Source organism: Flavobacterium laiguense (assembly GCF_003097655.1).
In the GTDB taxonomy this organism is placed as follows: domain Bacteria; phylum Bacteroidota; class Bacteroidia; order Flavobacteriales; family Flavobacteriaceae; genus Flavobacterium; species Flavobacterium laiguense.
The window spans coordinates 57672-173014 of the sequence record NZ_QCZH01000005.1 but is presented as its reverse complement, the minus strand read 5'-3'; the positions used below and the strand labels follow the sequence as shown (position 1 = coordinate 173014).

115 protein-coding genes and 1 pseudogene (1 of these 116 only partly in view) are annotated in these 115343 nt (G+C 34.4%); 10 read left to right on the top strand and 106 right to left on the bottom strand.

Translation table 11 applies throughout. The features are described 5' to 3' along the window. The 54 genes and pseudogenes from DB891_RS07180 to DB891_RS17970 all read right to left on the bottom strand — a co-directional run. Positions 1–395: the 5' portion of an acylneuraminate cytidylyltransferase family protein gene (locus tag DB891_RS07180; protein ID WP_116762011.1), read on the bottom strand. 289 nt of this gene lie to the left of the window's left edge; 395 of the gene's 684 nt are visible here — the first part of the coding sequence; the start codon lies at positions 393–395; its stop codon lies off the left edge, out of view. Next, entirely contained in the window at positions 388–1128 is a 741-nt protein-coding gene (locus DB891_RS07175) for an FkbM family methyltransferase (protein ID WP_116762009.1), read from the bottom strand. Before DB891_RS07175 ends, DB891_RS07180 begins: the two co-directional genes overlap by 8 nt. A gap of 35 nt (positions 1129–1163) precedes the next feature. Continuing rightward, entirely contained in the window at positions 1164–2273 is a 1110-nt protein-coding gene (locus tag DB891_RS07170; protein ID WP_116762007.1) for a glycosyltransferase family 4 protein, read from the bottom strand. 6 nt (positions 2274–2279) lie between these two features. Further along, positions 2280–3356, bottom strand: a complete 1077-nt coding sequence (locus DB891_RS07165; RefSeq protein ID WP_116762004.1) for a glycosyltransferase family 2 protein — start codon at positions 3354–3356, stop codon at positions 2280–2282. Between the two features lie 39 nt (positions 3357–3395). Then, positions 3396–4346, bottom strand: coding sequence for a glycosyltransferase family 2 protein (locus DB891_RS07160; protein ID WP_116762002.1), 951 nt, complete (start codon positions 4344–4346; stop codon positions 3396–3398). Beyond that, the gene (locus tag DB891_RS07155) at positions 4339–5469 is read right to left on the bottom strand and encodes a glycosyltransferase family 4 protein (RefSeq protein ID WP_116762000.1); all 1131 of its coding nucleotides are present in this window, start codon (positions 5467–5469) and stop codon (positions 4339–4341) included. The genes DB891_RS07160 and DB891_RS07155 overlap by 8 nt, the downstream gene beginning before the upstream one ends. A 17-nt stretch (positions 5470–5486) precedes the next feature. Next, positions 5487–6386 (bottom strand): glycosyltransferase, encoded by a 900-nt coding sequence (locus tag DB891_RS07150; protein WP_116761998.1) that lies wholly within the window; start codon positions 6384–6386, stop codon positions 5487–5489. Between the two features lie 7 nt (positions 6387–6393). Continuing rightward, the gene (locus tag DB891_RS07145) at positions 6394–7158 is read right to left on the bottom strand and encodes a class I SAM-dependent methyltransferase (protein ID WP_116761996.1); all 765 of its coding nucleotides are present in this window, start codon (positions 7156–7158) and stop codon (positions 6394–6396) included. After that, on the bottom strand, positions 7155–7769 hold the full coding sequence (locus DB891_RS07140) for a CatB-related O-acetyltransferase (protein WP_116762110.1): 615 nt from the start codon (positions 7767–7769) through the stop codon (positions 7155–7157). The genes DB891_RS07145 and DB891_RS07140 overlap by 4 nt, the downstream gene beginning before the upstream one ends. Beyond that, positions 7766–8989: an ABC transporter ATP-binding protein gene (locus tag DB891_RS07135; protein WP_116761994.1), complete on the bottom strand. Its 1224-nt coding sequence runs from the start codon at positions 8987–8989 to the stop codon at positions 7766–7768. Before DB891_RS07135 ends, DB891_RS07140 begins: the two co-directional genes overlap by 4 nt. Before the next feature lie 103 nt (positions 8990–9092). Continuing rightward, on the bottom strand, positions 9093–9467 hold the full coding sequence (locus DB891_RS07130; protein WP_116761992.1) for a four helix bundle protein: 375 nt from the start codon (positions 9465–9467) through the stop codon (positions 9093–9095). A gap of 94 nt (positions 9468–9561) precedes the next feature. Further along, positions 9562–10431, bottom strand: coding sequence for an ABC transporter permease (locus DB891_RS07125; RefSeq protein ID WP_116761990.1), 870 nt, complete (start codon positions 10429–10431; stop codon positions 9562–9564). Between the two features lie 637 nt (positions 10432–11068). Continuing rightward, the gene (locus tag DB891_RS07120; protein ID WP_116761988.1) at positions 11069–13018 is read right to left on the bottom strand and encodes a nucleoside-diphosphate sugar epimerase/dehydratase; all 1950 of its coding nucleotides are present in this window, start codon (positions 13016–13018) and stop codon (positions 11069–11071) included. Between the two features lie 521 nt (positions 13019–13539). After that, positions 13540–14127: a sugar transferase gene (locus DB891_RS07115; RefSeq protein WP_116762108.1), complete on the bottom strand. Its 588-nt coding sequence runs from the start codon at positions 14125–14127 to the stop codon at positions 13540–13542. An 83-nt stretch (positions 14128–14210) separates the two neighbouring features. Beyond that, complete coding sequence (gene rfbA / locus DB891_RS07110) at positions 14211–15080, bottom strand: glucose-1-phosphate thymidylyltransferase RfbA (protein WP_116761986.1); 870 nt, start codon at positions 15078–15080, stop codon at positions 14211–14213. A 144-nt stretch (positions 15081–15224) separates the two neighbouring features. Then, entirely contained in the window at positions 15225–15617 is a 393-nt protein-coding gene (locus DB891_RS07105) for an endonuclease domain-containing protein (protein WP_223256067.1), read from the bottom strand. A 102-nt stretch (positions 15618–15719) separates the two neighbouring features. After that, a complete protein-coding gene (gene rfbD / locus DB891_RS07100; RefSeq protein WP_116761984.1) occupies positions 15720–16574 on the bottom strand; it encodes a dTDP-4-dehydrorhamnose reductase in 855 nt (284 codons plus the stop codon). 240 nt (positions 16575–16814) lie between these two features. Further along, positions 16815–18011, bottom strand: a complete 1197-nt coding sequence (locus tag DB891_RS07095) for an ATP-binding protein (RefSeq protein WP_116761983.1) — start codon at positions 18009–18011, stop codon at positions 16815–16817. Between the two features lie 469 nt (positions 18012–18480). Beyond that, positions 18481–19029 (bottom strand): dTDP-4-dehydrorhamnose 3,5-epimerase, encoded by a 549-nt coding sequence (gene rfbC / locus DB891_RS07090; RefSeq protein ID WP_116761981.1) that lies wholly within the window; start codon positions 19027–19029, stop codon positions 18481–18483. Positions 19030–19262: 233 nt separating this feature from the next. Next, a complete protein-coding gene (locus DB891_RS07085) occupies positions 19263–19598 on the bottom strand; it encodes a coiled-coil domain-containing protein (protein ID WP_116761979.1) in 336 nt (111 codons plus the stop codon). Between the two features lie 269 nt (positions 19599–19867). Continuing rightward, positions 19868–20191: a nucleotidyltransferase domain-containing protein gene (locus DB891_RS07080; RefSeq protein WP_116761977.1), complete on the bottom strand. Its 324-nt coding sequence runs from the start codon at positions 20189–20191 to the stop codon at positions 19868–19870. A gap of 1 nt (position 20192) precedes the next feature. Beyond that, the gene (locus DB891_RS07075) at positions 20193–20588 is read right to left on the bottom strand and encodes a nucleotidyltransferase substrate binding protein (RefSeq protein WP_223256066.1); all 396 of its coding nucleotides are present in this window, start codon (positions 20586–20588) and stop codon (positions 20193–20195) included. A 353-nt stretch (positions 20589–20941) separates the two neighbouring features. Next, entirely contained in the window at positions 20942–21268 is a 327-nt protein-coding gene (locus tag DB891_RS07070; RefSeq protein WP_116761973.1) for a helix-turn-helix domain-containing protein, read from the bottom strand. A 4-nt stretch (positions 21269–21272) separates the two neighbouring features. Next, positions 21273–21614, bottom strand: a complete 342-nt coding sequence (locus tag DB891_RS07065; RefSeq protein WP_116761971.1) for a type II toxin-antitoxin system RelE/ParE family toxin — start codon at positions 21612–21614, stop codon at positions 21273–21275. Positions 21615–21763: 149 nt separating this feature from the next. After that, positions 21764–22120, bottom strand: coding sequence for a cupin domain-containing protein (locus DB891_RS07055; RefSeq protein WP_116761967.1), 357 nt, complete (start codon positions 22118–22120; stop codon positions 21764–21766). Between the two features lie 375 nt (positions 22121–22495). Further along, a complete protein-coding gene (locus tag DB891_RS07050; RefSeq protein WP_116761965.1) occupies positions 22496–22984 on the bottom strand; it encodes a cupin domain-containing protein in 489 nt (162 codons plus the stop codon). 279 nt (positions 22985–23263) lie between these two features. Beyond that, positions 23264–23413, bottom strand: coding sequence for a hypothetical protein (locus DB891_RS17585; RefSeq protein ID WP_189337118.1), 150 nt, complete (start codon positions 23411–23413; stop codon positions 23264–23266). Between the two features lie 49 nt (positions 23414–23462). Beyond that, on the bottom strand, positions 23463–24602 hold the full coding sequence (locus tag DB891_RS07045) for a DegT/DnrJ/EryC1/StrS family aminotransferase (protein ID WP_116761963.1): 1140 nt from the start codon (positions 24600–24602) through the stop codon (positions 23463–23465). Between the two features lie 108 nt (positions 24603–24710). Next, positions 24711–25832, bottom strand: coding sequence for an ATP-binding protein (locus tag DB891_RS07040; RefSeq protein ID WP_116761961.1), 1122 nt, complete (start codon positions 25830–25832; stop codon positions 24711–24713). A gap of 179 nt (positions 25833–26011) precedes the next feature. Next, positions 26012–26626 carry an acetyltransferase gene (locus DB891_RS07035; RefSeq protein WP_116761959.1) on the bottom strand — a complete coding sequence of 205 codons (615 nt, stop codon included), beginning with the start codon at positions 26624–26626 and terminating at the stop codon, positions 26012–26014. Position 26627: 1 nt separating this feature from the next. Beyond that, on the bottom strand, positions 26628–27230 hold the full coding sequence (locus tag DB891_RS07030; RefSeq protein WP_116761957.1) for a sugar transferase: 603 nt from the start codon (positions 27228–27230) through the stop codon (positions 26628–26630). Next, a complete protein-coding gene (locus DB891_RS07025) occupies positions 27230–28471 on the bottom strand; it encodes a glycosyltransferase family 4 protein (protein ID WP_116761955.1) in 1242 nt (413 codons plus the stop codon). Before DB891_RS07025 ends, DB891_RS07030 begins: the two co-directional genes overlap by 1 nt. 8 nt (positions 28472–28479) lie before the next feature. Next, the gene (locus DB891_RS07020) at positions 28480–30369 is read right to left on the bottom strand and encodes a heparinase II/III domain-containing protein (RefSeq protein ID WP_223256065.1); all 1890 of its coding nucleotides are present in this window, start codon (positions 30367–30369) and stop codon (positions 28480–28482) included. 43 nt (positions 30370–30412) lie between these two features. Then, a complete protein-coding gene (locus DB891_RS07015; RefSeq protein WP_116761953.1) occupies positions 30413–32527 on the bottom strand; it encodes a bi-domain-containing oxidoreductase in 2115 nt (704 codons plus the stop codon). A gap of 151 nt (positions 32528–32678) precedes the next feature. Then, a complete protein-coding gene (locus DB891_RS07010; RefSeq protein ID WP_116761951.1) occupies positions 32679–33788 on the bottom strand; it encodes an acyltransferase family protein in 1110 nt (369 codons plus the stop codon). Between the two features lie 118 nt (positions 33789–33906). After that, positions 33907–35115 carry a glycosyltransferase family 4 protein gene (locus DB891_RS07005; protein ID WP_116761949.1) on the bottom strand — a complete coding sequence of 403 codons (1209 nt, stop codon included), beginning with the start codon at positions 35113–35115 and terminating at the stop codon, positions 33907–33909. Positions 35116–35117: 2 nt separating this feature from the next. Then, positions 35118–36350, bottom strand: coding sequence for a hypothetical protein (locus DB891_RS07000; RefSeq protein WP_116761947.1), 1233 nt, complete (start codon positions 36348–36350; stop codon positions 35118–35120). Beyond that, the gene (locus tag DB891_RS06995) at positions 36350–37585 is read right to left on the bottom strand and encodes an oligosaccharide flippase family protein (protein WP_116761945.1); all 1236 of its coding nucleotides are present in this window, start codon (positions 37583–37585) and stop codon (positions 36350–36352) included. Before DB891_RS06995 ends, DB891_RS07000 begins: the two co-directional genes overlap by 1 nt. Further along, positions 37582–38709, bottom strand: a complete 1128-nt coding sequence (locus DB891_RS06990) for a DegT/DnrJ/EryC1/StrS family aminotransferase (protein WP_116761943.1) — start codon at positions 38707–38709, stop codon at positions 37582–37584. Before DB891_RS06990 ends, DB891_RS06995 begins: the two co-directional genes overlap by 4 nt. Before the next feature lie 4 nt (positions 38710–38713). Further along, positions 38714–39124, bottom strand: coding sequence for a cupin domain-containing protein (locus DB891_RS06985; protein WP_116761941.1), 411 nt, complete (start codon positions 39122–39124; stop codon positions 38714–38716). Next, the gene (gene gmd / locus DB891_RS06980) at positions 39115–40236 is read right to left on the bottom strand and encodes a GDP-mannose 4,6-dehydratase (protein WP_116761939.1); all 1122 of its coding nucleotides are present in this window, start codon (positions 40234–40236) and stop codon (positions 39115–39117) included. Before gmd ends, DB891_RS06985 begins: the two co-directional genes overlap by 10 nt. 51 nt (positions 40237–40287) lie before the next feature. Next, entirely contained in the window at positions 40288–41508 is a 1221-nt protein-coding gene (gene wecC, locus DB891_RS06975; protein ID WP_189337117.1) for a UDP-N-acetyl-D-mannosamine dehydrogenase, read from the bottom strand. An 11-nt stretch (positions 41509–41519) separates the two neighbouring features. Beyond that, positions 41520–42665, bottom strand: a complete 1146-nt coding sequence (wecB, locus tag DB891_RS06970) for a non-hydrolyzing UDP-N-acetylglucosamine 2-epimerase (RefSeq protein WP_116761937.1) — start codon at positions 42663–42665, stop codon at positions 41520–41522. Between the two features lie 496 nt (positions 42666–43161). Then, positions 43162–44169 carry a mannose-1-phosphate guanylyltransferase gene (locus DB891_RS06960; RefSeq protein WP_116761935.1) on the bottom strand — a complete coding sequence of 336 codons (1008 nt, stop codon included), beginning with the start codon at positions 44167–44169 and terminating at the stop codon, positions 43162–43164. 174 nt (positions 44170–44343) lie between these two features. Continuing rightward, positions 44344–44632, bottom strand: a pseudogene (locus DB891_RS06955) (adenylyltransferase/cytidyltransferase family protein); the annotation flags it as partial. A gap of 126 nt (positions 44633–44758) precedes the next feature. After that, a complete protein-coding gene (locus DB891_RS06950; RefSeq protein ID WP_116761933.1) occupies positions 44759–45826 on the bottom strand; it encodes a Wzz/FepE/Etk N-terminal domain-containing protein in 1068 nt (355 codons plus the stop codon). A 198-nt stretch (positions 45827–46024) separates the two neighbouring features. Next, entirely contained in the window at positions 46025–46876 is an 852-nt protein-coding gene (locus DB891_RS06945; protein ID WP_116761931.1) for a virulence RhuM family protein, read from the bottom strand. Between the two features lie 103 nt (positions 46877–46979). Further along, on the bottom strand, positions 46980–49433 hold the full coding sequence (locus tag DB891_RS06940) for an SLBB domain-containing protein (RefSeq protein WP_116761929.1): 2454 nt from the start codon (positions 49431–49433) through the stop codon (positions 46980–46982). Positions 49434–49944: 511 nt separating this feature from the next. Further along, positions 49945–50415, bottom strand: a complete 471-nt coding sequence (locus tag DB891_RS06935) for a UpxY family transcription antiterminator (protein WP_116761927.1) — start codon at positions 50413–50415, stop codon at positions 49945–49947. 74 nt (positions 50416–50489) lie between these two features. Beyond that, positions 50490–51536, bottom strand: a complete 1047-nt coding sequence (rfbB, locus tag DB891_RS06930; RefSeq protein ID WP_116761926.1) for a dTDP-glucose 4,6-dehydratase — start codon at positions 51534–51536, stop codon at positions 50490–50492. Between the two features lie 100 nt (positions 51537–51636). Next, positions 51637–52962, bottom strand: a complete 1326-nt coding sequence (locus tag DB891_RS06925) for an ATP-binding protein (protein ID WP_223256070.1) — start codon at positions 52960–52962, stop codon at positions 51637–51639. Between the two features lie 190 nt (positions 52963–53152). Then, positions 53153–54436 (bottom strand): nucleotide sugar dehydrogenase, encoded by a 1284-nt coding sequence (locus tag DB891_RS06920; RefSeq protein ID WP_189337116.1) that lies wholly within the window; start codon positions 54434–54436, stop codon positions 53153–53155. 1026 nt (positions 54437–55462) lie between these two features. After that, positions 55463–55975: a hypothetical protein gene (locus tag DB891_RS06915; RefSeq protein ID WP_116761922.1), complete on the bottom strand. Its 513-nt coding sequence runs from the start codon at positions 55973–55975 to the stop codon at positions 55463–55465. A 755-nt stretch (positions 55976–56730) separates the two neighbouring features. Then, positions 56731–56949, bottom strand: coding sequence for a helix-turn-helix domain-containing protein (locus DB891_RS17970; protein ID WP_116761920.1), 219 nt, complete (start codon positions 56947–56949; stop codon positions 56731–56733). Positions 56950–57475: 526 nt separating this feature from the next. On the opposite strand from DB891_RS17970, the gene DB891_RS06905 reads away from it, so the two are divergent. From DB891_RS06905 to DB891_RS06895, 3 genes are read left to right on the top strand one after another with little or no spacing between them, the layout of a single operon-like run. Next, a complete protein-coding gene (locus tag DB891_RS06905; protein ID WP_116761918.1) occupies positions 57476–60496 on the top strand; it encodes a SusC/RagA family TonB-linked outer membrane protein in 3021 nt (1006 codons plus the stop codon). A gap of 9 nt (positions 60497–60505) precedes the next feature. Beyond that, on the top strand, positions 60506–61915 hold the full coding sequence (locus tag DB891_RS06900; RefSeq protein ID WP_223256064.1) for a RagB/SusD family nutrient uptake outer membrane protein: 1410 nt from the start codon (positions 60506–60508) through the stop codon (positions 61913–61915). 11 nt (positions 61916–61926) lie between these two features. Beyond that, entirely contained in the window at positions 61927–64590 is a 2664-nt protein-coding gene (locus DB891_RS06895) for a S9 family peptidase (RefSeq protein WP_116761916.1), read from the top strand. Positions 64591–64670: 80 nt separating this feature from the next. Here DB891_RS06895 and DB891_RS06890 read toward each other — a convergent pair whose 3' ends face one another. The 4 genes from DB891_RS06890 to DB891_RS06875 form a co-directional block, all read right to left on the bottom strand. Next, positions 64671–64928: a DUF6520 family protein gene (locus tag DB891_RS06890; protein WP_116761913.1), complete on the bottom strand. Its 258-nt coding sequence runs from the start codon at positions 64926–64928 to the stop codon at positions 64671–64673. 88 nt (positions 64929–65016) lie between these two features. Then, positions 65017–66549 carry a MauE/DoxX family redox-associated membrane protein gene (locus tag DB891_RS06885; protein ID WP_116761911.1) on the bottom strand — a complete coding sequence of 511 codons (1533 nt, stop codon included), beginning with the start codon at positions 66547–66549 and terminating at the stop codon, positions 65017–65019. A 168-nt stretch (positions 66550–66717) separates the two neighbouring features. Continuing rightward, positions 66718–67599, bottom strand: a complete 882-nt coding sequence (locus DB891_RS06880; RefSeq protein WP_189337115.1) for a helix-turn-helix domain-containing protein — start codon at positions 67597–67599, stop codon at positions 66718–66720. A gap of 87 nt (positions 67600–67686) precedes the next feature. Continuing rightward, positions 67687–68064 (bottom strand): DUF7793 family protein, encoded by a 378-nt coding sequence (locus DB891_RS06875; protein WP_116761907.1) that lies wholly within the window; start codon positions 68062–68064, stop codon positions 67687–67689. Positions 68065–68306: 242 nt separating this feature from the next. On the opposite strand from DB891_RS06875, the gene DB891_RS18005 reads away from it, so the two are divergent. From DB891_RS18005 to DB891_RS17955, 3 genes are all read left to right on the top strand, one after another. Continuing rightward, positions 68307–70739, top strand: coding sequence for an aminotransferase class I/II-fold pyridoxal phosphate-dependent enzyme (locus DB891_RS18005; protein WP_116761905.1), 2433 nt, complete (start codon positions 68307–68309; stop codon positions 70737–70739). Positions 70740–70832: 93 nt separating this feature from the next. Beyond that, the gene (locus DB891_RS06865) at positions 70833–71666 is read left to right on the top strand and encodes an RteC domain-containing protein (RefSeq protein ID WP_116761903.1); all 834 of its coding nucleotides are present in this window, start codon (positions 70833–70835) and stop codon (positions 71664–71666) included. Between the two features lie 542 nt (positions 71667–72208). Then, positions 72209–72412, top strand: a complete 204-nt coding sequence (locus tag DB891_RS17955; protein ID WP_116761901.1) for a hypothetical protein — start codon at positions 72209–72211, stop codon at positions 72410–72412. An 823-nt stretch (positions 72413–73235) separates the two neighbouring features. Here DB891_RS17955 and DB891_RS06850 read toward each other — a convergent pair. From DB891_RS06850 to DB891_RS06800, 10 genes are all read right to left on the bottom strand, one after another. Next, the gene (locus tag DB891_RS06850; protein WP_116761899.1) at positions 73236–73475 is read right to left on the bottom strand and encodes a hypothetical protein; all 240 of its coding nucleotides are present in this window, start codon (positions 73473–73475) and stop codon (positions 73236–73238) included. Positions 73476–73485: 10 nt separating this feature from the next. Next, on the bottom strand, positions 73486–73881 hold the full coding sequence (locus DB891_RS06845) for a DUF5675 family protein (RefSeq protein WP_116761897.1): 396 nt from the start codon (positions 73879–73881) through the stop codon (positions 73486–73488). A 1-nt stretch (position 73882) separates the two neighbouring features. Beyond that, positions 73883–74638, bottom strand: coding sequence for a hypothetical protein (locus DB891_RS06840; protein WP_116761896.1), 756 nt, complete (start codon positions 74636–74638; stop codon positions 73883–73885). 475 nt (positions 74639–75113) lie between these two features. After that, positions 75114–75212, bottom strand: coding sequence for an LCI fold-containing protein (locus DB891_RS17950; RefSeq protein ID WP_189337114.1), 99 nt, complete (start codon positions 75210–75212; stop codon positions 75114–75116). Positions 75213–76165: 953 nt separating this feature from the next. Next, positions 76166–77557: a UDP-glucose 6-dehydrogenase gene (locus DB891_RS06825; protein ID WP_116761892.1), complete on the bottom strand. Its 1392-nt coding sequence runs from the start codon at positions 77555–77557 to the stop codon at positions 76166–76168. A gap of 82 nt (positions 77558–77639) precedes the next feature. Continuing rightward, positions 77640–78626, bottom strand: coding sequence for an SDR family oxidoreductase (locus tag DB891_RS06820; protein ID WP_116761890.1), 987 nt, complete (start codon positions 78624–78626; stop codon positions 77640–77642). Positions 78627–78658: 32 nt separating this feature from the next. Beyond that, entirely contained in the window at positions 78659–81103 is a 2445-nt protein-coding gene (locus DB891_RS06815) for a polysaccharide biosynthesis tyrosine autokinase (protein ID WP_116761888.1), read from the bottom strand. Positions 81104–81117: 14 nt separating this feature from the next. After that, a complete protein-coding gene (locus DB891_RS06810; RefSeq protein WP_116761886.1) occupies positions 81118–81912 on the bottom strand; it encodes a polysaccharide biosynthesis/export family protein in 795 nt (264 codons plus the stop codon). Between the two features lie 69 nt (positions 81913–81981). After that, entirely contained in the window at positions 81982–82602 is a 621-nt protein-coding gene (gene recR, locus DB891_RS06805; RefSeq protein WP_116761885.1) for a recombination mediator RecR, read from the bottom strand. A gap of 179 nt (positions 82603–82781) precedes the next feature. Next, entirely contained in the window at positions 82782–83150 is a 369-nt protein-coding gene (locus DB891_RS06800; RefSeq protein WP_116761883.1) for a CoA-binding protein, read from the bottom strand. Positions 83151–83401: 251 nt separating this feature from the next. On the opposite strand from DB891_RS06800, the gene DB891_RS06795 reads away from it, so the two are divergent. Then, complete coding sequence (locus DB891_RS06795) at positions 83402–84031, top strand: MarC family NAAT transporter (protein WP_116761881.1); 630 nt, start codon at positions 83402–83404, stop codon at positions 84029–84031. Positions 84032–84114: 83 nt separating this feature from the next. Here DB891_RS06795 and ctlX read toward each other — a convergent pair whose 3' ends face one another. The 38 genes from ctlX to rpsL all read right to left on the bottom strand — a co-directional run bounded on the left by ctlX (position 84115) and on the right by rpsL (position 108555). Further along, complete coding sequence (gene ctlX, locus DB891_RS06790) at positions 84115–85050, bottom strand: citrulline utilization hydrolase CtlX (RefSeq protein ID WP_116761879.1); 936 nt, start codon at positions 85048–85050, stop codon at positions 84115–84117. Positions 85051–85120: 70 nt separating this feature from the next. Continuing rightward, entirely contained in the window at positions 85121–86035 is a 915-nt protein-coding gene (locus DB891_RS06785; RefSeq protein ID WP_116761877.1) for a dimethylarginine dimethylaminohydrolase family protein, read from the bottom strand. 72 nt (positions 86036–86107) lie between these two features. After that, a complete protein-coding gene (locus tag DB891_RS06780) occupies positions 86108–87382 on the bottom strand; it encodes a citrate synthase (protein WP_116761875.1) in 1275 nt (424 codons plus the stop codon). A 154-nt stretch (positions 87383–87536) separates the two neighbouring features. Next, the gene (eno, locus tag DB891_RS06775; protein WP_116761874.1) at positions 87537–88829 is read right to left on the bottom strand and encodes a phosphopyruvate hydratase; all 1293 of its coding nucleotides are present in this window, start codon (positions 88827–88829) and stop codon (positions 87537–87539) included. A 389-nt stretch (positions 88830–89218) separates the two neighbouring features. Next, positions 89219–90322: a glutamine-hydrolyzing carbamoyl-phosphate synthase small subunit gene (gene carA / locus DB891_RS06770; protein ID WP_116761872.1), complete on the bottom strand. Its 1104-nt coding sequence runs from the start codon at positions 90320–90322 to the stop codon at positions 89219–89221. A gap of 189 nt (positions 90323–90511) precedes the next feature. Beyond that, entirely contained in the window at positions 90512–91207 is a 696-nt protein-coding gene (locus tag DB891_RS06765) for a hypothetical protein (protein ID WP_116761870.1), read from the bottom strand. A 151-nt stretch (positions 91208–91358) separates the two neighbouring features. Then, on the bottom strand, positions 91359–91847 hold the full coding sequence (rplQ, locus tag DB891_RS06760; RefSeq protein ID WP_116761868.1) for a 50S ribosomal protein L17: 489 nt from the start codon (positions 91845–91847) through the stop codon (positions 91359–91361). A gap of 40 nt (positions 91848–91887) precedes the next feature. Further along, entirely contained in the window at positions 91888–92880 is a 993-nt protein-coding gene (locus tag DB891_RS06755) for a DNA-directed RNA polymerase subunit alpha (RefSeq protein ID WP_116761866.1), read from the bottom strand. Between the two features lie 21 nt (positions 92881–92901). Beyond that, positions 92902–93507, bottom strand: a complete 606-nt coding sequence (rpsD, locus tag DB891_RS06750; protein WP_116761864.1) for a 30S ribosomal protein S4 — start codon at positions 93505–93507, stop codon at positions 92902–92904. Between the two features lie 93 nt (positions 93508–93600). Continuing rightward, complete coding sequence (gene rpsK / locus DB891_RS06745) at positions 93601–93984, bottom strand: 30S ribosomal protein S11 (RefSeq protein WP_024981527.1); 384 nt, start codon at positions 93982–93984, stop codon at positions 93601–93603. An 8-nt stretch (positions 93985–93992) separates the two neighbouring features. Beyond that, positions 93993–94367: a 30S ribosomal protein S13 gene (gene rpsM, locus DB891_RS06740; protein WP_073210387.1), complete on the bottom strand. Its 375-nt coding sequence runs from the start codon at positions 94365–94367 to the stop codon at positions 93993–93995. A gap of 2 nt (positions 94368–94369) precedes the next feature. Further along, entirely contained in the window at positions 94370–94486 is a 117-nt protein-coding gene (gene ykgO / locus DB891_RS06735; RefSeq protein WP_008992256.1) for a type B 50S ribosomal protein L36, read from the bottom strand. A 12-nt stretch (positions 94487–94498) separates the two neighbouring features. Continuing rightward, positions 94499–94714, bottom strand: a complete 216-nt coding sequence (infA, locus tag DB891_RS06730) for a translation initiation factor IF-1 (protein WP_007136545.1) — start codon at positions 94712–94714, stop codon at positions 94499–94501. 3 nt (positions 94715–94717) lie between these two features. Beyond that, positions 94718–96064, bottom strand: a complete 1347-nt coding sequence (gene secY / locus DB891_RS06725) for a preprotein translocase subunit SecY (protein ID WP_116761862.1) — start codon at positions 96062–96064, stop codon at positions 94718–94720. Between the two features lie 13 nt (positions 96065–96077). After that, positions 96078–96530 carry a 50S ribosomal protein L15 gene (gene rplO / locus DB891_RS06720; protein ID WP_116761860.1) on the bottom strand — a complete coding sequence of 151 codons (453 nt, stop codon included), beginning with the start codon at positions 96528–96530 and terminating at the stop codon, positions 96078–96080. Between the two features lie 11 nt (positions 96531–96541). Beyond that, the gene (rpmD, locus tag DB891_RS06715; RefSeq protein WP_027310825.1) at positions 96542–96724 is read right to left on the bottom strand and encodes a 50S ribosomal protein L30; all 183 of its coding nucleotides are present in this window, start codon (positions 96722–96724) and stop codon (positions 96542–96544) included. Between the two features lie 12 nt (positions 96725–96736). Next, positions 96737–97264 carry a 30S ribosomal protein S5 gene (gene rpsE, locus DB891_RS06710; protein WP_035668102.1) on the bottom strand — a complete coding sequence of 176 codons (528 nt, stop codon included), beginning with the start codon at positions 97262–97264 and terminating at the stop codon, positions 96737–96739. A gap of 6 nt (positions 97265–97270) precedes the next feature. Continuing rightward, complete coding sequence (rplR, locus tag DB891_RS06705) at positions 97271–97621, bottom strand: 50S ribosomal protein L18 (RefSeq protein ID WP_116761858.1); 351 nt, start codon at positions 97619–97621, stop codon at positions 97271–97273. Between the two features lie 11 nt (positions 97622–97632). Beyond that, positions 97633–98175 (bottom strand): 50S ribosomal protein L6, encoded by a 543-nt coding sequence (gene rplF / locus DB891_RS06700; RefSeq protein ID WP_116761855.1) that lies wholly within the window; start codon positions 98173–98175, stop codon positions 97633–97635. A gap of 18 nt (positions 98176–98193) precedes the next feature. Continuing rightward, complete coding sequence (gene rpsH / locus DB891_RS06695) at positions 98194–98592, bottom strand: 30S ribosomal protein S8 (protein ID WP_116761853.1); 399 nt, start codon at positions 98590–98592, stop codon at positions 98194–98196. Positions 98593–98695: 103 nt separating this feature from the next. After that, a complete protein-coding gene (gene rpsN / locus DB891_RS06690; protein ID WP_116761851.1) occupies positions 98696–98965 on the bottom strand; it encodes a 30S ribosomal protein S14 in 270 nt (89 codons plus the stop codon). A 3-nt stretch (positions 98966–98968) separates the two neighbouring features. Continuing rightward, the gene (rplE, locus tag DB891_RS06685) at positions 98969–99520 is read right to left on the bottom strand and encodes a 50S ribosomal protein L5 (RefSeq protein ID WP_077377755.1); all 552 of its coding nucleotides are present in this window, start codon (positions 99518–99520) and stop codon (positions 98969–98971) included. A gap of 2 nt (positions 99521–99522) precedes the next feature. Further along, the gene (gene rplX / locus DB891_RS06680) at positions 99523–99837 is read right to left on the bottom strand and encodes a 50S ribosomal protein L24 (RefSeq protein WP_116761849.1); all 315 of its coding nucleotides are present in this window, start codon (positions 99835–99837) and stop codon (positions 99523–99525) included. A gap of 11 nt (positions 99838–99848) precedes the next feature. Beyond that, a complete protein-coding gene (gene rplN, locus DB891_RS06675; protein ID WP_026717863.1) occupies positions 99849–100217 on the bottom strand; it encodes a 50S ribosomal protein L14 in 369 nt (122 codons plus the stop codon). Positions 100218–100219: 2 nt separating this feature from the next. Next, positions 100220–100480 (bottom strand): 30S ribosomal protein S17, encoded by a 261-nt coding sequence (gene rpsQ, locus DB891_RS06670; RefSeq protein WP_026707010.1) that lies wholly within the window; start codon positions 100478–100480, stop codon positions 100220–100222. A gap of 12 nt (positions 100481–100492) precedes the next feature. After that, a complete protein-coding gene (gene rpmC / locus DB891_RS06665) occupies positions 100493–100684 on the bottom strand; it encodes a 50S ribosomal protein L29 (RefSeq protein WP_026707011.1) in 192 nt (63 codons plus the stop codon). A gap of 13 nt (positions 100685–100697) precedes the next feature. Next, the gene (rplP, locus tag DB891_RS06660) at positions 100698–101123 is read right to left on the bottom strand and encodes a 50S ribosomal protein L16 (protein WP_007803637.1); all 426 of its coding nucleotides are present in this window, start codon (positions 101121–101123) and stop codon (positions 100698–100700) included. Between the two features lie 19 nt (positions 101124–101142). Then, positions 101143–101898, bottom strand: a complete 756-nt coding sequence (rpsC, locus tag DB891_RS06655) for a 30S ribosomal protein S3 (RefSeq protein WP_116761847.1) — start codon at positions 101896–101898, stop codon at positions 101143–101145. 5 nt (positions 101899–101903) lie between these two features. Beyond that, positions 101904–102317: a 50S ribosomal protein L22 gene (rplV, locus tag DB891_RS06650; RefSeq protein ID WP_035668120.1), complete on the bottom strand. Its 414-nt coding sequence runs from the start codon at positions 102315–102317 to the stop codon at positions 101904–101906. 6 nt (positions 102318–102323) lie between these two features. After that, positions 102324–102602, bottom strand: a complete 279-nt coding sequence (gene rpsS, locus DB891_RS06645) for a 30S ribosomal protein S19 (RefSeq protein WP_007136562.1) — start codon at positions 102600–102602, stop codon at positions 102324–102326. 6 nt (positions 102603–102608) lie between these two features. Continuing rightward, positions 102609–103433: a 50S ribosomal protein L2 gene (gene rplB, locus DB891_RS06640; protein WP_059114053.1), complete on the bottom strand. Its 825-nt coding sequence runs from the start codon at positions 103431–103433 to the stop codon at positions 102609–102611. A 6-nt stretch (positions 103434–103439) separates the two neighbouring features. Next, complete coding sequence (rplW, locus tag DB891_RS06635) at positions 103440–103730, bottom strand: 50S ribosomal protein L23 (RefSeq protein WP_116761845.1); 291 nt, start codon at positions 103728–103730, stop codon at positions 103440–103442. A 6-nt stretch (positions 103731–103736) separates the two neighbouring features. Further along, complete coding sequence (gene rplD, locus DB891_RS06630) at positions 103737–104366, bottom strand: 50S ribosomal protein L4 (protein WP_116761843.1); 630 nt, start codon at positions 104364–104366, stop codon at positions 103737–103739. After that, positions 104366–104983 (bottom strand): 50S ribosomal protein L3, encoded by a 618-nt coding sequence (gene rplC, locus DB891_RS06625; protein ID WP_066081043.1) that lies wholly within the window; start codon positions 104981–104983, stop codon positions 104366–104368. Before rplC ends, rplD begins: the two co-directional genes overlap by 1 nt. 154 nt (positions 104984–105137) lie before the next feature. Further along, positions 105138–105443, bottom strand: coding sequence for a 30S ribosomal protein S10 (rpsJ, locus tag DB891_RS06620; RefSeq protein ID WP_011963470.1), 306 nt, complete (start codon positions 105441–105443; stop codon positions 105138–105140). Between the two features lie 11 nt (positions 105444–105454). Next, positions 105455–107611 carry an elongation factor G gene (gene fusA / locus DB891_RS06615; protein WP_116761841.1) on the bottom strand — a complete coding sequence of 719 codons (2157 nt, stop codon included), beginning with the start codon at positions 107609–107611 and terminating at the stop codon, positions 105455–105457. A gap of 10 nt (positions 107612–107621) precedes the next feature. Next, on the bottom strand, positions 107622–108098 hold the full coding sequence (gene rpsG, locus DB891_RS06610) for a 30S ribosomal protein S7 (RefSeq protein WP_035668130.1): 477 nt from the start codon (positions 108096–108098) through the stop codon (positions 107622–107624). Positions 108099–108171: 73 nt separating this feature from the next. Beyond that, positions 108172–108555 carry a 30S ribosomal protein S12 gene (gene rpsL, locus DB891_RS06605; protein ID WP_007136570.1) on the bottom strand — a complete coding sequence of 128 codons (384 nt, stop codon included), beginning with the start codon at positions 108553–108555 and terminating at the stop codon, positions 108172–108174. A gap of 268 nt (positions 108556–108823) precedes the next feature. Here rpsL and DB891_RS06600 point away from each other — a divergent pair, with 268 nt between their 5' ends. From DB891_RS06600 to DB891_RS06590, 3 genes are all read left to right on the top strand, one after another. Next, positions 108824–110530 carry a BamA/TamA family outer membrane protein gene (locus DB891_RS06600; protein WP_116761838.1) on the top strand — a complete coding sequence of 569 codons (1707 nt, stop codon included), beginning with the start codon at positions 108824–108826 and terminating at the stop codon, positions 110528–110530. 84 nt (positions 110531–110614) lie between these two features. Beyond that, positions 110615–113716 carry a SusC/RagA family TonB-linked outer membrane protein gene (locus tag DB891_RS06595; RefSeq protein ID WP_116761836.1) on the top strand — a complete coding sequence of 1034 codons (3102 nt, stop codon included), beginning with the start codon at positions 110615–110617 and terminating at the stop codon, positions 113714–113716. A 12-nt stretch (positions 113717–113728) separates the two neighbouring features. Continuing rightward, entirely contained in the window at positions 113729–115291 is a 1563-nt protein-coding gene (locus DB891_RS06590; protein ID WP_116761834.1) for a RagB/SusD family nutrient uptake outer membrane protein, read from the top strand. Positions 115292–115343: the final 52 nt, after the last annotated feature.

Below are 115343 nucleotides of genomic sequence, written 5' to 3'. Positions count from 1 at the left end.
AAACTATCATAATTCTCTTTTTGATACATTTCAAAAGCTTCTTTCAACAAATTTTGAGGACGTAATGGATTCGTGGGTTGCAGTAAAATTACATTTTCCACAACAACTTCAATAGATTCTAAAACGTGTTTTAATGCCGTAATCGTAGGTTCCAAATCTCCCGAAAGAGATGCTGGTCTATCAATTACTTTGGCTCCATAAGCCAATGCCGTTGCTTTGATAGTTGGATCATCTGTAGAAACATAGATGGCATCTATGATTTCACTATTCGCTGCTGCATATTGTATCGAATGTACCAATAAGGGTAATCCTCCAAATAACTGAATGTTTTTCTCTGGGATACGTTTGGATCCACCACGGGCAGGAATTATAGCTATGTTTTTATATTTATTCATAGAACAGTAAAGTTTTTACCGCTGTTACATCTGTTTTGTCAACAAATAATTGATAATCATTATCATGAAACAACTTCTTTAATTCATTAAACTGATTTATACTAATTGTCCCTGACTTTATACCATGCTCAAAATGAATAATTGAAGGTGAGATTACATCAAAGTCAATATTAGTTAAAATGTTATAATCATAACCCTCTGTATCCAAAACTAAAAGACTAACATTCAAAATATTATAACCACTAACTAAACCACTAAGAGACATACACTGCACCTTTTCTTCAAACAAAAATTCTGATGGAATATTTGTCCTCCTATGATGATCTTGATCAAATGAAGCTATTCCCAAAGCAAATTCTGGAACTATTGATTCAAACTCTTTTGCTACTTTATAAATTACAGCTTCAGATAAATTATTATGAATTGCAAAATTTAACGGTTTAATATTGGGATAATCTTTATAGGTATTACATAACTCCATAAAATAATCCCTTACCGGTTCGACAACATATCCTGTAATATTAGCTTTATTATATTTTATGAATTCATGAATCGGATCAAATCGCTTTCCATCATTTGCGCCTATTTGTATAAAATTAATGTTTTTATATTTCAGAACATACTGATAAAGAATGCTCTCTAGATAATTAAAATAAAATACATTATTTATTTTAAATCCTTTCTTAAGCATCTCCCTTTGAATTCTATTCTTTATCTCTTTTTTAAAATTCATATTCTTGACATCAAACTTTTCTGTTGGTTATTAAATCATTGCAAAACTTTAAACTTGGCATTTTCTATTAGGTTATTCATTCCCTTATTCCAACTTTCAGTAGAGTATAAATTTGGTGAAATTGGTTCAAACACTAATGGAGTGTCCAAAAATTCCAAAATAGCCTCTTCCCAAGCTGAAACAAAATGAGGATTTTCAATCAATTTTCCTAATTTCCCATATTGCAACACATCTGGAACGCCTCCTATGGCAGAAGCAATGCAGTAATTACCACAATGTAAAGCCTCTATCAAACTCATACCAAATCCCTCATGGCAAAGAGTGGGAAACAAATAGCAATCGGCAGCTTGAAAATAAGTAGCCAATTCTTTATTGGGAATTCGTCCTAAATACTCGACTCCATCCTGAGGAAATTTAGATTCACAACCAATTACCCACAATACTATATCCTGTCTTGCTTCAAAGACACTTTTCCAGGCATTCAGCAAAAGATGGAGTCCCTTTTTCGGACGATCTTGGGAGCACCATATAAAAACTTTTTTATCCAAAACATTTTTGCTTTGTTTTAGTGTCTCTTTTTCTTTTGGCGAAAGCAAAAAAAATGTCGCAGTGTCAATACCATTATGCAATACCGAAAAACGAGTGGGCAAAACTGTATAATAATTTTTATGTGCCAAATAAGAATCATATGTCAATACAACCATTTCGTCTATGGCTTCAAAAAACCAACGTCCATGGAAATTTTCATAAAAGGGAGGAAATCCATGATAAAAAAACTGTAAATAGCAATTGGAACGCAACCCTTTGGACTCCAAAAAAACTAAAAGCGGGTTTACTATTCCAAAATTATCCACGATTTGAATGATGTATTTTTCATCTGGTTTTAAGATTTTACCCAGAGCTTCCAAATACCCTAAGTACGGATTCTTATTCCACTTTTTTCTAATCTTAGTTGACCAATTACTAGACACTATACTGTAACCAACTCCATTAAACCGCTGATCAGGAATTTCACAAACTATAAAATCTATTTGATGGTCTCCTTGTAAATAGTTTTTATATAACGTAGTCCAACTGCCAATTCCAGAGAAAGGCAATGAAACTTGAGAGAGCAGAATTACTTTGGTTTTAGTATTGATATCCATCGAAAATTATTTTCTTATCATCTTAAAATCTATACTTGAAAAGTCCTCGCTTATTGAATATACATAAGGTAAGTGATGTTGGTAAGCAACAATATGAAGCAACAATTTATCATTAATTTCCTTTATGGAATAAAATTCAGGGACCTTTTTCCCCAGTAATTTTTTAATTTTATACTTTAGTGTCTTTTCAACGGGGTTTTTAATTATTCTTACACTTATTACAGATGTATTTCCATCACTTAAGGCTACGAATAGAAAGTGATTAATGACACTGACTTCGTTTGACATTTCCCTTAAATGCAAATTTAACAACGTTTCATAATCCGTCTTATTCATGATACATCCCCACGCTTTCGAATTTACTTTCGTAATTCCTTTTTCGAAATTGTATTTAATATGCTTATGATTGAGTTCAACAGCTCCTTTTAATTGAAGCTCCTTGTTTAATCGTATTGTTTCTCTCTTTCTGTAATTGGGATGCCATTGATGAAGCAATAATGTATTTTGATCATAAAATTGAACCTTACACCCCAAATTTCTCAAACGATTGTGAATATCTGTATCCTCGGCTCCCCAAAAATGAAAAAACTCATCAAATCCATTAATTAATTTAAGTTTTTCCACTGGAAAAAGAGTCATTCCTGTTGCTTCTTCATTAGTTAGAAAACTTATCTTATATTCCTCAAAGTCAATTAATTTCATGCTCTCTTCTTCTGTTAAAAAACCAACTTTAAAATAGATGACCTTACTGGTGTTCAGGTGTTTTTCTAATATTTCCGTGAATTGTGGATGAAAAATTATATCAACATCTGCTGTAAAACAGTATTCAGAACTAAGATTTTTAATACCATAATTTAATGCCTTACTCTTACTCCAAGGCTGCTGTCTTGTAAAAAGATATTCATAAGAAGCAAAACTATATTGATCTATAAGTTTTTTTATTTCATAAGCTAAATTTTCTTCAGAACCATAATCTACAAATACAACACTAAAATTTTGTTGTTTTTGTTGTGCCAAAGAATCAAGTGAACGCTTTATGCGACTTAATTCTCGATTACGGTATGGATACAGAATAGTTATCATCTATTTCGTCAGTTTTTTTATAGGACTCAGTACCAAATTCTAATTTGACAAATAATTGGGCCTTGAAATAAAATTCTTATTCCTGCTTTCAATTATTCTGCTACAATTTTCAAACACAACTCTGAAGGCTAAAAAATGAAACCTGGCATCTGCTATTTTTAAACGAAAAACAAAAAACAAACAGAGAATAAATTTATTAAATGCAAATTCTACTATTTTTATTTTATTTACATCTGTATTGATATTGGCAAAATTCGTTTTAGTGTCCAACTCAAATTTCCTTAATTGTTCTTCAACGTTTTGTTCTTTATTATTATTTGCATCCAAACAATCATGATAAATTTTAGTAGACGGCACAACACCTATTTTAAAACCATGATATTTAACACGATGACAGTAATTATTATCTTCACCATACTGAAAAAATAAAGGGTCAAAACCACCAACAATTTCAAGTGTTTTTTTAGGAATTAGCCAAGCTGCAGCATTAACAAAATTTAATGGATAAATATCTTTCATCTCTTTCTGATTTTTAGTCACATAATCAGACATAATATCTTTACAAAACCACGGAGATAATTGAACACTAAAATTGTATTCCAAAGATTTCTGATCTGAATAATAATGTAAAGGCGAAAGAATCCCATATTCTTTGTTTGAAATAGAAATGCTTATCAATGTACTTAAAGTATCATTCTCGACCCAAGCATCTTGGTTCAATAAAAAAACATAATCATAGTTGTTTTCCAAGGCGTATCGCATTCCAATATTATTGGCTTGACCAAAACCTAAATTATCTTTATTCTCATGGAGAATAATGTTAGGATAACTTTTTAGAACAAAAACAGTATCATCATTACTTGCGTTATCAATTACAAAAACATCCGTTACTTTATTTGAAGATTGAATAGAATCAATACATTTTCGAATCCATCTACTCCCGTTATAAGTCGCTATGATGGTTAAAATTCTCAAGTTATTCTTATCCATATATAACCTGATCAATTAGATTAAAAATACGTTTTGCCATACCATCTCCTGAATATTCAAGTGACATTTTTTTTATTGCAACTGATTTTTTCTTTAATAACTCAACGTCATTATACAGCTCCAAAATAGCATTACTGGCAGCTTGAATGTCTAAATAAGGAACTACATATCCATTTTCATCATTTATAAATTCATTAGTTCCGTTGCCATCATCAAAACAAACTACGGGATTTCCTAACATCGCATTTTCCATTGCAACCATCGAAAAAGATTCTTCTCTCGAGGATAACAAAAACACATCCGATTCACTAAAATAATGAATAACATTATCCGTATTTGGTATAATCATTACATTACAATCTAATCGCATTTTTATAATGTCGTGAAATAAATGATTCCTTATTTCAGCATCACCATCTCTACCCACCCAAACAAAATAAATAGGCCTATCCAATTTAGCTTGATTGACAACGTTTTTGGCTATTTGCAAAAAAACATCAACTCCTTTCGTATAGTTTATTGAGCCTGAAGAACATACTACAAAAGAATTTTCAGGTATATCCAAAAGAGTAATGTCTGACTTAAAATTCTGCAAATCACGATTTACAGGTGGAATAACTTGTGATTTTTCTATAATGATTTCGTATTTTGAAACAATTGCCTTTTTAACAAAATCGGAAACAAAAATTATTTTTGAAAATTTTTTAATAGTAGAACTTAATAATTTCTCTACATTCAGGTTTTCGATAAGAACTGGTCCTTCATGTATATGCAATAAAGCTTTATTCTTATTTAAAAAATCCAGCGATGGTAATCTAGTTAATGTCGCCAAACTGTTAAGATATACTAAATCAAAAAAACCTTGATTTAATTTTTTCAAAAAATCATGCTTGGGTTTTATAAACTTATTAATCAATTTATCGCAAACAGAATGCTTTATTCTCTTATCATATAATATTGCCAGCTCTGAATTTGCTTTTAAATTATTCTCAATCTTACCTCCATAAATACATAAAACAAAACACTTATATTTTTTTGAATAAGAGCTTTCTAATAAATTATTAATCATAATGGGAGCACCTGTTGCTGATGCTTCATGAATAATAAAAAGTATTTTTTTCATGGTTTATCTTTTTCTAATTAACTCTTTAACAGTTCTATTAATATCCTTTTGTGAAATCTATACAATTCTTTAATATCAAAATTACTCCAATACTTTATATATAAATGAAACCAAGCCTTAAAATTGGCAGTATGACTAAAATAATGATAAAACTCGATTTTTTTTAAGACAAACAATCTGTTAGTCTTTGACAAACAAGACAACTTATTGTCATAAAAAAAATTCAAATACAAATATTCCGCTTGTTTTACAATATCTCTATCCGCAATTCCAGATAGACTAATATCCGAGATTCGTATGGTAACAACAGACTCATTTATAGTATAAATAGGTTTATCTTCAGAAAAGTCAATCCAAGCCATATCATCGCTATAAAAGCCAGAAAAATACTCTTTGAAATGATGTTTCAAGTAGGCCTGTCTTTTAAAAACATATTCAGACAAAGAACTTCTTGTCTCCCATTTCAATTTTCTGATAAAAAAATTTAAGCCCTTTTCTAATCTGGGATGCACATATATGTTTGAAATAGAATGATCTTTCTCATTTAATTCAACAGTTGCGAATCGCACAACATTACTTAGCCCATTGAATTCTCTAAAATGACTATAAAAAGACTCAACCACATTATCATCCAAAACATCATCATCACCCAAAATCATAATCCATTCCTCATTTCCTGAAAGAGCAATACATCGTTCCCATTGCTTTATTAATGAAGTCCTACCTAAATTTTTATCAAATCTGTGGTGTAAAAAATCAAACTTCCCTTTATACTTTTCTAATAAATCGGTTGGATTCTCTGGACTTGCATCATCGCCTATATATACTTTGAATTTTTGATTGGTTTGATTCGCCAACGACTGTAAAGTAGCATCAAAAAAAGTAAGCTTATAATATGGGATTATGATGGCTAGCATTTTAGTTTTAATTTTTGAATGTATTCAATTTTGTCTTAAATTCTTCATACGAAATCAAGTTTAAACTTTCCTTTCTATTTTCATCGAACAAATTATATTCAAAATAAGGATTTTTGACTTGTGAAGGTGTTCCTAAATTTAGTCTTTTTGAAATAATTCCAATCCCCCAATCTGAATCTACACAACAAGAAAACAAACCATTTAACTGTCTAAATTTAAAGAATGCCTTCCAAGTGGTTCCATTCCAGTTACCTCCTGAAGGAGACATCCGATAAAAATAATTTTCACTGGCATGAAAAGCTGTTGGTGGATTACAATCATGAAGCACTATAAAACCGTCCTCATTTAAAAACTCTAATGAATTAATTACATCCCTTTCGACTTGATCTGCTAAGTGCAATCCATCTATAAAAATGACATCAAATTTAATTCCTTCTTTCAATATAATTCCCGTTCTTAATTGGTTAAAAAAATCATCACTTGTGACTTTAAAATCTACAGGATTCAGAACATTTTCACTCCCTGGATCAACACTATATTTATTTTCAGAAATAATCTTATCAAAATTTGCCTCAGGATAACGAACTCCTATTTCTAAATAGTTTGTTTCTTTATCAAGAAATTTTAAAATATAATTAATAACCTCAAATCTTAATGGAAACTTATTAATTTCTAAAAAACTTTTTTGAACTCCATCTTTATAAAAAGGATCATTCAACAAGCTGTTTCCCAAATCATATCTGAATTTAATTTTTTCATACAGACTTCTCATATTTCAAATGACTTAAGATTATCAATATTATTTGAACATAAATGTTCAACATTTTCAATTATTTCTTTAATTTCCCAATCCCACCATTTTAACTTTTGAAGCTTTGAAATTGTTTCTTCATCAAATCTTTTTTTAAGTAGTTTTGCAGGATTCCCTCCCCAAATTTCATAATCACCAATATCATTTGTCACTAATGCATAAGCTGCTACTACAGCACCATTACCAATTTTCACCCCGGACATGATTACCGCTCCTCTTCCTATCCAAACATCGTTACCTATAACTACATCACCTTTAGTTGCGGGATGTCCTTTTATACTAGAAGCGTCTGGAAAATAATCATTTAGAACATTAAATGGGTATGTACTAACCCAATCTGTTCGATGATTTCCTCCCAAAAAAATAGTGACATGTTCCGCTATTGAGCAAAACTTCCCAATACATAAATTAGCATCATTATTTTCAAAAATCACATTCGGACAACCGTAAGTAAAATCTCCTATTAAATATTTTTTACCCAAAAAAAAATCTTTTGTAAAAAAATAGGTTATAATCTTTTGTGGTTTTGAAAAAAATTTCACTTTTAACTTTTTAACTATTTTTTTAATCATATCCATTTTGTTTGACTATATACCTTCCCAATATCAAATGTCTCTAGATGAGAAAAATCAGGTCTATTATTAATTATAGAAAAATTACAACATGAATCAATGACATCATACTGTGTTATTGCTGGATGATAAACTATACAATTCAATTTATAAAACCCCTTTACTAAAGTAAATTTAGGTATTACCAAATTATACAGACTTTTGTCTCTTTTCAATTCAATTTCCGAACTAAATAATGCCTGATCTAAATCATCAAAAATTCTCACCATCAAAAATTTATTTTTTTCAAATTCCACATTATATCTCAAAACAAAATTAACCTGAATATCCTCTTCTGAGTAGAATGCTGAAATTCCTCTTTCAAACTCTACCTTTTCAATATAAATATCTTTTTGTACGAATTCAGTTTTATAAAAATTTATGCTAGAATTCATATTTTGATAAAAACTTATTACTTCACTTATATCAGAATTCAATGCCACCTTCCCATTCTCCAAAACAATCCCCCTAGTACATAAACTCTTCACCGCCGCCATATTATGACTCACAAACAACACCGTCCGCCCTTCACCTTTAGAAATATCCTGCATTTTGCCAATGGCTTTTTTCTGAAACTCGGCATCGCCCACGGCCAGCACCTCATCAATAACCAATATCTCTGGCTCAAGAAAGGCTGCAACAGCAAAGGCCAAACGCACCGTCATACCGCTACTGTATCGTTTTACGGGTGTGTCTATATAACGTTCACATCCTGAGAAATCTATAATCTCGTCGAGCTTGGCAGTAATTTCTTTTTTGGTCATTCCTAGAATCGCCCCATTCAAGAAAATATTTTCTTTACCGGTCAGCTCTGGGTTGAATCCGGTTCCCACTTCAAGCAGGGAAGCAATTCGTCCCCGTGATTTTATGCTTCCGGTAGTGGGGGCCGTAACCTTGGACAATATTTTCAACAAAGTCGATTTTCCTGCTCCGTTCTTACCAATAATTCCCAAAACCTCACCACGTTCCACTTCAAAATTTATGTCTTGTAACGCCCACACATAATCACTTGTCCCTTTGGTACTGCGATCATTTGTTTCGCCTATTCTCAAATACGGATCTTCCTTCCCCCAAATTTGATGCCACCAGCGGTTCAAGTCATGACTCAATGTCCCGGTACCTACTTGACCTAAGCGGTATTGTTTCGAGATGTTTTCGACTTTTAATATAATGTCTTTCATTTTTTATTGTGAGTTGTGGGGTTTGGGTTCTGAGGTGTGTGAGTTACGGTTTAACACCTATCATTCAAACCCATAACCCATAACCCAAATCTCAAAACTATATCTATTTCCAATTCTTTTCTACATAACTCATAAAATTAAAAATCTTACCTCCTAAATTCTCATGAGCCTGAATAAAAGGCTCAAAATCGGCTTTAAAATCTGGGTATAATACGGTTAATTTATAAATATGGCTAATGGTTTCTAAACAACTAGAATGAGAAAAAACCAAAAACCGAATAAAATCTGCTTTATATTTTCTTCGTCCATATCCTTCTACAATATTAGAAACAACACTATCCGAAGAACGCCTAAGCTGACTTCCCAACTCATACAATTCATATTTAGGGAGTTTTAAAGTTTTTGGATGCAATGCTAAAAACAAATCCATACTTATTGTGTAAATATCTAAATCTTTATAACTTTTAAAATCACTCATAACAATTTCAACTTTTATTATTTTATAACTAAAACTCAAAACCTATAACTCACATCACAAATCCCATAACCCATAACCCATAACTCATAACTGACTAAACCGTATCAATAAAACTCTTCTCCGTCTTATTAAAAATTAAGAGCCCCACAAAAAAAACTAGTACCGTTACCAAAAAAGTGTATCCAAGTCCCAAAAGAGATATTTGCCCAACACTAAGCAACATATATCGGGTGGTTTCTATAACATACGCCAGCGGGTTGTATTGCACCAACCAACCATAAGACGGGAGTTTTTCTTTAAGCAAAGCCATCGGATACATCACCGCCGAGAGATACATCAGCAACTGCACACCAAAGCCTATCAAATGATTAAAATCCCTATATTTTGTAACCAATGAGGAGATCAGCATTCCAAATCCTAACCCTAAGATACCCATAAATAAGATAAGTAAAGGAAAAAATACTATCGAAGGATTCAAACCAATTGCCGCCCCCTGAAAATAATAAAAAAGATAAAAAACGATAAATATGCCACATTGAATTCCAAACTTCAATAAATTGGAGATCACTATCGAAATGGGCACTATGACTCTGGGAAAATAGACCTTCCCGAAAATACTCGCATTGTTCCTAAACGTATCCGAGGTTCCATTGAGACAGGCCGTAAAATAATTCCAAACGGTAATTCCTGCCAGATTGAATAAAAACGGAGGTACCGTCCCTGTAGCTATTCCTGCCAGATTATTAAAAATGATGGTAAAAGTAACAGCCGTAAACAACGGCTGAATCAGATACCACAATGGCCCCAGTACCGTTTGTTTATAAACCGTAACAATGTCTCTTTTTACAAAAAGAAAGAGTAAATCACGATATTGCCATACTTCTTTTAGATGAAGTGACAAAAATTTATTTTTCGGTGTTATCTCAAACAACCAAGGAGTATTTGAAGTATTCGTTGTATTCATAATTTTAGTCTAAAGGCTGAAATTAAGATAGTAAAGGAAACTTTTAATTCCTTAAATATACAACATATTTATTTTATGACTTTAAAATAATTAAAAAGATTGCTCGTCAGTTCGGGGAGTTTAATAAAATAACGGTGGGCTACCCTCAACTGTTTGGATGCCGATAAATTATACGAAAAAAGTTGGCCACTACTTGGGCGACAGCGATCTGGAGAAGCAATTGCACTTATTCTTTAAAATTCAAATAAATTAATCGAGTTATTTACTTAAAAAACAACTAAAGTTAAATGCTGGCAGGATCGAATTCCCCTCTTGAGAGGGGGCGGGGGGTGTGTTTTTTTGTTCTAAACGCAAATATTTCATTTTAATCTAGATTCCCGCAATAGCCCACCGATTTTACCGATCAAACGGATCTACACGGATTTTTTATAGCCGATTTAAATGTGCTTATAAAAAATGAAGATCTGTGAGAATCAGCAGAATCCGTGACTTCTGTGGGCAATTTATAGATTCCAAAGCAAAGCGCTATTATTCTAATGCGGATTCTGGGTTTAACAATTTCAAAAAAAAGTCTTGAACAAAAAAAAAGGTTTACAAAAAAAATTGTAAACCTTTTAATAAATTATTTCGATTATTGTTATTTATCCAAAACTTCAAAAGTAGAATTCATACTTATAAACTCCGGAACAATTGTTTTCATTTTTGCGACTATATCATCATTGCTAAAGAAATTGGCAATTCCTATCAATTCATTTATTTCGCTATGTAATTTTTCATATTCATCTTGAATTTCTTCTGCAATCATTATTTTTTCATGATGCGTTGGAATCGTTTTTGAAGTATCATTCAGTAACTCTTCATACAACTTTTCTCCAGGACGCAAACCAACAATTTCAATCTTAATATCTTTATCCGGAATAAAGCCAGCCAATTTAATCATCTTTTTGGCCAAATCAATAATCTTAACCGGTTTACCCATATCAAAAATATAAATCTCTCCTCCATTCCCCATAGCACCAGCTTCTAGAACCAACTGACAGGCTTCTGGAATGGTCATGAAATAGCGAATAATATCAGGATGGGTAATGGTAACAGGCCCACCTGCGGCAATTTGCTTGGTAAACAAAGGCACCACCGATCCATTAGATCCTAAAACATTTCCAAAACGGGTAGTGATAAATTTTGTGGCATTTGCTTTGTCCTCCTTTGAGTTTTTAATTTGCAAAGACTGCACATATTTCTCGGCTATTCTTTTGCTGGCTCCCATTACATTGCTCGGATTTACCGCTTTGTCTGTAGAGACCATCACAAATTTCTTCACATTGTATTCACAGGCTAAATCGGCTAGATTTTTTGTTCCTTCAATATTGGTCAAAATGGCCTGCGATGGATTTTCCTCCATCAAGGGGACATGTTTATAAGCCGCTGCATGAAAAACAACCTGAGGTTTGTACAATTTAAACACTTTAGACATGGCCTCAAAATTCCTAACATCGGCAATGACATTGTGAATTTTGGCAGTATAGTTGTTTTTTTCCAGTTCAAGGCTCAAATGATGCAAAGGCGTTTCGGCTTGATCCAGAATGATCACTTTTTTTGGATTAAAACTCAATACCTGCCTCACAATCTCGCTTCCTATAGACCCTGCTGCACCCGATATTAGAACCGTTCTATCCTTTAATTGTTTAGAAATCGATTTGTTGTCTAAAACAATCGGTTTCCTTTCCAGTAAATCTTCAATTTGAATGTTCTTTACCTTTTGGGAAATCTCCTTCTGGTTTTCCCAGTCGGTAATCAAAGGAACCGTATAGACTCTGTAGTTAAACTCCAAACATTGATCCACAATGATCAATTGTTCTTCTTTTCCTAAACTCTTATCCGCTATAATGACGGCCTCGGCACCTACAGTACGCATTAGGGAAGGCAATTTTTTCTTTTGAACCAGTATGGGTAAATCCAACATCCTTTTGGACGCATTTTGATTGTTCCTGTCAACAAATCCAACAATTTTAAACCGACTGGGTGTCTCAAATTTTAAGGCATTGGCTACCGATATCGCATTGGCATCCGTCCCGTAAATTATGGCTCGTATCAATTTAGTGGAGCTCTTTTCAGAGAAATAAAGCTCGAATGTTTGCTTCACTACTACGCGATACAAAAACAATCCACAGAAAGAAAGCACAACATTTATAAAAAGGGCTGTGGTCAAAAAAGCTCTTTCATCATACAATAGCTCGTACGCAAAATTAAAAAAGAGAAATACAATCAAAACCGACATTTGGGAAAACAAAAGTTTGACTGCATCGATATAAGAAGAATGCCTTATAATTCCCGAATACGTTCTAAACAACCAAAAAAAGAAAATATTTACACTAAAAAAAGAAAATACGAATAACACATCGTGAGGGGTAATGATGTATTTTAAACCTGTTCCCCTAAAGATAAGAAGCGTAAAAAAAAAGGAGACTATCAAGACCGAAAAATCAATCATAACAATAATCCATCTCGGAAGATAGCTTAAATTATGAATGCTTAATTTCAAATTGGCTCTTGAAAAAAATCCAGAAATAAAGGAGTCGTTATCCATGTTTTATAAGGTTTACTTTTTCAATAAAATTAAGTCGAAACGGCAAAAATACAAATTAAAATCTATGTAGAATTCAATTAACAAAGTAGAATTAAAATTTACAGGCAAATTATTTTAATAAAAAGTAGTGAAAAACGGTTTTAAAATAAATTCCCATTTTATAATGCAACAAACCATCCTTTTTCTTTCAAAGTTATTATACTAATTGTTCTATCAGGAATTGTATGGGCTTTATTTTTATCGCCAAGAATTATCCTTTTGAATTAAAAATAATTTGCATAATTCTGTCTAACTCATTTCAAAATCCGTTTTTTTCTGCGTCTTGGCTTTAGCCAATCCGTATCATCCGCGTTCCATTGAGAAGGATTGTCCCAGTTAGCAATTCTTTACTTCATCCGTTCGTTTCACTCGGGTGTCAAAGTCCAAACCACTTTCTTTAAATTTGTGGCTAAATTTTTTCTCCCGCTTTAAGACTACAGTTGATGTCGGATTACCTAATTTTAAACAAAAAAAATTACTCATCAAACAGGTCTTTTAAAAAATAGAAAACCAATAGTTTTAAAAATAATCTTTAAATCTCCGCAGAAACTTTGATGGTAATAATACTCTAAATTCAGTTGCACCTTATCCGGGAAAATCACACGATCATTGTATACTAAAGGCGAGTCTTGCCTTTTTAACAATTTGTCTTCATTATAATATTTTAAAGACGCCAAACTGGTTATCCCAGGTTTTAACTCCAGAACTTTTCGATTCTCTCCCTCCAACAAATCATAATATCCTGCAATATCAGGTCTTGCCCCTACAATGCTCATCTCTCCTTTCAAAACATTAAACAACTGAGGCAACTCGTCTAATTTAAGGTTCCGAAGGGTTCGCCCTATTCTTGATATTTCGAATTCACCTGAGTCATGAATCCTTTGAATGGTCCGTAATTTATAAATCCTGAATCGTTTCTCATATTGTCCAATGCGTTCCTGGGTAAAAATCCCATTGGTACGGGTGTCAATAACAGCCATAAACCAAACGATGAGTATGATCCAGAAGAACAAAACTAGCATTAGTAGAGAAAATACAACATCAAAAAATCTTTTTAGAGTTGGCTTCAAATTTCTGTCGTCTTTTTTTTGTTTTCTGTTGTCGGTTGTCTGTTTCCTGTTATTGACTGACTTATAACTCACAACCAAAAAAACTACAGTTTGTGTTTCAAAAGCCCCAAAAGATATTCTCCATACCCTGATTTTTTCAAAGGTTCTGCCAAATCCCTTAATTGTTGTTCGGTTATAAAACCTTGTCTCCACGCAATTTCTTCAATACAACCTACTTTTAATCCTTGACGTTCTTCCAAAACCTGAACAAATTGTCCCGCTTGCATCAAACTGTTAAAAGTACCCGTATCCAACCATGCCGTACCTCGGCTCAAAATCCCAACTTTAAGAGCACCTTTTTCTAGGTACACTTTATTCACATCGGTAATTTCATATTCACCTCTGGCACTTGGTTTGATATTCTTGGCAATCTCTACCACCGAATTGTCATAAAAATACAATCCTGGAACCGCATAATTTGATTTAGGTTCTACTGGTTTCTCCTCGATAGAAAGCGCCTTTAGGTTTTTATCAAACTCTACCACTCCATAGCGTTCCGGATCCGAAACGTGATAAGCAAATACGACGCCACCTTCCGGTTTCGTATTCGATTGTAAGAGTTCATGCATATTGGCTCCAAAGAAAATATTATCCCCTAAAACCAGAGCTACACTATCTGACCCTATAAACTCTTCCCCTATAACAAAAGCTTGCGCCAAACCATTTGGAATCGCCTGCTCGGCATAACTGAATTGACAACCTATAGCTGATCCATCTCCCAATAATTTCTTGAAATTAGGCAAATCATGCGGAGTCGAAATAATTAATATCTCATTGATCCCTGCCATCATCAAAGTCGATAACGGATAATAAATCATCGGTTTGTCATAAACCGGCATCATTTGCTTACTCATCGCAAGCGTTAACGGATGTAATCGAGTACCGGATCCTCCAGCTAGTATTATTCCTTTCATTATACTTTCGTGTTATTTATAATTATCGTTAAATTCATTTTTCATTCCCCTACCCTAAAGGGTGGAAAAATGAATCAGAACATTTATTATTTAAACTCATCTGTCTATTTTCGACTCCCTTTAGGGGCGGGGCAAAACGGAAATCTACGAATTTAATTTTGCAAACTCTTTGATCTTGTCTAAGACCTCTGGCAATTTCAGCAATACTTCCTCATTTGTAAATCGAATCACTTTTAAACCTTGAAATTCAATAGTAGTTGTTCGTTCTTCGTCCAAAAGCATCTGCTCTTTGGTTTGATGATAACCTCCATCAATCTCTATAACCAATTTGAGTTTATGACAATAAAAATCGGCTATGTAAACACTTAATGGGTGTTGTCTTCTAAATTTAAGACCATCCAATTGATTTTCTCTCAACGCTAACCAAAGAAACTCTTCCGCCTCAGTTGCATTCATCCTTAATTTTTGTGCATTCGAAAAGATTCTTGCTGAAGCCCCTTTCCACATATCATCAGTACTGAATGGATTTTTTTTCATTTTTTAGTACAAAAATAAGATTTTCGTATAAATTCACTCGTCTATTTTCGGCTCCCTTTAGGGCTGGAGCAAAACGAAAATCCCACAACTCATAACCGATAACTACCCCAACAACCCCATACACTTCACCAAACTCTCTTTATATTTCGGAACAACAACCCCAAAAGTAGCTGCAATTTTGGTTTTATCCAATAAAGAATATTGAGGACGTTGAGCAGGTGTCGGATAAGCCGAAGATGGAATTCCACTAATAGAACAATCAAAACCACCAATTTTTTGGATAGCCAAAGCAAATTCGTACCAACTAATTTCTCCTTCGTTAGAAAAATTATAAATTCCAGCTTGCCACTTAGGATGATTGATAATCGTCATTATGGCTTGAGCCAAATCGGCGGCATAGGTTGGACTCCCTATTTGATCATTGACAACATTCAAGCTGTCTCTTTCCTGCATCAATCTGGACATGGTTTTTACAAAATTAGCCCCAAAGCTAGAATACACCCATGAAGTCCTGATGATAATAGCTGATGGATTTGCTTCCATACAAGATTTTTCGCCAGCCAATTTAGTTACCCCATATACATTAATCGGATTCGTTGGTGCCCATTCATCGAGTCCCGTAGCTGCAGTACCGTCAAACACATAATCTGTAGAAATATGTATCAATTTACAGTCATTCGCCTCGCTCCATTTCGCCATTACGGCAACAGCTTGATGATTCAAAACATCGGCTAATTCAGGCTCAGATTCTGCTCGATCCACGGCAGTATGCGCCGCACAATTGACAATAAATTGCGGATGGATACTCGATAATTTAGCATCTAAACTATCTAAATCGCACAAATCCAACACGGTTCTGTCGGTAAAAACCCATTCGAACTGGCTATAGTTTTTCGACAAAACGTTCAATTCCGAACCCAATTGCCCTTTGGCACCTGTTACTAGTATTTTATTCATTCTATTTTAATTAGTGATTTTCGAGTTACTTACTTAAATACTGAGACTAATAAACTCATGCTTTACAGTTGTTTTTAATTACTGCAAATATTTTAGAGTAGCATTACAAAACGGAATATTTGCATTTCAAAAAAAAACACACCCCTAACCCCTCTCAAGAGGGGAATTCGCAACTGCTAACATTTAAGCTTTAGTTGTTTTTAAGTAAATAAGTCGAAATGATTTGTGGCAGTTATACCGTTAATACAAAAAGCCAAACAACCATAATGGTATTTTATTCTGAAAACCATATTCGATATCGTCTGAGGCTATAAAAGAATTTTCAACACCTTCAATTTGTTTTTTGCTTTTATCCTTTCCTCCAATTTCAAAAACATACTTCTCATCCACAAAAAAATCACCCCTGTCGGAATACATAATTTTATGGGTATAACCGAGTTGATTTGCGAAAAAAGTTTCTCTTATATTTCCAGTATTAGCAGCACTCGATGTTAAAGCATACATCAAATTTGAATTTTCTAAATATACTTTAAGCGGTTTCTGCAATTTACTAATACCACCCGACTCTTTAAACAAATTGACAGTAAGGCCAATTTCAGCCAAATAATGAAAATACAAAAGCAAAGTACTCCTAGCGATACCAATTTTGTCACTCAATTTACTAACATTGGGCACAAAAGGAACTGATTCCGAAATAATAAGCAACAATTGCTTTATTTTATGAACATAAGCCAAATCCAACCCTCGCAACAAAGGCAACTCAATTTCAAGCATCATATTAATAACCTCTTCCAAACGAGGTATGTACAAATCTAATTCTTCTTTATAAAAAGGGTAGTATCCCTGCCTGAGATACCTATCGAAATATTGCAATGGCTTTACCTTGGCAGTAATCAAAGCTGATTCTGTTGAGTGATTACTCAAAATAGACTCTAAAGTCAATTTATCAAAATGTTGTCCAGTTTCAATACTAAGATACTCCCGAAAGGAAAGCCCTTGCATGGTATACGTAATAGCCCTGCGACTCAAATCAGCTCTAGCGTTCAATATTTGCAACAATGAAGACCCTGTAAACACGACTTTTAGCATCGGGTAATCATCATAGATATTTTTCAACTCCTGTGACCAGTTGTCATATCTATGTACCTCATCTAAGAAAAGATACTCACCCCCTTTTTTTACAAAATCATCCGCTAAATCGACCAGTGTGTTATTGCTAAACCATATTGAATCCAAAGACACATACAATGTCTTATCTAACACTTCCGTCAGATTCATTTTAATATGCTGCAAGAGCATTGTTGTTTTCCCAACACCTCTTGCCCCTTTAACCCCTATTAATCTTGCGTTCCAATTAATATCATTTCCCAAACTCCTAACAAAATCCGTTGAAGTATGACTTAATTTAAAACGAAATTTCTCAACTAACTCTTCCATATTGTTGTATTTACAATACAAAAATACTTATTTTTGTTCGGCAGACAATACAAAATAATAAATTATTGTTCGTTAGATCTAACAAAATAGTGTTTTTAAATACTGTAATAAACAAAAAACAACAAAAACTGTATATTCGGCTATACAAAATAGAGCTCATTTTGTACCGTCTAGTATACAAATTCGGCTATATTCTAAAACAAACAGTATCAAGTTTGAACCATATAAGAGTCATATAAGTACATGTAAGCTAGAATAAAACAGCATAGGCTTATATGCTCTTATATTACTTATATGGTTAGCCTTTTCTTGGTAGTTGTTTTCTAATTAATTACTTGAAAAGTAATATAAGTCTAAAATGCTGTAATTTGTAGAACTAACTTGAAACTTTAAACTTGAAACTTTAAACTTGAAACTTTTAAACAATCTTAAACCCCACAACTCAAAACCCAAAACTCACAACTCTTCCTTAAAACTCACTATTACAATTCCCGAAATCAGGTAAAACCAAATCCTTTTCAGACACAATAGCATCCTTCAAATCCATTCCCCAATCGATATTCAAAGTTTCATCATCATAGCGAATTCCACCTTCACTGGCTTTGTTATAAAACTGATCGCATTTGTATAGCACCACAGCCGTTTCACTCAATACGGAGAAACCATGGGCAAAACCTTGTGGCACCAACAATTGTTTTTTGTTTTCAGCAGTTAATCTAATTCCAAAATGTTTTCCATAAGTAGGCGAGTCTTTTCTTAAATCGACTGCCACATCCATAATTTCCCCTTGCAGCACCCGAACCAGTTTCGTTTGTGCAAAAGGTGGATTTTGGTAATGCAAACCCCTCAAAGTTCCTTTTTGTGAAAAAGACTGGTTGTCCTGCACAAAATCAATATTGATTCCCAGCGCACTGAATTTGTTTTTATTATAGGCTTCAAAAAAATAACCCCTTTCGTCTTCAAAAACATCTGGAGTCAGTATAACTAAATCTTTAATAAAAGTTTGTTCTATGTTCATATTGTAATTTTATATTTTTAAAAAGAAGTATTGAGAAGAAAGATTTTAGAAAATAGAGTATAGAATACAGAAAGATAGTCAATACTAAAATTGAAAAAAAATCAAACTTTGTCTTTAGTTTTTTTTTCAATTTTAAATCTTTAAACAACCGTAAACTCTCAAGTTTGAAAATGAATCACAAAAATAAAACCGTACCAATCGGAACGGTTTTCTATATAAAAACAGCTTAGAATTTATTTTTTTAGAAAAAAATTAGCTAACAACATTAAAATAATTGTCACCCAAAAGGCAAACATCCATTTTATCATATCGGCTTTACTGTCTTTTATTTCTCCTCTAACCCCTTCTATTTTCGTATTCATTTGTTCGAACTTTGCATTCATTTGTTCGATTTTTATATCGACCTTGTAAAAATCTTCTTTGAGAACACTTTTAAACTCGGTTTGTTCATGCTTTACCTCGTTTTGTATCGTTTCCTGCACTACCTCAGCAAATAGTTTTGCCTTTTCATCCGACAATTTCAAATCGTTTCTAAAGATGTCATAAAGCTTTATTTCGGTAGTACTCATAGTAATTTCATTTTTAATGTTACCTAATTTATTACAAAGTTAAAATTATTTTATATATGCTGAGTTAAAACTGTTAAAATACATCATAATAGATTTCAGAATACAGGACACAGAATTTAGAGAACAGAACAGAGAACCAAACTTGAACTGTTTCTTTAGTTCGTTTCCCTTGAGTTTAAACCCTTAAACCCTCCATGAACTTGGTACTTTCTTTGCGTCATTCGTGTTTAAACTTATAAACAATCTTAAACCCTATAACCGAAATCCGATCACCCCTCTTGACTATTTTCTCTTTCGTAAAACAATTTTCCAACTCGGTCAATATGCGAAAGCAAATCAATATTTGTTATTTTTCGTTTTTGGGATAAATCTATTTTATAAGGCAATAGTAAATCATCTAATTTGTTCTCTATCTCCAAAAACATTGGAAAAGTTAATAAATTCTCAATAATAGTTAAATCAATATCAGAACCCACTTTAAAATTTCCTTTAGCTCTAGAGCCATAAATAAACACGCTCTCAATGCCTTCATACATAGCAAAGACATTATTTATCCTGTCTATATCTTCTTTCTTTAAACCAAATAGTATCATTCTAAAATTCTTTCATTTTCTCTTTAAAAGAAACAAACAAATCGAAATAATAATTTAATATTCTATCTCTAATATCGTTTGCTGTACTTTCATTATAAGTATGAGTGGATTGGTTTCTGCTTTTTATCATTTCCATCCATTGTGCTCCGTCTTGAATCAATCCCTTTTGAAAAGCTTCTCTTGTAGCATCTCTGGACCCTGTTATTGAAGAATCCCCCTGATATTCAAAATAATCCTTCATTACATTCCAAGCCAACTCGTGTGTGAATTCAAAAACTTGTATAAGTCCCTGCTCTTCTAGCTCGTTCAAATTACCTTTCGTTATAAATTTTTGCAACTGTCCCAGTGCTTTAAGATAATTTTCAAAACGTTGTTTCCATCGAATATCTTCCTCCATAATTCAATTAAATTTAACTGTTTTTTTGATACTTAATACTAATCAAAAATACTCTTTTTAAAAACTTGAAACCTTAAACTTATAAACAATCTTAAACCCCATAACTCATAACCCATAACTCACAACAGAAAACTCACAACAGAAAACTGATAACCGAAAACTGATAACCGCTAACTGCCAACCGACCACATCTCACTATCAAACCGCACATCATCTTCTGAAGTCCGGTCTAGTGGTAAAGTCGAAAAAGAAATCAATTTAGATTCTTCTTCCAACGACTCAATCGCATTGGCATAACCTTCCGGCTTATGAAGAATGTTGCTTTCTGTTGCAGTGAGCACCACGCTTTTTACTTATGATAATTTCAAAATTTGGTTTTCTAAAGTTACATTGAAATTTATTTCGGCTTTCAATGCTTTGAAAACTTTAATAATGGTATCGATAGTGGCGCTATTTGTACTGCTTTCAAGTTTAGAAATTTGTGATTTTTTTACGCCAACAAGTTCGCCTAATTGCTCTTGAGTTAAATTACGTTCTTGCCTTGCCGTTTTTATCATTCTTCCCAAGACATCCATACGAAGTTCGTATTCGTAGTTTTCTCTCTTTTCAGTTCCTTTTTCTCCGATAAATTTATCTTTCATTTCTGAAAGTGAATATGATTTCATTTCTGAGGTTGCCATACTATTATTTTTTAGTTTTACTTTCAAAATATTTAGCTCTTATATTACTTGCTCTTTCAATTTCTTTTACTGGAACTTTATCCACTTTTTTCACAAATCCGTGAGTAGCGAAAACCAAAGTTTCCGTTTTGTCCGTTTTATCCCAAAAAGCTAACAATCTAATTTGAAGCCCACTAAATTTCGTTCGAAATTCCCAAATATCATTCTGTAATTTTTTAAATAATTTTGGGTCGTTAGTTTGTTCAGCAACATCAATATTATATAAAATCTTTGTAATGGTTTTTTCATCAAAGTTTGATATAAAATCATCTGCTTCTTCCAGAAATCTTGTTTCAAAATATTTCAATTCTTCCTTTTTTTTATAAAATTACAAAATGTTTCTATATTTAGAAACTTTCTCGTATTTTATTTTTTATTTTCCAAGCTTAACTGACAACTCACAACCCGTAACCGAAAACTCACAACCGAAAACTGATAACAGAAAACTGATAACCGCTAACTGCCAACTGACCACATCCCACTCTCAAACCGAACATCATCTTCCGAAGTTCGATCGAGCGGCAAAGTCGAAAAGGATATCAATTTAGATCCTATTTCCAACGATTCAATTGCATTGGCATAGCCTTCAGGAATGTGGAGAATGTTACTTTCTGTAGCAGTAAGCACCACTCTTTCTACTTTTAGGTCTTTCGAAGGCGATTCCCAATTGTCAATTTTTACATAATGCACTTTTATAGTACCTTGTATGCAATAAAAATATTTGTTGTCTATTTTGTGTCCCTGCCTAGCCCTCAAAGGATTTTCGGCTGAATTGCTAATGATATAAAATCGTTCAATGGCATTAAATTTCATGTCATTTACAAAGGAAATCTGTCCCCCCCTCTGATTGGTATGGATTCATTCCTTGATTAATTGGGGATATTTATTTTCTTTTGATATGTTTTTTCATTTAATAAAACGCAGCTATCCCACAAACTTGTCCTACTGACGAAGAAAGCATCTTCATAAGGAACTCCACTCCAATATTAACATTCAGCAATTCAACATTTTAATAAAAATAAACCCCAATATCACGTTAATCCAATCACATACCTGAGCTTAAACATCTTTAAACAGAGAACTAAAAACCGACAACTATCTCCTAAACGACTCAAGCGTCCTCAAAAATCCCTCTCTTGCAGAAACAAAGCTCATCTCATTTCCGACAAATCCGACTCCTACAATTCTTTACCTCCCAAAATCATCCTGAACACGGACGATATCATCTTCATCAGAGGGATTATTTACATCCGTATGCTGCCATATTTCGGCAATAACAGCCCAATCCTCCAACCCAATCAAACGGTGACGTTCGCCTTGTTGCAAAGTAATCAAATCCCCTTTACCTAACACTTCCAGTTTTCCTTCCGTATCATCTGAGCTGCGAACTACTCCAGCTTCTCCTTCAATTACTTTCCAGATCTCTGCTCTTCGGTGGTGGTATTGCCAAGATAGTCTTTGGTGAGGAGCTACCACTAATATTTTAGGGCTTAACTTACCCGAGATTTTTAATTGCGAAACATCCAATCCATCAAAATAGGTGTCTGCAAATTCTTGTGCCTGACTTTCGTCTAACACAAAAAAACCACCCCAAGGGCGGTTAGCATCATAACTATCAATTCTAAATTGGCTTGCAACCAATTTTTGTTTTATATTCTCAAAAAATACGTCTTTCATTGTTTTATTTTTTATAACCCATCAGTTCGAGTAGATTTAAAATGCGATAGCTTTTCAAATCTACTTGAGAACCGTTACTCGCTTAAAGATACTCCTCTCCATAAATCACCGCCATTTTAGCCCTCTCCAATATTTACATCTTATTACTTAAAGTTAGTTTTGTCACATAATTAAGTAACCTTTACATTGCTGACAAAAAAACAACTTACCCCATAATGTCTTGACAATGACCACAAGTAGCTATTTAACAGAAGAAATTTTGTGGAACTAAAATAAAAATTAAAAATGATATTCTAAAGTAACCTGAAATTGCATATTCAATTTATTATTATCAAGTTGCCACTGATAATTGCGCATCCAAGCGGTATTCAACTTAGCTTGAACCCCTACATTACCAAAACGACGATACGCATATGCAATCAAATTCATATCAATCCATTTGTGATTATAGTCAGTATAAACATCATAACAACAGAAACTACCCTAAAACCCTTCTCACCACTTTCGCAATTCGTTCTCTTTCTTCATCAGTAAGATTAGACCCCGAAGGCAAACACAATCCATTTTCAAATAAAGTTTCGCTAACCTTGTTTCCATAATAAGGATATTGCTCAAATATCGGTTGCAAGTGCATTGGTTTCCACAAAGGACGACACTCTATATTTTCGGCTTCAAATGCGAGTCGTAACGATTCACGATTGATGCCTTTTGATAATTCAGGATTAACGACAATGGCACTCAACCAATAATTCGCAAAATAGTCTTCGTTGGGAACAGTAAAAACGGTAACTCCATTTATATCTTTGAATAAATCAACATAAAAAGCATTCATTTTTCTACGCAAGTCCACATGATCGTCTAACACTTCCATTTGCCCGCGACCAATGCCCGCACAAATATTACTCATTCTATAATTATACCCAATTGCACTGTGCTGATAATGTGGTGCATCATCTCTGGATTGAGTAGCGAAAAAAACAGCTTTGTCTTTCAAAGCTTTGGTAGGAGTAACAATGGCGCCTCCACCCGAAGTGGTAATAATTTTATTTCCGTTGAACGACAATACACCAATATCACCAAAAGTACCACACTTTTGTCCTTTGTAACTGCTACCTAATGCCTCCGCGCTGTCTTCCAAAATTGGGATGCCATATTTATCGGCTACAGCTCTAATTGCTTCAATTTGATAGGGTACACCGTATAAATGAACCGCTATGATAGCTTTTGGTTTTTTTCCATTGGCTATTCGGTCGATAATGGCTTCTTCCAATGCCACTGGGCAAAGATTCCAGGTTTCAGTTTCACTATCAATGAATACAGGAATCGCTCCAAGGTACAAAATAGGATTGGCCGATGCCGAAAAAGTCATGGACTGACAAAGCACCTCATCTCCCGCTTGAACCCCTAACAAAATCAAACCCAGATGAATTGCGGCGGTTCCAGAACTTAAAGCACCAACATGGGATTGATTGCCCAAATACTTCTCTAAATCTTGCTCTAAACCATTTACATTGGGGCCTAACGGAGCTACCCAATTGGCATCAAAAGCCTCTTGAACAAATTGTTGTTCACTTCCTCCCATATGTGGAGAAGAAAGCCATATTTTTTGATTTTCCATTCTGAATATTATATTTTACACCTCCCCTTCTTAAGTCTAAAGATTGGCTATTTATTTTTTTTTTAAAATCTAAGCTGCTTTTAAAACAAAACGTCTAGATTATTTCGCTTATAGCAAAAAAAACTCAAAATTATCTCTATGAATAATATCAAAATTAGACTCTGGATAATTCGCTATAAACTGTTTAGGAAACTTAACCTTTGCCTCAGGATTCCATTTGAATTCAAAAGCTGTGATTTGACCATCTGAATCCTCTATATAATCTAATTCTTTTTGTTCTTTTGTTCTCCAAAACCAATAATTAGCCCACTTGCCGCTGTAATTCAAATGTTTCATTCTTTCAGAAATCAAGAAATTCTCCCACAATGCGCCTATATCCGTTCTGTTTTCAATCTGATTAAAATTTGAAATCAGTGCATTACGAATACCATTGTCATAAAAGTAGATTTTTTTACTATTTTTCAACTCATTCCGAATGTTTCTACTGAATGAACTTAATTTAAAAACAACAAAAGTCTGCTCTAATAAAGTTATATATTTCTCTACCGTTTTCGAATCTAACCCACACAGAGTACCGATTTCGTTATAAGAAACTTGAGAACCAACTTGTAAAGCTAGAGCCTGCAAAAGCTTAATTAACTTTTCAGGTTTTTTTATTTGTTCCAGCATCAAGACATCCTTATACAAATAACTATCCGAAAGTTGTCTCAAAATATCTTTTTCATTTCCTTGATTATTTACCACATCAGGATAATAACCATATAACAAGCGATGGGGCAACATTCGCTTTTCTTCAAGTAAACCATGATGGCTAACCATTTCTGAGAAAGAGAGAGGGTACATCTTGTACTCCCATTTTCTACCCGTTAGGGGTTCATTAACTTTATTTGCTAAATCAAATGATGAACTACCGGTAGCAATCAATTGCACCTCTGGCATAGAGTCAATAATCAATTTCAATCTCAGTCCAATTTCTTCAATACGCTGAGCTTCGTCAATAACAATTACTTTTTTATCACCTATAATAGCTTTAAATCTATCGGCCGATATGTTCAAAAAAAGTTTTTGAACATCTAATTCGTCCCCATTTAACCAAAGGACATTGTGGTTGTCTTGAAAAATTTTTTTCAACAGTGTAGTTTTCCCCACCTGCCTAGGCCCCATTATAAGTATTGCTTTTTTCTGAAAAAGCCTCGACAAAATACTCTCTTCTAAACTACGGATTACCATAAACGTCTATTTTACGGTACAAAATTAAACTTTTTTGGATTTGATTCCGAAAAAAACACAACTTTTTTGGATTACAATCCGATAAAGCTGTATTTCATTTTGCGGTATGCGATAAATTCTCTTTTACAAATTGTTGCTCGTTTCCTCCAATATGTGGTGAAGAAAGCCATATTTTTGAGTTATTCATTTTCTATTGAATTATATTTTATTATTTTTCCCGGATTCCCCACTATAACTGCAAAATCAGGAACATCATCTATGATAACAGTTCCTGCTCCTACTGTAACCCATTTCCCTATTTTAATTCCTTGAATGACAGAAGCTCCTATTCCTATTTGAGTCCCTTCCCCGACAACTACATTCCCAGCTAGAGATGCATTGGGAGAAATATGAACAAAATCATTTATACTACAATCATGATCAATTACAGCACCCGTATTTACAATACAGTGTTTTCCTATATATACTGAAGCATTTAGAATTGCTCCAGCCATTATTACAGTACCTTCATTAATTTTCACATCATAAGAGACTATTGCATTAGGATGTATTGCTTTTACATATAGTGCAGGAATTTTTTTAGAAATTTTCTTTCTTATCTCATTATTCCCAATTGATATAATTAATTGCTTGTCTATAAAGAAGTCTAAAGTTTTAGTTTTAAAAACCGGTATATCAAAAATTGCATTAAATTTAGGATTATCATCAAATATCCCTTCAATTGGATACTCATTTGATTTTTTAATAATATCAACAACGACTTTACAATGACCATTTCCTCCAAATAAATACATACTAATTCCCTTTAAAAACTTCTGTTGTCACTGAACCATTTGCATTTATACCCTCCGACTTAAATACTTTTTTTACAGTCAAAAATAATATCTTAATATCTAAAAAAAAGTTTAAGTTTTCTACATACCAAACATCATACTCAAACTTTTTTTGCCAAGAAATGGCATTCCTCCCATTTACTTGTGCCCAACCCGTTATACCGGGCTTTACATCATGACGCCTTTTTTGCATGTCATCATACAACGGCAAATATTCCGGTAATAAAGGACGTGGTCCTATTAAACTCATATCGCCTTTTACTACATTTAGCAACTGTGGAATTTCATCCAAAGAGGTTTTTCGTACGAATTTCCCAATTTTTGTCAAACGTTGATCGTCAGAAAGTAAATTCCCAACTATATCCTTTTTGTCGTTCATAGTTTTGAACTTAACAATTTTGAAAATTTTCCCGTTTTTACCTGGACGTAATTGAAAGAAAAAAGGTTTGCCTTGATTAGCAAAATACAAACCGATAATTACAATAACGAATAAAGGACTTAGTAGTATTAATCCTACTACTGCGCAACTAAAGTCTATTATTCTTTTTAAGAAAATTTTATACATTATCTAATACTCATAAGTTTTCTCATAGATTCTATATATTTTTTGGCTAAAATAGTTCTATCAAAATTGGCTTTTGCAAATTTATATCCATTTTCACCTTGTACTATAACTTGTTTAGGATCATTTAAATACATTCTAATTTTCTTAGCAAAATCTTCCGGATTTTCTGGCTCAACAAACACCCCAGCCTTAGCATCTTCAACCAATTCTTTTGAGACCCCATCAATAGCCATCAAAATAGGGCGTTTACAAGACATATAGTCAAACGTTTTATTAGAATAAACAGTTTTGAAAGTATCTACATTTTTAAGTACTGAAGCTCCCATGTCAGATGCTAAAATATATTTAAAAACTTCTGCTTTGGGAACAGGATCCAAGAAACGAACATTGACAGCTTTCTTTTCTGTTGCCAATGCAATGAGTCTTTTCTTTTCCATACCATCACCTATTAGAAGAAACAACACATTTGTATCAGACAATAATAAACCTGTTTCAATGATTTGCTCTAAATGATTCGCAACACCATGTGCTCCAACATATGTAATTACAAACTTTCCTTCAAGATCATGTTCTTTTCTAAAAATAGCAGTATCAAAATTTTCAACGATTTTATCTGACAAAGTAAAATCGGCGGCATTGGGTATGAAAATAATTTTATCCGGATTTACTTTTTTCTTTTCAATTAAAGTTTGTCTAAAAGCTGGTGTTAACACATTAATAAGTGTTGCTTTTTTGTAGATGAAAGCCTCCAATACATAGGCTAGCTTTATAATTAGACCATTAGTCACCACCCCTGTATCTATAGCGGATTCCGGCCATAAATCTCGAATTTCAAAAACAAAAGGAGTTCTTTTAAACAGCGAAATCAAATACCCGCTTATCCCTACAAATAAAGGTGGTGATGTTACAATAATAACATCGTACTTTCCTTTTGTGATAAATAAACCCGCCCATAAACTAGAAAAAACAAAAGAAAAATAAGCCCATAACCTACCTACAAAACTAGAATTATAACTCTCTGAAACATGACAACGAATAATATTTACAGCACCTTGTTGTTTTTTCTTAAACCATTTTCCTTTATATTCTGGCCTTTTACAACTTGAGCTATAATGCATCATTCCTGCAATAACAGTAATATCATTCCCTTCCTCTGTCCATTGTTTGGTGATTTCATTCCAACGGGAACCACCGTGATCATTGTCTTCTAAAAAATATTGATGTAGCAGTAAAATTTTCATTCCTAATATTATTTATATTTTAAAGTAGTACTTATTTTGTTATCAAATGAAAATGCTAAAGCTTTTCCATTTACTTTTTGTCCGTAAAAGGAAGAGTTGAAAGAAGTAATTATTTCCCCTTCAACTGCAATATTCTGATCTGCTAGGCTCTTGAATTCCCATTCAAAGTCATCGAAATGCCAAATTTGTTTTTTCAGCAATCCATTCGCATGTTCCACTATATCATCAATAACCCATTCTTTTTGAATTTTGCTTACAGTGACTTTTCTTGAATGAGCTATCTTTGGATTAATAAAACGAAAAGCACTAATTTTCCCCGTAAAAACAAAGCTGTTCTCTGTTTCTTCCCATTTCCCAAAAAGTGCTTGAGACCAATAAAACCATATAAAACGACTCCCTTTTAACATCTGTGAATGGTCCTCTACGGTAACAGTATTATGTCCGGTAGATCCTGTAAAATAGTCTAAATATTTTTTATCAGTGTTGTATTTATAAGTCCCTGAATCACGCAACACATTTTCTCCTTTAATCCATATATCCAAATGAAGATTATCAGCATGAGAAGGGCGGTCTTTGTATTTCCCACAACGAATGAAACTAAATGAATCTTTGACTCTCAAAATGAAATACCCTCCAATATTGTAACTAGTGGCACCGTATTTTTTTGTCAAAACAGCTCTGTTCACCTTATTGCTTATTTTGTCTTCAGAAAATAACCATAAAGCATCTTCTACTAAATCGGCAGTTTCATACAGCTTTTTTTTGGTCAATATGAAATGTAAGGTGTTTAATTGCGGTCTATAATCCCGATAAAGGGTTTCGGACAAAGGAAAAAACAATGCTCCATCATTTGCTCCATAATTGGGCAAAAAACCATTTTCTTCCTGCAAGCATTGGTAAAGGAAATCTAAACTTTTATAAGCACGGTCATACACCGTATTTGAAAATGGCACATGATGTTTTTCAGTCAATGAAATTCCTAATGATAATAACTGAATGACCACCCTATGATAGTTCATACTAAACTGCAAAAAAGTACCGTCTTCATATATCTGGTAGGCAATTTCTTTTTCAAACCAAGCTCTTCCTTTATTAGCCCATTTTTTTGTCTCAGGTATAAAAGGAAATAACAGTTCACTTAGTGTCAAAACTAAAGTCTCTGTTATTGCATGGTTGTTTCTAACAGCAATTCTTGAAAAATTGATATGATGGTACACATGATGCAACGACCAATAAATGACATGCTGTATTTTTAACCATCGTTCTTCCGTTAATGCTTCTGAATTTTTATAAAATGTCAAAGCATAGCACCAATTAAAAATACGCAATGAAATTTCCTGACTGCATCGCCAATTTGGTCCTTGATTGATTGGATTGGCAGCTATCCAACTTTCTATTTCTGAGAAAACAAATTCTGCATGGTCTTCCTCAAAATGATAATCGTATCTAATAACTGTTAATAAATAAGAAAAACGAGATTTTTCCCAAACATATTTTATATCTCCATTGGATGGATTTAAATCGCTAATTTCTGACCAATGTTTTGAAACATCATAACGATAACCGCTATCTGGATTTGTAATCCAATCATAATCCAACCCTATATTTTTCCATTCATGACTAAAAAAACAAATTTCGCCATTGGATATTCTTTTGAATTTATCTTTTAAGGGTGTCTTTTTTTCTTTTGGAAAAGTTAATAATTCCCGTTCAGCAATGACAAATGAAGATGTGTTTTTTCTCCAAGCATCCAAGGTGATAAACGATTTTAACGGTGGATTTATAGGGTGCTTTTTTTTAAGGATTCCAAATCGTTTTTCAAATTCATGTTGCACCCGATATGATACATATCGGATGCCCATGTTTTGTAAAAGTTGTAAGGCCAAAGATATTTTCATTATTCTTTTGTTTTCTTTTGCAGTAAATTGGTTTGTACCAATTTTAAATCTTCACCCAGCTTCCTGTTTTTAAACTTTCAATAGCTGCAAATGAGGCTTTGGAAGTGTTTATCAAATCCTCCATTGAAATTAATGGAGCTCCTCCATTTTGAATTCTATTGATTAGGGAATGAAATTGATTTTTATGTCCTTTATCTAAACTTGTTTTTAATTTAGAAAAGCCTTTGAAGCCAAAACCTTCCGTTTTTCTAAAATTATCCATTACCAAAGTTCGTTCTTGCGAATAAACTTCCACACGTTCTTTGGCATACGCTTTAGATCCATTTGAAAAATAATTGATTACTCCAGTAGAACCATTTTCATATTGTAATAATATGGTAGCATTATCGGTGTTTTCTTCAGGATTAATTCCCATGGCGTTCATGCAAACGGCTTTTACTTTACTCCCTGTCAAGAAAGTAATTAAATCAATAAAATGACAAGCCTCACCAACGATACGACCACCACCGACTTTTAAATCGTGTATCCATACATTAGCCGGAATAAAACCCGCGTTCATAGTGGCAATTACATTCATAGGTGCCGAACCAAGTAAACTTTTCATTTTTTCAGCATGAGGTGAAAAACGGCGATTAAACCCTACGGTAATCGTTTTTCCTGAAGCCTGTTGCGCCTCGATAACACATTCAAGTTCATCAGTATTTAGCGCTAATGGTTTCTCTACAAAAACGTGTTTTCCTGCTCGTAATGATTCTACAGACATACTCGCATGTAGATTATGACGGGTAGTTATCAACAACAAGTCGACCTCTTGATCTGCTAAAATTTCTTTGTAATTTGTGGTAGAATGAGAAAAACCATATTTCTGTGCCATGGCTGTACCACTGACACCTCCTTGGCTTGCAATATATTTATAGTGTGCTCCACTTCCTTTTAAGGCAGGCAACATGGTCATTTTAGTAAAATTCCCTGCTCCCACAATACCTATAACACCTTTAGCTTCCTTGAAACTAGCTTCCTTTAATTGAATTGTATTTGAAGGATTTTCTATATGCTGCTCCTTGTAACTCAATATTGATGCTATTGATTTGCTTGAACCAATTTCTCCATAAATTGTTTGATACGATTCTAGCGGAACAATTTCTGTAATCATTTTATTGACCACAAGCTTTTTTGAAGATATAGCTTGTAGTATGGCTTCAAAATTTCGTTTTTCTGTCCAACGCACAAATGCTAAAGGATAGTCATTTCCTCTGTTTTCATAATCTTCGTCGTAGCGACCAGGACCATAAGAGCAGGAAACCTGAAAAGACAATTCTTTTTCATAAAATTCTGCTCTGCTTAGATTCAATCCAATTACACCAACCAATACGATACGTCCTCTCTTACGGGACATCCTTGCGGCTTGTGAAACAATTTCATCTGTTTTGGCCGAAGCTGTAATTAGCACACCATCTGCGCCAATACCTCCGGTAATTCCTTCAACAAACTTAACAACATCTCCAGATTTTGGATTAAAAGGAATAACACCCCATTGTTTTGACAATTCCAACTTACTCTCGTCGATATCTACACCTACTACTCTGCAACCATTGGCAACTAATAACTGAGCCGTTAGCAACCCAATTAATCCTAGACCTACAACGACTATTGTCTCTCCTAAAGTTGGATTTAACAAACGAATACCTTGCAATCCTATAGAACCTATAACGGTAAAAACAGCTTCGTCATCGGATACGCCATCAGGAATGTGTGCCACTAAATTTTTCGGAATACAAACAAATTCAGCATGCTGTCCATTGGACGCCACACGATCACCAACTTTAAATTCACTTACGCCTTCACCTACGGCAATAACACGTCCTACATTACAATATCCCAGAGGAAGTGGCTCTCCTAACTTATTAAAAACAGCTTCGAGAGTTGGTACCAAGCCTTCCGTTTTAATTTTATCTAAAACTTGTTTAACTTTATCAGGCTGTTGGCGGGCTTTAGAGATTAGATTTGATTTTCCAAACTCTACTAACATCCGTTCAGTACCTAAAGACACTAATGAACGTGTGGTTTGTATTAAAACTGCTCCTCTTTTTACTTGTGGTGCAGGGACTTCTTCTAATATTGTGGCTCCTGTTTTAAAGGATTGTATAATTTGTTTCAATTAAATTTATTTTTTTATTATAATTTTGCAAAAAATGTTTTCGTTTTAGTTTATCTAGTATTAGACTCCTTTTAATTTAAGTTGGAGTCCATTTAAAATATTGTATTACGGCTCTTTAGGTTTAATATTATTTACTTCATATTATAGATATTTAAGGGGTAATTGTTTTCACGACTAGTTTTTTTCCCAATTTACAGAAATACACATCAATCTTATTGAAAATAAAATTTGAAAGAATATAACTAGTTAAAAAAATAACTAATAAATTAATTACAAATACTATTAATGGATTTACACCAATTAAATTCCTGTTTAAGAAAAACACACTTACATTCATAATAATTAGATGTAAAAAAAAGATAGCATAAGACTGAGTTCCTATATTAGCAATATACTTATAAATGGAGTATTCTTTAAATCCACTTAAAGTCTCATAAGAACTAATTATAAAAAAAATGATACCTATTGAATAAAAAATATGGTAGTCAATCGGCTTTATACTTCCGTGTAGCATTCCCATAAAAATCGTGGCTGACAATATCAAAAAAGGGAGTTTAACTTTTGTGTCAAAAAAACAATCTTTATAATGAAACAAGACAATTCCTAAAATAAAACATGGAAATTGATTTGTGAAATAATAATAATAAAAAGATCCTATATTAATATCATCCCAAACAAGACCAATTGTCTTGGGAAACAAAGCAAGCAAGCCCAAAGACAACAAAAAGTACAAAATGCTTTTTTTCTTTGTATTCACAAAATTGTATACAAAAAACGGAAATAGTAAATAAAAATATACTTCAATAACAATCGACCATGAGCCGTCAAGCAAAGAGTGAAGTCTATAAGCTGAAAAGCCCTGTAAAAAAAATAAATGAGCAATAAAATTGCTTTTAGTTATGTGCTCTAATTTCAATTTATACATACTATAATTATCAAAATCTTTGTACATGTAATTTAAAAGTAAAAAAACCGCCAAGTTTAGTCCTAGAAATATAAGATATAAAGGAATGATTTTACTCATTCTCTTTATATAAAAATTGCCTACAAATCCTTTTATGTTTCTATTATAATTAAAACTAGAATAAATAAGGTACCCGCTTATTACAAAAAACAACTGCATCGAGACAGAGAATCGAGACATAACAATATGTAAATTGGGAAATTCAATACCAATACCAGGAATAGTCATCCAAGCATGCAGAATTATAACGCCAATAACTGCAAGCCCTCTATAAAAATCAATATTACTATCTCTCATACCTAATATAAAACATTCCTTTTAAGTAATTACACAACCATAAACAAGTTACTTCAAATACAATTTTTAAACCAATACAATTTTATACGTCCCAATATAATATAAAAAAAGCTTAAATCTACGACTCTAATATTTTAGAAAAATAATATTCCCAAGTAAGATTGTCTAATTCTTTGGTATTAGGTTTTACTTTTCCAAAATTTTCTATTGTATCTTTAATTATTTCCTTAACATCAACAACATTAGGGCTTACAGGACGAATAGCTTTATACTTTTTAAAATCATCATCAATTACAAAATCACTACTTACAATAATTTCTAATCCATAGGACATAGCTTCAACAACAGTAATGTCAAAATCTCCCACATCTAGACTCATGAAGACATCAGAATTAACTAAATATTCCTTTAATTTTTCATCACTTATTCTACCTGTCAGATTGATTTTATCTTGTAAATTATTATCAACAATAATTTGATTTAGTGAATCAAATTCTTCTCCTCCTCCAATAATAGTTAATTGATAATCTATATTTAGTTCCTTAAAAGCATTAATAACTAAATCTACCCGCTTCTTTTTAACCAATCTGTTAACCATTAAAAACTTAATCGTTTCATTTGATGTACCATTCAAACCTTCACGGTGATTCCGAGAAGATATTTCTTTACGGCTAAAACCGGCTCTTAATACTTCCGGAGTAATTTTATATATTTTTTCAACTTCCCACTGAACTTGTTTTGACAAAGTAAAAGTTTTAAAAGCTTTTCGAATAAAATAATATCTTAAATAAGCTAGAGTATTATTAATTAATGCGTTAGAAACACTAAGCTTAGGGGAAGTTAGGGGAATTGAATCTTTGTACCCTTGACATGAATTTACAATTTCAGTCAGATGTTTTCTAAACAGAATGGAGTACTTTATATTATCGTATGGAAATTGATATGTTTGCCCGAAGATGAGTACAGTGAATTTTTTATTAAGTATTCTTGCAATAATCCCAACAATAATCGCATCGTATTCACTCTGGCAAAGTAATAAATCAGGATTAAATTTACGCGCTATACTCAACAATTTTATAATACTCTTAAATCTATCAAAACCAAATTTTAATATATTACTCCTTTTAACTTCTTTATTATTTTCGAGGACAACTACATCTTTTAATTGATACCCTTTACCGAATAGTGCTTTTTCATTATAACGCCATGTTACAACTTTTGTTTGTACACCAATAGAATCATAATATTTGACGCCTTCAAGTAAAAGCCTTTCTCCGCCTCCTATTTGCTCTAGAGACCCAACAACCCACAAAATTTTCTTTGACATACCTAACTAATTTTTAATTTTAACCTACTAAACCCTTTAAAAACTGCTTCGTAATAAGCAATAGATAAACTAACACTATACATTAATATACCCTCTGCAGAATTTCCCAGAACGGCTATAAAAAAACAAACACCTATTAATCCTATAATTCTATCTTCTCTATATACTCTGAGTAGATTTTTACCAATATAAAAAACAAGTAAAACTCCAAAAATCACACCAAAACTAGATATAAAAAAGGCTAATAAACCATAATCCATAACGTCTTCATATCTTTGAACAAATATGTAAGATGACCCATTAACTCCATATCCAGAAAACATCAAATTGTCCTTAATGATATCCTCAAGTGTTACCATTAAACCATAAACCCTATCCATATCAAGATTCTTTAAAACTGAAGAATCCATTTCTTTAATTTCACCCAAATTCTTTATTAAATCGGATATTCGGAGAAAAGTACCACTAAATTCAATTGATGAAAAAGATTTAAGACCTATTCCTATACTTATTATCAACAAGCTTAAAATTATAGATATTTTTCTCAAAGAAATTTTAGATGAAAATAAAAAGAGTAAACTGAAGAGAATAGTAATATAAACGATAACTGATTGAGTGTTTATGGCGCAAATAAGAGCCAAAAAGAACCAAACCCGTCTCCTTTCTAAAATACAAATCCCAATAAAAGCTGCCAATGTTCCTGAAAAACCTGATGGTTCAGAGAAGAAGCCTTGAACCCTCGGAAACCCATCAGCAATGTGTATTTGTATATTTGAACCGAATAATAAATGCATTGATAAAAAAAACAAACTAAATACAATGCTAACTGCTGAGAATTTAAAAAAAATATTAATAAAGGTTTTTCTTTCATAAAAATACAAAAAAAAGACCACATTAGTAAATAACACTAAAATAAAACGAAAATAATATAGTAACAACATACCTATATTATTAATATCTGAAAGAAGTAAAATAAAAAGAATTTGAAAAACCTCAATTAAAAGTAACAGCAAAAAAGAATTGAGCAATTTTTTTAGATCATGGACTAATCTAACCCGTAATACATAATGTATAAAAAATAAAATAATTAATAGTTCACATAAATAGCAAATCCAACTTAAATTAAATTGTGTATAAGACTCATAACTACCGCCCAAACCACCTATAAATATCCTGACAAAAAAAAATTGTAAAAAAAATAGCACTGTAGCAATATAATTAATTCTAACTCCCATTAAGTCGATAAATTTACATTATTATTCCTACTTGCAAACACACAAACCAAAACGAGTAAAACAAAGTATGCTGAAAAAGTTGCACTAACAGCTGCCAGAATACCGAATCTTGGTATGAAAATAATATTTAATACTATATTAACCATCATTGCAACCCCATATAATGCTGCCAATAACTTAGTTTTCTTAGCTACAGTTAATACCTCAGAATAAAAACTTGCTATACCTACAAATATACCTGAAAAGGCTATAATAGGTATTATCCAATGTCCTTCTACATACTTTTTATCTAAAAAAACTGCACTTATTGTTCTTGAGAAAATTGCCAACAGGACTACTATTGGCAGGGCAAAAAGTAAAAACTGTGAAACCCCCTTGCGTATTTGTAATAACAGATCAAAATTTTTGGAATTAATATTCTTATAGAGTATCGGTGTAAAAGCAGAAACAAATATTGCTAAAAAAGCAAATACACTTTTTTCCGCAATATTATAATTAGCTGCATATATCCCAACCTCATTATTATAACCATTGTATTTGAGAACAATTTGATCAATGCTTGAGAGCAATTGTGAAAAAGCACCAATTAATACCACAGGCCAACCATATGACATCATTTGAGAAACCAACTTAGTATTCGTTTTTACATACCAAATAGAATGAAACTGATTTATTTTTATAATTACAAAATACAGCAAAACTACAAAATATGAAACTACAAAGGCTAGTATTACTCCGACCCAACCGAAAATTCTTAACAAAGGAATGACTGTACCTATTAAAGTCACGCTTTGAATAAGAAGCAATCTTAAATAAAATTTTAGATCCCGTTTTATCCTAACAATTGGAACGATAAGCAAAAATAGTCCATACAGAATACTTAAGGGAATAATTGCTATAACAATCCAAAAAAAATCATCCGACATGTAAAAATAAGATAACAAACTTGCTAATACACCTATAGAAAGAAATAATAAAAAGGGTTTAAATAGCGTTTTTAGTAATACGTTATAATAAATTAATTTAGAATCTACCTCATGATAAAACCGTAAGGCCGCTGATGATTGCCAACCTGATAAAACGATCGCTATATAAGTTGAAATACTGAATGCAATCGAAAAATTTCCAAAACTTTCCGGATCAAGATAAATCGAAGAAAGTTTAATAATGATGAGCCAATATAAAACGGTAATTCCTTTTATCAGTCCATAATATATAATGTCTCTAGAAATCATACTTTAAAAAGGTCAATCAATACTTTAGAAACTGCTTCAACATCATTTTCGGTAAAGCCAACTCCACTAGGTATATAAAAAGCTCTATTATAAAGTATTTCAGCATTAGGATATTCTTGACCTTCAAACAACTTATCTTCTTGAAATACCGGCTGTAAATGCATTGGATAATAAAATGGTCTTGTAGCTATACCAGCTTCTTGCAACAACAACATGGCTTCTTTTGCGTTATATTTAGAATTTTCATTAAGAAAAATTCCATAAACCCAATAGATGTTTTTGGCATATTCCGTTTCCATCAAAGGAAGATTAAAACCGCTAATATCTTTAAGCAATTCTGAATATTTATTCCCTATTTTTCTTTTTAATACAACATGTTCATCTAGTTTTTCAACTTGTGCCAATCCCAAAGCAGCTTGAATGTTGGTCATTCTATAATTCCATCCCAATTCCTTATGTACAAAACGAGATTCGGTCTGAAAACACAAATTTCTAAAGCTCCTACATTTATTGGCTAAATCATCGTCATTGGTTAAACACATTCCCCCTTCACCAGTGGTTACCTGCTTGTTTGGATAAAAACTTGTGGTACTAATATGTCCGAAACTCCCACATGGTTTACCATTAAAAGTTTGTCCTATCATCTGTGCAGCATCTTCAATGACATACAAATTATGTTTATCGGCAATTTCAATAATTTTATCAATCCTACAAGGAAGCCCATACAAATGAACGGCTAAAATAGCTTTAGTCTTACTTGTGATTTTTGATTCAATTTCATCAACATCCATATTCCACGTCTTCAACTCAGAATCTACCAATATAGGAATGGCACCAATTCTAATAATCTGCAAAATACAGGAAATAATTGTATGTGAAGGTAAAATAACCTCGTCCCCTTTTTTTAAACCAATTGCCGAAAAAGCAATATCTAGAGCTGCGGTTCCGTTAGCTACTGCTATCCCATGTCTCCTATCTGTATATTGTGCAAGTGCTGACTCAAATTTATCTACAAATGGTCCTTCCGAAGAAATCCATCCAGTAGTTATACACTCAGTAACGTATTTCAATTCGTTTCCATCCAATAAAGGCGTGTTAACAGGAATAAAATTATTTTTACTCATTTTATTAGATATTATCAAATTTTACATTGTATTTATCAAAGTCTCTTCCGTAATATGGTCCTTGCTTAATTTCGAAATATTTAGTTTTAGATTTTAATTCAATCCTGTGCCCGCCGATGAATTGCAAAAGCCCCATATTATCGGTTAATACAACTCGCTCTATGAATTTTTCATCCTCACCTAATACATCAACTATCATTTCACCAGATATAACGTACAAAAATTCCGAAGTTGTTTCAATTTCTCTTTTCACTCTTTTATGAATATGTGGAATTAAAACCTTATCATTTTCAATTTCGCCAAATCCAAATTGAAAAGTAGCATCAGAAGGTGTAGGAAATGCAACACCTTCAATCTTATTCATATTATAAACTTGAGCAATAAGCACTCCATCGATTATTAAATCTACACACATACATTATTAAATTTATTCTTTACAATGTTCAAATCATTATCCATCATATCTTTAACGATCGACAACAAATCATGTTTTGGTTCCCATCCTGTAACTTTTTTAATTTTAGATGGATCACCAATCAATAAATCCACTTCAGTAGGTCTAAAATAATAGGGGTCAATAAAAATAATATCTTGCCCTACATTTACTTTAAGCTCGCTTAAACCTGTTTTAAACTTATATTTTTCCGAATCAATTTCTGATATTGTTCCAATCTCATCTACACCTTCTCCTTTAAAAGTAATATAAATCCCCACCTCTTGAAAAGAGAGTGTTAAAAAATCTCTTACTTTAGTTGTTTTCCCAGTTGCAACAACAAAATCTTCAGGTTTGTCTTGTTGTAAAATTAACCACATAGCCTCTATATAATCTTTTGCATGCCCCCAATCTCTTTTTGAATCTAAATTTCCTAAAAACAATTTGGATTCAATTCCAAAAGCTATACTAGCAGCATTCATTGTTATTTTTCTTGTAACAAAAGTTTCACCTCTAGTTGGAGACTCATGATTAAAAAGAATTCCGTTACAAGCAAACATATTATATGCCTCTCTATAATTAACAGTAATCCAATATGCATAAATTTTAGCAGCAGCATAAGGAGATCTTGGATAGAAAGGTGTTGTTTCTTTCTGTGGAGTTTCTTGAACTAAACCATAAAGTTCAGATGTTGAAGCCTGATAAATTTTAGTAGTTTTTACTAGCCCCAATAAACGTACAGCTTCTAATATTCTTAGCGTACCTATACCGTCAGCATTGACTGTATATTCTGGCGTATCAAAACTCACACGAACATGACTCATAGCTGCCAAATTATAAATTTCATCCGGCTTAACTTCTTGAATTATTCGAGTCAAATTCATTGAATCTGTCATATCTCCATAGTGCAAAAAGAAATTCACATTATCTTTGTGTGGATCTTTAAACAAATGCTCAATTCTGTCCGTTTTCATTAAAGAACTTCTTCTTTTTACACCATGCACAATGTAATTTTTATTTAATAAAAATTCTGCCAAATAGGCCCCATCTTGTCCTGTTACACCTGTAATTAATGCTATTTTTTTATTTTCCATATTTATTTTAAATCATTTTAAAAGTTGTAAAATTCTGATAATATAAATTCTTTATTGTTTGTTTAAAAAAACTCCACAAAAATCCAACACCACTTTGTCTTGAGCAATTTCCAAGTTTTTAAACTCCTTGTGTGCTACAAGAAAAACTATAATATCTGCTTTTTCAACAGCTTCTTTATAATTTGAAATTTTAAATACATGATGGTCATTAATATTTGGCTCAACAAAATAATATTCCTCATTAGATGCATCTTGCATTACCTTTTGCGCTATATATTTTGCTGGAGATTCTCTTAAGTCATCAATATTAGGTTTAAATGCCAACCCCATAATAGCTACTCTTGCTTTCCTACCTTCTTTAAGTTGAAATTCTAGCTTAGCTGTTTTTACCTGTTCGGCACACCAAAAAGATTTATAGTTATTGACTTCCCTTGCTTTTCCAATAATTTGAGATTCCATAGGATAATCGGCTACAATAAAATAAGGATCAACAGCTATACAATGCCCACCTACGCCACAACCAGGCTGCAAAATATTTACTCGCGGGTGCTTGTTGGCCAATTCTATCAGTTCCCAAACATTAATATCTGCTTTTGCACAAATCAAAGACAATTCGTTAGCAAAAGCTATTTGCACATCTCTGGAGGAGTTCTCGGTTAATTTACACATTTCTGCGGTTCGAGCATTGGTTTTATGTAATTCTCCTTTTACAAATTGACTGTAAAAAGCAACCGCTTTTAGAGTAGAAGACTCATTTACCCCACCTATTACACGGTCGTTATGTACTAGCTCAAACATTACATTACCAGGCAACACACGCTCTGGGCAATAGGCAATATATAATTTATCTTTCAACTCAGGACGTTCGGTATAGATATATTCTAACATTTTTTCTGTAGTCCCTATAGGAGACGTCGATTCAATAATATATAAATCCCCTTCTTTTAATAAAGGAAGAATGGATTTAGTTGCTGCTTGAACAAAAGAAATGTCTGGTTCATTTTTAGCCTTAAAAGGTGTAGGAACGACAATTAAATAAGTATCAGCCATTACTGGTTTTGTGCCGGCTTTCAAAAAACCTTCCTTAACTGCCTTAGCAACTGCTTCATCCAAAGAAGGTTCTACAATATGGATTTTACCTGCATTGATAATGTCAACCACTTTTTGATTGATATCAACTCCATAAACAGGAATATTATTATTGGCGATTAATGCTGAAGTTGGTAGTCCAATATAACCTAAACCGATAGTTACAACTTTTGGTTGAATCATTATAAATATATTTAATTTAATATTAAATTCTTGTCTTTTGATAATTCTAAAATATGGTTTACGATTCGCTTGCATGCTTTACCATCGCCGTAGGGGTTATGTAATGCACTCATCTGTTCGTAACGCACTTTGTCATTTAATAAACTATTGCATTCTGATACAATTCTATTTTTATCTGTACCAACCAGAATCACCGTTCCCGCTTCAACCGCTTCCGGTCTTTCCGTGGTATCCCTCATTACTAATACTGGTTTACCTAAACTAGGTGCTTCTTCTTGCACTCCACCTGAATCCGTAATGATTAAGTAGGATTGATTCATTAACCAAACAAAAGCAGGATAGGCCAAGGGATTAATTAATTTAATACTGGAGATTTCACCAAGAATTTCATATACAGGCCCTTTCACATTAGGATTTAAATGTACTGGATATACAATCTGCACGTCTGGATTTCCTAAAGCAATTTCTTTTAAAGCAGCGCAAATATTAATAAACCCATCCCCATGGTTTTCTCTACGGTGTCCCGTTACTAAAATAATACGCTTAGTAAAGTCCAATTCTCTTTTCAACAAATCAATTTCATCATTTTGAAGTGAATTTACTCGTTCTGAACTATCTAAAAGAGCATCGATTACTGTATTTCCGGTAATCAATATTGTTTCTTTAGTTACATTTTCTTTTAATAAATTTTCTTTTGAAGTAAGTGTAGGCGCAAAATGTAAATCTGCAATACGTCCCGTTACTTGTCTATTCATTTCTTCGGGAAAAGGAGAAAGTTTATTATGTGTTCTTAAACCCGCCTCTACATGACATACTTTAGCACCTGAATAAAACGCAGCTATACTGGTTGCCATAGTAGTGGTGGTGTCTCCATGAACATACACATAATCCGGTTGAAATTTCTCTAAAACAGATTTCATACCCAAAATAATATCCGAGGTTAAGGAATACAAATTCTGATTGGGTTTCATTAAATCCAAATCAAAATCCGGAGTAATTTGAAAAAAATCCAATACTTGATCTAACATTTCACGATGTTGTGCAGTAACACAAACTCGAGTTTCAAAAAATTCATTATTTCTATTAAACTCTTTTACTAATGGAGCCATTTTTATGGCTTCAGGGCGAGTTCCAAATACAATTAAATTTTTAATCATAATTAATTTATAAAATTATATTATTTTATTTTTTATACTATAAAGTCTAGTATTTCAACTCACAGAAACATGTTAAAAAAGTGTTTTTTTGAATCGTTCCTACCAAATGTTTTATAATCAAATCCTCTCCTGTTCCTACGTTATACAAATAGTCAAACAATTTGCTTTATGAAACAGGAACTACCCAAAGAAATAAATTTTTCAACACTAGATTGCAATATCTATCGAATAGATTATTCAAATTTGCATATTTCCCATAAAAATTGACGCAGATAATTATTCTTGTCCAATTCCCTTCTATTCTTACAGCAGCAATAATATCTACTGGGTTTTCCTTAGCAAAAAAAATATTTTAAATCCCTTGTTGGTTTCCTAGGTCTAAAACTACACTAGAAACATCAATTAAGTTGTTATTTTCTTTAGTTGATAATATTCACCGAATGGTTTATCCATCATACCATTGTGTTCCACAATATAAAATCTTAGTACCTTGTTTTTAATTCAACAAATCCGAGTTTGCTCTCTCCAATTCGTTATATACATTCTTAACATCTTGAGAACTTTCTTTTTGCAGAATTAGATTCGCGGTATCCGTATAAACAAAAATTGTGTTTTTTAGCCCTACAAAAGCAGTATAGTTATTGCTGCCAATTACCATATTGCCATTTTTATCAACTGAATGACCCGTAGAAACAAGAAAATCATAAACCGACTCAAAAGAACCTAAATCAGACCAGATGAATGTTGATGGAACCACCTTAATTTTTTTACTTCTTTCCATAACCGCATAATCAATGCTGATGGAAGGTATATCCAGAGACATCTCTAAATCTAAAATACCATTGGCATTATTGTCCCAAGCCATTTTTGATTTTTCATATACTTCAGGATTAAATGATTTTAATTCTTCCAAAAACACTCCTGCTTTAAAACAAAACATACCACTATTCCACAAAAAATTTCCCTTAGCAATGAAATCTTTAGCGGTAACTTGGTTGGGCTTTTCCCGAAAAGAAAGTACATCATCTCCCTTGCGTTCAATGTAACCGTAACCTGTTTCAGGTTTTGTAGGAACAATTCCAAAAGTAACTATATACCCTTCAAAAGCTTTCTCGACAGCTTCATTAATAGCAGCCTCATAATTTTTCATTTCATCAATGATATGATCTGAAGGTGTTACAACCAAAATATCTTCCGGATGAGAGGCAAAAGCTGCAAAAGCTATTGCAGCGGCAGTGTTTCTTGGAGTTGATTCAATTATATCTATATACGGTATATTCGATTTTTCCATCACTTTCCGACTCAAATGGCAATTGTCAACATTACCTACAACCATTACTTTATCCGCTAAGTTACTATTACGGTTAACCGTCATCTCAAACAAGGACTTACCGTCAAATAAATCAAGATATTGTTTGGGTTGGCTTTTTCGCGATAAAGGCCATAACCTGCTACCCACCCCACCCGTGAGAATCACATGGGTAATTCCCGTTTTTTTATTCATACATCAAAATTATCAACCTTTAAACCACTTCTTTAAAGACACTATTAATACTATACTTTATTCTCCTCTAGTTTCCCTACTACTTTTTTTCGAAAACTACTACTAGAAACGATGATCAAGCATCTTAAATTTCAACTCTACTTAACCGCAACACACCCCTATATCAATGCATTACTCTCTTTTTCTCTCGCCTACAATACGTATATCAATTTTAAAGGAACGCAAAATAGCTATAAAATCTTGTTCTGTATTTAGACCCAATCTCATCACAAACTTGCAACCCTCCAATGAATCTATTACAGTACAACCGTTTGTACAAGTTGATTTTCGTCTGTATGATCGAGCGTTGGATTCGTTTGCAAACCTACATTAAATAATCACAATGCCTTTTGGCCTCTTCAAGCATTTTTACATGCCCTGCGTGGAAAAGATCGAAGGCACTAAAAGTAATTCCTGTTTCCATTTTTCAGCTATCGGTTGTCTACTTTTGGTTATCTGTTGTTTGTTTTCTATTGTGATTTATCTGAATTTTAGTTGTTTTGTTTCAAGTTTCGGCTTTCAGGCTGAATTAATAGATAAACAAAATCATTTACAACTCCAACTGCTTCAACAATCGTCTTACAATCAATCCCATCACCATCAAAAACCCTGCTAAAACACCTCCCATCAGTAACCCTTTGGCTTTACCGAAACGTTCTTTAGGCAAAGGCAAAATAGGTCGATCTATTACTTGTATTAAGGGTGTCTCCTTACGTACTGTAACTTTAGCTAATTCGGATTGTTTAACCAATTCTGTTAATATAGCTGTATTCGCTTGAACATCAACCTGTCTACGAGCCGAAGGGGCACGTCTAACATTCATCGCAGGATTCAACATAAAGGTTGCATCACTGGCCGCAGCCACACCGGTAATCGCCCCGTTGAGTTCCGCACGAATAGAATCGGTTTGCTTTTGTAAAATAGCCATATTCATCCTGGCTTTTTTGCTTTTGGTCTCTACGTAAAATTTCCCTACCTGTCCGGCTAAAGCTTCGCAAAAATACTTCGAAAATAATTCGTTGGTAGAAGAAACGTCCATATTGATAATGGCAACTTTTTTGTCTTTTTGAGCAACAGAAAGTCCTTCTTTTGATAAATTCTTATACATTTCCCCCAGAATACTATCATGCACTCTAGTGAAATATTTTCGTTTAGTATCGGGTAAAAACTGTATGTTTTTGAATTTTGGATTGTCGTTCCATTTGTCTCGCCATTCGTTATTTTGAATGTACATTTCGGCCAAAGAAATTACTTTCCCATTTACGGTAACCGGAGTCATTAACGTTTGTTCTACCATAGAGCGGGACTTAAACAGCTCTGTCAAATTAGAACCGGTAAAGATACTACCACCGCCGCCGCCAAGGTCAATCCCAAAGGAGCTTGCCAAGCCTAAAGCACCTCCTAATCCACCACCCGATTTCTCATCTTCTAAAGCAAAAGACAAAGTCGCGGTGTAAACCGGTTTTTTTATAAAGGAATAGGTCAATCCCAAAGCGGCTCCTACAATTCCTGCCAGCACAATGATTTTCCATTGTGACAGCAAATAGGCATACCATTCCTTGGCTTTTTCCAGTAACTCTTTTAACGATATTTCGTCGTTGGGTATTTGTTCGTTCATATTTCCGTTATCGGTTGTCTGTTATCGGTTTTCTGTTTATTTCGTCACTTCGAGGTGGAATTTTTATTCTAAAAAAAGCAATATGAAATGACGTTTTTCATCAGTTTAAAAAAAACGTCAATGGTAGTGGTTTTATAAAATAGCGACAACTTTTTTTATAAAATTGTATCGAGAAGCTGGTTTTCTATTTAATGCTATCTACAATAAATTACTCAACAAATCGGCAACATTTACATTCAACTTTGAGAAGGCAAACCATTTTTTTCCTAAGTCTTTTAAGGAAGCACCTATGTGATACAACTCCTCATTATCGATGATCAAAAAACGATCATGTGCTTTTTTGAAAACTTGAATGCTTATAGGATTATATTGTTGGTTGTGTTTATCCAAATCCAATTGTAAAGTAGGTTCTATTTTATTGGTATATATCGTGACGTTAACATTCGCTTCCCTTTTCGACAATAGCAACAATACACTTTCGTCGCAATAATTATCTATTAGGATAATCGATTTTTTAGCCGATTTAATAATTCTTGCTACGAGTTCATAAGCATCGAATATTTGTCCATCATAAAAAACACCTTGATTGGGAGGCAAATTGGTTTTTAAGATTAAATCGAATTCGTCATTCTTAATCTCAATCGAGTTTACCTTTTTCTCAAGCAATTCTATTCGGCTATTTATAGCATACCCTTTCAGTAGATACTCTTTTAAAATTTTGTTTGCCCAAATACGAAATTGAGTTCCTCTTTGTGATTTGACTCTATATCCAACCGAAATAATCACGTCGAGATTGTATATTTTAACTTTTCTTTTTATACTTCTGATTCCTTCTTGTTGAACTGTCAAGTATTCCTTGACAGTTGAATATTCGTCAAGTTCTCCTTCTTTTAAAATATTAGTAATATGCAAACTAATATTTTGTTTTGTCGATTGAAACAGATCTACCATCTGCAACTGTGTTAACCACACTGTATCATCTTCTATCCTAACTTCTATATGGTTGGAAAGTGTATCCGATTGGTATAAAATAATTTCGTTGCTATTCATTAAAATGCGGTTGTGAGTTCTATGTTATTCGTTGTCGATTTTGTGTTATCCGCTTTCTGTTATTGACACCTCTTAACAGATAACCCATAACCCACAACCGAAACTAAGGTTTAAGAGCAGTAACCAACAAAACCCCCATACTCACCAACACACTGGCAATACTCACCCATTCTCCAGCACCCATCTTTTTGGTTTCTGGTTTTTCGGGAACTATTATTTGAGAACCTGGCTCCACTGTTGGATTGGATCTGAAAAACAATAAAACAGGGTGCGATACCGCAGCTTGTCCGTTTGGATAAATGATATAGGCTTTCTTTCTCCACCCTTTGGCATCCACTCCCCCAACGGCATCCAGATAATAATTAAAACCTTTACCGCTAACATACGGAATTTCGGATGTCAGCAACACGTTACCAGCCACTTTTACCGTTTCATTAAAAGTCGAAACTTCAATTTCATCCCCCGGCAATAAAGTGACATTGGCATTACTGTTTTGTTTTTTGGATACTTTACTCCAATCTACCGGTATGGTAGCATATTTCAAATCCTCTTTTAATTTCTTTTCTAATTTCTTTTGGATACTGTCTTTTTTACCCAAATTCAGATTTACATTTTCTAAAGCTTCAATTTGTGACGCCTTGATCGGTCTTTTTATTTTCACACCGTTTAAACTAGCCGTAGAAATTAATCCTCCTGCTCGTTTGATGACATCATAAATTTTTTCTTTTTTATTGGCCAAAACATACTTACCAGGATAAGCCACAGCACCGTATATAGTAACCATCTCCGGCTTTTCGACCACCGCCATCCTTCTTATATTGATAACATCAAAAGGCTTTAACTCAAAATTGGTCGCTTGTTCATTAGAATCCGGGGTGATTTCAATGTTAAACAATTCCACTCTATTGGGATTCGCATCATCGATATTTTCGGTTTTAATCATCCTGGCTATTTCAACACGCTTGGAAGCAGAACCGGTTAAACCACCTGCTGCAACGATAATATCATTTAGAGTAAGGTTGTCTTGGTAATCATACACATCCGGTCTTTTGATTTCCCCGTCTATGGTAATTGTATATTCTTCCTTGAAATCCAAAATAGAGTACACCGTTACTACGTCTTCTTTCTTTAGGCCTAGATCCGCATTAAAATCACCGGCCATTACTTTTGACAAATCCACATTTACCATCTCAGTGGTCAAATCCGCTTTTAATCGTACGATTCTCGCTCTTTTCAGATAGGCATCTTCTTTTAAACCTTCGGCTTGTCGAATCAAATCAGAAACACGCATCCCTTGATAAAAAGAATAAGTATCCGGTCTGAATACCGCTCCTTTTATGACAATTCGGTTTTCAAAACGGTTGAGTATTTTAGAAATACGGTACACATCCCCATTCAAAGGAGTGTAACTACCGTATTTAGCTGCTTGTATATCAGCCACTTTGAATTCTTTTCCTGTTTTCTGCAAAACATTTACCGATGCAGTATAGGCAAACTCATTGAATCCTGAAGCAAAATTCAATAAATCAGAAAAATGCTCTCCCTTTTTCATCTCAAAAATTCCGGGACGTTTTACCTCTCCTTCTACCGTTACTCTATTGGTGTACGCCGGAATACGAATAACATCATTATCCTTTAAACCCACATTATCCGATTGATTACCGCTCACCAAAAAACGATAAATATCGATATTTCTATATACTTTATTGTTTCTAATTAACTCTATGTTTCTATAACTACCATTCTTTCCTGGACCTCCACCCAAAAACAAGGCATTGTACACCGTTGCCAAAGAAGAGATAGAATAATTTCCAGGTTGTCTGCTTCCTATAATGGTTACTTTAATCGTTCTAATGCGACTTAAACTAACTCCTACCTGTGATTGTCCGGAACGAACTGTACTATATACTCTAGAAATAGCTCCTTTTATTTTTTGGGTAGCCGCTTCTATCGTCAAACCCGATACCGAAATTTGACCTACATACTGAATAGTTACTTTTCCTTCAACAGATACGGGCACGTTATCGCTAAATTCCTGCACCCCATTGACACTGATTTGTAATTCATCTCCAGGCCCTAAAACATAATTCACTGGGGTTGCCAATTTTAAATTCGGTTCAAAATTCAACGTAGGATTATCAAACAATTCGGAACCAAAAACAAGAGAATTCAAGCTGTCCTTAACTTTCTTATTTACAATTTTTTCTTGCTTTCGCCCTGAATCATCATCACCTTCTTCATTTTCCGAATCGGCATTTTTCTTTTTTGTTGCCGTTTTATCTGCAGTAGCTTTTGATGCGGTAGGCAGAGCCAATCGTTTTTTCAATTTCGCAAATTCCGTGGCGCTCATCCCTTTGGATAACACCATGGACTCGGCTTGATCTATCGTTACATTATTACTTTGCAATTGCGTTTTTATCTTTGCGATATCTCCATCCGATAAATAATCCACTCTTACCGTGCTTAGATCATTACCTTTTAAAATATCTTGAGCCATTAAAGTCGACGTCTGAAAAAGAGCTATAAAAAGGACAATTGCTGTAATTAGTTTTCTCATATTATATTATTTTTTTTGACTATTAAAACATTTTTTACCGCATAGTAATAAAAATCTATGCTTATATCTAGTAAAAAACAATGAAACCCGATGGATTATTATTATCTAATATTGTTTCGAAAGTAGTTTTTTCAAGTAGTTTTTTGAAGTAGCGTAATTTAAACTGAGTCGAGTTGAAATACTGCCGAGTGGCAAAACCCATAACTCATAACCCACAACTCACAACTCACAACTCACCTCTTGAAAGCAATATTCCGTATTTTACATATTTATCTTATAAAAAAGAGCCCCTTTTACACGGCTTCGCCGCAGTGAGTCCCAGATTGGGTCACCGTTTTTGTTAAGAGTTTGCAAAACTACATTAAAAAAAAGGATTTCACCTTCTTTTTACCCCCTGATTTGGCGCTTTTCGAACTAAGTTTTCGTACACCAAACATTAATTCAAAGCACTTAAAGTCAGCAACTTATAAAATAAATAACTATTTTTTTACTTTTATTTAACAAAAAAAAATCAAACCACCTTTTTTTCTACTTTAAGAATACATCCTAACGACTCTAAAACCAATACATAATGATTCTGATTCACCTCTTGCACAATAGCTGATTGCGCTACAAATGGCCCCGATTCTAACACGATTTTATCTCCTTTTTGCCAAGTGTCCACACTGACTTCATAAGTATCCTGCACACACAACCACTCCTGGATCGTTTGAATCTCGGCCTCTTTTACTATGGCAGGTTTCCCTAGCCAAAACAAATACCGAATGGCACCTGTAACTTCAAATATGGCATTGCGCTCCTTTTCATTAACCTGAACAAAAATATAGGAATTAAACAACGGCACCTCAACCGTTTTTTTACGATCAGACCATTGGCTCACTTTCGTTATCAAAGGACAATAGGCTGTAATTCCTATTTCATTCAACCGCTCCGCAACTTTCTTTTCCCACTTGGGTTTGGTGTAAACTACGTACCAGTTCATTGGATTGATGATTTCAGATTTAATATTGTTGATTTCAGATTTTGAAACCTGAAACTTTAAACTTTAAACAAAACTTATGAATACTGTTTCTCATAATACGAAGCATACGCCCCGGAAGTCACATTATTCAGCCAATCTTGATTATTCAAATACCAATCGATGGTTATTTCGAGTCCTTGTTCGAAAGTTACAGATGGCTTCCATCCCAATTGGGTGTTTATTTTGGAAGCATCAATAGCATAACGCAAATCGTGTCCTGGCCTGTCTTTCACGTAAGTGATTAATTGAGCCGACTCTCCTGTTGTTCTACCCAGTTTTTGATCCATGATTTGACACAATACTGTAACCAAATCAATGTTTTTCCATTCATTAAATCCACCAATATTATAGGTTTCATGATTCTTTCCATCATGAAAAACCAAGTCGATAGCCACCGCATGGTCTTTTACAAACAGCCAGTCTCTGGTATAATTTCCATCCCCATAAACCGGCAATGGCTTATTATTGATGATATTATTGATAAACAATGGAATCAATTTCTCCGGAAAATGATAAGGTCCGTAATTATTGGAACAATTGGTAATCACATACGGCAAACCATACGTTTCTCCATAAGCACGAACAAAGTGATCCGAACTCGCTTTGGAGGCCGAATACGGTGAATTAGGATCATAAGCCGTAGTTTCCGTAAACAAGCCTTCGGCGCCCAAAGACCCATAAACCTCATCAGTACTCACGTGATAAAAACGTTTTCCATCAAAATTCCCCAACCATTGTTTTTTGGCCGCATTCAACAAATTCATCGTTCCGATCACATTGGTTTTCACAAAAGCCAAAGGATCTTCAATAGAACGATCAACATGGGATTCGGCAGCCAGATGAATCACTCCGTCAAACTGTTGGTTTTGAAACAAAGTCTCAATAAAACTTTCATCGGTAATATCTCCTTTTACAAAAGTATAATTCGGTTCCTTTTCGATATCCTTGATATTTTCCAAATTCCCCGCATACGTCAAGGCATCCAAATTAAAAATTTGGTACTCCGGATAGTTATTCACAAATCGTCTTACGACATGTGATCCAATAAATCCCGCTCCTCCTGTAATAAGTATCTTTTTCATTTTTTTAGTTTTATGTTGTCTATTTGACTAAATTCTATTTCTCTATTCTATTTTCTATTCCCTTTCAAATTGACATTGAAATTGAAATTGCCATTGCTATTTAAACAATCCAATACCCCCCGGTTTTCGGAGCTCCTTTGAATTCAATTTTATGATTATCCTTCAATTGCTTGACCCAACGCTCTATAGTTCGCTGTGTAACATCGAAATGATCTTTCATTTCTAAAACATTGATTCCAGGATTTTTTTCAATAAGAATAAAAAGTTCATTTACACCGACATTTACACCGACATTTACACCGACACTTACACCGACACTTACACCGCCATCGTTTATATCAGTCCCATTAGTATAAACAGTTACTCGAAAACCATTTTGAAAAGCTTCAAAAGTTGGCGCTGTCAAACCGTAATTCACAAAAGCATTGGTGATTCGCTTGATACCCGAACCGTATTTTTCAATAATTCCCACTTCCCTAAACAGATCCGCTATTTTTCTATTCCTGGCGTATGACGTATAGGTACCGGCACGCAATTCATCAAAAGTAATGCCATTTCCCAATCCACCAGGATTATAAAATTCAATTTTATGATCAAATATTTTAATGATCGAATCTCCTGCGTTTTGATAATCGCGATGCACAATCATGTTTACCACAATTTCACGTAAAGCCTCTAACGGGTATTCCCAACGTTCTTCACGTTTGGGATCTCCTGTTATGATATAATTTTTACTGATGTGTTTCCTAACAAATGCAAGCGTTTCTTCTACCTCAGTAAACAGATCCGTTCGCAATACAACACTATCCTTGATACTCGTCTCTGTAGAAAAACGACCTATTGAAATCGTTGCATCAAAAACTTCATTTTTAGAAAACAACAAATGACACGCATTGGCAATTTGCCCATTTTCTTTCAACATTTCAAACTTTCGAAGTACCGTAAGCGGATCATCTTGAATTTGAGTTTCCCGATTTTCATTAGACGACTCGATGAAACGATTTACTTTATCTAAATCAATAGACCCTAATCCATAATGGGGAGAAGGATAATAATCCCAACTACTATTGAAAGTCTTCAAATGCAAATCTGAAATCTCTTGCAAATTCATTTGATAATTGGCATTTTTGACTCTTTTGTAATAACGTCCTTTAAACGCCACGGGTTTAATGGGGAATTCTTGAATAGCAAAAACCAACACCTGAACACCATTAATTTCCTCCACTGTCACATCTGGTATGATCGCAGGAATTGTTTTATTTTTTATTTCGTTAGTCCATTGCTGAACACTTTCTTTACCTATTTTAAAATTAGAAATCGCAAGACCATTATCATCCACACCCACATAAACGGTTCCTCCTTCTGCATTGGCAAAAGCCACCAAAGTAATAATCACCTCATCATTGAAGCTGGATTTTAATTCGATATGTTGACTTTCTGTTTTCAGTTATTTCTGTTTTTTATTCACTTTATTCTTTTCTCTATTCTATCCTCTTTATCCTATCCTCTTTATCCTATCCTCTTTATCCTATCCTCTTTATTCTATTTTTATTTTTTCTTTTAAGTTGAAATTGCCATTGACATTGATATTGACATTGATATTGACATTCCCATTATCAAAGTTTTCCATCCACTCCATCCACCAAAACCCCTTTCACATCATATAGTACACTACAAGATTTCCTTAGAGAATTAATGTCTAAATCCAAAAATTCGGCATGAGCCACACCTAGAACTACGGCATCAAAAACGACTTCTGGTTTTTGATTTACCGTTGTCAAACCGTACTCATGATGCACCTCGGCAGGATTCGCCCAAGGATCAAAAACAATCACTTGAATTCCATAATCCTCCAAAGCTTTTATCACATCCACGATTTTGGTATTCCGAACATCTGGGCAATTTTCCTTAAAAGTAATACCCAACATCAACAAACGAGCACCATTGATGGTCACTCCCCTTTTGATCATGAGCTTTACTACTTGCGAAGCCACATATTCTCCCATACTGTCATTCAAACGGCGACCCGCCAATATAATTTCGGGATGATAGCCTTTTTCTTGGGCTTTTTGAGCCAAATAATAAGGATCAACCCCTATACAATGTCCGCCTACCAAGCCGGGTTTGAAAGGTAAAAAATTCCATTTGGTTCCTGCTGCTTTAAGCACGGCAGTAGTATCAATATCTAAAAGATTGAAGATTTTTGCCAATTCATTGACAAAAGCAATATTAATATCACGTTGTGAATTTTCGATTACTTTGGCAGCTTCGGCCACTTTTATGGAAGGAGCAAGATGCGTTCCCGCAATAATAACCGATTGGTACAATTCGTTTACTTTTCGGCCAATTTCAGGAGTGGATCCTGACGTTATTTTTAAAATTTTCTCTACGGTATGTTCTTTATCCCCTGGATTAATTCGTTCCGGTGAATAGCCCGCAAAAAAATCAACATTAAATTGCAATCCTGAAATTTTTTCTAAAACGGGTACACATTCCTCTTCGGTAACACCTGGATAAACGGTAGATTCGTAAATAACAATATCTCCTTTTTTCAAAACAGAACCAACGGTTTCACTTGATTTGTATAGTGGAGTTAAATCGGGACGATTGTTCTTATCTACTGGAGTGGGCACCGTAACAATAAAATAATTACAGTCGGCTATATCAGCTATTAGTGAAGTGCAATACAACCCTATTTCATTGCTTGGTTTTTGGAGCAATACTTTTTGCAAAGTCACATCATCAACTTCAAGAGTACTGTCTGTACCTGATTGTAGCGCCTCAACCCTTGCTACATTAATATCAAATCCCACAACCGAAAATTGGGTAGCAAACAATCGCGCCAAAGGCAAACCTACATAACCCAACCCTATAACCGCAATTTTTATGTCTGTATTCAATTTTTTAACTATTGTTGGATTTAAAAGTCTCTATTTATAAAATCAAATTATCAGAATAGCACTCCAATAAATAAAGTCAATTTCCGCTTTGAATTTAGCCGACGAAGGTACAAAAAATAAGAATTCCTTTTATTCAAAAAAAAAACTTCTGCAACGCAAAAAAAAGATTTCTAAAAACCGTAATTGTAAACAACTAACAGTCAATAAAAATCTTCTTCCTGAAATTTACTTTATAAGTAAAAAATCACTGTTTTTAGTGATGCTTAATTAAATGAAAAATAGTTGTTTTACGCTAATTTTTGTTACAATTTAAAAACAATAACAAGTGCACTTCCTCTTCGCATCCTTACTATTTATAAAATTTATATGAAAGCCAAGTTATACCATCTATATTTTCTAAATAGCCCAATAGTATGTGGTATAATGCCGATATAGTATGAAAATAGTCCTCCCGAAGCTTCGGGATTATTGGATTATATTGAATACATAATCGGTATTAGCATGTCCATACCTCTAATACATTCTATTGAATCGTGATAGTATACCATTTTCTAACTATTAAATTTTCCTGTTAAGATTTCAAGAAGTTTAAAATGTAAATAAAGTTTTTCTTCACCTACTATTGTTCCCTTTTTAAAAACCATTCTTTTCAAGTTCTATTAGATAGATTCCGACTGCTTTTAGAGTACCACTTATTTTATTTTCAGCGAAGACCTAACAGGTTTTCAAAACCTGTTAGGTCTAATCAGAAGAATAATACCCTTTTGAATTTGATTTTACTGGAATAAAAACACGTGATTTGTCATTTCGACGAAGGAGAAATCTCATCAGGCACTCACGTTATGTGATTCTTCTTTCCTCAGAATGACAAAAAACCACCCCACTAATTCAATATTCAAACGGTATAACAGTCTTTTATTTCAACCCTTGATTCGCATTAATCACAAAAAGGTATCTTAACTTAAGATGCGATTTACATGTCCACAATTCATCACAAATCCAAAAATTCAGCATCAAATCAGCCACTTACTTTTTCTTATCTTCATCAACAATTAGTTTCAAAGAATTGATATAATCAGTATCAAATTCTATAACTCTTATTTTGTTTTGCTTAAAACTCATTTCACCCTCAAATCTCCCTTCGGTTCCCAAAAAATCTATTACCAATTCTTTCTCATTTAATTCTATAAGTTTACCCAAATAAACAGCTTTATCTGATTTTTTTGTAATCTGAAAAATCTCATATTTATCCGCTAGAAAATTTATAATTGAAGACAAATCCTTAAGCGGAATTATTTCCTCCGCACTTGTTTTCAAACCTTTAAGTTTAATTACTCTCTCTGTGAATTCATGATCCTTATCTTGAATAATTGACTTTACATTTACGTTTTTTAATATCGTATAGCCATCAATTATAAAATCAAAAGGATTATTTTTCAGTAAAATCCAATCTTCTGTCCAATCAATGAGAAAACCGCTAAAGATTTCTTTTTTGTCGTCAAATTCTATTGAAATTAATTGTCGTAAGTATTTTTCCATTATGTTTTTTTTTTAGTTTCGAGAATATTTTACTAAACGTCAGTCAGTCTAAAAAAACTACAGACACCATTTTTAAGATTCATTATTTTGTAAAAATAGATGATTTAAACTACAATAATATTCTTTTTTGGGAAAAGACTTTGGGCTAATAGAACTAAACCACTTATAGACTGAAAGTCCATAGATTTGGTTGGCAGACTGAAAGTCTGTATAAGGCGATTTCATTAATACTATCATTTGATAGTATTAAAAGTAGTTTTTTTTCTCCGGACGTCAAAATAGTATTGCAGTTAACCGCAACCTGTCTAAAAACCTCTAGACATGACTTTTTACGTTTCGTTATTTTGCAAATATAGGCGGTAACTTTTGACCAATAAAAAAGTAGAAAAACAAATGATTTTATATGCAGTAGATTTCTAATGCGAATTCTGGGTTTAATTTATTTTCTATTTCTACTCTTCCAACTGTCATTGTAAAACATATTCTTTTTATGCTTATAAATTTTACCCCGGATGTATGCGCCGACTATTATAGCCACAATCACTATTATTATTTCATACCATCCCATACCTCAAATATAGAACGACTAGAAAGTTACTTTTTTATCACAAAGTCAGTTACTCCCGAATTGACAACTTTTAATCCCGAATGGATAAGTATTCCTAGATTACCATAAATAAAAAAAGATGCCTCAACAGCATCTTTTTTATAGTGGTATTTGATTAAGATCAAACTTTATTTTTGGTCATTCATCTTTATTTATCTATCAACTTAAAAAACTCCGAAAGCTTTATATTTCTAGCCTCGCAAATTTTATGCAGAGTTTTAACGGGAATGTTATAATTCTTTTCTTTTATTTTTCTTACTGTACTTTCATCAATATTATGATCCAAACCAAAAGAGCGTTGCGATTTATGTGGTTTAACCCAATTCGTATAAATGTAATCGCAGATTATGTCGTCTATATCCTCCATTTAAACAAAGTAAAATGATTAGTAAAAAATAAATGCGGCCGAAGAGGCGCGTTACGAAATATTTTATTATATTTGCTTCTGATTACATATATTTGCGTTTCTTCATTTAAAATATTTGAAGCATTCGCTTAGAATCTCGCACTAGAAAACTGGAAATTTTTGCAACGAGAAGATAAGTACGATGCTCACGTCCCATGGCGTGGGCTCACTTATTGTTGCTCGGTATTCCAGTACCTCTAGTGCAATAAGCTGAGTTCTGCGCCATTTTTTTTGTTCAATTTTTAGGCAATACTCAACTTACATTCTTAGCACCGCTTCTTCATTTTTCATAGTCTCGCAATGGTTTAACCCTTTAAAACCCTTCTGCCTATGCAATAAAAAAACGAAATCAAAAAACACCACTTTTTAAACATCTAGCGTTTCGACTTGATGTATAATCAAAAAAGGCCCTCTAACTCCCGTCGACAAACTAGAATAGAGGACCATAGCCAATAAAATTCACATTTCATTTAACTAACCCAATATTATGAAAACTTTTTCATTAAACAAAGGGTTGGGAGCACTTTGGTATCCGCTTATTTTAAGCCTTTACTTTAGCGTTACACCAACCTATTCCAATAACACCTATAGGCACAAGCTGTCCATACAACAACAAATCCAGATAAGCGGTAAAATCACTGACGGTACAACCCCATTATCGGGTGTCAGCATCTCCGTAAAAGGACAGCCAAAAACTGCCTTTTCAGATTTCGACGGCAAATACACCATATCTGCAGCACCAGATGACATTCTTATATTTACTTATTTGGGTTTTAGAACCCTGACCATTCCCGTTGCGGGTCGCTCAGTGATCAATGTCGTGATGCAGGAAAATGCGACCTCCCTGCAGGAAGTCAAGATCAATGCGGGCTATTATTCCGTAAAGAACAGCCACAGTACCGGAAGTATCTCCAAAATCACTTCCAAAAGTATAGAAACCCAACCCGTAACCAATATACTGGCTACTATGCAAGGGCGTATGGCGGGAGTAAGCATCACCCAAACTACGGGTGTTCCAGGCGGTGGCTTTGAGATAAAAATTCGGGGACAGAACAGCATCCGCCCTGATGCCAATGCGCCTTTGTATGTGATTGATGGCGTTCCCTATTCTTCCGACCCCATAGGTTACAATCAAACTTCGACCACTTTTCCAACAGTAACAAGTCCCTTAAACAGTATCAATCCAGCGACTATTGAAAGTATTGAGGTGTTAAAAGATGCCGATGCCACCTCCATTTATGGTTCAAGGGGAGCCAATGGCGTCGTACTCATAACCACTAAAAAAGGAAAAGCGGGTAAAACAGCTGTCAATATAAAAGCCACGACTGGCGTAGGTACTGTCACAAAATTCATGAAACTGATGAATACGGAACAGTATCTTGCCATGCGCCGTCAAGCTTTTATCAATGATGGCATCACTTCCTATCCATCTTATGCCTATGATGTAAACGGTACTTGGGATCAAAACCGATATACAGACTGGCAGGAGGAATTCCTTGGAGGAACGGCACAAATTAATGATTTCCAAGGCACACTTTCGGGAGGTTCGGACAAAACACAGTTTCTGTTAAGCAGCACCTATCATACGGAATCCACTGTTTTCCCCGGAGATTTTATATACAAAAAAGGAGGGGCTCAATTTAACATGAACCACCGCTCAGAAGACAATAAATTCAAATTCAATTTTTCCACAGGATATAATATCCAAGATAATGACCAACCTGCTTTTGATCTAACCCCAAGTGCCCGTTATCTCGCCCCCAATGCCCCTGCGGTATATGATGACGCAGGCAATCTGAATTGGGAAAATGGCACCTGGCAAAATCCTTTACGCTATTTGGCCGCTACATTCCAATCAAAGACCAATGATTTGGCGTCTAGTGCCGTACTGTCCTATGAATTATTCCCAAATGTGGTTTTGAAAAGCAATTTTGGATTTACAGATTTAAGACATACGGAAACTCGCACTGCTCCCTCTACAGTCTATAATCCTGCCTATCATCTCACCAGTGCCTATTCTAGCGTATACGTCAATAATACCGAGCGTCAGTCGTGGATTGTAGAACCACAGATCAATTGGGAAAAAGAATTGGGAAGAGGAAAAATTGGAGCACTTTTTGGTGGCACTTTTCAAAATCAGAACACCACACGGTTGTATCAATTTGCAAACGGTTTTACATCCAACAGTCTTATTTATGATTTAGCCTCTGCCAGTACCGTTCGCGTATTGTATAGCGACAATACATTGTATAAATATCAGGCCTTTTTTGGCAGAATCAATTATAACTGGAATCAAAAATACATTTTGAACCTCACCGGAAGACGGGATGGTTCCAGTCGATTTGGCCCAGACAAGCAGTTTGCCAATTTCGGTGCCATTGGAATGGCTTGGTTGTTTTCCAAAGAAAATTTCCTAAAAGAAAATACCTGGCTTAGTTTTGGAAAACTTCGCGCCAGCTATGGAACCACCGGTAATGATCAGATTGGCGATTATCAATTCTTAAACACTTATGCTTCTTCTGGCGTTCTTTATGACTCCAATGTGGGACTACAGCCTTCCAGACTCTTTAATCCAGACTTTGGATGGGAAGTCAATAAAAAACTGGAAGCGGCTTTAGAAACGGGTTTCCTGCAAGATCGAATATTTCTAACAGCGGCTTGGTACCAGAATCATTCTTCCAATCAACTCGTAGGAGTGCCTTTGTCCGGCACAACAGGGTTTCAAACCTTACAGGCCAACCTCGACGCCACGGTAGAAAATACAGGTTGGGAATTAACTTTGCGTACGGTTAATTTCAGTAGCCAAAATTTTAACTGGACAACCAATCTGAATCTGACTCTTGCCCAAAATAAACTCTTACGTTTTCCTGGTCTGGAAGCTTCATCATACAATCAACAATATCGCATTGGGGAACCCCTAAACATCAAACTGCTGTACCAATATACAGGTATTGATCCTCAAACAGGAGTGTGTCAATTTGCAGATACCAATAACGACGGTACCATTTCCTTTCCGGAAGACAAACAAACCGTTGCTGACCTGAATCCGCAATACTTTGGAGGGTTACAAAATCAACTGACCTACCAGCACTGGAAACTAGACTTTCTTTTCCAATTTGTAAAACAGGAAAATTATAATTATTCCGTAGGAATTCCCGGTCAAATGTCCAATCAACCCATAAGAATGATCGATAGCTGGCAACAGGCAGGGGACAATGCCACACAGCAAATCTATACTACAGGATACAATGACGCAGCGGTTACAGCCAACTACCTATACACCGACAGTACGGGTGGAATCACTGACGCCTCTTTTATTCGTCTTAAAAATATAGCGTTGTCCTACGATGTTCCGCTGAATACCAAAAACGTACGGTGTCAGCTTATTTTACAGAGTCAAAACCTATTGACTTTTAGTAAATACAAAGATGGAGATCCTGAGTTTATAAGCTCCGGATATTTGCCACCACTAAAGATTATCACTGCCGGAATGCAACTCACTTTTTAATTGTACACCATGAAAACTATACACAATACAACTTTTTATATGCATTATTTTTTGCAAATGTTTTTATTTGCATCCACTTTCCTTTGCATGACTTCTTGTGATTCTTTTGTGGAAGTCGATCTTCCAAAATCACAACTGACCAATGTTGCCGTTTTTGACAACTATGCGACTGCAGACGCTGCCTTAACCGATATTTACGCAAAGATCAGGGATCAAGGCCTATTGACAGGTATGACTTCGGGGCTCTCCAACCAATTGGCCAACTATACCGATGAATTGATTTGTTACGGAAGTCCAGGAGATCCTGCCTTACCTTTTTATTTGAATACACTCCTACCCGCCAATACCTCAATTACGGACTATTGGAACATTAGTTACAACCAAATTTATGCTGCCAATGCAGTGATTGAAGGAGTCGAGGAAAGTGATAAATTGACTGTCGAAGAAAAAGACCAACTCAAAGGAGAAGCCCTTTTCATAAGAGCATTAATCCACTTTTATCTCACAAATCTTTATGGAGATTTGCCTTATATAACCGCTACCGATTACCAAAAGAATAATGTGGCAAAGAAAATCACGGTCTCTGAAGTCTATACTAATGTGATTTCCGATTTAGATTCAGCCATAAACTTGCTTGCTCAGGACTATGACAATCCCGAAAGAATCCGTCCAAATCGATTTGTGGCCAAAGCGCTTTTGGCACGGGTTTATCTCTACAATGGAGCTTGGGCTGAGGCATCCAACGCTGCTTCGGCAGTTCTAAATGCTACAGATTTATATGGTCTGGAAGACAACATTGATGGGGTGTTTCTTAAAGATTCGAAAGAAACCATTTGGCAACTACAGCCTGCTACATCAGGTAAAAACACGGATGAAGCCAACTCTTTTATCTTCTTTTCGGGGCCTCCGCCATTGGTGGCACTTACGGATAACCTGATGGACTCTTTTTCTACAGCTGACTTACGCAAGAGTAACTGGACAGCCGCAATCACAGACGGCAGCAGTACATGGTACCATCCCTTTAAATACAAAGAATTTGATTATACCGCTACTTCTGTAGAGTACTCGATAGTCTTTCGTTTAGCGGAGCAGTATCTGATAAGAGCCGAAGCAAGAGCACAACAAGGCGACCTCATCGGAGCCAAGGAAGATCTTAACAAAATAAGGGAACGGGCAGGATTGGATGAAACCACCGCAAGCTCGCAACAAGAAATTATGGAGGCCATACTACAGGAAAGAAGATGGGAATTATTTACGGAATACGGACATCGCTTTTTTGATCTAAAACGCTTTGGACAAATCGATGCTGTTTTATCACTCACAAAAACAGGGTGGAATACAACCGATAGGCTATTTCCGCTACCCCAGAATGAATTAAGCATAAATCCTAACCTGCGTCCACAAAATAGTGGTTACTAAAAACACAGACCATGATACTTCAAAATAATTCTCGAAAGAGAAGCACAAAATGGGAGCTTTCCCATGTGAATCTAAAACTCGTTTTATTTTCATTTTTTATTTTGCCATTAGTAACCTGTTCCCTTTGGGGGCAGGTGGTGCAAAAAAAACAGCTAACGGAATCCGATTATCACCTATGGGGTGAATTACGCCAAGATAAAGTCGCCTCAAATGGGAAATGGACCAGTTATAAGATGGAGTACGAAAAAGGAATAGATACTTTGTTTGTGTGTAATACCACTACCAAAAAAACATATAACTTCCCCTCTGGCAATAACTCACTATTCGCAGGAAAGGAGCATTTTGTTTGTCAGGACAGCAAGGGTTTACACCTTTTAAATCTAGCAACAGGAAAACAGGAATTGTATGCTCCGGTTAGCCAGTGTGATTATTCCCCAGCAACCAACCAACTTCTATTCCTGTCTAAAGCAGAAAAAGTTTTAAAAATCATAAACCTGAAAAACAAAGTCACGGATATCCTTCATGATGTGCAACAATTTGCAATTAGCCCAAGCAATAAGGAAGTCCTTTTTACCACTACGGCCCATCAAAAGCATTCGATAGGCTTGCTACGTCTGGGAAATAAACAATCAATAACTTGGATTATTGAAAATAGCGCTAATCCTTTCACTCATTTTACTTGGCAGGAAATGGGAAAAGCAGTCGCTTTTTATAGTTTCGCCAATTCAGATTCAAAGGACGCTAGGCTTTACTATTATACTTTAGACAACAAGGCCTTATTTGAACTGAATCCCAAAACCCAAAGTGATTTCCCAATAGACAAAGTGTTCGATAAAGAAATGGTTTATCCATTGACTATATCGGCGGATATGCGCTCCGTCTTTTTTGGTCTCAGCCCTGTCTCTATAGAAAACAAAAAAGACCCCGAAGGGGATGTGGAAATCTGGAATGGAAATGCAAAATGGATTTATCCTTTTGAAAAACTAAACAGCATGTACAACGACCGGGTCACTTTAGCCGTTTGGCATCCTATGCTCAAACGCGTTACTTCAATTTCATCTCCAGAGTTACCCAAAGTCATGCTAACCGGCAATCAAGAGTATGCCATTTTATCCAACCCTAAAGAATATGAACCTCAATTTGAGTATGATGGCCCAAGGGATTTTTATATTATGGATGTGAACACGGGAGAAAAAGAAATTTTGCTTCGCAAACAGAGTGCCTTTTTTATCTATTTATTGCCCTCTCCTTCCGGAAAATTCATTGCCTATTTTAGTGATAATAATTGGTATGTTTATGATATTGCACATAAAACACATACGAACGTAACCAAGCAAATAAACGTTCCTTTCTTTGGAAAAGTCTATCTACTTGACGGAGACAGCAGTTATGGAAATGTGGGCTGGAGCAAAAATGACGACGAAATAATTCTTTACGACCAATATGATTTGTGGGCCATAAAAGCCGATGGATCTACTTTTAGAAGGCTTACTCATGGCCGTGAAAAAAAAATCGCATTTAAAATCGCCACACGATCTGATTTCGAACTTTATACAATAAATTTTGATGGGTTTAAAAGTAAGACCATTAATCTGGATGGAGACCTGATTTTACATGGGGAAGGATTCGATGAAAAAACAGGTTATTTCAAATGGAAAAATGATACTGGTGAGTTACCTATTGTCTATGGTGATCGTTACATTGACCAAATGCATTATATCCAAAAGCAACAGTCTTACATCTATCAGGAACAGAAATTTGACCTCTCCCCACGCCTGATGTTTCAAAAAAATTCCACCGCACCAAAACCATTTTTCGAGAGCAATCCGCATCAAGCAAAATACCAGTGGGGAACTGCAAAGCTAATACCCTTTCGTAATTCCAAAGGAAAGGAACTAAAAGCCGCTTTATATTACCCTGCTAATTATGATCCTGCCAAAAAATATCCGATGATTGTACATATTTATGAAAAACAATCTCATAAAGTTCATTGGTATAACAACCCAAGTTCATTTATGCAAGACGGATACAATCCCACCGTTTTTACTGCAAAAGGCTATTTCGTCCTATGTCCTGATATTGTACACGAACAAGGAACCGTAGGAAGCAATACGGTGGATTGTACGGTCTCAGCAACTAACGAAATTGTCTCACGTGGCTTAGTGGATCCCCTAAAAATTGGTTTAATAGGCCATTCCTTTGGAGGATACGAAAGTGCCTTTATGATTACACAAACCAACCTCTTTTCTGCAGCGGTTGCCGGTGCGGCAATAACAGATCTTAACAGTTTTTATTTGACTATTGGATGGGATACAGGAAAGCCAGACATGTACCGCTTTCAAAGTGATCAATGGAAAATAGGAAAAACACCTTTTGAAGATCCTTTACTATACGCAAGCAATTCACCTGTAGCCAACGCAGCCCATATTAAAACTCCGCTGCTTTTATGGGAAGGAAAAGAAGACAGGCATGTGGATTGGCATCAAAGTGTGGAATTATATTTGGCTTTACGCAGGCTTGGAAAAAAGCATGTTATGTTGCTCTATCCCGATGAAAAACATGTCTTGCTGAAGCCAAACAATCAGATAGATCTCGGTCGTAGGGTGCAAGAATGGTTTGACTATTATCTTAAAAAAGAAGCTCCGGCTTTATGGATTAGTGAGGGTGTAAAGTAATTATTTAGGCTGTAAAAGCAAAAAACAATGCAGTTCCGAAATGGAACTGCATTGCCTTTTAATATCGTCAAATAATTACTTTATGGACGAAATAAAACCTCACTACAGTTGTTCGCTTTACCAAAAGCCTGTACCCCGTTTGCTTGGCAAATTTGACCTGACGCGGTATTACAACTTACAGGAACGCTACAGGGGCCTTGCGGACCATCAATATAACCTGTTTTAGGAGCCGCTGCATTAGAAGCACTTTGCATCGAAGTGGTTAAAAAAGCTCCTGAAATTCCCATTATTGCTACAACTGCAAAGGGCATAGTCGATTTTAAAAATGTGGTTTTCATAATAAAAAGTATTAAAATTAAAATTTAAACTTGATCTACTTTTTTCTACAGGTTTTCGATCTTTTTCCTGACACTGGCCGGTATATTTTTATAAATTAGAACTAATCGGCGTTCCATTTATCATTTCTTTTCTTAAGCTTCCTTTCAATTCGTATATCATAAGTTGCGTGCCTATAATAGCGTATAAATGGGTAGTGGTAATAAACATGGATTGCAGCTTAGTATTTTCGATTCCAAAGATTGGAAAACTCAAAACATAAGCGTTCTTTTTTAGATTATAGACATCAATAATAGCCGCATGTTTCCACATGACATCATTCTCATACAATCCGGGTACCTTAGATTGAACAAATAAAAGGTTGTTTTTTGTCGCAGTGACAGCATTGACAATCGATGGTGGGGCAGCCATTTTTCGCTGGGTTCCCGCTTTGAGATAGCCCACTTTAATTTTAGCATGTGATACCGTGTCTATGGTATGTTCCCTACGATCTAAAGTCGCATATTTATCCGCAAGGATAATCTCGTTGCGGTAAAAATAAACATATACTATCTTACCCAATTCACTATTAAAGTGTAGCATACCATCAGTATCAAAAATCCCATCAATTTGTTTTTGCAAAAGTGAAGGTGCATAATGCACTTTAGGAGAGGTTTTCGAGTTAAAAACCCCAAGTACATTCGCTGCATTTTCCCCACTATTATTTCGAAAAACAACGGTAGTACTGTCGATCGGTTCTGCAATTGTAAAATTGGGAATACCTTTTAGTTCTTCAGTTATTTTCCAATCCTGAATCTTTCCCCTAAAGACACAGGGTACACTACCATCAATTAAAAAAAAGTATTTTCCTTTGACCAAAATGGTAACCAAACGAAAAGGAAGATTCTTATTTCTAAAATCAATTTTGGTTACTTTTTGCGACTTAAAAGTGGTATTTATAGAGAGAACATGCAAAGGATCCGTGTAATTACCAAGATAAATACGACCCTCGTTGTATCCCGAAAAATAATAGGAATTAAATTTTAAATCCGTAGAATGGACTAATGCTATCGAACGTCTGATATAACGTCTAATGAAAGGGTTTTGATGCTGCATAATATCCTCAGAGGATAGAAACAAAACGATCACAATGCCTATACTGAACACTATAGAAATAGGAATACTTTTAATAAGAGACAATTTTATATGATATCGGGTATTTTCACTAGTAACTTGATTTTGCAATGCCAAAGCTCCCAAAACTACAAATATGACATTAAAAACGAGATGCGTATTCCAACTCATTTTTTCTAATATGCCACCGCAAGAACAGGGAACAAATGAACTGTAATTCAAAATAATAAAGATGTATGTCGTAAACATAATCATCAAACTAAAAGCCGCAAAAAGACCTGTTATACGCCACTTAGGAAAAATAAGTAATAGAGCAATAACCAACTCCACAATGGGAACTAACCAAGAAACCCAACTGGCAAAAGTGCTTAGCAGAGGAGATTGCCCTAACTGTACTTGGAAGTTCTCAAAATCCAATAGTTTACTGACTGCTGCATAAACAAACAATAGAATATAGAGCTGACAAATACTATTTAGAACAATACGGCTATTTTGGACACTTAATTTCATATCGATAAACTATTAATGTATTACGATATAAAATTCCGAAATATAAAATCATAAGTATTGCCAAATCAGGATCTTAAATTATCTAAAAAGGATTTTTTTATAATAGACCAATCAGTCTCTAACTTCCTCCCCCATCCTAAACTTTTAAACTCTTAAACTTCAAAACCCTTAAACCCTTAAACCCCTCTTTATATCCATCGGTGTATAACCGAACTCTTTTTTAAAATTCTTTGAAAAATTGGGATAGGTTGCAAATGCACTCATAAAAGCAATCGTTTTCAAAGGAATTGTGGTCTGTTGAATCAAAAAATGGGCTTTTTTCAATCGTTCCGAATTGTAAAATTGATAAATGCTTGTTTTAAACAAAAGCTTAAATCCAAATTTTAGTTTATAATCATTAGTCCCAAAAATACGAGCGAGTTCTTGCATCGAAGGCAATGGCGTATCCAAATGATCTAAAATATAATCATACACGTCTTGAATCATTTGTACATCTGAAGAACGACTGAATCCTACACGTTGTGGAATATGTTTCGAAGTTGCCAATACATCTTTTAAGACGTTTTCTTCAACAATGGTTGTCACGGTAGTAATTAAAATTTCAGACCTATGGGAAAGTCCATAGACAGTGCATAAAGCAGGTGTCAATAATTCATTTTCTGTAATATATACAAGCTCAACTGTAGTATGATAATCAGGATCTAGCACTATTTTTTGCTCTATTGTTTTCCATAAGGATAATGATTCCTCCGAAAGCAAACTGCTAAAAGCTTTATCGAGCAAAAAATCAGAAGAGAACCCTAAAACAGCTGAGGAGTCAGCATTGTAACTTTTAATTATAAAATCGGCATCCAATAAAAAAGAGGATTGTACCATGTATTTGTAGTTATAATGAGGATTAACAAACCCCGTATGAAAAACGGATTCCTTCATTTCTTCAGCTGCCATATTCATAAGCACCGCCAATCCCTCCAATTCATCATTTTGCCCACTTCTTGGAACCCGAATTGAAAAATTACCCCTCGCCATTTCAAGTAGCATTTGTGACATATTATGAATACGCCTCTGATTAATTTCTTGATGCATAACAAATTTTAATTAGTGATAGAATGGCAATATAATAGTTCAGGACGGGCCTTAAGTATATGTTTCAAGAAAAGCTAAGGCAGCCAATTCTTCTGTGAAAATTTTTGTTGGAACCCGTGGTTTGTTGATTCCAATATAAAAAGACATAATACTCAATAAGACAGTATCATTTCCTAATAAACTAACGGCTTTGGTTAGCACAGAACCAGATTGGGCCAAATAATCTCTGGCAGCTTTGTCGGAATCCACTATCCCGCGAATATCACATAAGACTGGATAAGCTATTTCATTTTGCACTAGTATTCGATCGGCAACTACAAGTTGTGCAGCTTTCAAATTAATGACCACATTAGGCTTATACTCAAAATAAAGAATATCATTCTGAATCCAGAATTGAGCAAACTCATTCTCATGATAATTAACTATCATTTTTATATAGATTTAAAAATAAAACGTCACAATTTAGCAAAAAAAATATTAAAAATCATACAAAAAAATTGGAAAACAATACAATTAGCCATAAATAGACAAAAAATTATCTAATCGGGATTATAAGTTGTCATATAAGGATTATTGTATAATTAGAATATATCCGTTTTGTTTTTTATTCAGAGTTTTACCTAAAAAAATGCTACTCCTAAAAATTAGTATCAAATCAAATAACCAAACAAATGGCAAAAATCAAACACAACAATTTCATTGATACAGTCGATGAAGTAATTTCAGGAGCAAAAAAAGAAGGAGTACTTCATCTGTATGCTGAAGATCAAATATTGAATGGCCGAACGCTACAAATAAAAGGTAAAAACATGTTCCATTTTGGCACAACAGGATATCTCGGGCTCGAACAAGATGTCAGATTAAAAGAGGCCGCAATAGCTGCCATCCAACATTATGGAACACAATTCCCCCTTTCCAAAACCTATATTTCAAATCCGTTATATAATGAGCTGGAATCAAAAATCGAGACAATGTATGGAATACCTCCCATTATAACAAAAAACAGTACGCTTGGTCATCTGGCAGTAATTCCAACAGTGGTAAGGGATGAAGATGGAGTAATTCTTGACCATCAGGTACATTGGTCTGTTCAAAATGCCTGCCAATTACTCAAAATAAGAGGCATTCCGGTAGAAATGATTCGACACAGCAATTTGAATATGCTGGAGGATAAAATTAAATACCTCTCAACACGATGTAATAAAATATGGTATATGGCAGACGGTGTATATTCAATGTTTGGTGATTATGCACCTATTCAGGATTTGATGGAATTGTGCAAAAAATTTCCGCAGTTACACCTCTATTTTGATGACGTGCACGGAATGAGTTGGAAGGGAAAAAACGGAACGGGATATGTATTACACATTTTAAAAGAACTGCCCGAGAATGTGTTATTATTTGGCACTTTAAGCAAGACATTCGGGGCTAGTGGAGCGACATTACTTTGTACTGATAGCCGACTGCGTGAAAAAATTAAGAACTTTGGTGGACCGCTTACTTTTTCCGCACAACTGGAACCAGCTTCCGTAGCAGCTGCAATCGCTTCAGCTGACATTCATCTTTCTCCCGAAATCACAAGCTTACAATATGATTTGTCCGATAAAATAGAATATTTCAAATCATTATTGGAAAATACCACGCTTCCAATGATAGCCTTAAACAATTCCCCTGTATTTTTCTTGGGTACGGCCATGCCTTTGACCGCTTATAAAATGGCACAACGGCTATTTAACGAAGGTTTTTATGTAAATCCAGCTATTTATCCAGCAGTCCCAATCAAAAACACGGGTATTCGAATCACACTTTCCCGACACAACCAAAAAGAAGAAATAAAAACATTAGTGGAAGCAATGGAATACCATTTTCCAAAAGCCTTGGAAGAATCGGGTAACAATCCAAACAAAGTGAAAGAAGCTTTTGGTATAGTGGAGACGATTCAGCAAATAAAAAATGTAGGGATAAAAACAGGCTTAGTATTACAATACGAAACATCCATAGAAAGAATAAACAAAAAGAACTGGAACGTGCTTTTAGGTAAACAAAGCACATTTGACTGGGAAGGATTATCTTTTTTAGAAAATGCTTTTACAAATCCGAACTATCCTGAAAACAATTGGGACTTTCATTATTATGTAATCAAAGACAAAAACGGAATTCCTGTACTGGCAACTTTTTTCACATACGGACTTTGGAAAGATGATATGTTGGCACCAGAATCGATTTCATTACAACTGGAAGAAAAAAGAAAACAAAATCCATTATACCTAACATCAAAAGTTTTGGGAATGGGTTCCTTATTCACAGAAGGCAATCATTGTTACATCAATAAAGCACATCCATTAGCTGAAGAAGCCATAGTGCTTTTACTAGAACAAGTTGAAACACTTTATCATCAATTAAACGCCAATATGCTTGTGTTAAGAGATTTCGAGGAAGATGAACAATTGAATCGTATTTTTCACAATCAAGGTTTCTTAAAAATAAACATGCCGGAAACCTGCATCATACAAAATACAGGATGGAATAGTGTAGAAGAATTTGCAACCACCCTTTCCCCACGTTCTAGAAAACATTTTATGAAAGAGATACTGCCTTTTGAACAGGCTTTTAATATTGTAATTAAAGGTAAACTGACTACCGTAGAATTAGAGCAGACATATAAACTGTATCAGAATGTAAAAAATAACAATCATGCGATAAATACATTTACCTATCCAATAGATGTTTTTCAAAAAATGGAAGAACATTCCGATTGGGAATTCATACTTCTATATTTAAAAGAAGAAATCTCAAACCCATTGGTTGGAATTATGTTTTGTTATAAAAATACGAATCACACCTATGTTCCATCCCTAATCGGAATGGATTATACTTGGGCAAAAGAATTCCAACTCTACCGTCAACTCCTATTTCAAGCCATCAAACGAGCTAAACAATTAAATCTTACTAAAATTGATTTTGGTTTTTCTGCAACTTTCGAAAAGAAAAAACTGGGTGCTACCATAATTCCAAAAGTAGCCTACATTCAGGCAAGAGATAATTTCTCAATGGAATTAATGGGTACACTTCAAAATGAAGAAAAAACATCCCCGGCCAAGTAAAATTAATCCCAACCAATTTATGAATCAATCCACTCTTAACTCCCCCTCTCCTTTTGGAGAGGGGGTTGGGGGGTGAGGTTAAACCAAAAACCTATGTTCGAAAACACTATTGAAGATTTTAATATTAAAATAAACGCAATCATTAATTCCGAAGAAAACCATCTCAAAAAAGCAACTGATGGTATTAATTTATGCAATAAGACCTTGGCTTCCCTCAAAGAGAAGGTCGAACAAAACGATTTTGAAGCAACACCCGATGAGATTGATTTTTTCAAAAACACCAAAACACTTCCAATGAGTTATCTCATCTATTTTACAGAACTGCATTCTTGTGAATTGCGCAAACCTAAAGCGGGAACATCCTACCAGATAGAGTTTCTGGAGAAGGAAATGCGAAAAATCAATAAATTCTTTTCACGCAATTTAGATTTCGTCAATTATATGGAGCAGGGATACACCTATATTGATCATCAGTTTTTCACAAGAAACCACGGAAATAGTTTTCCTTTCACACCAATGACAGATTATTACCAATACCCTGAGTTCTCCTCCTCACACGATATGCTGTGGGCAAAAATAAAAGCAATGCATCGTTTCATACATTATATCAGAGAAGCAATGCAAAAACTCAATGCTGGAAATACTACACTATTTGAAGAAAAAAAACACAAAGTACTACTCTGGACAGCTCCCAAAACAGCGCTAGCCGAATTAATTTATGCCCTATACTCCAATGGAGCGTTAAACCATGGCGCAGCAGACATAAATACAATAGCTTCCTCATTTGAAGATTTCTTCAACATCAAGATCGACAATATTTACAAAACCTATACCGAAATTAAAGAACGTAAGAGCAGTAAAACAAAATTCTTGGAAGAGCTAATGCTCAATCTACAGCAAAAATCCACAAAGAAGACGAATAACTAGAAATCGGTAGTCAATCGGTACCTACCAAGAATCGTATTACAAAAAACAATATAAAATAACCTTTTTGAGAAGCAGGTCAATAATTCCCCTCCTTTGGAGAGCCTGTCCCGTTCTCAAAACGGGAGGTGCCCGCAGGGCGGGGTGGTTTTTATCGGTATTTTAATAAAACCGTTAATCCTAGAAGCCCATACTGAGCGAAGTCCAAGCACAATCGAAATACTAATCTATATTTTCAATGCCTCTTATCTAGGGGCATTTTTCATTAAATAAAGAATCTCAGGAAATAACAAACTTTAGCAACAACAAAAAATACAAGATAAAAAACACCAATACCTCCAAAACAGGTTTTAAATAATTGTTGAAATGTTAAATTTCTTCGGTACTGTGACGCGCATAGGGAAAGAAAGAAAATAAAAGCAATCAAATTTGTCTCAGTAAAAAAATACAATAGATACAAACTTAAACTACTTTCAAATGGCAGCCAAAATTATCAGTACAGAAGATCTGGTGTTTGCTTCAGATAGTGTATTAAAAACAAGAGTATGATAGCAGGAAACATTAGAGCATGTATTTATCCAAAAGATGTACAACGTATTACTGGTAAAACATACAGACAGGCAAGATTGTATTTAAATAAAATTAAAGACAACTTGAATAAAGAACCACATCAATTAATTTCAATCGAGGAATTTTGTTCATATTCAGGCCTCCAGTTAGAACATGTTTTGCGTTGTATAATCGGATAACCGTCCTCCTCTCACCCTTATAGTTGCCACACCTAAAACCACAATAAGGATTTGCGCGTTGGCCGCAGGGAGTGAACCAATGTCATTAAGTTAAGCTTTTTTATGAGCTTTTTCAGTACTTGGGAGCCTCGAGCGTTCTCGTATTATGTGATTCCTCCTCCGTCGGAATGACAAAACGGAACGAAGTAGGAATGTATTATGCACAAAGTTTGTCATCTCGACGCAGGAGAGAACACACAAGTAACTCGATAATCCAAGTAAAATCAGCAGTTTTTCTTTAACTTAATGACATTGGGAGTGACCCCGGAGTCGAGTGTGAAACACGAGCGGCTGGGGTCGCGATAGGAAAATCTGTCCGATGATTTTTGGTGTAAAAATATTCAGGCTTGATCTTTTGTTTCTTTTGCATCAAGGCAAATCGAAGATTCAGCGAACACCATTATAATAAAAATTACGTGAACTAAAAGAAAAAATCCCCCACAATATTGTCTTCCCGAGGAACGAGGGATCTCCTCAAGTAACTCGACAATCCTTGTCAAAATCAGTAGCAACAATAGAAATTATCTTAATCTAAAATACAATCTCTAAACAAAAAAAGCCCAATCCTTTCGGTTTGGGCTTAATTTAGTTCAACACTGAGTCATTACAACCCAACTAAAACTTCTTCTTGTGCTTCTTGACGATAAATTTGAGTACCATCGATAATACAAAACTGACTAGGGCTCCAATCGCAGCCAAAAAAACAGTTTTTAAAATATCCTCCGAATTCAAATTCGGTAATACACTCAAAAAAGTACCGCCGGCAGTACCAATTAATATTGGGTTACTGCTCGTCATCCTCAACTTTCTGAAGGCTCCCTTCGTTAAGGGTTGTAATCTGACTTACTGCCGATAGTACACCACCAGCCAAAGCCAAATACCCTCCAATGGAGACAACTACTATAGGCAAAGCAACTGGCGCAGCCAAAACAGTTCCGCCAACCGCGGCCAATGTCAATCCAATATTCCGAAGCACTTTGAAAAATTTTGGAGTGGGAGCTTTCGCTCTTTGTATTACATTCATAAATAATATTTTAAGATTGAACAATTAATGAAACCAAATCCTCGCGCTCCAAAGCTTTATAAACTAAACTTTTCAATTTGATAAAAGCTTGTCGCGATTCAAGACCTAAACCAGGTCCGGAGAGTTGCGTCACGGGAGCAATACAGCCATTCAATTCTTTCTTAGCATTATTAGCAGGATGAAACAAAATAAAACTTCTGTTTTCCACATCCACTACCTCAATATGCCATCGAAACTTCTTACTGTATCGCTTCCTCAACAAATACTTCCCCGTAGGAATACAGGAAACTCTTTTCTCATTATCGAACCATGGTAATTCAATGGTACAACAAATCAGTTTGCCCTCACATTCGAGTTTTCCGTTAGTTCCATCAGGAAAATAAGTTCTGGATAATATTAAATCCATCCTACAATCCGCTAACTTGTACCAATGCCAATGGATTGTAAGAACCATTTTTCAAAGGATACATTTTACCATTTACACCTTGATAAAACTCAACGCCCAAAGCCAAAAACAAAGGCTTTGTGCTTCCTGGGCTTACCTTATTCAAATGTTGAATGGCAACAGTCGGTGCGGAATCCCACGGCAGTACGGCGGTTTCAGAACCCGAGAAAACAAAAGTTTCTGCTTCAAAATCAATTTCAGCACCTCCTGAAATAATTTTAAAATGGGTAGTCCCTCCCGGAGCCGCAATCATATTTATGGGTATGAAAGATTCCAAAGCAACTGTGATTTCACCACTAACACGATCAATGCCTCCCACAAATGGAGCAAATAATGTCGTTCCCAATTTTCCGGTAATGTTAAAATCAAAACCCGTAAGCAATTCCGCTTCGCCATCGATTACATTTCGCAATCCACGATCATTGGTCAAATCCGCTTGGATAACTTTAATCATCGACTGGGTAAGTCGACTCACCATTCTATTGTCAGAAGCATTCAATAGTAAACTGCGCAAAGCCAAACGCAACGTTTTACCTGCCTTACCTGCCCTACCAAATTCAGAACCATTCTCACGCGTTCGCTGAAACGCAGGGTCGTTAGCTATTCTGTTGGCATCAATGCCACCTTTCTCACGGGCAATATACCCATCCTTTGATTTATAAAAAGTAATATCTCCGATAGTACCTTTCAATTTAATTATGCCTTTCTGCTTTGCCATAATAATTTAAAATTTAAGTTTAAAAATGATTGATCTACTCTTTCATCCTGAATATTCGTTGCAACTAAATCGGGAATGATCTGAGCAAAGATTTCATCATTTAAATCAAATTTCAAAGGGGCATGGTCAAAAACGGTAGTAAAAAGCCTATAACAACACTTTTTAGTCACTAAAAAACGTCAGTTCGAGTGTTTTTTGTGTAATGAAATGGAACAAAAAATGTATCGAGAACTAGTTTTTTGCACTGAATTTTCTAATTCTCGATACGTCTTTTTTAACCCAGATTGCAATGATAACGACTTTAGGCGGAATTCGTGAAATTTTTCAAGACAACGGAATTCGTGAAAATTCGTGAAATTCGTGTCCAAAACAGATATGAATCTTTTCAAACAGTCGCTTACTTAAGTTAGCAAATCTTTACCTAACGCCTTTCAAAAATCCGTTTTTATCCGCGTTTCGCCTTAGCGAACCCGTTTCATCCGCGTACTATTGACAATGCTTTTCTTGGTAAGCAACTCTTTCTCCAAGTCCCAAATACACTTTCTTGAAATCTGGATTTAAAATACCATAACACACAAAAATTTATAATGAAAAACTAATTACATTTTAGTATTTTTGCTATATATGAGAGAGGTAGTCAAAGCCGTACCCTAAGTATGGATAATGTATTAAAATTAGTAGTGTGATATCAGCAAACATCAGGGTATGTATTTATCCAAAAGATGTACAACGTATTACCGGTAAAACAGACAGGCAAGGTTGTATTTGAATAAAATTAAAGACAACTTGAATAAAGAACCACATCAATTAATTTCCATAGAGGAATTTTGTAGTTATTCAGGCCTTCAGTTAGAACATGTTTTACGTTGTATTATCGGATAGCATAAAGGACAATTAAAAAGTCTCACACACTTTCATAATGTAATAACACTGGTTCAATAAGCAGTTCATACATAAATCGCAACTAATTGATAACCAAAAATCAACAAATATTTTAGATTAAAACTATACTATCCCTATAATAAACCTAACGACTTATTTACTTAAAAAACAACTAAAGCTAAAATGTCAACGAGAGTAAATTCCACTCTTGTAATCAAAGTAAGTACCTGATTTCTAAAACGGATATAGCTGTAATGGACTTCTAATGCGAATCCTACCTAACTCCTTTCAAAATCTGTTTTTATCTGCGTATCGCTTTAGCGAATCCGTTTCATCTGCGTACCATTTTGACAATGCTCTTCTCGGTTAGCAACTCTTTGTTAAAGTCCTCAAATACACTTTCTTGAAATTAGAATTCAACCCAGAATCCGCATTAGACTTCGTAACGAAGCTGAATTATTCAATAAAAGTAAGTGCTTGATTTTGCAGAAGAAGTCAGATGCAGTAGATTTCTAATGCAGATTCTGAGTTTAAATAACAAACTGCATAAAAAAAGGGCTAAAAAATTAGCCCTTTCTCTTTTGAAGATTATAGTCGATTAGTGATGTTTTATTTTAAACGCCTTTTTATTATATTTTTAAACCATCAAGACCCAATAGCTTGGTAAACGAAACCAATTTTTTCGAGCTTTGTTTTATCAAGTATATTTCTCCCATCAAAAACAAAAGCTGGTTTTTGCATGCCATCGTAAATCTTTTGCCAATCATAGTTTACAAATTCATCCCATTCGGTAAGTACTGCAACGGCATGAGCTTTCTCACAAGACAAATAAGGATCGTCAAAAGTAAGTATACTATTGGCATTCTCTTCTGCAGTTCTGGTTTCTAAGTAATCCAAATCGGCAAGGATTTTTTTTCTGGACACTTTAGGGTCATATACTGCAATTTTTGCCTGTTCATTAACCAAATCATTGGCTACATATATCGCAGCCGACTCTCTCGTGTCATTGGTGTCTTTCTTGAAAGCCCAACCCAAAAATGCAATCTTTTTATCGGCAACCGTATTGTAAAGTGTTTGCACTATAGTATTGGAGAAACGTCGCTTTTGGTGGTCGTTCATAATAATGACCTGTTCCCAATAATCGGCTACTTCATTCAACCCGTATGATTTTGCGATATAAACCAAATTCAAAATGTCTTTTTGAAAACAAGAGCCTCCAAATCCTACTGAAGCCTTAAGGAATTTAGACCCAATTCGGCTGTCCATTCCTATGGCTTTGGCCACTTCATTGACATCGGCACCTGTTTTTTCACAAAGCTCAGACATGGCGTTTATAGACGAAATTCTTTGGGCTAAAAATGCATTGGCCGTCAATTTGGACAATTCCGATGACCATACATTGGTGGTGAGTATTTTCTCTGGACTCACCCAATTCGAATACACATCTACCAAGGCTTGAATCGCTTTTTGCCCCTCTACAGAAGGATCTCCCCCTATCAATATTCGATCTGGACTCAATAAATCCTGAACTGCAGTACCTTCGGCCAAAAACTCCGGATTCGACAATATCTGAAATTGAACTCCATTCCCGGTAGTATCAAGAATGCTTTTTATAGCCTCAGCGGTACGCACTGGCAAGGTGGATTTCTCAACAACAATTTTATTCGCTTTGGATACTTTGGCAATTTGCCTGGCACATAATTCAATATACTTCAAATCGGCTGCCATTCCTTTTCCTTTTCCGTAGGTTTTAGTGGGCGTATTTACCGATATAAAAATGATTTGAGCTTCATCTATTGCCTTATCCACTTCGGTGGAAAAAAACAGGTTTCTCCCTCTCGCTTCCGCTACAATAGCATCTAAACCCGGTTCATAAATTGGAATATTATCCGTGTTTTCATCATTCCATGCTAAAATTCTTTCTGCATTCAAATCGACAACCGTAACTTGAATGTGAGGGCATTTTTGTGCAATAACGGCCATCGTTGGCCCTCCAACATATCCTGCTCCAATGCAACAAATTTTTGTAATTTTCATATCGCTATTCTATTTTCTCTTTTCTCTCTATTCTATTCTCTCTATTCTATTCTGAAATCTTTTTTCTAAAATCTAAAATCTACTATCTCCTTAAATTCTCCCAATACCAACCTACCGCTTCTTTCAATCCCTCTTGCAAGGAGTACTTAGGATTGTATCCCAACATCGTTTTGGCTTTATCAATACTGGCCAACGAATGAGGAATATCACCCGCTCTGTTAGGCCCGTATTCAATTGCTACTTCTGCAATCTTTGGATCATATTCCGCTAAAAATGTTTTTAAATAACCGATTAAATCATTTAAGGTATTGCGATCTCCATAAGCAGTATTGTAAACCGTATTTACCGCTTCTGGATTTTCAGTAGTCATCGCCAACTCATTCATCTGAATTACGTTATCGATATACGTAAAATCACGCGAATAATTCCCATCACCATTTATTCTTGGGCTCTCCTGTTGCATCAATTGCATCACAAACTTCGGAATAACTGCCGCATAAGCCCCGTTTGGATCTTGTTTGCGTCCAAATACATTAAAATAACGCAACCCGATAGTCTCTAATCCATAAGTTCTACTGAAAATTTCCGCATACAACTCGTTTACGTATTTTGTAATCGCATAAGGCGAAAGAGGCTTTCCTATAACGTCTTCTACTTTGGGCAATCCCACAGAATCTCCATAAGTTGAAGAACTGGCCGCATACACAAATCGCTTTACATTGGCGTCTCTTGCAGCTACCAACATATTCAAAAAACCAGAAACATTGACATCGTTTGTGGTAACTGGATCGTTAATCGATCTCGGTACAGAACCCAATGCCGCTTGATGCAACACGTAATCTATTCCTTGTACCGCTTGCTTACAAGCTTCTGCGTTTCGTATATCACCTTCAATCAAACTGAAATTTTCATTGTTCATGAAATCCTTCAAATTATGACGATGACCCGTAGCAAAATTATCCAAACAAACTACTTTATAATTTTTGGATAAAAAATACTCACACAGATTAGATCCTATAAATCCTGCACCTCCGGTAATTAATATTGCCTTTTTATTATTTTCTATCATTCCCAATTCATTTAAAACAGCCTATGCAGCTATTATTTTCTAAAGATTTTTTCAATAATACTCTTTTTCTTTTCACCTTCATGGTAACCACTTGAATAATTCCCGCTACCGTAACCATAACCGTAACCATAACCTCCTCCATACTTGGCTTTATTTTCAAAACCATTCAAAATAATACTGGCGTTCTGAAGTTCTCCCCGATCCACTCTATTATTCAACAAAGTTATCATTCCCTTTTTAGTAAAATTTTGTCGCACAATATACAAAGTAACGTCACAATATTGGGCCAATTCCAGAGAATCTGCCACCAAACCTACCGGAGGTGTATCCAAAATAATATAATCGTACTTTTCTTTTAGTTCATCCATTAACTCTTTCATTGTTTCGCCCAAGATCAACTCCGACGGATTAGGCGGTATTGGCCCCGAAAGAATAACATCCAGAAAAGGGACAGCCGTAGGATTAATGATCTCATCTAACCTTTTTTGTTTGATAAGATAATTCACAACTCCTAAATCATTTGACAAGTCAAACTCTTTAAACAATTTAGGTTTTCTTAAGTCCAAACCAACAACAACAGTCTTTTTCTCGCTTAAAGCAAAAACTGTAGCGATATTAATAGAACAAAATGTTTTCCCCTCCCCACTCACAGAAGAGGTTATCATCAATGTTTTTGCTCCAGCTACATTATTTTTTTTATATAAAAATTGAAGCGAAGAACGAATTGATCTAAAGGATTCCGACAATGCCGATTTAGGTTTTTCAAAAACAGCTAAATCATTATGATCCGTATTTATGCCAACAATTCCAATCAAAGGAATACCGCTATGACTATCGATATCCTCTGGATTCTGAATAGAAGTATTGACAAATAAAGTACCGACTATTACAAGCAAAGGAAGAAGCAATCCAAGAAATAAGGCCAATACATAATTCACTCCCGTCTTCGGACCAATAAGTCCTCCCCCGATGTCTTTTGCCGGATCTATAAAATGGATATCCGATAAATTGGCCGCTTTTACAATATCGGCTTCACTTCTTTTTTGAAGAAACGTACTGTAAATATTGTCATTTAGGTCGTATTTTCTTTTGATTTTTATCAATTCCTGTTGATCATCCGGCAGACGCTTAATCTTGCTTTCCGTTTGATTAATTTTACTTTCTACTGTAGCCAAATCATATTGCAAAGCAGCTTTTGCGGTAGTTATATTTTCTAATAAAACATTCTTCACCGCTTCCATTTGATTGTCAAAATCCCTAAATATTTTTTCGCTTTTTACGGCATAAGCCATTTCCGATCTTTGGGTAGAAAGTGCTATTAATTTAGACACATTGACAACAATATTAGGATCCTCAATTCCTGCCACAGATGGCGCAGGTAATTTTGAATAATCTACACTGTTTCTTAAATAGGATTTTAAAGAATTACAATAGTTTATTTTTCTGTTTACAGCATCTTTCTCTATATCAAAATCAAGAATCTTATCCGAAAACTTGGCTCCTCCCCCTTCTTCAACATCATAGATATTTTTGTCTTTTCTAAACGATTTTAGCTCATCACCTGTTTCTTTTAGCTGAAATTCCATTGCCACAAGCGTACTGTCAATAAAATTAATGGTATTCGTGGCAAATTGATTTTTACTGTCTAATTGTCTTTTGATCAACATCTTTACAGTCGAATTAAGATATTCGACCATTCGGGCCTTATTGGTACCTTGCAATCCCAAAGTAATTATAGACCCGCCTTTGTCATCTGATCTAACATTTATATTTCTATAATTGGAAACAGTACCGTCAAAATCATTAAATCGAACAAAGTATTCATTTCCCTTATACAAACCGGGATTGTCTTTAATTTGCAATTTCCAATTCAAAAAAGGCAAAGAAACAAGCTCTCCTACCTTATATTTTTTTACATATTCGCCCTCAACAACGGCAGTATTACTGTAACTATTATCAGAATAATGAATCAATGACGCTGAAGTTCCCTCAAAAGGGATTCGCAATTCGTATATATTTTCACTTATAAATTTAATTCCGATACCGTTTCCGATTACCTGCCCTTGCTTTTTATCAATATCCACATAAAATGGAACGGCTCCGTATGCATCTGTAAGATTGTATTTCCCCTGTACCAAATAATCAATATAAAACTGCAATTTATCAACAACCAACTCATTATGGGAACGAGATTGCAAAGTGGTCGAAATAGTCTGAATTTGATCTGAAGCACCACCCCAATTAAAAACCAAGCTTGTATTTGAAGTAAAAAGCGGATTGGTTTCTTCTTTTACCGAAATTAGGGTTTCAATTCCGTAAATCTTTTCTTTGCGTATATTAACCTGATACGCAATCATTAGTGTTATAAATACGGATCCCAAAAACCATTTCCAATAACTTAATATCTTTATCAAAAACCCCTTAAAATCAAAACTGGAGTTATTTTCAAAAACAGTAAAATCTTTAATATCTAACATCTTTTGAAATTGATTTAATTTTTAAGCAATAAATAAGTAGTTGTAAATAAAGACAATAGTGTAATTAAGGTTGTCAAAGATTGTATTCCGGTACTACCGGTTCCCCATGTTTTTTGTTTGAGCGGTTTTACATATATATAATCGTTGGGCTGCAAAAAGTAATACGGAGAATTCATCACGTTGATATTTGTCAGGTCCAGATCTTTCATCTCGGTTCCATTCGGGGTCTGTCTAATTATGGTTACCGCTTTTCTATCTCCTGTAGTGGTGATATCTCCAGCATTTGCGATAGCTTCCATCACATTTACTTTCTCCTGAAATAATGTTTTGGTACCCGTACTACCCACTTCCCCATTTATGGTATATCGAAATCCAGCTAATTTAACTACCACAAAAATACTGGCATTTTCTTTGAAATAGTCTGCCAATAATTGCTTTTCTATGTTAATCCGTACTTCCTCCAGAGTAAATCCCATTACATTCATCTCACCCAAAACTGGAATTCGAATATTCCCATGATCATCAACCGTAAAACCATCAAAATACAAACTGGACTCCGATTGTTCTGTTGACAGCTCATTAGTGGCACTAGGGTTAAAAATAGCCACTAGTTTGGGATCTAATGCTTTAATGGTAATACTCAAAACATCATGGGTTTGCAAACGATAGGGCTTAGACTCTACTATAGCAATCGTATGTTCACTTAAAGGATCGCCTTTTTTTTGAAGGTACACCAAATCCTTTACCGGAATACAGGAAGTAAACAATACACTGATAAGCAATAATATGTAGATTAAACGCTTGTTCATTTGCAATTATTTAATAACAAATATAAGCTTTCAATTACTATTTAGAAAACATTATACTTAATAAACTGCTTAATTGGATTTTAAAGATTTTTCAAACGGCACTCTTTGCAATATACTTCTGCCTAGAGTTACTTCATCTGCGTATTCTAATTCATCTCCAACTGCTATTCCTCTGGCAATTGTTGAAACAATAATGGATAAATCCGCGATTTGCTTGTAGATATAAAAGTTGGTTGTATCTCCTTCCATTGTTGAGCTTAGCGCAAATATTATTTCACTGACCTGACCCAACTTGACTTTCTCCACCAATGAATTAATAGTAAGCTGGCTAGGCCCAACCCCATCAATAGGTGAAATTTTACCACCCAAAACATGGTAAATCCCTCTAAATTGACCTGTATTTTCGATAGCCATTACATCCCGAATATCTTCGACTACACAAATAATTTGGTGGTTTCTTTTTTCATTGGCACAAATTTCACAAACTTCACTGTCGGATATATTATGGCAACTGTTACAATATTTGATTTCCTCCCGCATCGTTACCAATGCTTGAGCAAGAAAAGCAGCTTGTTCTTTGGGTTGTTTTAAAATATGCAAAACCAATCTCAAAGCGGTTCTTTTACCAATCCCTGGCAATTGAGACATTTCATTAACTGCTTTCTCTATTAATTTTGAAGAAAATTCCAAAGGCTAAAGGATTTAAAATTTTTGATTAACGATTTTTGACCCGAACGAAGTGAACTGGCGAAGCATCTCAAAAGTGGTAAATAAAAAGTAAATTAGCAAAAAACAGGCGATTTTAAATTACGTTCCACTACATCTTAAATCAAAAATCGTTAATCTTAAATCAAAAAACTTTTACTAAATCAATACTTATTCAAAGTCAACAAAGTCACTGTACATGCCTCTTCAACCTTTATATTATTTAATTGCAACAATTGATAAAACTCTGGATTCTCAGTCCCAGGGTTAAAGATCACACGCTTGGGTTTTGCTTCTACAATATAATTATAATAATCCCTTTGACGTGATTGATTTATATATAAGCTTACCGTATCTATGTTTTTTATTGGAATCGCCTTAGTTTTAATTTTTACTCCTGCTACTTCCCCCATATTTTGTCCTAAAGCAAGAACAGAATGTCCTTTATCTACCAACATCTCAATAGCTTTAAAAGCTGCTTTTTCTGGTTTTGTAGTCGCTCCAAGAACTAAGGTTTTTTTATTTTTTGTCATTTTATATCAATATATAATGCAAAAGTAATCAAAAAGGATCAAGCACTTGCTATATATTAGCTGATACCCTGTGTTATTTTGATTTACCTACACCAATATCCTTTTACGACGAATAGGCCTTAGCCAACATCTCTCCCAAACAAAAGGATCTATTTTTGCATTAAATTTATAACAGATAAAACAAAAACCTAACAATAGTTTAAAATCATTAATTCAAAAATGTGTATTTTTACAATAAAAACAAAAACTGCATGGATTTATTTATCTACTTATTTGCCGCATTATTCTCCGTATTAAATCCTATTGGAACAGTCCCGATATTTGTTGGTTTGACACATGGCGACTCTAAACAAGAATGCTCCAGAATCTCTTTATGGACCGCCATAAATGTATTTGCCATTCTAATCATTTCCTTTTTTGCGGGACAATATGTTTTAAGTTTTTTTGGCATTAGTATTGATTCTTTACGAATTGCCGGAGGTTTAATTATTGTAAGCTCAGGATTCTCCTTACTTTCCGGTAAATTCAACAAAAAAAGAGGGATTAATAAAAAGATTGAAACCGATGCCCAAAAAAGAAATGACATTGCGCTAACCCCTCTAGCAATTCCAATGTTGGCTGGTCCCGGTTCTATTTCTTTGCTTATTGCCTTCTATCAAGAACACAATTCCACAAATGAACTCATTATAGCATCGTTGGCCATTTTTGCCATTGCCGCAGTTATCTTTATAATCCTTAGAAGCGCCCATTATCTTGCCAGAATCCTTGGAGCTTCTGGAATAGTAGCCATTTCTAGAATTGTTGGATTTATCGTTATCGCCATAGGAATTCAATACATCATCAGTGCAATTACCAATATAATTAAAGCGAATTTGGCATAAGTCCAGAAATCTTCAATAAAAAAATCCAAATTCCAATTGCTTGTATTAATTGGAATTTGGATTTTTTTATAAAATTAGATTTTTTATTCTCTGGGCAAAAAAATCTCCGCCATCATGCATCGGGCACTTCCGCCACCACAGGCTTCAATCGTATCCAAACTTGAACTTAATATCGTAACATGCTCTTCCAGTTGTGCTATTTGCTTTTTAGTCAAACTTTGATAAGCCGAGTCACTCATTACTAAATACCTTCTATCGTCAGTTCCTTTTAGCTCTAGCATGTTTCCGGCAAAATTATTCACTTGCTCCTCTGTAATCAGAATCACTTGTTTATCATCTCCCTTTAAACTGTCAAGAACCATTTTTCGTTCTTTTTTATCATCAATACAATCGGCACAAATAACGGCAAAAGTCTCTCCCAAGCACATCATTACATTGGTATGATAAATCAACTTTCGTTCTTTATTGACCGTTTGAAAAGCTTCGAAAATTACAGGTGTAAATTCAAAATCCTCGCAAAACTCAATAAACAACTCTTCATCGGCTCTAGGGGAAAGGGCACAATATGCTTTTCCATTTTCTCTGTCTAAAACCAAACTTCCTGTTCCTTCCAAGAAAAAACCATCTTCTTCTGCCGAGGTATAATCCATGATATTATGAATTACAAATCCCTTCTCCTCTAGCGTATCCAAAATATCTTCACGACGTTCCAGACGGCGATTCTCTGCAAACATGGGATATAATGCAACATCCCCATTTCCATGAAAAGAAATCCAATTGTTAGGAAAAATACTGTCTGGCGTATCTGAATTTTCCTTGTCATCGACTATAGTCACATCAACCCCAACCGCACGAAGCTTTTCTACAAAAACATCAAATTCCTGTTGTGCTTTTGCATTTACAGTTGCAGGCAAAAGTCCGTCTAAAACTTTTTGATAATAATTATTGACCGCTGTTTGCTCATTCATTCGAAACGCAACTGGTCGAATCATCAATATGGAGTTTGTTGTTTGTTTCATATTTTTTTTAGTTTAAAGTTTAACGCTTCAGGTTTCAAGTTAGGAAACTTTAAACCTGAAACAAAATTTATTATTCTCTTATTAATGGCAAAGTAGAACAACGTAACAAACCCTCTTGTTTGGCAATCTCCGCATAGGGGATTTCTTCCACAATAAAGCCATTCGTTCTCAACCAGTTGTTTAATCGCGTAAAATTCTTTTCAGAAACCACCACATTCGAATCTATAGAAAACACATTCGAATTCATATTGTACATTTCGTCTCTGGTAATATGAAACAAATTTTCTTTGCCAAATAAATTCACCAGAAACATATAGTCCGCTTCCTCTCTAAATCCGCTCTTGTAAATAATCCCTTTATCATTTCCTACTGGCTGAAAACAACAGTCCAGATGCAAGGCATTGTCACGTGCATCGATTTTTGATTTAACCAAATCAAATTCTTTCACAATTTTATTAGGGAACAGTTCTTTTATAAATTGAACACCTTGCCAATTGGTTCTGGCCGTTATATAATCTTTGTAATCACTTCCCTTATAGGTACCTATAAAAACATAATCATTCCAAAGCATCACATCGCCTCCTTCTATATGCACTTCTTCGGGCGGACGAATTACTTTTAAGGGATCAATCTGATCAATTATATATTGAATAGCATCTAATTCCCGTTCTCTATCCGGCAAAATATTAGATTTAACAAAAACATCATCTATTACAAAACCGATATCTCTTGTGAAAATCTGATTGTAATTTTCTATCATTTGCGGACGCAAAACGGTTACTCCATATTTTTCAAATATCGAATTGAAACCTTCCATTTCGGCAACCATATCAGATTCGATTGGGTAGGTATTGGCTAAAATATGCTCTAATGATTTAGGATCATAGGCTTCTTCTGCTTTTGGTGTTGGCCCGTTGCTAACGGCAGAACCCAACACGACAACTCGCAATCTTGAAGTTTCATTTTTTATATTTAATTCCAGCATTTTTTCAACTTTCGTCAAAGATAAAAAAAAAGCTTCACCAAATAGTGAAGCTTTATTAATCTAAAAAAAGTTTTATGACTTAGGATATTCGCGCAAAGGATGACCTACATATATTTGTCTTGGTCGTCCTATTGGCTCTTTATTCTCTCTCATTTCTTTCCATTGTGCAATCCAACCCGGTAATCTACCTATTGCAAACATAACTGTAAACATATCAGTAGGAATCCCTAATGCTCTGTAAATAATACCCGAATAGAAATCAACATTTGGGTACAACTTTCTAGAAACAAAATATTCATCAACAAGAGCCGCTTCTTCAAGCTTTTTGGCTATAGCCAAAATTGGATCATCAACACCCAATGTATTTAAAACTTCATCTGCTGCTTTTTTAATTATTCTTGCTCTAGGATCAAAATTTTTATACACTCTATGTCCAAAACCCATCAATCTAAAAGGATCGTTTTTGTCTTTAGCTTTGGCCATGTATTTATCAGCATCACCACCACTTTTATGTATTTCCTCAAGCATTTCAAGAACCGCTTGATTAGCACCACCGTGTAATGGCCCCCATAAGGCAGACACTCCAGCCGATATGGAAGCAAAAAGCCCCGCATGCGACGAACCTACCATTCTAACAGTAGATGTAGAGCAGTTTTGCTCATGATCAGCATGAAGAATAAATAATTTATCTAAGGCATCTATAACAATAGGGTTTGCTGCATAAGGACCTGTAGGCAACTTAAACATCAAATTCATAAAGTTCTCTACATAACCAATTGTATTATCGTAATAATTCAAAGGATACCCCATGCTTTTTCTATAGGTCCAAGTTGCAATCACTAAAAATTTACCCATAGTTTTACAAACTGCATCGTACATTTCTCTCTCGTTCTCGGCATTAACCGACTTTGGATTAAACGCAGTCAATGCACTTGTCAAAGCAGACAATACTCCCATTGGATGAGCAGTTTTAGGAAAACCATCAATGATGTTTTTCATCTCCTCATTTACCAATGTGAATTTTCTAATATCATTTTCAAATTGAGTCAATCGTTCAGCAGAAGGTAACTCTCCAAATATTATCAAATAAGATACTTCTAAAAAATGTGATTTATCTGCTAATTCTTCAATTGAATACCCTCTATATCTTAAAATACCTAGTTCACCATCCAAAAAAGTGATTTCACTTTTACAAGCACCAGAATTTTTATAACCTGGATCAAGGGTAATTACTCCTGATACATCTCTTAATTTACTAATATCTATGGCTATTTCGTTTTCACTTCCTTGTATTACAGGGAATTCAAATGTTTTACCGTCAATTTCTAATGTGGCTATTTTTGACATAATATGTTTTGGAATATACTTTTAAATTATAATTTCCAAATCTAAGGAATTCCGTATCAATTTAAAAATTAAAACGGCAATGAATTTGTTAAAAATTCAATAAAAAAGCCATTCACTTGGGATGAATGGCTTCTTAAAATTTATTCGATTCTAATTATTTTATTTTGAAAGCATTTTTACCTGGAAAATAAGCAGAACTTCCCAACTCTTCTTCTATTCTCAACAATTGATTGTATTTTGCCATACGATCTGATCTAGAAGCAGAACCAGTCTTGATTTGACCACAGTTCAAGGCTACTGCTAAGTCTGCAATCGTGTTGTCTTCTGTTTCGCCTGAACGATGAGACATTACCGAAGTATATCCAGCGTTTTTCGCCATGTTTACCGCTGCAATTGTTTCTGTCAAAGTTCCAATTTGGTTTACTTTAATAAGGATTGAATTAGCAATTCCTTTTTGAATACCAGTAGACAAACGCTCTACATTAGTAACGAACAAATCATCTCCAACCAACTGAACTTTATCTCCAATTTTTTCTGTCAATAATTTCCATCCATCCCAGTCATTTTCGTCCATTCCATCTTCGATAGAAATAATTGGATATTTAGCTACTAATTCAGCTAAATAATCAACTTGCTCAGCAGAAGTTCTCACTTTTCCTGTTTCTCCTTCGAATTTAGAATAATCGTATTTTCCGTTTACATAAAATTCTGCCGAAGCACAATCTAAAGCAATCATAATTTCGTCACCAAAAGTATATCCAGCAGTTTCTACCGCTAATTTGATAGTATCTAAAGCATCTTCAGTTCCACCAGCTAAATTAGGCGCAAAACCACCTTCATCACCTACAGCAGTACTTAAACCTCTATCGTGCAATACTTTTTTCAAACTGTGAAAGATCTCAGTTCCCATTTGCATTGAATGAGAAAATGAAGTCGCTTTTACAGGGAAAATCATAAATTCTTGAAAAGCAATCGGAGCATCAGAATGTGACCCGCCATTGATGATATTCATCATAGGAACTGGCAAAGTATTCGCTGAAACACCACCAACATATCTGTACAGAGGAAGACCTAACTCATTTGCAGCTGCTTTTGCAACAGCAAGAGAAACACCAAGAATAGCATTGGCCCCTAAATTTGATTTATTTGGCGTACCATCTAAATCAATCATCATTTGATCGATCAAATTTTGTTCGAAAATTGATGTTCCAATTAATTCTTCAGCAATTTTAAAATTAACATTTTCAACAGCTTTCAAAACTCCTTTTCCTAAAAATGCTTTACCACCATCACGCAATTCAACGGCTTCATGTTCTCCAGTTGAAGCTCCAGACGGAACTGCTGCCCTACCTAAAATTCCATTATCCGTAATTACATCAACCTCAATAGTAGGATTTCCTCTTGAATCAAAAATTTGTCTTGCGTGAATTTTTATAATAATGCTCATTAGTTTAACTTTTATAGTTGTTATTAATTTTGAAATACAAATATATTATATCTAAACAAATGATTTTATAAAATTAAATGAATCTTATTAACGATAACGTTGTAAATTAGATTAGAACCTGTTTTAATCACAACATACATGTAAGTAATAATCCCCAAAAATATTTTTTTGACACGAATTTCACAGATTACCATAAATTTGTTCAATAGAACAATTAAAAAACCAACGATACTATAATTAAATTTATATCATCTACACCAATGTCGTTAAGCAAAAGATTTAAAAATAAACATAAAAGAACCTTAATTTTCAATTATTTGAATTCGGATTTCTGTGTCAAAATCATAAAAAAACCGATTCAACAAAAGATCGAATCGGTTTTCTAAAAGCTATTTATTTTTTATATTCTCAATAAATTGATCAAAAAGATAAGAAGAGTCGTGTGGACCAGGACTCGCTTCTGGATGATACTGTACTGAAAAACAGTTTTTATTCTTCATGCGCATACCTGCTACAGTTCCATCGTTAAGATGAAGATGCGTAATTTCTAGATCTGGATGATTATCTAATTCTTCTTTATTCACAGCAAAACCATGATTTTGAGAAGTAATCTCACCTTTTCCAGTAATTATATTTTTTACAGGATGATTAATTCCTCTATGTCCATTAAACATTTTATAGGTAGAAACTCCATTTGCCAACGCAATTACTTGATGTCCTAAACAGATTCCAAATAAAGGATTATTATTAGCCAGAATATCTTTAGCTACTTGAATGGCACTCTCTAATGGATCTGGATCTCCAGGACCATTTGACAAGAAATAACCATCTGGATTGAAAGCAGCCAAATCTTGATAAGTAGAATCAAAAGGAAAAACTTTTATGTAACAATCTCTTTTGGCAAGATTACGAAGTATATTTTCTTTAATTCCTAAATCTAGAGCAGCTATTTTGTAGGTTGCATTTTCATCTCCATAAAAATACGGCTCGGCAGTAGAAACTTTAGAAGCCAATTCCAATCCTTTCATATCGGGCACTTCAGACAACAACGCTTTCAAATCTTCTACAGATGTATCATCCGTACAAATAACGGCATTCATAGCTCCATTGTCACGAATATAGCTTACCAAAGCACGTGTATCTACATCGGAAATACAAATTAAATTTTGTTTGGTAAAATAATCTTCTAAACTTCCTGATGAATCTTCACGAGAGTAATTAAAACTGAAATTTTTACATACCAGCCCAGCAATTTTAATGCTGTTCGATTCTACTTCTTTGTCATTAACCCCATAATTCCCGATGTGAGCATTTGTCGCAACCATCAATTGACCAAAATAAGAAGGATCAGTAAAAATCTCTTGATACCCTGTCATTCCGGTATTAAAACAAACTTCTCCAAAAGTCTTCCCGCTAATTCCAATAGATTTTCCGTGAAAAATTGTTCCATCACTTAGTAGAAGTATGGCAGCCTTCTTGTTTGAGTATTTCATTTTTATTATTATTGTGTTGTGTTTCGTATTTGGCTACAAATTTAATTTAATTTATAATGCAGAAAAAGTTTAATTTAAACAAAAGCTAAAGGTTTAGTTTGTAAAAAATATCTCCTACCTTACAAACATAGAAGTTATGCATTGTTTTAAACAAATAAATATCGTTTAACTAAATTAGTCTTAAATGAATCATATAGAATCATAATACTTTAAAATTTTACATACATCCTCTTCACTACTAAAGGAAAGTTTATTTACATTAACATATTCCTTTACAGCTTCTTTTTTATCATTTAATTCATGGAGAATGTCATTTTTACTAAGTCTTATTTTAATTTCTTCACCTTTTACTGATAAGTAATAGGTAACATTTTGACCGTATTCAGCTGCAGCTATATTCTCTAGTGTCAACGGATCATGTATTGCTTTTTTTGTAATAATTGAAAAATATTTAAACAATTTAAGTTTTTCAGAATTATACATCTCAAGAGACAAGCCTTTCCATTTACCGTCACTATTAACTCTATATTTGTTATTCTCACTTATTACATATTCAATTTGGTTCAGGTCATATTGAAAAACAGTATCTTTTGAAATAAAAGATTCTAACGTTTGAGTCAACAAATTATAATTCAAGTTAAAGAGTTGCTTTATCTCTCCATTTTTTGTCAAAACGTTATATATACCATTAAAATTCGAAAACAAATAAACATTTCCTTTAGTTGTGCTTTCATTAGGTGGATTATGATAATAAAAACCAGACGTTCTTAAATGCCCATCAATCGCTATATCAAACTTAGGCGATGTATCATTATTAGCAGAATTTTGACTGTTGGCATTCAAAAAAATAAAAAAGCAAAGGGGTAAAAAAAATAGACTTCTCATATTGATGTTGTTTTTTATATTGAACAATAAAAATAAGAAAAATAATCGTTTTTTAAAGTACTACATAAGAAAATATATTATTTACATCAAAAAAAAAGGATAAACTATAAATAGTTTATCCTTTAATATTATTGAATGATTATTTTCATAATTATTCAGCAGCTTCAGTTGTAGTTTCAGCATCAGCAGCTGGAGCTTCAGTAGCTTCATCCGCTTTTTTAGCTTTTCCACCACGACGGCTTTTTGCTTTTTTAACTTCTTTTTTACCTCCGTTGTAAAGTTCATTGAAATCTACCAATTCGATCATTGCCATATCAGCATTATCTCCTAAACGATTTCCAACTTTAATGATACGAGTGTATCCACCTGGACGGTCACCTACTTTAGCAGCTACATCCCTGAACAAGTCAGTTACTGCATATTTGCTACGTAAGTAAGCAAAAACGATACGACGATTGTGAGTTGTATCTTCTTTTGATTTTGTTATAAGCGGCTCAACGAATTGTTTAAGCGCTTTAGCCTTAGCAACAGTAGTGTTAATACGTTTGTGCTCGATAAGAGAACAAGCCATATTAGCTAACATAGATTTTCTATGCGCAGTCTGTCTGCTTAAGTGATTGAATTTTTTTCCGTGTCTCATTGCTATGTAAATTTAACCCCCACTTTTAGTGGGGACTTAATTATTCTTTATCTAGTTTGTATTTTGCCAAATCCATCCCGAAGTTCAAATTCTTAATAGCTACTAGTTCATCTAGTTCTGTTAAAGATTTTTTACCGAAATTACGGAATTTCATTAGGTCATTTTTGTTGAACGATACTAAATCACCAAGTGTATCAACTTCAGCCGCTTTCAAGCAATTTAATGCTCTTACAGATAAATCCATATCAACAAGCTTAGTTTTAAGCAATTGTCTCATATGCAATGACTCTTCGTCATAAGATTCTGTTTGTGCAATTTCGTCAGCCTCTAGTGTAATTCTTTCATCAGAAAACAACATGAAATGGTGAATTAAAACTTTTGCAGCTTCAGTAAGAGCATCTTTAGGATTTATAGAACCATCAGTTTTTATTTCAAAAACCAATTTTTCGTAATCTGTTTTTTGCTCTACACGGAAGTTTTCAATTCCATACTTCACATTTTTTACCGGAGTAAAAATTGAGTCAGTAAAAATAGTTCCTATTGCAGCATTCTGTTTTTTGTTCTCTTCAGCAGGAACATATCCTCTACCTTTTTCGATAGTTAAATCGAAATTCAGTTTGATTTTACTATCTAAATTACAGATAACTAGTTCTGGATTCAAAACTTGAAAACCTGAGATGAATTTTTGAAAATCACCAGCTGTTAATTGATCTTTACCTGAAACAGAAATAGTAACTGATTCATTATCGATATCTTCAATTTGACGTTTGAAACGCACTTGTTTAAGATTAAGGATAATTTCGGTAACGTCCTCAACAACTCCTGAAATAGTAGAAAACTCATGATCTACACCTTCTATACGAACAGATGTAATTGCATAACCTTCTAATGCTGAAAGCAAAACTCTTCTAAGTGCATTACCAACGGTCAATCCGTAACCTGGTTCTAAAGGTCTAAATTCAAATTTACCTTCAAAATCGGTTGAATCGATCATGATAACTTTATCGGGCTTCTGAAAATTAAATATTGCCATAAATTTCGACTAAGTCAATTATTATTTGTTGTACAACTCTACGATTAATTGTTCTTTGATGTTTTCTGGAATTTGAAGTCTAGCAGGAACAGTAACAAAAGTACCTGATTTAGTTTCATTATTCCAAGTAATCCACTCATAAACATGACTTGAATTTGATAAAGAACGTTCGATAGCCTCTAAAGATTTAGATTTTTCACGAACACCTACTACATCACCTGGTTTCAAGTGGTAAGAAGGAATATTTACATTTTCTCCATTTACAGTAATGTGACGGTGAGAAACGATTTGACGAGCACCTCTTCTAGATGGAGCAATACCCATTCTAAAAACAACGTTATCTAATCTTGCTTCACACAATTGTAACAATACTTCACCAGTAACACCTTTAGTAGCTGATGCTTTTTTGAATAAACCTCTGAATTGTTTTTCTAAAATTCCATAAGAATATTTAGCTTTTTGCTTTTCCATTAACTGGACAGCAAATTCAGATTTTTTACCTCTTTTTTTAGCCATCCCGTGTTGACCAGGTGGGTAATTTCTTTTTTCGAAAGCTTTATCGTCTCCGAAAATTGCCTCGCCAAATTTACGAGCGATTCTTGTACTAGGACCAGTATATCTTGCCATTTTAAATTGTTTAAGATTGAGATTATGAATTCAGGTCTTATCCTTCGATAATCTTTTTTCAATCTAGGTTTATACTATAATAATTTTTGAGTATTAAACTCTACGTCTTTTTGGAGGACGACATCCATTGTGAGGCATTGGAGTAACATCGATAATCTCTGTAACTTCAATTCCACCGTTATGCAAAGAACGGATAGCAGACTCACGTCCGTTTCCTGGTCCTTTTACATACACTTTTACTTTTTTAAGTCCAGCCTCAAGAGCTACTTTACTACAATCTTCTGCTGCCATTTGAGCCGCGTATGGAGTGTTCTTTTTAGAACCTCTAAAACCCATTTTACCAGCTGAAGACCAAGAAATAACTTCACCTTTTTTGTTAGTCAAAGAAATGATGATGTTATTGAAGGTAGCAGAAATATGAGCTTCTCCCGTTGATTCAACGATAACTTTACGTTTTTTTGCAGTTGCTTTAGCCATATTACTTATTATTTAGTTGCTTTTTTCTTGTTAGCAACAGTTTTTCTTTTACCTTTTCTTGTTCTAGAGTTGTTTTTAGTTCTTTGTCCTCTTAATGGAAGACCAGTTCTATGACGGATACCTCTATAACAACCAATATCCATTAAACGTTTGATGTTCAAAGAAACCTCAGAACGTAATTCTCCTTCAATTTTGAAAGCTGATACCGCCTCACGAATTGCTCCGATCTCGTCATCATTCCAATCTTGAACTTTTTTATCTTGGCTAACTTGAGCTTTTTCTAAAATCTCAATTGCTCTACTATTTCCTAATCCGAAGATGTAGGTAAGTGCTATAACACCTCTCTTATTTTTCGGGATATCTACCCCTGCTATTCTTGCCATAATTATCCTTGTCTTTGTTTAAATCTAGGATTCTTTTTGTTTATTACGTACAATCTCCCTTTTCTACGCACAATTTTGCACTCGGGACTTCTCTTTTTTACTGATGCTCTAACTTTCATAGTGAATATCCTTTAATATCTATAAGTAATTCTTGCTTTTGACAAGTCATAAGGACTCATTTCTAGTTTCACTTTATCACCAGGTAATAATTTGATGTAATGCATACGCATCTTTCCAGAAATATGAGCAATTACGATATGTCCATTTTCTAACTCTACACGGAACATCGCATTTGATAATGCTTCGATGATAGATCCGTCTTGTTCTATTGCTGATTGTTTTGCCATAAGTTAAGCTACTGCTTTTCTATTTTTACCACTCTTCATCAAACCGTCATAATGTTTGTTTAACAAGTATGAATTAATTTGTTGAATCGTATCTATTGCAACTCCAACCATAATTATCAATGAAGTCCCTCCAAAAAACATAGCCCAAGATTGTTGAACATCCATAAGACTTACAACAATTGCTGGGAACACAGCTATCAAAGCAAGAAATAAAGATCCTGGAAAAGTTATTAAAGACATCACTTTATCAAGATAATCTGAAGTCTCAACACCTGGTCTTACACCTGGTATGAAACCACCACTTCTCTTTAAATCATCAGACATCTTGTTAGTAGGCACTGTAATTGCAGTATAAAAGAAAGTAAATACAACTATCAAAGTTGCAAAAACTAAATTATACCAAAATCCAAACATGTTACTAAAAGCTCCGACAATAGATTGAGATGCATCTGATTTAGACAAACCAGCAACAGCAGCAGGAATAAACATAATTGCTTGTGCAAATATAATTGGCATTACACCAGATGCATTAAGCTTTAATGGAATCCATTGTCTGTTACCACCCATCATATCTTGTTCGAAATCACCAGAAGTAGTACGACGAGCATACTGCACTGGAATTTTTCTAATAGCCATAACTAACAAAACACAAGAAATAATAACAAGCAACCAAATAATGATTTCAATAACCAATAACATTGGTCCACCATTGTTATTAGTAACTCTTGTCGTAAATTCTTGAATGAAAGCTTGTGGCAACCTAGCCAAAATACCAACCATTATCAAAAGGGAAATTCCGTTTCCAATTCCTTTATCAGTAATTTTTTCTCCTAACCACATGGCAAAAATTGTACCAGTAACCAAGATAACCACTGAAGAAAACAAGAATTCGAAAGAGTTAAACCCTAAAATAAAAGCTGAACTAGGTAAAGTTCTGTAAAGATTGTAGATATAAGTTGGTCCTTGTACTAAAGTTATAACGATAGTTAACCAACGGGTAATTTGATTGATTTTTTTTCTACCACTTTCCCCATCACTTTGTAGTTTTTGCAAGTAAGGAATCGCAATTCCCATAAGTTGAACAACAATAGATGCAGAAATATAAGGCATTATTCCTAAAGCAAAAACTGAAGCTTTAGAAAATGCACCTCCGGTAAACATGTCTAGAATAGATCCTAATCCATCTTTGGTTTGTCCCGCTAATCCAGTCAATTGAGTTGCGTCAATTCCAGGAAGCGTAACTTGAGCACCAAAACGATAAACAAGAAGTAGACCTAAAGTAATAAGAATTCTATTTTTTAGTTCTTCTATTTTCCAAACATTACTTATTGATTCAATAAATTTCTTCATCTTAATTGAAAAATTACATGATTACAGCCTCTCCACCAGCAGCTTCAATAGCGGCTTTTGCAGTAGCAGTAAATTTGTGAGCAGTTACTTTTAATTTTGCTGTCAATTCTCCTCTACCTAAAATCTTAACGATTTCATTTTTGGTAGCAAGACGATTAGCTACATAAACTGTCATATCAACAGCATCTGTAATTACTCCATTATCAACTAATAATTGAAGAGTATCAAGATTAACACCTTCGTATTCTTTACGATTGATGTTCGTGAAACCAAACTTAGGCACACGTCTTTGAAGCGGCATTTGCCCACCTTCAAAACCAATCTTTTTAGAATAACCAGAACGAGATTTTGCTCCTTTGTGACCTCTTGCAGAAGTACCACCTTTTCCAGAACCTTCTCCTCTACCTAATCTTTTATTTTGATTGTGTGTAGAACCCTCAGCAGGTTGTAAGTTACTTAAATTCATAACAGTATTTGTTATTTAGCTTCTTCAACAGAAACTAAGTGTTTAACTTTATTTATCATCCCAAGGATTGTAGGATTTGAATCATGCTCTACAACTTGTCCCATTTTACGTAGACCTAAAGCTTCCAAACCTCTTTTTTGTGTAAGAGGACAGTTGATTTTGCTTCTAACTTGTTTTACTAATAATTTAGCCATAATTTCCTTGAATTAACCTTTAAAAACTTTTTCTAAAGAAACGCCTCTTTGTTTTGCAACAGTATAAGCACTTCTCATTTGTAATAAAGCATCAAAAGTTGCTTTTACTACGTTGTGAGGATTTGAAGATCCTTGTGATTTAGATAATACATCATGAATTCCTACTGATTCAAGAACTGAACGAACAGCTCCACCAGCAATAACTCCTGTACCATGAGAGGCAGGAATTAAAAATACACGTGCACCACCAAATTTACCTTTTTGTTCGTGAGGAACAGATTGACCATTCAAAGGAATTTTTACTAGATTTTTCTTTGCATCTTCTACTGCTTTCGCAATTGCTTCAGAAACGTCTTTAGATTTTCCTAATCCGTGTCCAACTACTCCATTCTCATCACCTACAACTACAATAGCAGAAAAACCAAAAGCTCTACCACCCTTTGTAACTTTAGTAACACGATTTACACTTACCAAACGATCTTTTAATTCAAGACCACTTGGTTTTACTAGCTCTACATTCTTGTATTTACTATTAGACATACTATATTAGAATTTAAGTCCAGCCGCTCTCGCGCCTTCTGCTAATGATTTAATACGACCGTGATATAAATAACCTCCTCTATCGAATGTTACAACATCTATACCAGCTTTCAAAGCTTTTTCTGCTACTAGTTTCCCAACTGCAGTTGCCACTTCAATGTTCGTACCTTTTCCTATTTCTTTTTCTCTTGAAGAAGCAGCCAATAAAGTAACTCCATTTACATCATCAATAAGTTGAGCGTAAATTTCTTTATTACTTCTAAAAACAGATAGTCTTGGATTAGTAGCAGTACCACTGATCGTTTTTCTAATTCTGAATCTAATTCTTTGTCTTCTTTCAGGTTTTGTTAATGACATAATGTTATTTTTTAAGCTGATTTACCTGCTTTTCTTCTTAATACTTCACCTACAAATTTAACACCTTTTCCTTTGTACGGCTCAGGCTTACGGAAACCTCTAATTTTTGCCGCTACTTGACCTAAAAGTTGTTTATCTAATGATGTTAATTTCACAATTGGGTTTTTACCTTTTTCAGATATAGTTTCAAGAGTTACCTCAGGAGCTACTTCTAAAACAATATTGTGAGAATAACCAAGTGCTAAATCTAATTTTTGTCCTTGATTTGAAGCTCTATAACCAACTCCTACCAATTCTAAAGATTTTGTAAAACCTTCTGTTACACCGATAATCATGTTATTGATTAAAGATCTGTACAATCCGTGTTTTGCTCTTTGGTCTTTGTGATCAGATGATCTATTCACTTGAACTAGATCTCCTTCAACTGTTACAGTTACGTCCGAAAACTCCTGTGTTAGTTGACCATTTTTTCCTTTTACCGTAATAATACCATCAGCAACCGAAACAGTTACTCCAGCTGGTATTGTTACTGGGCTTTTACCTATTCTTGACATCTTATATAGTCTTTAAAATTAGTATACGTAACAAATTACTTCGCCACCAACATTCAATTGTCTAGCTTTCTTTCCAGTCATTAAACCTTTAGAAGTAGAAACAATAGCAATTCCTAATCCGTTAAGGATTCTAGGAATGTTTGAAGAACCTGAATATTTACGTAAACCTGGTTTACTAATTCTTTGGATATCTTTAATTACTGACTCTTTAGTATCTTTATCATACTTCAAAGCGATTTTGATTGAACCCTGAACAGCGTTGTCTTCAAATTTGTAACTTAAGATATAACCTTGATCAAATAAGATCTTTGTTATTTCTTTTTTTAGATTAGATGCTGGAATTTCGACAACTTTGTGGTTTGCAGCCACAGCGTTTCTAACTCTCGTCAAATAATCTGCAATAGGATCTGTATACATAAGTATTGATTTGCGGTAACGGTTTTCGATTAAACGTAATCGAACCTGAAACCAGTTTATAAATGTGAAAAACAGACGCGATTACTCGCGTCTGAATATTTTTCTACCAAGATGCTTTTTTAACACCTGGTATCAATCCATTGTTAGCCATCTCACGGAATGTTACACGTGAAATACCGAATTGACGCATATACCCTCTTGGTCTACCTGTTAATTTACAACGATTGTGCAAACGAACTGGCGAAGCATTTTTCGGTAATTTTTGCAAACCTACGAAATCTCCAGCTTCTAACAAAGCTTTTCTTTTCTCAGCATACTTTACTACCGTTTTTTCTCTCTTAACCTCACGGGCTTTCATTGATTCTTTAGCCATATCTTAATTCTTTTTAAAAGGTAAACCTAATTCAGCCAACAATGACTTTGCTTCTTTATCTGTTTTAGCAGTAGTAACAAAAGAAATGTCCATTCCAGATATTTTATTTACTTTATCAATATCAATTTCAGGGAAAATGATTTGTTCTAAAACACCAAGATTATAGTTTCCTCTACCGTCAAAACCAGTAGCTTTAATACCACTGAAGTCTCTAACACGTGGTAAAGCTGAAGTAATAAGTCTATCTAAAAACTCATACATTCTTTCTCCACGCAAAGTAACTTTTGCTCCAATAGGCATCCCTTTTCTCAATTTGAAAGACGCAACGTCTTTCTTTGAAATTGTAGATACTGCTTTTTGTCCAGTAATCTTTGTTAATTCATCAACTGCATAGTCAATCAATTTTTTATCAGATACTGCTGCACCAACTCCTTTACTCAAAACGATTTTTTCCAATTTAGGAACTTGCATTACGTTTGTGTAACCGAATTCTTCTTTAAGAGCAGAGATAACTCTACTCTTATATTCTTCTTTTAGTCTAGGTATATATGCCATTACTATAGTACTTGATTAGATTTTTTTGAAAATCTTACTTTCTTATCTCCTTCAACTCTGATACCCACTCTTGTTGCTTCCTTAGTTTTAGGATCAATTAGAGAGATGTTCGAAATTTGAATCTGAGCTTCTTTCTTTACAATACCACCTTGAGGGCTTTTTGCACTAGGTTTCGTATGTTTAGAAACCATGTTTACACCTTCAACAATTGCTTTGTTTTTCTCACGGTACACACGTAATACTTTACCTTCAGCACCTTTGTGGTCTCCAGCAATTACTCTTACAATGTCTCCTGATTTTATTTTTAGCTTTATCATCTTAAAACGAATTAAAGCACTTCTGGTGCTAATGATACAATTTTCATGAATTGTTTTTCACGAAGTTCTCTTGCTACCGGACCAAAAACACGAGTTCCTCTCATTTCCCCTGCAGCATTCAAAAGAACACATGCATTATCATCGAAACGGATATAAGAACCATCAGCTCTTCTCACTTCTTTTTTGGTACGTACAACAACTGCAGTTGAAACAGCTCCTTTTTTAACGCTTCCGTTAGGTGCTGTATCTTTGATAGAAACTACAATCTTGTCTCCAACAGAGGCATACCTTCTTTTGGTACCTCCTAAAACACGGATAGTTAAAACTTCTTTTGCTCCCGTGTTATCTGCTACTTTTAGTCTTGATTCTTGTTGTACCATAATTATTTAGCTCTTTCTAGGATTTCAACTAATCTCCAACATTTTGATTTACTTAAAGGACGCGTTTCGCTAATTCTTACAGTATCTCCTATGTTACAGTCGTTTGTTTCGTCATGTGCCACAAATTTCTTTGTTTTCAACACGAACTTACCGTATAATGGGTGTTTAACTTTTGTTACTTGAGCAACTACAATGGATTTATCCATTTTGTTTGAAGTAACAACCCCAACTCTTTCTTTTCTTAAATTTCTTTTTTCTTCCATCTTTCAGCAGAATTATTGTAATTCTCTTTTAGTAAGTTCCGTAGCTAATCTTGCAACTGTTCTTCTTACACCTCTAATTTGAAGTGGGTTCTCAATTGGTGAAATAGCGTGAGCCATTTTCAGGTCGGCATATGCCTTCTTAGTCTGGCTAAGTTTTTCTTGCAACTCCGCTGCAGAAAGATCTTTTATTTCTGATTGTTTCATAATATAATATAGATTATGCTTCGAAATCTCTAGCAACTACGAATTTGGTTTTTACTGGAAGCTTTTGAGCTGCAAGACGTAATGCCTCTTTTGCAACTGATAAAGGAACTCCTCCAACTTCAAACATAATTCTTCCGGGTTTAACAACGGCAGCCCAATACTCAACTGCACCTTTACCTTTACCCATACGTACCTCAAGAGGTTTCTTAGTGATAGGTTTGTCTGGAAATATTTTGATCCATAATTGTCCTTCTCTTTTCATAAAACGAGTTGCAGCAATACGCGCAGCTTCGATTTGACGAGAGGTTAAGAACATTCCATCTTCATGTACAGATTTAATACCAAACATTCCATTAGAAAGTTCATGTCCTCTTTGAGAATTTCCTTTCATTTTACCTTTTTGTACCTTACGGTATTTTGTTCTTTTAGGCTGTAACATTTTTCTTTAGTTTAAAAATTTACTTTCGTTTACGAGCGTCTGGTTTACCACCTTTATTAAAAGGCTTTCTGTCTCCTCTAGGAGAATCTCCACCTTTACCACCACCAGGTTGTTTTTTGTCCATTCCTGCAAGTGGAGAAAGATCTCTCTTCCCATAAACTTCACCTTTCATGATCCACACTTTGATTCCCATTCTACCATAAGTAGTATGAGCTTCTGCAAGTGCATAATCAATATCAGCTCTGAAAGTTGATAGAGGAATTCTACCTTCTTTGAAACCTTCTGAACGAGCCATCTCTGCACCATTCAAACGACCAGAAATCAAAACTTTGATACCCTCTGCGTTCATACGCATAGAAGCAGCAATAGCCATTTTGATTGCACGTCTGTAAGAAATTCTGCTTTCGATTTGACGACAGATGCTTGTAGCAACTAGATACGCGTCAAGTTCAGGTCTTTTAATTTCAAAGATGTTGATTTGAACCTCTTTGTCAGTAATTTTCTTAAGTTCCTCTTTCAACTTGTCTACCTCTTGTCCACCTTTTCCGATAATGATACCAGGTCTAGCAGTAGTGATAGTAACGGTTACAAGTTTCAAAGTTCTCTCAATGATTACTTTCGATACACTAGCTTTTGATAAACGAGCATGGATGTACTTTCTGATTTTGTGATCTTCGGCAAGTTTATCACCGTAATCATTTCCACCATACCAGTTTGAGTCCCATCCTCTGATGATACCAAGTCTATTTCCAATTGGATTTGTCTTTTGTCCCATGCTGCTTAAGAATTGCTTTGTGTGTTATTGATAGCTCCAAGCACGATTGTTACGTGGTTAGAACGTTTTCTAATTCTGTGTGCGCGACCTTGTGGAGCTGGACGAAGTCTTTTCAACATCATTCCACCATCTACTCTGATCTCTTTAACAAATAAACCCGCTTCTTCCATATTAGCTTCAGGGTTTTTTGCTTGCCAGTTGGCAATTACAGATAAAACCAATTTTTCTAATTTTCTTGAAGCTTCTTTAGAACTAAATCTTAAGATGTTTAATGCTCTTTCTACCTTCTGACCTCTTACTAGATCTGCTACTAAGCGCATTTTTCTAGGTGAAGTAGGGCAGTTATTTAACTTTGCGAAGGCCAAAGACTTGTTAGCCTCTTTTCTTGCGTCTGCTGTTTCTCTTTTACGAACTCCCATTGCTTCTTATTTTTTACCTTTATTTTTTGCTCCAGCATGACCTCTAAAAGATCTAGTTGGTGAAAATTCTCCTAATTTGTGACCTACCATGTTTTCTGTTACGTAAACTGGTACAAATTGACGACCGTTATGAACTGCGATAGTTTGCCCAACAAAGTCTGGAGTAATCATAGAAGCTCTAGACCATGTCTTAACCACTCCTTTATTCCCACCTGCTATGTTTTCTTGAACTTTCTTGTCTAACTTATAATGAACGAAAGGTCCTTTTTTTAATGAACGTGCCATATCTTATTATTTCTTTCTACGTTCTACGATATACTTGTTACTCGGGTTTTTCTTAGAACGAGTTCTATAACCTTTAGCTGGTATTCCATTTCTTGAACGTGGATGTCCACCAGAAGAACGTCCTTCACCACCACCCATTGGGTGATCGACAGGGTTCATTGCAACAGGTCTTGTTCTAGGTCTTCTACCTAACCATCTTGTTCTACCAGCTTTTCCTGATACAACTAATTGGTGGTCTGAATTAGAAACCGCTCCAATTGTAGCCGAACAAGTCAACAAGATCAATCTTGTTTCTCCAGAAGGCATTTTAATTGTTGCATATTTCCCATCTCTTGCCATTAATTGAGCAAATGTTCCAGCTGAACGAGCGATTACAGCTCCTTGACCCGGTCTCAATTCGATACAAGAAATAACAGTTCCTAAAGGAATTCTGCTTAATGGTAATGTATTTCCAATTTCTGGTTGAGATTCTGGACCAGAAACTAATTTCTGACCAACTTTCAATCCGTTTTGAGCAATAACATAAGTTTTCTCTCCATCAGCATAAGCTAACAAAGCGATAAACGCAGTACGATTTGGATCATATTCGATTGATTTCACTGTAGCCGGAATTCCTTCTTTTGTACGTTTGAAATCAATAATACGATATCTCTGCTTGTGACCACCACCCGTATAACGCATGGTCATCTTTCCTTGACTATTTCTACCACCAGAGTTTTTTATCGGCGCTATCAAAGAGCGTTCCGGCTTATCAGTTGTAATGGCGTCATAACCATTCACAACTCTAAATCGCTGACCTGGGGTAATAGGTTTTAATTTTCTTACTGACATTTTATCTTAGATATTGTTGTAAAAATCAATTGTTTCTCCTTCTTGTACTTGAACGAATGCTTTTTTAGCAGCATTAGTCTTTCCACTGATTAAACCACTTTTAGTGTATTTTGTAGTTCTGTCTGGTCTTACATTCATCGTGTTAACACTCAAAATAGTTACTCCATAAGCAGCTTCAACAGCTTTCTTAATTTGCACTTTGTTTGCTTTTTTGTTAACGTAGAATCCAAAACGGTTTAAAACTTCACTTTCTTTGGTTACTTTTTCCGTTACTATAGGTTTAATTATGATGCTCATATCCTATTATTTACTTAAATTTTCTTCAATTACTTCCAAAGAACTCTCCAAAAGCACTAAATTATTAGCATTTAAAATAGCGTAAGTACTTAATTCATAGCTACTTACGACATTAGCCGCCTTTAAATTACGTGAGGACAAATATACATTTTTATTTGTATCACCCAACACGAACAGTGATTTTTTGTTTTCTAACTCTAAAGCTTTCAAAACGTTAATGAAATTTTTAGTGTTTGGCGTTTCAAAATTAAAGTCTTCAAGTACAATTATATTTGACTCTTTTGCTTTAATAGAGAAAGCAGATTTTCTAGCAAGACGTTTTAAGCTTTTATTCAATTTGAATGAATAACTTCTTGGTCTTGGTCCGAAAACTGTTCCACCACCTTTAAACAAAGGGTTTTTTGCACTACCCGCACGAGCAGTACCTGTTCCTTTTTGTTTTTTAATCTTACGTGTACTTCCCGCTACTTCAGCTCTTTCTTTAGCTTTGTGCGTTCCTTGTCTTTGATTAGCAAGATATTGCTTAACATCAAGGTATACTGCGTGATTGTTTGGCTCAATTGCATATACTGAATCAGAAAGTTGAACTTTTCTTCCAGTATCTTTTCCGTTGAAATCTAATACTTTTACTTCCATTACTTCTGAATGATTACATAAGAGTTGTTACATCCAGGAACACATCCTTTAATAACAAGTAGGTTCTTTTCAGCAACTACTTTTAAAACTCTAAGGTTTTGAACTTTTACATTATCTCCTCCCATACGCCCAGCCATACGCATTCCTTTGAATACTCTAGATGGATAAGAAGAAGCTCCTACAGAACCTGGCGCTCTTAAACGGTTGTGTTGACCGTGAGTTGCTTGACCAACACCACCAAAACCGTGACGTTTTACAACCCCTTGAAAACCTTTACCTTTAGATACACCTTGTACATCTACAAATTCTCCTTCAGCAAAAATAGAAACATCAATAAGATCTCCTAATTTTTGTTCAGTTGCGAAATCTTGGAATTCAACGACTTTTTTCTTAGCTACAGTTCCCGCTTTTTTAAAGTGACCTAAAGCCGCTTTTGTGGAATGTTTCTCGTTTTTGTCATCGAAACCAAGTTGCAACGCTTCGTACCCGTCAACACCTTTGGTTCTGACTTGGGTAACAACGCATGGACCAGCTTCAATTACTGTACAAGGAATATTCTTCCCGTTTTCGTCGAAAATACTAGTCATGCCGATTTTTCTACCAATTAACCCAGACATAAATATTAATTATTAATTATTAAATATAAATATAGAACGCAGCTTTTAGGCAAATCCTATTTTTTTAGTGGGTGCAAATGTATAACTTATTTACATACAAACCAAAAAAATATTTTTTGCCTAAAAACAGCGTTCCTTTTTACTCTTAAAGTAACTAAACTTTGATTTCTACTTCAACTCCACTTGGCAATTCAAGTTTCATTAAAGCGTCAATAGTTTTAGATGAAGATGAATAAATGTCAATTAATCTCTTGTATGACATTACTTCAAATTGTTCTCTCGCTTTTTTGTTAACGTGTGGAGAACGTAGAACTGTAAAAAGTTTTTTGTGTGTTGGCAATGGAATTGGTCCCGTAACAACTGCACCGGTACTTTTTACCGTTTTTACAATCTTCTCAGCAGACTTGTCTACCAACATGTGATCGTAAGATTTTAATTTTATTCTGATTTTTTGACTCATTTTCTTAAAGATTATGCGTTTCCTTTTGCTTTTTTGATAACTGCTTCTGAAATATTAGAAGGCGTTTCTGCGTAGTGTGAAAATTCCATTGTAGATGTTGCTCTACCAGATGAAAGTGTTCTTAACGTAGTTACGTATCCAAACATTTCAGATAATGGCACATCTGCTTTAATGGTTTTTGCACCAGCTCTATCACCCATGTCATTCACCTGACCTCTACGACGGTTGATATCACCTACGATATCTCCCATGTTTTCTTCCGGTGTAATCACTTCCATTTTCATGATTGGCTCTAATATAACTGCACCAGCAGCTTTAGCAACCTCTCTATACCCCATTCTTGCTGCAAGCTCAAAAGAAAGTGCATCAGAATCCACAGGGTGGAAAGATCCGTCTAATAAAGTTACTTTCAAACTATCTACCTGGTATCCTGCTAAAGGACCAGTTTTCATAGCTTCTCTGAAACCTTTTTCTACAGATGGAATATATTCTTTAGGAACGTTACCACCTTTTACTGCATTAATAAACTGTAAACCTACAGCAGCTTTACCATCAACTTCATCAGCAGGCTCTAGTCTAAATACGATATCACCGAATTTACCACGACCTCCAGATTGTTTTTTGTAAGTTTCTCTGTGTTGAGCAGATTTTGTAAACGCTTCTTTGTATTCTACTTGAGGCTCACCTTGGTTTACTTCAACTTTGAATTCACGTCTCATTCTATCAACTAAGATATCTAAGTGAAGCTCACCCATACCTGAGATAATAGTTTGACCCGAAGCCTCATCTGTTCTAACCGTAAACGTAGGATCTTCTTCAGCTAATTTAGCCAAAGCCATACCCATTTTATCTACGTCAGCCTTAGTTTTAGGCTCAATAGCAATACCAATTACTGGTGCTGGGAATTTCATACTTTCTAAGATAATTGGGTGTTTTTCATCACACAAAGTATCTCCAGTTTTAATATCTTTAAATCCAACTGCTGCTCCAATATCACCTGCTTCGATATAATCGATTGGGTTTTGCTTGTTAGCATGCATTTGGTAGATACGAGAAATTCTTTCTTTGTTTCCTGAACGAGTGTTCAAAACATAAGAACCTGCATCTAAACGTCCTGAATAAGCACGGAAGAAAGCTAAACGACCTACGAATGGGTCAGTAGCAATTTTAAAAGCTAAAGCAGCGAATGGCTCTTTAACATCTGGCTTACGCAATATTTTAACTTGATCTTCTTCTAATAATTCAGCATCATCAGGGTGAATTCCTTCGATACCTTCTTTATCCATTGGAGATGGCAAATATTTACATACTGCATCTAACATGAATTGAACTCCTTTGTTTTTGAAAGAAGAACCAGCAATCATAGGAATGATAGCCATATCCATTACAGCTGCTCTTAATGCAATGTTGATTTCTTCCTCTGTGATAGAGCTTTCATCTTCCATGAATTTTTCAAGCAAAGTCTCATCATAATCAGCTACTGCTTCAATAAGTATCGACCTGTATTCTTTCACTTCATCTAGCATATCTTCAGGAATAGGCACAATATCATAAGTAGCCCCTAAACCTTCTTCATGCCAAACAATAGCTTGGTTTCTCACTAAATCCACAACACCTCTGAAATCATTTTCTTCACCAATTGGCAAAGTGATTGCAACTGCATTTGACTTCAACATATCTCTTACTTGCTGACATACCATCAAAAAGTTAGAACCTTGTCTGTCCATTTTATTAACGAAACCAATACGTGGCACTCTGTACTGATCTGCTAATCTCCAGTTAGTTTCTGATTGTGGCTCAACACCATCAACAGCACTAAATAAGAAAACCAAACCATCAAGTACACGCAAAGAACGGTTTACTTCAACTGTAAAGTCAACGTGTCCCGGGGTATCAATAATATTAAAGTGATAAGGCAATGTTTCAGGTAAAACTTTACCTTGTTCAGTAGGGAAATTCCATTCACAAGTAGTAGCTGCAGAAGTAATTGTAATACCTCTTTCTTGCTCTTGTGCCATCCAGTCCATTGTTGCAGCACCATCGTGTACTTCACCAATTTTGTGTGATTTTCCAGTATAGAATAATATACGCTCTGTTGTTGTTGTTTTACCAGCATCAATGTGAGCAGCAATTCCTATATTTCTTGTATATTTAAGTTCTCTAGCCATTTCTTAAGAATTAAAATCTAAAGTGAGAGAATGCTTTATTAGCTTCTGCCATTTTGTGAGTATCCATTCTTTTCTTAACAGCAGCTCCTTCTTCTTTAGCCGCAGCTAAACATTCTGAAGCCAATCTTTGAGCCATTGATTTTTCGTTTCTTCTTCTTGAATAAAGAATCAACCATTTCATAGCCATCGAAATTTTTCTGTCTGGTCTAATCTGCATTGGAATTTGAAATGTAGCTCCACCTACTCTACGACTACGTACTTCTACGTGAGGCATAACGTTTGTTAAAGCATCCTTCCAAATTTCTAATGAAGGTTTCTCAGCATCTTGTTTTTTAGACTCAATGATGTCAATAGCATCATAAAATACTTTAAACGCTGTCGATTTTTTTCCATCCCACATTAAGTTGTTCACAAAACGTGTTACCAGTTGATCATTAAATCTTGGATCTGGTAAAAGTGGTCTTTTCTTTGCCGCTCTTTTTCTCATGTCTTTTTTTTAATAAAATTTCATACCCATACCGTCACGAAAAATCGTGTTTGTACAAGCATAACGTTTTAAATTACTTTTTTGCTTCTTTTGGGCGTTTTGCTCCGTATTTAGATCTTCTTTGCGTTCTTCCTGCTACTCCTGACGTATCAAGCGCACCACGAACGATGTGATATCTTACTCCTGGCAAATCTTTTACCCTTCCACCCCTAACTAATACTATCGAGTGCTCTTGTAAATTGTGTCCTTCTCCAGGGATGTAGGCATTCACTTCATTACCATTTGTCAAACGTACACGCGCTACTTTACGCATTGCAGAGTTTGGTTTTTTTGGTGTTGTAGTGTAAACACGCGTACAAACCCCTCTTCTTTGAGGACAAGAATCTAAAGCAACCGATTTACTCTTCTTAGTTATCTGAGTTCTTCCTGTTCTTACTAATTGTTGAATTGTTGGCATAATTAATACTAAAAATTTCTTATTATATTAAATTCCCGCTTTTTACGGGGTTGCAAATGTATAAATTATTTTTTACTCTACAAACCATAATCTATTAATTTTTACATTAAGTAAACATTTGTTTTTAAACTGAATAGAGAATTGACATTAATAATTTAAGAATCAAAAAACGTCCCACACAACTCTTCTCCATTAATATCGCCTAATATTATGATTTTTACCACAAACAATTGATATTTGCATCACATATATTAAAAATAAAAATTTCGTGAAAACTAAAATTTTGCTTGTTGCCATTTTCCTTTTCAGCCTAGCTTCAAGAGCTCAAGATTTTCATTTGAAAATAATCGGAAGCACTACTGCAGAAACCAAAATAATAGACTCTATAGACTATATATCAAAACACCAAAATACAAAATTTATAATTGAAGAAATAAACCAACTGTCCGAAAAATTAACCGCTAATGGTTTTATTGAAAAACAAATTCTAGAGACCATTAAAACAAACGACTCCAGCTATTTAACCAAAATCACTCTCGGAAACAAGACAAAAAACATACATATATATATAGGTGTAAAAAACAACATCAATTCATTGAATCTCTTCAACGAAAAAAAAGACACACTCATTCTTCCCTACACACAAGTAGAACCATTCTTAAAACAAACCCTCCAGAAATTAGAGCAAAATGGCTATGCTTTCGCAAAACTAAAACTCATCAATATTCAAACAAAAAAACAAACACTATATGCCGATTTAGAACTTACAATCGGAAACAAAAGACAATTGAATGAAATAGTCTTAAAATACATCAATGAGCAGCAAAAAAATATTTTTCCAAAAGGCGCCCTGAAACAAATCAACAAAAAATACGCAAAAAAAAAATTCAACCAAGAAACCGTAAATGAAATATACAATGAATTCGAAAAATTCAGTTTCGTCAACCAAGTAAAATTTCCAGAGGTATTATTCACAAAAGACACTACAAAAGTGTACGTCTATTTAGCAAAAAGAAAAACAAACACATTTGATGGCTATTTAGGCTTCAACAATACCGAAAACAAAAAAACAACGTTAAATGGTTTTTTAGACATTACACTACAAAACGCATTACGAAGTGGAGAGCAGCTATCTATTTATTGGAAAAATGACGGGAATGATCAAAAAGTTTTCAATGCAAAAATAGACTTGCCTTATTTATTCAACAAGCCAATAGGATTCAAAGCACTTATAAATATTTTCAAACAAGACAGCACTTATCAAAACACAAAAACAGAAATTAATCTTGGCTACTTAATTACAATTAATAAGCGATTTTACATTGGATACCAATCTACCGAATCCAGCAACATACAGAACTCAATTAATTCACAATTGAGCGATTACACCAATTCATTTCTAACTACAAATTTTGAATTCACCAAAAGCGACTACACCAATCAAATAGCACCAATAAAATCCTACATAACACTAAACTTCGGAACAGGAAAAAGAACCACAACAGAAATCGCCACTTCAAAAACCGAAAAACAATATTTAGCAAATTTTAACATAATGAATAATTTTTATTTTGATAAGAAAAACTGCATAAACATCAAAAGTCAAAATTATTTTTTAAAAAGCAACACTTACTTGACAAATGAATTATTTCGATTCGGGGGTATCAATTCAATTAGAGGATTCTCAGAAAACAGTTTGCAAGCCAATTTTATGACTTCGGTAATTACAGAATATCGATATTTAATCTCACCCAACTTACAACTAAATTCAATCCTAGATTACTGTTACTACAAAGACCCAACGACGATTGAAGAAAAAAATAAAACTAACAAACTTGTCAGTATAGGCTTAGGAATAACCGTAGCTACAAACAACGGCATATTAAAACTAGCCATCACAAATGGGAACCCAGCAAAGCAAGAGATGAAATTTTACAACACATTTGCCTGCATTAGTTATAATGTTAAATTTTAGCATAAGCAGAAAAAATAGATTTTAACATTAGGAAAGTAAACAATTTATTATGATTTTTGCCCAACTAATTCAAAATAATTTAAAATGAAACTAAAGTTCAATGGATTCTTAGTACTCCTAGTAGTACTTGTGGCGCAACTTACTTTTGCGCAAGAGAGATCTGTTTCAGGAATTGTAACCGACAATGCAGGAATGCCTTTACCAGGTGTTAGTGTGTTAGTAAAAGGGACAAAAAATGGAACTCAATCAGGTTTTGATGGTAAATACACCATTAAAGCAGACCCAACTGCTAAATTGGTATTTAGCTTTGTAGGAATGAAATCTACAGAAAAATCCGCAAGTTCAATATCTGTTAATGTAAAATTAGCAAGTGAAGAATTTGCACTTGGAGAAGTAGTCGTTGTTGGTTACGGTGTTCAAAAAAGAAAAGAAGTTACTGGAGCTATTACCTCTATAAAGGGGAAAGATTTAGAGAATTTGGTTACTCCAAGTTTTGAATCTCAACTAGCAGGTAGAGCTGCCGGTGTTCAAATTACAACTCCTTCAGGAATAATAGGTGCCGCTCCTATTTTCAGAATTAGAGGTGTTGCTTCTATCTCTGGTGGTACTTACCCTTTGGTTGTAGTTGATGGCATGCCAATCATTACAGGCGATACTGGTGGTGTTGCTGCTACTAATAGTTTGGGGGATATCAATCCAAATGACATCGAATCATATGAGATTTTAAAAGACGGTGCTTCTACTGCAATCTACGGTTCTCGTGCTGCTAACGGTGTTATCTTAATTACTACAAAAAGCGGTAAAAAAGGTTCTATCAAAACTAATTTCAATAATTCAATTGGTTTTTCTAGTGCAACAAAATTGTACGATTTGTTAGAAACTCCTGATTTCATAACTATTTCAAATGAAAAAGGAGCTACTCAAGCCCCATTCACTCCTTGGGCTGCTGGTACAACTTACAATACTGATTGGCAGAAAGCTACATTGAGAGACAATGCAATGCAAGTAAACAATACTTTAGCTGTTAGTGGTGGTTCTGATAAAGGTAAATTTTATTTATCATTAGGTTCTACAGACATGAAAGGTATTGCAATAGCCAATGATATGAAACGTTATACCGTTAGAACAAATATTGATGCTAATGTAACTAAATGGTTGAATATTGGAACTAATTTAGGTGTTACCAAAACGGATTATAACGGTTTGAATACTGGAGGTAGTACAGGTAATGCACTTTCTGGTAATATTTATGCTGCTACAAAAATGTTGCCTAACACTCCTATTTACGATGCTGCTAATCCAACAGGATACAATATCGATTTAGCAAACAACAGAGTTGGACAATGGAACAATCTAGTACCTATCGCAAATAACCTACCAAATATTGTTTATGTACTTGATAAAAACAAATACTCTTCTAAAATAAACAGAATTTTGATGAGTACTTTTGCGAATGCAAAAATCACATCCGATTTAAACTTTAGAATACAAGGAAGTATTGACAATTCAATCAATAAAGGTTTTCAATATCTAAATCCAATAAACGGGGATGGATTTTCAAGTAAAGGATATGTCTATAATGACAGTAGCGAATTCCTACGTTGGAACTGGCAAAACATCTTGACTTATAACAAAACGTTTGCTGAAAACCACACTGTTGGTGTAACAGCTGTAACGGAATATCAAAAACAAAAATTCGAGAATTTTTGGGGTTCAGGAACTACATTATTGGATGAATTTTACAATAAAGGGTTAATTACAAACTCTTATGCAACTAAAGATTCAGGTGGGTCTCAGTCAGAAAATGGAATGATTTCCTATGTTGGTCGTTTTAACTATGACTTTGCAAAAAAATATTTCATTCAAGCTACAATCCGTAGAGATGGAATTTCAAAATTGAGTGAAGCTACAAGATGGAATAACTTCCCAGGAGTTTCTGCTGGATGGACTATTTCTAAAGAAAATTTTATGGAGTCTATTAGCTCTGTAGTTTCTGAATTGAAAGTAAGAGCCTCTTACTCCGAAGTTGGTAATACTGAAATAGGAAACTATCCTTACTTAGGACTTACTACTAGTTCACCTTATGGCCCATTAAACGGTATTGGTTACTCTCAATTTGGTAATGACCAATTAAAATGGGAAGCAAGTGCAAAAACAGATTATGGTGTTGAATTAGGTTTGTTTGACAATAAATTCAAATTGACTTTTGATTATTTCCGTAATGATGTAGATCAATTGATTTTGGCTGCCCCTACGGCTCCTTCATTAGGAATCCCAACCAATACAATCAACAAGAATGTTGGAGCAATGTACAATCAAGGTTTAGAGTTCTCTGCTAGTTACAAAATGACTAAAAAAGATTTTACTTGGGACATTTCTGCTAACTTAACTCTTATAGACAATGAAGTTACTAAATTGTACTCTGGACAAGATATCCTTTACGATTATAACGTAATAAGAGAAGGAGAATCTTTAAAAGCGCTTTATGGATACAGATATTACGGAGTAAACCCTGCAAACGGAAATCCTGTTTATTATAAAGCAAATAACACTTTGGTACAAGGAAACATCAACACTGCATCATATACTGTTTTTGACCCAGCTAACCCAGCTGTAGCAGGCGCTGCAAGTAGTCTAGATGCTGCAAAAGACAAAGCTGTCTTAGGTAGTAGTTTACCAACTTTCTATGGTGGGATCAACAATAATTTCACGTACAAAGGAGTAGATTTTGGATTCATGTTTAGATTCAGTGGAGGAAACAAAGTTTTCAATGCGACTCGTAGAGACTTGTTAGTTCAAAATTTCTCAAATAATGGTACCGAAATTTTAGGAAGATGGCAAAGTGCTACAAATCCTGGTGATGGTTGGACTCCTAGAATCGTAGGTGGTTCTGATACTTTTACCAATTTAACAGGTCATGCAACTACTCGTTTCATTGAGGATGGTGATTTTATCTCTTTGGACAATATTACTTTAGGATACACTCTACCTAAGTTATTTACACAACAAATTAAAATTGATAGTTTCCGTATTTATGCTATAGGTCAAGGAATGGCTATGTTTACTAAATACAAAGGAATTAATCCAGAAATGCAAAATACTGAGGTTGCTCAATTTTCAGGTGTTGATTTAAATGGTACACCTAGAGTAAAAACAATTTCAGTAGGTGTTAATGTTAATTTTTAATACAAATTCAAGATGAAAAATATATTTAAAATAATACTTCTTTCTGTCGCTGTTTTGGGATTGAATTCCTGCACAGAAGAAAAAATATTGGACACAACACCAATAAACAATATCTCAGACAAAGATGCCTTTTCGAGTCCATCACTAATTGCTTCGTCAATGAATGGTGTTTATAATGCAGCTGCCGTAGGACAATACACCAGTACCAATTCCAATGGAGGTAGAGGATATATTTGGGGAGCTGCTTTCGTAGAGCAAGGAGACTGTAGAGGAGAAGATGTAATTAATACAGCTACCTTCTACCAACTTACCTATACCGCAACTTATGATGCCACTACAGCTAATAATGTTTATTACTGGGTGGACGCCTATAGATTAATCAATCGTTGTAATTTGATGATTGAGGGTGTAACTGGTGCCGTAGCCAAAGGTACTATTACAGCAGCTGTTGGTAATGATTATATCGGTCAAGCTAAATTCATGCGTGCCATTACACATTTCGAACTTTTGAACTATTTTGCTAGATGTTATAACTTTACTGCAGCAGGAGATCATTTGGGTATTCCTTACAGAGAAGTTGGAATAAACACTCAAGCGGATATTGATGCCGAAAGTGTAAAACCTAGAAATACAGTTGCAGAATGTTATACCAAGATTTTGGCAGATTTGAATGAAGCTGAAAGCCTTATCACAACTACAGGAATTGCGAAAGCTTCTAAAAATGCAGCTGTTGCATTCAAAACAAGAGTATTTCTTCAAAAAAGAGATTGGGCTAATGTAATTGTTGAAGGAACTAAACTAAACGGAAAACAAACATTAACAGCTAATCCTGGTGATGTATTTGTTTTGGCTAACAATTTAAGCAATACCGAGTCTATATTTTCTATTCAACATTCAAACACTATTAACCCTACTTCAAATGGAGCTTTAGCTTCTATGTATGGAGGAAGAAGACTTGTAGCTGTTAGTCCAATCATTTGGAGAAACACTAAATGGTTAACGGATGACAAAAGAAGAAACGCTGTGGTACTTCCAGCAGTTTCACCAACTGCAATGATTCAAAATTCTGGAGGTCGCATCTATACTAATAAATACAAAGACCAAGTTACTTTTACAGATGCTACACCTGTTATCAGATACGCAGAAGTATTATTGAATATGGCAGAGGCACAAGCACGTACAGGAGATCTAACAAATGCTTTGATAAACTTAAACAAAGTTAGAAACAGATCCCTTGCTACTCCAGCTACACAAGCCTATACTGCTTTAGGTTTAAGTACAATAGCTCTAATGGTAGATGCTATTCTTACTGAGAGAAGAATTGAATTCTTAATGGAAGGAAGAAGATGGTCTGACATTCAACGTCTTGAAAAAGATGATCTTGCTCCTACTGCTGGAATTCCTGCAAAAATGGCTAATGCAATTCCTGCAGTTGCAGACTACACATTAGGAACTGAATATAGCGGTCCCCGTACCGTTTTTGCAATTCCAGCTGATAACTTTAAGTTCTTATGGCCTATACCACAGCTTGAAATGAACACAAACAAGTCATTGACTCAAAACCCAGGTTGGTAAAATTTCACAAATAGAAATAGTACAAACTATTTCATTTAATTTCCCGATTACA

What these genes read in the sequence shown, in the direction of transcription:
- DB891_RS06840 (WP_116761896.1), bottom strand. Translation starts at nt 74,638, where the DNA reads ATGGCAAAGCAGAAAGGCATAATTAAATTGAAAGGTACTATCGGAGAT.
- rpsC (WP_116761847.1), bottom strand. Translation starts at nt 101,898, where the DNA reads ATGGGACAAAAGACAAATCCAATTGGAAATAGACTTGGTATCATCAGA.
- DB891_RS07170 (WP_116762007.1), bottom strand. Translation starts at nt 2,273, where the DNA reads ATGGATATCAATACTAAAACCAAAGTAATTCTGCTCTCTCAAGTTTCA.
- rplD (WP_116761843.1), bottom strand. Translation starts at nt 104,366, where the DNA reads ATGGAAGTAAAAGTATTAGATTTCAACGGAAAAGATACTGGAAGAAAA.
- DB891_RS06960 (WP_116761935.1), bottom strand. Translation starts at nt 44,169, where the DNA reads ATGAATAAAAAAACGGGAATTACCCATGTGATTCTCACGGGTGGGGTG.
- DB891_RS06995 (WP_116761945.1), bottom strand. Translation starts at nt 37,585, where the DNA reads ATGATTTCTAGAGACATTATATATTATGGACTGATAAAAGGAATTACC.
- DB891_RS07070 (WP_116761973.1), bottom strand. Translation starts at nt 21,268, where the DNA reads ATGGCAACCTCAGAAATGAAATCATATTCACTTTCAGAAATGAAAGAT.
- DB891_RS07085 (WP_116761979.1), bottom strand. Translation starts at nt 19,598, where the DNA reads ATGAGTACTACCGAAATAAAGCTTTATGACATCTTTAGAAACGATTTG.
- DB891_RS07035 (WP_116761959.1), bottom strand. Translation starts at nt 26,626, where the DNA reads ATGTATTTATTTGGAGGAAATGGTCATTGTAAAGTCGTTGTTGATATT.
- DB891_RS06880 (WP_189337115.1), bottom strand. Translation starts at nt 67,599, where the DNA reads ATGTCACAAATGCTACTTGAAATGGCGAGGGGTAATTTTTCAATTCGG.
- DB891_RS07105 (WP_223256067.1), bottom strand. Translation starts at nt 15,617, where the DNA reads ATGAAAAAAAATCCATTCAGTACTGATGATATGTGGAAAGGGGCTTCA.
- DB891_RS07150 (WP_116761998.1), bottom strand. Translation starts at nt 6,386, where the DNA reads ATGCTAGCCATCATAATCCCATATTATAAGCTTACTTTTTTTGATGCT.
- DB891_RS07140 (WP_116762110.1), bottom strand. Translation starts at nt 7,769, where the DNA reads ATGATTAAAAAAATAGTTAAAAAGTTAAAAGTGAAATTTTTTTCAAAA.
- DB891_RS07010 (WP_116761951.1), bottom strand. Translation starts at nt 33,788, where the DNA reads ATGAGAGATAGTAATATTGATTTTTATAGAGGGCTTGCAGTTATTGGC.
- DB891_RS06845 (WP_116761897.1), bottom strand. Translation starts at nt 73,881, where the DNA reads ATGGATTTAATATTATCCAGAACTTATTTTCCTGATGGAACTAACGGA.
- rpsM (WP_073210387.1), bottom strand. Translation starts at nt 94,367, where the DNA reads ATGGCAAGAATAGCAGGGGTAGATATCCCGAAAAATAAGAGAGGTGTT.
- rpsG (WP_035668130.1), bottom strand. Translation starts at nt 108,098, where the DNA reads ATGAGAAAAAGAGCGGCAAAGAAAAGACCACTTTTACCAGATCCAAGA.
- secY (WP_116761862.1), bottom strand. Translation starts at nt 96,064, where the DNA reads ATGAAGAAATTTATTGAATCAATAAGTAATGTTTGGAAAATAGAAGAA.
- DB891_RS06590 (WP_116761834.1), top strand. Translation starts at nt 113,729, where the DNA reads ATGAAAAATATATTTAAAATAATACTTCTTTCTGTCGCTGTTTTGGGA.
- rpsD (WP_116761864.1), bottom strand. Translation starts at nt 93,507, where the DNA reads ATGGCAAGATATACTGGTCCTAGTACAAGAATCGCTCGTAAATTTGGC.
- DB891_RS07025 (WP_116761955.1), bottom strand. Translation starts at nt 28,471, where the DNA reads ATGAAAATTTTACTGCTACATCAATATTTTTTAGAAGACAATGATCAC.
- rplC (WP_066081043.1), bottom strand. Translation starts at nt 104,983, where the DNA reads ATGTCTGGGTTAATTGGTAGAAAAATCGGCATGACTAGTATTTTCGAC.
- infA (WP_007136545.1), bottom strand. Translation starts at nt 94,714, where the DNA reads ATGGCAAAACAATCAGCAATAGAACAAGACGGATCTATCATCGAAGCA.
- DB891_RS07075 (WP_223256066.1), bottom strand. Translation starts at nt 20,588, where the DNA reads ATGGAGGAAGATATTCGATGGAAACAACGTTTTGAAAATTATCTTAAA.
- DB891_RS06850 (WP_116761899.1), bottom strand. Translation starts at nt 73,475, where the DNA reads ATGAATGTAATACAAAGAGCGAAAGCTCCCACTCCAAAATTTTTCAAA.
- rplX (WP_116761849.1), bottom strand. Translation starts at nt 99,837, where the DNA reads ATGATAAAGCTAAAAATAAAATCAGGAGACATTGTAAGAGTAATTGCT.
- rplV (WP_035668120.1), bottom strand. Translation starts at nt 102,317, where the DNA reads ATGGGAGTTCGTAAAAGAGAAACAGCAGACGCAAGAAAAGAGGCTAAC.
- DB891_RS07125 (WP_116761990.1), bottom strand. Translation starts at nt 10,431, where the DNA reads ATGAATACAACGAATACTTCAAATACTCCTTGGTTGTTTGAGATAACA.
- eno (WP_116761874.1), bottom strand. Translation starts at nt 88,829, where the DNA reads ATGAGCATTATTATAAAAATTCACGCAAGACAAATTTTTGATTCAAGA.
- rpsL (WP_007136570.1), bottom strand. Translation starts at nt 108,555, where the DNA reads ATGCCAACAATTCAACAATTAGTAAGAACAGGAAGAACTCAGATAACT.
- DB891_RS06900 (WP_223256064.1), top strand. Translation starts at nt 60,506, where the DNA reads ATGAAAACTATACACAATACAACTTTTTATATGCATTATTTTTTGCAA.
- DB891_RS06945 (WP_116761931.1), bottom strand. Translation starts at nt 46,876, where the DNA reads ATGAATAGCAACGAAATTATTTTATACCAATCGGATACACTTTCCAAC.
- rplN (WP_026717863.1), bottom strand. Translation starts at nt 100,217, where the DNA reads ATGGTACAACAAGAATCAAGACTAAAAGTAGCAGATAACACGGGAGCA.
- rpsE (WP_035668102.1), bottom strand. Translation starts at nt 97,264, where the DNA reads ATGTCTAATAGTAAATACAAGAATGTAGAGCTAGTAAAACCAAGTGGT.
- DB891_RS06595 (WP_116761836.1), top strand. Translation starts at nt 110,615, where the DNA reads ATGAAACTAAAGTTCAATGGATTCTTAGTACTCCTAGTAGTACTTGTG.
- DB891_RS06825 (WP_116761892.1), bottom strand. Translation starts at nt 77,557, where the DNA reads ATGAAAATTACAAAAATTTGTTGCATTGGAGCAGGATATGTTGGAGGG.
- rplB (WP_059114053.1), bottom strand. Translation starts at nt 103,433, where the DNA reads ATGTCAGTAAGAAAATTAAAACCTATTACCCCAGGTCAGCGATTTAGA.
- rfbB (WP_116761926.1), bottom strand. Translation starts at nt 51,536, where the DNA reads ATGAAAAAGATACTTATTACAGGAGGAGCGGGATTTATTGGATCACAT.
- DB891_RS06820 (WP_116761890.1), bottom strand. Translation starts at nt 78,626, where the DNA reads ATGATAGAAAATAATAAAAAGGCAATATTAATTACCGGAGGTGCAGGA.
- DB891_RS07120 (WP_116761988.1), bottom strand. Translation starts at nt 13,018, where the DNA reads ATGGATAACGACTCCTTTATTTCTGGATTTTTTTCAAGAGCCAATTTG.
- carA (WP_116761872.1), bottom strand. Translation starts at nt 90,322, where the DNA reads ATGAAATACTCAAACAAGAAGGCTGCCATACTTCTACTAAGTGATGGA.
- DB891_RS06895 (WP_116761916.1), top strand. Translation starts at nt 61,927, where the DNA reads ATGATACTTCAAAATAATTCTCGAAAGAGAAGCACAAAATGGGAGCTT.
- DB891_RS06885 (WP_116761911.1), bottom strand. Translation starts at nt 66,549, where the DNA reads ATGAAATTAAGTGTCCAAAATAGCCGTATTGTTCTAAATAGTATTTGT.
- rplW (WP_116761845.1), bottom strand. Translation starts at nt 103,730, where the DNA reads ATGAGCATCATAATTAAACCTATAGTAACGGAAAAAGTAACCAAAGAA.
- DB891_RS06940 (WP_116761929.1), bottom strand. Translation starts at nt 49,433, where the DNA reads ATGAGAAAACTAATTACAGCAATTGTCCTTTTTATAGCTCTTTTTCAG.
- DB891_RS06875 (WP_116761907.1), bottom strand. Translation starts at nt 68,064, where the DNA reads ATGATAGTTAATTATCATGAGAATGAGTTTGCTCAATTCTGGATTCAG.
- DB891_RS06755 (WP_116761866.1), bottom strand. Translation starts at nt 92,880, where the DNA reads ATGGCAATATTTAATTTTCAGAAGCCCGATAAAGTTATCATGATCGAT.
- rpmC (WP_026707011.1), bottom strand. Translation starts at nt 100,684, where the DNA reads ATGAAACAATCAGAAATAAAAGATCTTTCTGCAGCGGAGTTGCAAGAA.
- rpsJ (WP_011963470.1), bottom strand. Translation starts at nt 105,443, where the DNA reads ATGAGTCAAAAAATCAGAATAAAATTAAAATCTTACGATCACATGTTG.
- rpsK (WP_024981527.1), bottom strand. Translation starts at nt 93,984, where the DNA reads ATGGCTAAAGCAACTGCAAAAAAACGTAAAGTTATCGTTGAATCAACG.
- DB891_RS07165 (WP_116762004.1), bottom strand. Translation starts at nt 3,356, where the DNA reads ATGATAACTATTCTGTATCCATACCGTAATCGAGAATTAAGTCGCATA.
- DB891_RS07080 (WP_116761977.1), bottom strand. Translation starts at nt 20,191, where the DNA reads ATGATACTATTTGGTTTAAAGAAAGAAGATATAGACAGGATAAATAAT.
- rplQ (WP_116761868.1), bottom strand. Translation starts at nt 91,847, where the DNA reads ATGAGACACGGAAAAAAATTCAATCACTTAAGCAGACAGACTGCGCAT.
- DB891_RS06865 (WP_116761903.1), top strand. Translation starts at nt 70,833, where the DNA reads ATGTTCGAAAACACTATTGAAGATTTTAATATTAAAATAAACGCAATC.
- ykgO (WP_008992256.1), bottom strand. Translation starts at nt 94,486, where the DNA reads ATGAAAGTTAGAGCATCAGTAAAAAAGAGAAGTCCCGAGTGCAAAATT.
- DB891_RS07095 (WP_116761983.1), bottom strand. Translation starts at nt 18,011, where the DNA reads ATGGAAGAGTTAGTTGAGAAATTTCGTTTTAAATTAAGTCATACTTCA.
- rfbA (WP_116761986.1), bottom strand. Translation starts at nt 15,080, where the DNA reads ATGAAAGGAATAATACTAGCTGGAGGATCCGGTACTCGATTACATCCG.
- DB891_RS07155 (WP_116762000.1), bottom strand. Translation starts at nt 5,469, where the DNA reads ATGAAAAAAATACTTTTTATTATTCATGAAGCATCAGCAACAGGTGCT.
- DB891_RS06800 (WP_116761883.1), bottom strand. Translation starts at nt 83,150, where the DNA reads ATGACAAAAAATAAAAAAACCTTAGTTCTTGGAGCGACTACAAAACCA.
- DB891_RS06890 (WP_116761913.1), bottom strand. Translation starts at nt 64,928, where the DNA reads ATGAAAACCACATTTTTAAAATCGACTATGCCCTTTGCAGTTGTAGCA.
- DB891_RS07130 (WP_116761992.1), bottom strand. Translation starts at nt 9,467, where the DNA reads ATGAGTGATTTTAAAAGTTATAAAGATTTAGATATTTACACAATAAGT.
- DB891_RS07160 (WP_116762002.1), bottom strand. Translation starts at nt 4,346, where the DNA reads ATGGATAAGAATAACTTGAGAATTTTAACCATCATAGCGACTTATAAC.
- DB891_RS07040 (WP_116761961.1), bottom strand. Translation starts at nt 25,832, where the DNA reads ATGGTAATCCGTAGTTTAGAAGAGAGTATTTTGTCGAGGCTTTTTCAG.
- rfbC (WP_116761981.1), bottom strand. Translation starts at nt 19,029, where the DNA reads ATGAACATAGAACAAACTTTTATTAAAGATTTAGTTATACTGACTCCA.
- rpsN (WP_116761851.1), bottom strand. Translation starts at nt 98,965, where the DNA reads ATGGCTAAAGAATCAATGAAAGCCCGTGAGGTTAAGAGAGAAAAAACG.
- wecB (WP_116761937.1), bottom strand. Translation starts at nt 42,665, where the DNA reads ATGATTAAAAATTTAATTGTATTTGGAACTCGCCCTGAAGCCATAAAA.
- DB891_RS17585 (WP_189337118.1), bottom strand. Translation starts at nt 23,413, where the DNA reads ATGAATTTGATTGCATATGCGTATCGTCGTTTTGGTAATGTAGGGGTT.
- rplE (WP_077377755.1), bottom strand. Translation starts at nt 99,520, where the DNA reads ATGGCATATATACCTAGACTAAAAGAAGAATATAAGAGTAGAGTTATC.
- DB891_RS06815 (WP_116761888.1), bottom strand. Translation starts at nt 81,103, where the DNA reads ATGTTAGATATTAAAGATTTTACTGTTTTTGAAAATAACTCCAGTTTT.
- DB891_RS07145 (WP_116761996.1), bottom strand. Translation starts at nt 7,158, where the DNA reads ATGAGAAGTCTGTATGAAAAAATTAAATTCAGATATGATTTGGGAAAC.
- DB891_RS06765 (WP_116761870.1), bottom strand. Translation starts at nt 91,207, where the DNA reads ATGAGAAGTCTATTTTTTTTACCCCTTTGCTTTTTTATTTTTTTGAAT.
- DB891_RS07005 (WP_116761949.1), bottom strand. Translation starts at nt 35,115, where the DNA reads ATGTCAAAGAAAATTTTGTGGGTTGTTGGGTCTCTAGAGCAAATAGGA.
- DB891_RS07030 (WP_116761957.1), bottom strand. Translation starts at nt 27,230, where the DNA reads ATGTATAAAATTTTCTTAAAAAGAATAATAGACTTTAGTTGCGCAGTA.
- DB891_RS07055 (WP_116761967.1), bottom strand. Translation starts at nt 22,120, where the DNA reads ATGAAATTTAATGCCATTGAACGATTTTATATCATTAGCAATTCAGCC.
- rplF (WP_116761855.1), bottom strand. Translation starts at nt 98,175, where the DNA reads ATGTCAAGAATAGGTAAAAGCCCAGTAACAATACCAGCTGGAGTAACT.
- fusA (WP_116761841.1), bottom strand. Translation starts at nt 107,611, where the DNA reads ATGGCTAGAGAACTTAAATATACAAGAAATATAGGAATTGCTGCTCAC.
- rfbD (WP_116761984.1), bottom strand. Translation starts at nt 16,574, where the DNA reads ATGAATAAAATACTAGTAACAGGTGCCAAAGGGCAATTGGGTTCGGAA.
- DB891_RS06785 (WP_116761877.1), bottom strand. Translation starts at nt 86,035, where the DNA reads ATGCTGGAATTAAATATAAAAAATGAAACTTCAAGATTGCGAGTTGTC.
- rplR (WP_116761858.1), bottom strand. Translation starts at nt 97,621, where the DNA reads ATGTCATTAACAAAACCTGAAAGAAGACAAAGAATTAGATTCAGAATT.
- DB891_RS17970 (WP_116761920.1), bottom strand. Translation starts at nt 56,949, where the DNA reads ATGGAGGATATAGACGACATAATCTGCGATTACATTTATACGAATTGG.
- DB891_RS06990 (WP_116761943.1), bottom strand. Translation starts at nt 38,709, where the DNA reads ATGAGTAAAAATAATTTTATTCCTGTTAACACGCCTTTATTGGATGGA.
- DB891_RS06915 (WP_116761922.1), bottom strand. Translation starts at nt 55,975, where the DNA reads ATGGAAAAATACTTACGACAATTAATTTCAATAGAATTTGACGACAAA.
- DB891_RS07045 (WP_116761963.1), bottom strand. Translation starts at nt 24,602, where the DNA reads ATGGAAAATCAAAAAATATGGCTTTCTTCTCCACATATGGGAGGAAGT.
- rplO (WP_116761860.1), bottom strand. Translation starts at nt 96,530, where the DNA reads ATGAATTTAAGTAACTTACAACCTGCTGAGGGTTCTACACACAATCAA.
- DB891_RS06795 (WP_116761881.1), top strand. Translation starts at nt 83,402, where the DNA reads ATGGATTTATTTATCTACTTATTTGCCGCATTATTCTCCGTATTAAAT.
- rpsS (WP_007136562.1), bottom strand. Translation starts at nt 102,602, where the DNA reads ATGGCACGTTCATTAAAAAAAGGACCTTTCGTTCATTATAAGTTAGAC.
- DB891_RS06905 (WP_116761918.1), top strand. Translation starts at nt 57,476, where the DNA reads ATGAAAACTTTTTCATTAAACAAAGGGTTGGGAGCACTTTGGTATCCG.
- DB891_RS06985 (WP_116761941.1), bottom strand. Translation starts at nt 39,124, where the DNA reads ATGTGTGTAGATTTAATAATCGATGGAGTGCTTATTGCTCAAGTTTAT.
- ctlX (WP_116761879.1), bottom strand. Translation starts at nt 85,050, where the DNA reads ATGAAACAAACAACAAACTCCATATTGATGATTCGACCAGTTGCGTTT.
- rpsH (WP_116761853.1), bottom strand. Translation starts at nt 98,592, where the DNA reads ATGTATACAGATCCTATTGCAGATTATTTGACGAGAGTTAGAAACGCT.
- DB891_RS07000 (WP_116761947.1), bottom strand. Translation starts at nt 36,350, where the DNA reads ATGGGAGTTAGAATTAATTATATTGCTACAGTGCTATTTTTTTTACAA.
- DB891_RS06935 (WP_116761927.1), bottom strand. Translation starts at nt 50,415, where the DNA reads ATGAACTGGTACGTAGTTTACACCAAACCCAAGTGGGAAAAGAAAGTT.
- DB891_RS06780 (WP_116761875.1), bottom strand. Translation starts at nt 87,382, where the DNA reads ATGTCAAAAATAGCCACATTAGAAATTGACGGTAAAACATTTGAATTC.
- wecC (WP_189337117.1), bottom strand. Translation starts at nt 41,508, where the DNA reads ATGATTCAACCAAAAGTTGTAACTATCGGTTTAGGTTATATTGGACTA.
- DB891_RS06950 (WP_116761933.1), bottom strand. Translation starts at nt 45,826, where the DNA reads ATGAACGAACAAATACCCAACGACGAAATATCGTTAAAAGAGTTACTG.
- rpmD (WP_027310825.1), bottom strand. Translation starts at nt 96,724, where the DNA reads ATGGCTAAATTATTAGTAAAACAAGTTAGAAGCAAAATCAACTGTCCT.
- DB891_RS07020 (WP_223256065.1), bottom strand. Translation starts at nt 30,369, where the DNA reads ATGAAAATATCTTTGGCCTTACAACTTTTACAAAACATGGGCATCCGA.
- DB891_RS07175 (WP_116762009.1), bottom strand. Translation starts at nt 1,128, where the DNA reads ATGAATTTTAAAAAAGAGATAAAGAATAGAATTCAAAGGGAGATGCTT.
- DB891_RS07050 (WP_116761965.1), bottom strand. Translation starts at nt 22,984, where the DNA reads ATGAAAGACGTATTTTTTGAGAATATAAAACAAAAATTGGTTGCAAGC.
- DB891_RS18005 (WP_116761905.1), top strand. Translation starts at nt 68,307, where the DNA reads ATGGCAAAAATCAAACACAACAATTTCATTGATACAGTCGATGAAGTA.
- gmd (WP_116761939.1), bottom strand. Translation starts at nt 40,236, where the DNA reads ATGGAAAATAAAAAAATAGCATTAATTACAGGTGTAACAGGACAAGAT.
- DB891_RS06810 (WP_116761886.1), bottom strand. Translation starts at nt 81,912, where the DNA reads ATGAACAAGCGTTTAATCTACATATTATTGCTTATCAGTGTATTGTTT.
- rplP (WP_007803637.1), bottom strand. Translation starts at nt 101,123, where the DNA reads ATGTTACAGCCTAAAAGAACAAAATACCGTAAGGTACAAAAAGGTAAA.
- DB891_RS17955 (WP_116761901.1), top strand. Translation starts at nt 72,209, where the DNA reads ATGATAGCAGGAAACATTAGAGCATGTATTTATCCAAAAGATGTACAA.
- DB891_RS07135 (WP_116761994.1), bottom strand. Translation starts at nt 8,989, where the DNA reads ATGAAAGACATTATATTAAAAGTCGAAAACATCTCGAAACAATACCGC.
- rpsQ (WP_026707010.1), bottom strand. Translation starts at nt 100,480, where the DNA reads ATGGAAGAAAAAAGAAATTTAAGAAAAGAAAGAGTTGGGGTTGTTACT.